The following is a 115,343-nucleotide window of genomic DNA, read 5'->3' on the forward strand; positions in this document are numbered from 1 at the left end:
AGCCGAAATTGCCTGGTTTTTTAGCCTGATTAAACTCATCATAGCCTCTTGGGCCTCTCGGGCTGTCTTCTCCTGCATCAGGGCCAATTTCACCCCAGTAAATAGTGCCTGTTTTGGGGTTAATGGCTATGCGGTAAGGATTCCGGCAACCCATGGCATAAATCTCGGGCAGTGTATTGGGTTCCCCCGGTTTAAACAAATTACCAGCAGGAATAGTGTAGGTGCCATCCGGCAGTGGATGAATACGCAGGATTTTCCCCTTATAATCGTTGGTGTTTGCCGCTGAACGCTGCGCATCCATCGGGTAATATTCAGCGCCACTGCGTTCATCTAAAGGGGCATAGCCATTAGATGGGAAAGGCGTGGTGCCATCGCCGGTAGAAAGAATCAGATTTTTATCTTTATCAAATGCCAGCGAGCCCCCATGATGCGAACCGCTGTTAATTTGAACCGGCACGCGTAATAATATTTTTTCAGAGGTTAAATCGATTTCATCTTTTGCTGAAAGCTTGAATCTCGACAGATTAAAATAGATGGGCTCTCCCTCAATTGGCGGAGAGTAATACAGGTACAACCAGCGGTTGGTATCAAAATCGGGGTCAAGGGTAATACCTATTACGCCCGTACCGCCTTTCATTACCACCGGAAAACGGTGTATGAGTTTAAATTGATTGGTTTGGGTATTAAACACCGACAGATTACCGGCCAATTCAGTAAAATACACCTTACCATCGTTCGATACCGCCAGTTCCATCGGGTTGTTCAGGTCATTTACCAGAACAGTTTTTTCAAACCGGTTTTCTTCAGGCATGGTTACCGAATAGGCCTTTTCATAGTCTAGTGGCTTGCTGCCACCCATGGCAAAAGTTATACCCCCCAAAAGATGTTTCAGAAACAATGGTTCAGAGAAACTCTCGTCGGTATGCCCGCCACCTGTATAGAACGAGCGGCCGCCGTCAAACTCATGATACCAGGCCATCGGGTGGTTGCCCCCGTTAGTACCGCCATCATAGGTGCTTTCGTCCAGATACGCCAGCGGTTTAATACCTCTGAATATTGACTTATAATTATACCATTCGTCGGTTCTATCCCATTTATCTGGCAAATGCGTTGTTGAAATATGTGTTTTATCAGTTACCAGAACGGTGGCTTTGCGTACATTAGAGTTGTTGGGGTGGCTCTCAAAATAAGCGCCTACCAGTTGCCCGTACCACGGCCATTCGTATTCGGTATCAGCAGCGGCGTGGATACCCACAAACCCGCCACCCGACTGAATATACCTTTCAAAGGCTGCTTGTTGCTCGTTATTTAATACATTACCTGTGGTAGAATTAAAAATAACGGCACTGTATTTTTTCAGATTGGCATCGTTGAAATCATCCGAGTTCTCAGATATATCAACACTGAAGTTATTCTCAACACCCAGTTTTTTGATAGCTTCTTTACCAAAAGGAATGCTTGAGTGACGCCAGCCTTTAGTTTTTGAAAAAACTAAAACTCTTTTTTGCTGAGCAGTTACTTCATGACTAACCATTACCGAAAACAGGACAACCACTGCCCAAAGACAGAAACAAAAGCTTTTTACAGGTTTTTTCATAGTTTGGAGGTTAAATAGATAGAAACCAAATATAATTATTTACCACTAAAACTAAATTATTTTAAGATAACATAGAATAATGTGGCGATAAAACCGTAAAAACAAACTATAAATAAAACCCGGGCATTATTTTTCTTTACTTTGGCTGAAACAAAAACAAAAATTTCCTGGCCTGTATGCAATTACGCCCAATAGATGACTTTTTTGAACAGCAGACTGAACCTAACAAAAGTTGCCTGTTATCATTGCGGGCACTGCTATTAAAACAAGACCCGTTTATTACCGAAGAATGGAAGTATAAACTGCCCAGCTACTACTACAAAGGCAAAATGCTTTGCTATTTGTGGATACATAAAAAATATAAATTTGATGGGGTGCCTCAGCCCTACATAGGCATTGCTGATGGCAACAAACTGGAAGATGCCGATTTGGTTACAGAAAAACGAGTTAGAATGAAGATTTTATTGATTGACCCAACCGATGACATTCCGGTAGAAAGAATTGAAATGCTCATCAAAAATCTGGTACTACTAAGGGGCTGAAAAAGCCCCTTAGTAGTTGTAGTGTATGGGTTATTCTGCTTTCAGAGATTTTACCGGATTCATCAAAGCTGCTTTAATAGATTGAAGGCTGATTGTTACAAAGGCAATGAGCACAGCCATTCCGCCTGCCAGCACAAATATCCACCAGGCAATGTTTGTCCGGTAGGCAAAGTCCTGCAGCCAGGCGTTCATGAGATAATAGGCAAGTGGCGAAGCCACAATTAATGCTATCAACACCAGCTTTAACAAATCTTTAGATACCAAAACTATGATTCCCGGCACACTGGCCCCCAATACTTTACGAATACCAATTTCTTTGGTTCTTTGCTGCACTATGTAGCTCACCAGCCCAAGTAAGCCCATGCAGGCTATCAGAATACCAAGGCATGAGAATATCCAGAACACCTGTTGAGATACACGCTCGTTTCGGTATAGGTCGGCCAGATTAGCGTCCAGAAATGCGTAGTTAAACGGCTGTTCAGGTAAAAATTTCTTCCAGGTTTGCTCTAGTTTAGCTGTTACTTCTTTAAAGTTACTGGTGTTCACCCTTACCCCCATCAGGTTGCTCGTTCTCCCAAAGAAACGGTTATTGATAATGAATAAAGGAGTAATTTTCTGATGCAATGATGAAAAATGGAAGTCTTTCACTACTCCCACAATGGTATAAGCCATTTCGCCACCATCCTCACGCACCATATTATCAGGACTAAATATCTTCTGCCCTACAGGGTTCTTTAATCCCAATGCTTTTACGGCCTCCTGATTCAGAATCACTGAAAGCGAATCATTAAAATCCTTATTAAAAAACCGGCCTTCCGCCACGCTCATATTCAGTGTTTGTAAATAACCCTCGTCAGCAACCATGGTTTTGCCAGTTACGCTCTCTTTTTCTCCGCCCTTCCGGAAGGTTATACCAAAAAACTGCTCCTGGCCGGGTTCAGCGTTTGTGCCGCCTACTTTTTCAATGCCTGCAATTTTCTTTATTTGTTCTTTAAACACTTCTGTTCGCTCTGCCAAAAATCCGGCCCCACGTAGATGTATCACGAAGTCTTTAGAATAACCCAGCTCTTTATTCTGTATATATGTTAACTGTCGATAAACAACCAAAGTGCCGATTATCAGCACAATTGAGATTGAGAATTGAAAAACAACCAGACCATTACGCAACAGGTGTCCTTGTTTTTTAGATATAAATTTACCCTTAAGTACCTGAATAGGCTGAAACGACGACAAAACCCCCGCAGGATATATGCCGGCCATTAAACCCACTAAAACTGATAAGAACAACATGAGTGGGATAGTCTGCCATGTATAAAAAGTATCAAGCAGCAATTGTTTGCCTGTCAGATTGTTAAAAAATGGCAAGGCCAATACCACTATCATAGAAGCCACAAAAAAACTGGAAACGCTCAGCAAAACCGACTCAGTCAGGAACTGAAAAGCCAGCTGCGACTTGGTGGACCCCAGCGCTTTTCGGATACCCACCTCTTTTGCTCTTTCAGTAGAGCGTGCGGTAGCCAGATTCATGAAGTTGATACAAGCGATAAGTAACACAAAAATGGCAATAACCATAAAGATATACACCAGATTACTGCTTCCATTAGTACCCAGCTCACCTTCCAGATGCGATTCCAGGTGAATGCTTTTCAGTGGCTGCAGAAAATAAAAATAACCGTTGCCGGCTTTTACGTAGTCCTGGTAAGAAACGCCGAAAGTACGTTGTATTTCACCAGAGGCATATTTCTCAACAATGGCAGAAAACTTCGCCTGTGCTTGTTGGGGCAATGTATGTGGTTTCAGCAGCAGATAAGTAGCAGCTGCAAAACTGACATGGTTGGTAGCCTCGGCAAAGAGATTGCCTTTTACAGCAGCCAGAAAATCGAACTTAAAATGGGTATTAGAAGGCACATCTGCACAAACACCCGTTACCTGCAATTTTGGCCCCTGCACCTGTTCCAGATACATGCCCATGGCATTGGCAGTGCCAAAAAAACGCTTGGCCGTGCTTTCAGTTAGCACTACCGTATTGGGCGCCATTAAAGCCTTTTCAGGATTACCCTGCAACAGTGGTAACTTAAATACTTTAAAGAAGTTAGAGTCAGCCCATAGCATATTTTTCTCTGCATATACCTCATTATTATGCCTGAAAAGCGTAGTGCCACCGGCGCCAAAAATTCTGGTAGACTCCTCTACTTCCGGTAATTCTTTCTTAACAGATTGCGCATAAGACGGCGGAATAATGGCATAGCCGGTTGCTCTGCCCGGATATCTGCGCTCCAATGCCATTCTATAAATGCGGTCTCCGTTGGCCCAGAATTTATCAAAACTCAGCTCATCGAAGACATACATCAGAATCAGCAGGCAGGCAGCCATACCAATAGACAAACCCGTGATGTTTATCAGAGTCTGCATTTTGTTTTTCAACAAACTCCTCCTGGCAATTTTGAAATAGTTACGTATCATAATGCCCTCCGATTCGTCGGACCGTCCCCTAAAGGGGAACTTGTTTTATGGTTATAGAAAATGTTTCCCTCAACTCCCCTTTAGGAGGCGTTTATTCACTTTTCAACGACTTCACCGGATTCATCAAAGCAGCTTTGATAGCCTGATAACTCACCGTTAGCATTGCAACCGCCAGTGTTACCAGACCTGCCAATGCAAAAAACCACCATTCCAGATTTATGCGATAGGTGAAGTCCTGCAACCAGCTGTTCATTAAAAAGTAAGCGATCGGGCTTGCAATTAACAAGGCCAGCACAATGAGCCTGATAAAGTCTATGGTAAGTAGCGAAACTATACCCAAAACCGATGCCCCCAATACTTTTCTGATACCCACTTCTTTGGTTCTTTGCTCGGCCATGTAGGTTACCAGCCCAAACAAACCCAGGCAGGCAATAACAATAGTAATTATAGCAAAAGTAACTGCCACTTTGCCCACCCGCTGTTCGGCACGATACATTTCATCAAATCGTTCATCAAGAAAGCTATAATTAAAAGGCATTTCAGGCGCAATGGCTTTCCATTTGTTTTTTATCTGGCTAACTAAACCTGGCATATCTGAGGTTTTTACTTTAAAGGCCATCGCCCAGCTACTCACGCCCAGACGCATACATAAAGGGCCCACATTCTGCCGCATGGATTCGAAATGGAAATTCTTCACCACGCCAACTATATGATAAAAACTTCTCTCATCTTCTATAGAGTACACTCTTTTACCGATGGGGTCATCAAAACCCAACACTTTTGCGGCGGTTTCATTGATGATAATCCCGCTTGAATCAGTGCCAAACTGTTTAGAGAAATTCCGGCCTTTTAGCAACTCCATTCCTAATGTAGGCACATAATCGTAATCTACATTCCACATCTGCATCTGAAAACCGTCATTTGAACTGATGGTTGATTCTTTGGAGAAACTATGGTCGGTACGTGATGAGTTGGCAACAGGCAAGAAACCTGCCGACGCACCGCTTTGCACGCCCGAGAGTTTAAGTATTTCTTTTTTAAACGCCTCTTTGTTTTCGCGCAAGGCACCTGTTCCGTTAATAACCAGTACCTGGTCTTTATTAAAACCCAGGTTTTTTGTCTGTATAAAATTTAACTGGCGGTAAACCACAATAGTACCTATTACCAGTAGAATTGAAGTAAAAAACTGAAAGGTAACCAGCACATTTCGAAAACTACTGCGTTGCACACCTGTGTTTAATTTGCTTTTAAGCACTACAATAGGCCTGAAAGACGACAGGAAAAACGCAGGGTAATAGCCTGCCAGCATACCCACAACCAATGGCAAAAGCAGCAATACTGGAAGTGTTTTAGGCGCAATCAGGTCTCTGTAGGTGAATGCCTTGGCAGCAATATCATTAAAATATGGCATTACAAGCCAGGTTATTACTAATGCAACACCAAAAGCAAGGTAACTCATAAAGGCAGATTCGGCCATAAACTGGCTCATTAAAGTACCTTTGGGTGTGCCCAGTACTTTACGTATACCAACTTCCTTAGCTCTGTTGGCAGAACGCGCGGTAGACAGGTTCATGAAATTGATACACGCCAGCAGCAATACAAACAAAGCCACTGCCGAGAAGATATACACATACTGTATGCTACCGTTTACCCCAAGTTCAGGCGCACGGTCTGATTTCAGGTGTATGTCAGTCATAGGCATCAGGTGATACTCTAATTTATTGCCTGCCTTCCTGAACTCCTCAAGACTATTGATATTCATTAACTGTTTTGCCTGTGGCATCACATACTTAATAATCATACCCTCAAGTTTGTTTTCAAAGGCATGGTAATCAGTACCTTTTTTCAAGACCACATAGGTATGAAAATTATTACTCAGAAAATTGCCGAACTGATATTCCAGGTTATCCATCGATAGCAGAATATCAAAGTGGAAGTGAGAACTCGCCGGCATGTCTTTCATTACTGCTGTAATGTTGTAGCGTGTTTTTTCTTCCAGCCCTACTTCAAGCGTTTTGCCTAGTACATCTGTTGTGCCAAAATACTTTTTAGCAGTGGTTTCACTTACTACGGCAGTGTTGGGTTGGTCTAAAGCAGTTTTCGGGTTACCAGCTATAACCGGAAAGGTAAACACATCAAAAATGGTAGAATCGGCGTAAGTAATATCGGCTTCTCTGATATACTCGCTACCTTTGCGTATAAACTTGGGGCCCTCATTGGCATATAATCTGGCATATTGCTCTACCTCGGGGTAGTCTTTCTTCATATATTCACCAACGGGGTCTGCGCTGGTAGCCAGTTTTAAATCAGTCCCGCCGAATCTGACATCCACGTCCAGGCGATAAATACGGTCTGCTTTTTCATGAAACTCATCAAAGCTCAGCTCGTCTATCACATAAAGACCAATAAGAATAAAACTGCTGAACCCAATGGCCAGCCCAAATATATTAATAAATGAGAAGGTCTTATTTTTTAGCAAGTTCCTCCAAGCAATTTTTAAATAGTTACTCAGCATAATACACCTCCGATACGTTGGTTCGCCCCTAAAAGGCGAACTCATTTTATGGTTGTAGATATATTTCTTTCCGCTCCCGTTCAGGGGCAAAGGTGGTTATTCTGTTTTCAAACTCTTTACCGGATTGGCCAGCGCGGCCTTAATGGCCTGATAACTTACTGTGATCAGGGTAACCAATATGGCAACAAATAATACCATTAAGAATACCCCCACGCCGATATCTATTTTATAAGTATAATCACTGAGCCATTCAGACATACCGTACCAGGCAATAGGTGAGGCAATAACGCAGGATATAATAATGAGTTTCACGAAGTCTTTTGATAAAAGCCCCCACAGATTAGCTACACTTGCGCCTAAAACCTTACGAACCCCGATTTCTTTTTTGCGTTGCTCGGCCATGAAAGACGCCAGACCAAATAAGCCCAGACAAGAAATAAATATGGCAAGCACAGATATAATAGCCGCCAGATTGCCGATCAGTTCTTCATAATTAAACTTAGCTGCATATTCAAGGTCAGCAAACTTGTAGTCGAACGGGAAACCCGGATTATACTTATCAAATATCGGTTGAATCTGTTTGATAGCCTGCGCACTTGAAACAGTAGGGTTTAACCTGATATTGATGTAACTCACCCAGTCTTTCTCAAACACAATAGTTAAAGGCGATATATTTCTGAAGGGAGATTCCATCATTACATTGGCAACCACACCCACTACGCGTCTTTCGCGCCCGTTCCATTTCAAGATTTCTCCAACAGGATTCTTAAGCCCCATGCGTTTTACGGCGGCTTCATTGAGTAGTACGCCAACAGAATCGGTTGAATATTCTCTTGAAAAATCCCGACCCTCTTTTAACTTAACCCCTATGGTTTTTACGTAATTAAAACTGGTGGCAATTGTACTGAAAATAGCCGATTTGTCTTCAGGTGTAGAGCCTTTCCACTCCCACCCGTTATTGTTACTATATATTTGTGTTGGCGGTGAATTAGATTTACAAATAGATAAGACAGCACCGGTGGCCAGCAATTCATTGTTCAGTGCATCATAATTTCTTAACAGGTCGCTTGAACTTTCAACAGAAATCAATCCTTTGCTGTTAAAGCCGATAGGCCTGTTTTTAGCATATTGTATCTGCTGGTAAATAATTACCGTACCAATCATAAGCACAATAGAAAAAGTAAACTGCAAAACAACCAGGATTTTTCGAGGCAGGGAAGCGTTTTTACCTACATGAATACCCCCTTTAAGTATCTTTACTGGATTGAACGACGATAGGTAAAGCGCAGGGTAACTACCCGCCAGCAAACCGGTAATAAGTGTAAAAGCAAGCATGATTGCCCAGAAAACCGGATTAGCAAGCTCCATTGACATTTGTTTTTCGGTCATTCTATTGAAATAAGGCAATGACAGCCCTACCAAAACAATAGCCAGTACAAGAGAAATAAAAGCAATGAGAATGGATTCGCTCAGAAACTGACCTATTAACTGATTTCGTGCCGAACCTACAGCCTTACGGACACCAACTTCTTTGGCGCGTTTTTCAGAACGGGCGGTGCTCAGGTTCATGAAGTTGATACAGGCAATAACCAGAACAAAAATGCCAAAAATACCAAACAGGTTTACGTAACGAATAAACCCGCCGGTGTTTTTACCTTCGGTAAAATCTGAATACAAACGCCATTTGGCCATTGGGTGTACAAATACCTCTGGTTTGATGCTCTTCTGCATCAGCTGGTCTTCTTTAAAATGGTCAAGCACTACGTTTTTTATTCTGGCATTGGTTTTTTCGGGGTCTACACCATCTTTCAGCTGAACAAATGTTTGCCAAGAATTATTACCCCAGTTAGTTTTATGAAATTTGGCCACCCAGTCATAAATTTTCTCCTGCAAATCAAAGGGGATCAGGTAGTCATATTGCAATGATGCATTTTTGGGCTGTTTTTTTACAACGGCCGTTACCTTCAAATCCATGGTATTATCAACTTTCACTATCTTTCCTACGGGGTCTTGCTTGCCAAAAAGGGCTTCTGCTGTTTCTTCTGTCAATACTATTGAGTATGGTTCTTTCAGCGGTTGCTTATCGCCGTTGGTTACCTGAATACTAAACATTTCCATGGCATCTGGCCCAATAAAGTGGCCGAATTTCAGAAACTTCTGGTTGCCCACCAGCAAAGACCGCGTACTGCCCCAGTCGCACATGGCCACACCTTTAAAATCCGGGTATTTTGATTTCAGTTCCTCTCCCATCGGAAACGGCAAAGCATCCTGAGTTCCTCTGCGGCCATCAAACGTCTGGTGCATTTTTACCTGATAGAGCGTGGCATAATTGGCATGGTGCTTATTGGCCGACATCTCGTCGTTTATCCAAAGCCCAATCAATATGGCAACCGCCATACCAACGGCCAGGCCAAAAACATTAATAAAAGAGTACACCTTACTTTTTACAAGGTTTCTCCAGGCGATTTTCAAGTAATTGCGTATCATATTGACTTTAGCCCCTAAAGGGGGATTTTTTTATTTATATAATATACTTTACTCAACTCCCCATTTGGGGTTGGTGGTGTTTTTTTACTCTGACTTTAAAGATTGAACCGGATTGGCTAATGCCGCTCTTACTGCCTGATACCCTACTGTTATTAATGCAATCAGAATAGCGCCTGCACCTGATACGGCAAATATCCACCATGAAATATCTACTTTATAGGCAAAATTCTCCAGCCATTGGCTCATAAGGTAATAAGCAACCGGGCTGGCAATTACAATTGAAATAACTACCAGTTTTATAAAGTCTTTGCTAAGCAAGGCTGTAATACCTAAAACGCCTGCCCCCAGCACCTTACGAATGCCCACTTCTTTAGTGCGGCTTTCGGTAGTAAATGTGGCCAGCCCAAACAACCCAAGACAAGCTATGATAATTGCCCAGCCAGAAGCCGTGGTAAATATTTTACTATACTGTTGCTCTGTCTGATACTGTTTATTGAAGTTTTCGTCAATAAAAAAATATTCGTAAGGATTACCCGGGAAATTAGCTTTATAGAGTTTTTCAAGACTTGCAACCTTGGCATTTATATTGTCTGGGGTAATACGAAGCGTGTAATAGGCTGATGAATTTTGCGGATAGAAAATAATCGGGTCTATGGTTCTTTGCACACCGGTATGATGGTAGTTTTTTACAACTCCAATAATTTCCAATGGGCGCTCGTCCCACTGAATACGCTTCTGAACAGCCTCTTCTGCCGAAGCAAAGCCTAAAGACTCTACCGCTTTTTCGTTGAGCAGTATTTTGCTGTTATCGTTCCAGTCCAGATTACATTCGGCAGGGGTAAAGTTTCGGCCGGCTTTTAGTTCAATCTGATACGTTTTCAGGAATCTGTCTCCTATTATGGCAAATGAATAGGCTTTCAGTTCATCGCCGGGTTTAGATTTAGGCTGTGTAAAGCCAGAGGTTGTAAAATTATACCAACCACTGGGTATTGTGCCTGAAGCACAATAATCTATAACAAAGCTTTGCTGGGCAAGGCCATCAATAAATGCGGTTTTGCGGGTACCATACGTACTGTCTTTACCTACCTCAGGGCCTTTTACTACCAGAAGCTGGTGGCTGTTCATGCCTAAATCTTTGTTTTGCATATAATGCAACTGCCGATAGATAAGCACTGTGCCTAAAATAAGCATAATAGATATACTGAACTGAGAAACCACTAATGCCTTACGAAGAAATATACCTTTTGACTGCCTGCCCAGTTTGCCTTTCAGGGTTTCAATTGGGTTGAAATTAGACAATACAAAAGCCGTAAGAGCCCCGGCCAGAACAGAACCAACCAACAACAAACCAAGCCCGGCAACTGAAACCAGCGAGAAATCAATAGTTGTAAACGATAGTTCTTTCCCTATTAAATCATTAAAAAATGGCTGAAGAGAATAAACAAATACGGCTGCTAAAGTAAATCCTAACAGATTAACCAACAATGCCTCTCCCAGAAACTGGCTGATAAGGTTAAACTGAGTAGCGCCAATTACTTTTCTTACACCCACTTCGTTGGCTCTTTTTAAAGAATTGGCCGTTGAAAGATTGATGTAATTAAACCAGGCAATTAATAAAATAAGAAAGGCTATTCCGCCCAGCATGTACACATACTTGAGGTTACCCGTGGTTTGAAGGTTATCATTTAATGAGGCAGCCAGATGAACGTTGGCCAACGGCTGTAAACGAAAGCGTACACCATCGTTTTCTTTGCCAAGTTTCTTCCGTAAGGCAGATAGTTTATTTTCAAAGGCTTTAACATTTACTCCGTCGTTCAACTGAAAAAATGTGTTGATATACTGCGAGTCCAGATTAGTTAATGTAGCCCAGTTGTTGCCTTTCAGATTGGCCGGATTCTTTAACGTTTCTAAAGAGAAAACCATATCTAATCTGATGTCAGAATTGTCTTTCATATCCATAAAAACCCCCTCTATGGTATGAGATGAAGACCCAAACTGATTATCAAGCACAAGTACCTGCCCCAATGGGTTGAGGGTTCCGAAATACTTTCTGGCGGTGGATTCTGAAATAAAGACAGTATTGGGTTTTTGAAGCGCCTTTTTACTGCCTGCCACCAACGGAAAGGTAAAAAAATCGAAGAAGTTGCTTTCAGCAAAACTGATGTTGGCTTCGCGGAATGCCTCGGCATTTGCAACTGACCTCCTGACCACACCCTTGGTTATACCCTGTTCGAATCGACAAAAATCTTTCACCTCCGGAAAATTCTCTTTGGCTTTCAATGCCCAGCCCGGCTCTATTTCGGCCCAGGTGACACCGTGGATATCTTCATTAAGCAAACGATAAGTACTTGACAGATTTTTATGGAAGTTATTGACGCTTTTCTCCAGACTGATATATTCAAGAATGAATAAAAAAGCGGTAATACCCATAGCCAGGCCCACAATGTTGACAAAGCTGTAAATCTTGTTCCGAACCAGGTTCCGAAAAGCGATTTTGAAATAATTACGTATCATGGTGCCCCTAGCCCCTAAAGGGGGATTTATTTAAAATTACAGAAAGTATTTCACTCAACTCCCCTTTAGGGGTTGGGCGGCGGCCGCGCGGGGTGTTATTCACTTTTCAGCGACTTCACCGGATTCATCAACGCGGCTTTTAACACCTGATACCCCACTGTTAAAGCAGCTACTACAAATGTGGAAACAATGGCTACTATAAAAACTTCAGCGCCTATATCTATATGAAACTTAAAGTCTTGCAGCCAGCTATTCATTAACCACCAGGCAAATGGTGAGGCAATGATGAAAGCTACAGAAATAAGACCGGAAAACTCTTTTCCGAATATCCAGATAATCTGCGGTATTGTGCCACCCAAAACTTTTCTGATGCCAATTTCTTTGGTTTTCTGCGTAACCATAAACGCCACCATACCATATAAACCCAGGCACCCAATGAAAATGGCGATTCCTGAAAACGCCTGAATCAATTTCAGCATCACGTTTTCCGTTTCATAAAATTCTGCTATTAATTTATCATAAAACTGATATTCGTAAATCTGGTCAGGGTGGTGTTTGGCCCATATTTTTTCAATTTCCGGCATTATTTGCTGAGCATTTGCCATATTCAATTTCAGGCCATAGCTATCGTAGTTCTCTTGTAAGGTAGTGATAAGTATAGGATTGATATCTTCATGGAACGTTCTGTCATGAAAATCTTTTACCACGCCAACTATGGGGCCGCTGCTCCGGCCGTCGTTCAGTTTAACAATTTTACCTATTACTTCCAGTGGCGATTTAAAATTCAGCTTTTTTACAAATGTTTCATTTACCAGGCATTCTTTCATACTATCAGCCGGAAAAACATTTCTACCGGCTACCAATTCTAACCCGAAGGTAGGCAAGTATTGGTCGTCAGCCGATTTTACGTTTACTCTGAAAACCTCGTCTTCTGAGCGGTTATCAAACTTTACAGATGTGTTCCAGTTTGAGCTGGAAGCCGGAGGGCGAAAAAACAATGAAATGTTTTCTACGCCGTTTAGCGCAGCCAGCTGATTCCTGATTGTTTTTTGCTTGTTTACTTCTGTACCGGAAGCAATGGGAACAAATACCAGTGCATCTTTTTTAAAGCCGAGGTCAGAATGCTGGGCATATTTCATCTGGCTGGCAATAACTACCATACCAATAATTAAAACCTGCGAGATAGCAAACTGGGTAATGATGAGGGTGCGTCGTGTGTTAAAACCACCAATGTTTTGTTGTGATAGTTTTCCTTTAAGAGCGAGAACAGGCTGGAAGCCGGCAAGAATAAGGCCGGGATACGAACCGGAAAAAATTGTAACTACTAATACCAATAAGAAGGTAAAGAGTATCAGATAAACATCTGAGAAGAAATTGATACTGATTTGAGAATTAAACCACAGGTTAACGTAAGGCAAAGCCATGAAAGCCAGGCTGATGGCCACAATTGCGCCAATGATGGTTATAATACCGGTTTCGGCAATAAACTGCCAGAAAAGTTGAAATCTTAAGCTGCCCAGTACTTTTCTTACACCCACTTCTTTTGAACGTTTTAAAGCCTGTGCCGTTGCCAGATTAATGAAGTTTACACAAGCCGTAATTATCAGAAACAAGCCTATGAACGATAACACCCATAGATTTTTCTTGTCCATTGGGCCACCGTAGCGCGCATCAAAGTGCATTTCGGCCAATGGCTGAAATTTGTAATGATGCACGTTTTTAGACGTTGGGCGGTATTTTTTCACGTATGCCGGCATTACTTTTTCTACCTCTGCAATAGAAACACCCGGGCGCATCAATACAAAGCATTGCATTGAACTGGCAATACCCCCCCAGGAGTCATCACTGGCAAACCATTCATTGTATGCTTTAAGGGTTGGGTAAGATGCATAAATCTCGGTTTTTCTGTCGCTATTAGCAGGCAAATCTTTAAGCACCCCGGTAACCTTAAACTCAATCCGGTTATCGAGCTTAAAGGTTTTGTTGATAGGGCTCTCATTGCCAAAATACTTTTTGGCAGCTCTTTCGGTAAGAATCGCCGTATTGGGCTCTCTTAAAACTGTCTTTTTATCGCCCTGCAAAAGCGGATAATTAAATATCTCAAAAAACTCAGGTTCGGTAAAGGCTACACCTTGTTCATCTTTAAATTTTTTAATTTCTCCACCCTGTTTCACGGTAATCAGTTGTTCATCAAAGGTGCAGATGCGTGCAACTTTCTCACCAAATGTGTAATCATTTCTGAATGCCTTTCCAAGCGGATTGGGTACGCTGTTGGCAAAGCTTATGTTGTCGCGGTGTTGTTCGGTAACAAGGCGGTAAATGCGGCTTGAGTTGTAATGGAAGTTATCAAAACTAAGATGGTGTTTCACCAAAGCAAAAATAAGGATTCCGCAACTCATACTCAACGCCAACCCCAGTATATTGATGGTGGCATATACCTTGTTTCGTTGCAGATTCCTTATAGCTATTTTAAGATAGTTTTTAAACATAGTTTTTTCATAATTTTGTATTGTATTTATTAAATAACCAAAGCCATGCCAAAAACTTAAACAACTTATAATAAGCATATTAAAGAAAATCAAACTCAAATAATCTGTCCGTTTTCGGACAAATTTAGTACGCTGTCGGACAGGCCCTTTTCTTTGTTTTCACTACATTTTTTTGGGCATAAACTGCTGCAATTATACCCGAAAGGCTCACTTAAAAGATTTAAGATTTTATCAGAACACAAATAACATTATACAATTTTACGCAACTGCCTCACTATAAATAAATTTCAGGAAGATTTTCCAACCATTTCGGGGGCAGAAGAGTCTGTATCATTGAAACGTTAATCTATTTATTTATGAAAAAATTAATGCTACTATTGGGATTTCTGACCGTGGTGATGGCTTGCAAAAATGAAGCAGAAGATATGGCGGGTGGTGATTTATCAGGGAAGCCCGGCGCTGGCATGCTCAACCCGAATGCGCCTAAGTCTGGCAAAGACCCTGTTAATCCACGCTCAGAGACCTTTTATTATTTTGCAGGATACCAGGTAAGCAAAACTGCCGGTTCTGATAAAATGGGTATGGATATTGGTAAAGCCCCAGACAACCCTACTCAATTGTATGTGAGCGGCTATAGTTTTGTAAATATGTATGGTGCCGGTTATACCTGCGATGAAAAAACAGGTGCCCTGAAAATTAAAGAACTGATAGCTACCGAGATGGCAGGTAGCGAAGAAGCCAATAAAGCTGAGGCTGAGTATTTCAAAAATCTGCAGGAAGCCACCAGAATAGTTTTTGAAACCCAACAAGTACAAATACTGGTGGGTAATCCGGTAAAAGAAGTTATGTTTTTTAAGAAAAGATAAGGTCTGAAACAAATTAAAAAAGGCAGTGGGGTTTTCCATTGCCTTTTTTTGTCCGTTTTTTCCGGCTGTTATTCTGCTTTCAGCGAATTCACCGGGTTCATCAATGCCGCTCTGATGGCCTGTCCGCCTACAGTTAAAAGTGCCACAGCAATGGTTACCATTGCCGTTATTATAAATATATATGCGTTAATAGAAATGCGATACGGGTAGTTTTCGAGCCATTTTTGTGCGGCCAAAAAAGCGATTGGGAACGCAAAAATAAATGATAGACCCACCAGTTTCAGGAAGTCAGAAGACAATAATTGCACTATACTACTTACCGAAGCACCTAACACTTTACGGATACCAATTTCTTTGGTACGTTTCTCTGCCGACAAAGTGGCCAGGCCAAACAAACCTATGCAGGAAATACAAATGGTAAGCGCAGTGCCAAAAAGCATAATTTGTTTCCATTTTGCCTCTGATTCATAGTTTTTCAGATTTTCGGCTTCCTGAAACTTAAAATCATAAGAGTTAATCGGGAATAGCTTTTTGAAAGTCTTCTCTATATGTTTCAGGCTGGCTACTTCAGACCCCGGCTTAATTTTGATAAATACTCTACCGTATACATTACCGGGTTTCATGGTAAATAATTGTGGCCCAATCTCCTGGCTCAGTGAATTAAAATGGTGGTTTTTTACAACTCCTATTACCGTGTACTTATCGTTACTGTTATAGAAATTAACTTCCTGCCCTAGGGGATTCTTCCAGCCTGCTTTTTTCACAAAGGCTTCATTCACAATGACCGATTTTGTTGAATCAGATGGAAAATCAGGAGAGAAATTTCGCCCCTTCAGAACGGGTATCTTCATTAAAGGCAAGAAAACATGATTAACTGTTTCATAGGCAAAATCAATCTGTGTATCGCCGTTCACTTTCGCTATTGTCCCCCACGAACCTGCATTTTTGGGTGCTACCTCAATAATATTCGGGTCACTCTTCAATTCGTTGATAAACAAAGCCGACTGGCTGTGAGTTAAAAGCCACTTGTCAACCAATATCAGATTTTTATCGTCATACCCCAACTCTTTGGTTGTCAGGTAATTGAATTGCGAATAGATGGTCATGGTAGCAATAATCAGAAACGAAGCCAAACTAAACTGCACCACCACCAATGTTTTTTGCAGATAGTTTTTTCCTGTCAGGTTAAATCGGCTGTATAAGGTTCTCACCGGGTCATATCCTGACAGCACAAGAGCCGGATAAAACCCAGCCAGCAGACTTGTTATGGCAAATAGTATGACATAGGCTGATATCAGCCTGATGTCAAATAAATAGGAGAAAGCCAAAGACTTATTTGCTAATTGATTGAAGGTAGGCAACACCATCTGCACAATAAATACTGCCAGCACAAAGGCTATCAGGCAAAGTATGGAAGACTCGCCCAAAAACTGAAAAATCAGTTGTTTTCTGTCGCCGCCAACTACTTTTCTTATGCCAATTTCTTTGGCGCGTTTCAACGAACGGGCTACTGTAAGATTAATGAAGTTGATGCAGGCTATTAATAATATAAAAATAGCAATGCCTGTAAGGATATAAGAAAAAGTAGGGTTGCTGGCATCAGACAAACCATTCTGGGCAGCAAATGTAGTACTCAGGTGCATGTCGGCCAATGGTTGCAGGGCATATCTGGCATTTTCTTTTACATCAAACTCTTTGGCCATTTTCTGAATACTCTCTTTTGCATCTGCCTCATAAACCCGTTTCATTTTAGCCTCTGCTGATACCACATTGGCATGCGGCTTAAGTACCACAAATGTATTAAGAAAGAAATTGAACCAGTTATCGCTATTCTGGTATTCTTCATTTTCTACAACTAAGGGCAGCAGAAAATCAAACTTAATAGAAGAGTTTTGCGGCGCTTTTTTTGCTACCCCCGTAATCTGGTAAGGCACCAGTTTGTTATCCTCTACAAAATCAATGGTTTTACCCATCACATCTTTAGTTTTGAACAGTCTTTCTGCCATTTGCTCTGAAATAACTAAAGTGTTAGGTTGTATCAATGCTGTTTTGGGATTTCCACTTAGCAAAGGGAAAGAAAACACAGAAAAGAAGTTTGCGTCGGCCGCTAATAATTCATACCCTTTTATTTCGTTACCCTGACGGATATTCCGAAAATCACTGCGTAAACGCATAAACGACTGAATCTCAGGCACACCTGCTTTAAACTTAGGGCCTTGAAAATACCCCGTTACACCGTCTGACTGTTTCACGTTGCCATCCGGATTAATCCATTCGGTAGTAACCCGGTAGATACTTGCTTGGTTGGCATGGAAACGGTCATAGCTTACTTCATCTTTGGTATAAAGCATAATAAGCATAGCCGCTGCAAGACCGATGCTGAGCCCCGCAATGTTAATAAAACTGTAAACCTTATTGCGAAAAAGGTTACGGATGGCGATTTTAAAGTAGTTTTTTAACATAAGCCCCTAACCCCTAAAGGGGAATTTAAAATTGAATAATGAATTTCTGCCCCCCAACCCCTAAAGGGGAGCTATTAAAAACCTCAGTATTTTTGTAGTCCCCCTTTAGGGGTTAAGGGCATGTTTATTCTGATTTCAAACTCTTCACCGGATTAATCAATGCTGCCTTTACGGCCTGAAAACTGACAGTCATGATGGCAATCAGAATCGCTACGGCTCCGGTGGCTGCAAATATCCACCACTCAATAGATACTCGATAGGCGAAATCCTGTAGCCATTGCGCCATAAAGTAATAAGCAACAGGTACGGCCACCACAAGAGCAATTAGCACCAGTTTCAGAAAATCGAGCGAAAGCAAAGTGGTGATACCAAATACCGAAGCGCCCAGTACTTTTCTGATACCAATCTCTTTGGTGCGCTGCCTGATAGAAAAAGTAGCCAGACCAAACAAACCCAGGCAAGAAATGAAAACTGCCAGCGTGGCAAAGGTCTTGGTAAGGTTACTGATTAGTTCTTCGCGCTCATAAAAACTCGCCACGTCTTCATTAAAAAAAGAGTATTCAAAAACGTTGTCTGGGTACAATTTCTCCCATAATCCGGCAACTTTTTTCAGGGTTGACTGGTCAAAGGATTTTAGCTGAATAGCTACCTTACGATAATGCGCTCTTGACGAAAAGATAACCGTGGGCTCAATGCCCGAATAGAGGTCGGTATTATTAAAATCGGCTACTACGCCTACTATGGTTCCGGTTTTGCTGTGGTCGCCTACCAATAGTTTTCTGTTCAGAATTTCTTCGGCTGATTTCAATCCTAAATCTTTTACCATTTTCTGATTCACCAGTAACTCTCTCAGGGTGTCAGAAGCAACAGGCTTACGGCCGCTGATTAGCTTGATGCCATAGGTATCAATATAGGCTTCATCAGCTATTTTAGACCTTGCCACAAATTTCTCCCAGTCTCTGTTTTCAAATCTGATGCTTCCGCCACTACCGGTCTGCGAAGTTGGTGCAGTGCGAAAGAAAGACACAGAGCTTACATTTGCCTGTTGAAGCAATTGGTTTTTAAGTGTTCTAAGTTTGCCGGTTTCAGCATCCGGAATATTTACTTGCAGAATCAGGTCTTTTCTTAAGCCCAGATCTTTATTTTCCAGGTAATCAAGCTGCAACACAACCAGCATAGACACGGCTATCAATATGCAGGCAATGCTGAATTGTATTACTACCAACCCTTTGCGAAGTGTAAATTTCTTAGGCAACTCAGTGACATTTTTCAATGCCTTTAAAGGCTGAAAATTGGCAATGATAAGTGACGGATAAAACCCAGCCATAAAAACAACGGCCGCCAGCAGAAGAGCCATGAAACCAATTAGGGTGAGGTCAGAGAACAGGCTAATGTGAACAGGGGTAGCTAACCATTGAGCAAGTAAAGGAGCAGCCACGTAGGCGATAACTACTGCCAGTATGCCGGAAAACAAAGCTAACAATGTGGTTTCACTAATAAACTGCCAGAAAATTTGGGCTTGTGAACTGCCCAAAGTTTTTCTTACCCCTACTTCTTTGTGTCGTTTAAAAGATTGCGCCGTTGAAAGATTAACGAAATTGATACAGGCAATAACCACCATTAGCAATCCGATACCTATCAGCAAATGGATGGTTGATTTCCTGATTTTTCCGTCATAGTCGATGTTAAAGTGAATATCAGATAAATCTTGTAGATGATACCTGAATATTTCTGAGTCTGCGCCATAATAATTTTTAGAAAAAGCAGGCATCTGACTTTCAAGCTTATTCTTTAATTCCTTCGAGCGCAGCATCACAAAGGTTTCCCTGCTGCTGTCAATCCAACCCCAGTCTTGGTAGCCATATTCAGGCACAAGGATTTTCAATGTAGGCAGTGAAACAAAAATATCGGTTTTCAAATCCGTATTGGCCGGGTAATCTTTCAGTACCCCCGCCACCACAACTTCCTGTTTACTTTCAAGTTTAATAACCTTTCCCAAAGGGTTATCATTTCCGAAAAACTTCCGGGCATAGCGCTCCGTAATTACCACTTGATTAGGATTCTCAAGTACCCCGGGCTTACCTGCCTTCCACTCATAATCAAATATCTTAAAGTAGTCGGCATTGGTAAAAGCAGCCGATTCCCGCTCTGCGTATTTCCTGACTTCGCCATTTGTTGCAACCGAAATTGTCAATGGTTGATGCGCCAGATATGTAGTTTTTTCAATGGCCGAATACTCCTTCGCCCAGGTCTGATGCAATTGATAGGCACTACCCTTTTCTTTTTCTATGCTGCCATCTTCCAGATGCAGGTCAACCACTGCTCTATAAATCCGGTCTGCATTTTTATGATAGGTATCAACACTTAAATGGTATTTCACCAATTGAAAAACCAGTATCCCACCGGCCATGCCCAAAGCCAGACCGAACACATTCAGAAAGGTGAAGAGTCTGTTTCTAACCAGTACTCTTAATATAAAATTTAGTTTCATTTTATTAGTTTTAGAAAAAGCAAACGTGCTTTTTATGTTTTCCTTTGTCTTTTTCTCATGCTCCATTTACTCCGTTTTCAACGATTTCACCGGATCCACCAACGCTGCTTTGATAGCCTGATAACTTACGGTAAGAAGCGCAATCAGAGTAGCTAAGAGACCAGTAACCACAAATACCCACCATTGGATAGTTACCTGATAAGCAAAGTTTTTCAACCAGCTATTCATAAAATACCAGGCAATTGGGCTGGCTATTACTACAGCAACTACTATCAGTTTCATAAAATCTTTCGATATCAATGTGGTCAGGCCGGCTACCGAAGCCCCTAAAACCTTACGGATACCAATCTCTTTGGTTCGTTGCTCTGCTGTAAAAGCTGCCAGACCAAAAAGCCCCAGGCAGGCAATAAGTATAGCCAGACCAGAAAAAACAAATACCACTCTGGCCGTTTGCGTTTCTGTAGCATATAATGTGTTCAGGTACTGGTCCAGAAAGAGATATTCAAATGCTGAGTTGGGTATGCTTTTTCTGAAAGTAGCTTCCAGTTGTTTCATGGTCTGCTCAACATTACCAGTATTTATTTTAACGAGTACGTATGGCCTTGACTCGGTGTCATTATTATGAAAAACATAAGACCCGATAGGCTGATGGAAAGAATCATAGTGAAAGTCTCTTACCACACCCACAATTTCGGCCTTGCGGTTCCAGAACAAATCTTCTGAAAACTTACCGATGGCATCCTGTGGGGTTTTATAACCCAACAGTTTGACAGTTGTTTCATTCACAACAATCTGCACGGTTGTGTCTTTTTCTGCTTTAGTAAGTGGCAGCGTTTTGCCTGCAACGAATTTGAGGTTCAGCACTTTTGCAAAATCGCCATTTACGCGGTTGGTGCGCACTGCAAAAGATTCATTAGGATTATTTACTTTACTCATGCTGCGGCCGCTACCGCCAGTACCCGGATAAGCCTGCGCACGGGCAATCTCCAGCACATTGCTTAAATCTTTATAGTTATTAATCAACGCATCTATCTGTTCTTTATTCTCAGCTGCTGAGGTCATCACGGCTACCACCTGCTCCGGGTTATACCCCAGCTTTTTGTTTTGAATAAACCTAAGTTGCTGGAAAAAAATAAAGGTGCAGATTATCAGGATTATGGAGGCTGAAAACTGAATAACCACAAGCGACTGGCGGAATAATCCGGCTCCGGTTTTACGGCTAACAGGTGCCTGCAAAAGACTTTTAGGAGCAAATGAAGACAGGTAAAAAGCCGGATATGACCCTGACACAAACGTAACGAACGTAAAAATTGCCAATAAACCCAGCCCCACTTCAGGTGTAAAAACATCTCTTACTGATAACTCTTTACCGGCGATGTCATTAAAAAATGGCATCATTAACACCAGAATAACAAGCCCTAATATAAGGGCCAGCAAGACTGTCAAGAGGGTTTCAGTATAAAACCTGCCTATCAGCTGGGCGTTGGTGGCGCCTATTGTTTTATTAATACCCACTTCTTTAAATCTTTTCTGCGAACGCGCCGTAGACAGATTCATGTAGTTAATACAGGCAATTACCAATACCACCAAAGCAAGAATGGACAGTATCTTTACCTGGGCGGCATCTCCTGCCCTTTTTGTATTGGAATTGGTGATGTCTGCAGAGTTAAGGTGGATATCAGTTAGGGGTTGCAGCCATAAACTAAACCAGCGGTCTGATTTGTCCGGAATGTTCTTTTCAAGTAAAGCCGTCATTTGGGCTTCTACCTTTTGCTGGCTGGCACCTGGTTTCAATAACACGTAAGTTTCAAAACTTGAATTGCTCCACACAAGGTTTTTTGAGGCCCACTCAACACTATTAAAAGAACCCATCAATTCGGCATCCAACGTAAAATTATGCGGCAGGTCTTCGTAAACCCCTGTTACTTCCATTGTGTATTTGGCGCCAATTTTTACAATTTTGCCCATAGGGTTGGCATCACCAAAATACTTTTTGGCAGTAGCCTGGCTTAAAACAATTTTATTGGGTTCTTGCAAAGCCGTTTTGGGGTTACCCTGTAGAAGCTTAATATCAAAAATTTCAAAGATGGTGCCATCTACCCAATACAATTTTTTCTCGGTAAATTTCTTATCTCCAAGGTTTACAAAGGCGGTTTCCCCGTAATCATTCAGCAAAATACGCGCTTGCTGAACTACCTCTGGCACTTCATTTTTCAGGCTGGGGCCAACAGCATTGGGGGCATTGGCCCACTTAGCACTTTTACCATCAAAAGTAGCCGTTACCCCGATGCGGTAAATATTTGCGGCATTGGTATGATACTTATCAAAAGACAGTTCGTCTTTTACATATAGTATCAACAAAAGAGATACAGTAAGCCCAAGGGCTAAACCCAACAAGTTAAGTAAAGTAAAGAGTCTGCTTTTTACCAGACTTCTCCAGGCAATTTTCAAGTAGTTACGTAGCATAGTCCCTCCGATACGTCGGACCGCCCCCATCAGGGGGATTTTTAAATTATTAATATTTTTCTCTTCCTGTTAGCAGTATTTTAGCACTCAATGGCTACTCTTCTCACCCTCATTTAAAGTTCGGGGCGCAAGTGGCATGTACGCCACCATTATTCTGACTTCAGGCTTTTCACAGGATTCATCAACGCCGCCGATACAGCCTGATAACAAACCGTAATCATAGCAATAACAATTGCCATAGCCCCCGCGGCAGGAAATATCCACCATTCAATCTCCACTTTGTAGGCAAAGTCTGTCAGCCAGCTTGTCATGGCATACCAGGCAATAGGCGAGGCTATAAAAATGGATACCATTACAGGTTTGATAAAATCTTTAGATAGCAAAGAAGTAATACTACCCACAGACGCACCTAAAACTTTACGAACGCCAATCTCTTTCCGGCGCTGTTCAGCCATAAAAGCAGCCAATGCAAACAAACCAAGGCAGGATATAAAAATTGAAAGACCTGCAAAAATTACAAATAGGGTGCGTTGCTTTTGTTCTGCCTTATACTGATTATTGAATCGTTCGTCTAAGAACTGGTAGCTAAAAGGCGTATCAGGCACGTAGGTTTTCCAGGTCTTTTCAATGCCTGCTATGGTAGACTGAAAATCTCCGGCCGATAGCTTGACAGAAAACCAGTTTCGCCTGCTATTATTGATGAACATCACCATCGGAACTATTTTCTGATGCAATGACTCAAAATGATAGTCTTTTACCACACCAATTACCCGCCCTCTTTTGCCACCATAAACAAATATTTCGTTAATGGCATCGCTGCTACTTTTCCATCCGATTGATTTCACGGCCGCTTCATTCAGAATATAAGCCGTTGAGTCGTCAGACTTAAATGCTCTTGAAAAATCCCTGCCTGCCGCCAGAGGTATCTGGTATGTCTGCAAATAATCATGGTCAACTGCCAACGCTTTTATTTCAGTGCTTGTAGGCGCCAGCGAATCTCCTTTGGTTACTCTTGCTCCTTGCGAATCAAGCAAGCGGCCTGTAGGCGTTCTTGATGATTGGCTTACATTCGTTACCCCGGCCTGGCGTTTCAGTTCCTGTTTAAAACTTTCAAAGTCAATAGCGTTGCTGTTACCCACTCGCATCAACAGCACCTGGTCTTTTTTGTAGCCGGTGTCCTGGTTTAGCATAAAGCTCAGTTGTTTGTACACCACACCTGTGCTGATAATCAGAATACAGGCTATTGAAAATTGTATCACCACCAGCGCCTCACGCAGGCGACCATTCCGCATGGCATTTTTTATTTTTCCCTTCAATACTTCAACCGGCTGGAAGGCAGTAAGAAAAAATGCAGGGTAGCTTCCGGCCAGAACGCCGGTGAAAAAGATAATTCCGATTATTAAGGTTAAAAACTCAAAATCGAATAACCCATTAAAAGTCAGATTCTTTTCTGTAAAGTCGTTCAGAACCGGAATCAATAATACTGTTGATACAAGTGCTATGGTTAAGGCAAACAGCGTTACCAGCAGAGATTCACTTAAAAACTGGGCTATCAACTGAGCCCTTACCGCACCTACTACTTTACGCAAACCCACCTCCTTGGCTCTGCTGGCCGAACGCGCAGTGGCCAGGTTCATATAGTTTATGCAGGCTATGAGCAGAATAAAGAATGCAATAGCCGAAAACGTATATACGTATTTAATGTTGCCGTTGGCTTCATGCTCTGAATCAAGATGAGAATACAAATGTATGTCTGTCAGTTTCTGAAACTTCAGGTCAGAATACTCAGACCCTTTTCTGCCATCATACACAGGCAGATGTTGGTCAAGAAAAGACTTGGTTCTTTTCTCGAAGCTGGCAATATCATAGCCTTTAGGCAACAAAAAATAGGTAGCAAAATTGTTTCCTCCCCAGTCATTATTCATTTCCTCCTTACCATACAGGCGCTTATCATTCAGCGTACTCATTGCCATCAGGAAGTCGGCATGAAAGTGCGATTGTGTTGGCAATGGTTCAAATACCCCCGAGACAGTGAAATCATATTTTCCTTCTATTTTTAATAGTTTGCCTATAGGGTCTTCTTTACCAAAATACTTTTCGGCTATTGGTTTAGCAATGGCAACGGTAAACGGATTAGCCAGCACCTTATCGGCATTACCGGATAACAGATTAATTGAAAATACTTTTAATAAATTGGCATCAGCAAAATACATTCGCTGCTCCTGGTATTTCTTCTCTATATTCTCTGGTCTGTAAATTACCGAATTTAAACCATACAATCGTGTGATCTGCTCAGCCTCTGTGAAGTCGGTTTGAAAGTGCTGCATAAAAGCCGGAGCCACATGCCCCAGATGCAGGCTCACAGTGCCGTCATTCGACTTAAAAATGCGAGAAACCCTGTAAATTCTGTCAGCATTTTTGTTGAATCGATCATAACTCAATTCATCTTTTATGTACAAACCAATCAACAAAAAGCAGGTTAGTCCTATGGCTAAACCGGCGATGTTGATAAAAGTGAAACCTTTCTGTTTAATCAGATTTCTAAAAGCGATTTTCAAGTAAGTGCGTATCATAATGCGCCCCTAACCCCTAAAGGGGAATTAAAGTTAAAAGATATATATGTTATCACCCTCAACTCCCCTTTAGGGGTGGGGGGCTTTATTCAATTTTCAAACTCTTCACCGGATTCAACCTGGCAGCTTTGAGGGTCTGGATACCCACCAGCGCCGCTATCAGCACCCCGAAAACAGCACCAATAACCACAAACGTAAACCAGCTTAAATTAATACGGTACGCATAATTCTGCAACCAGTTATTCATGCCCAGAATGGCCAGCGGAAAAGCAATGAATGCTGCTAACGCCATTACCACTATAAATTCTTTCAGAAACAAATAGGTAATACTAATGCCAGAGGCACCTAACACCTTGCGGATACCTATTTCTTTGGTTCGTCTGACAATGTTTAACGACACCATGCCAAGTACACCCAGCAAAACAATAACTATTGCCAAAATGGTAGCTATCTGTGCAGCCTGCTGCATCTGCAACTCAGACCTGTACATCTTCTGTACCGTTTCATCCATAAAAGTGTATTCAAATGGTGCATCTGGCATCAGCTGCTTCCATTTATTTTCTACGTTTGCCATGGCTTCTTTCAGATTACCGGGGTTAAGCCTGAACGACAAATACCTGTAAATTGGGTTGTCTTTTACCTGCATAAAGGCCACCGGCCCGATAGTGCTGTGCATCGACTGAAAATGAAAATCTTTTACCACCCCGGCAATGAAATAGACACCCGGAAAATAGTGCATCTTTACCTGCTTACCAATGGCCTCTGCAGGCGTTTTAAATCCTAAAGCCTTTACAGCAGCCATATTAAGCACCATTCTGTTGGCCTGAAAGGCTTCGTTCTCTGCCTGAAAAAACTCCCCTTCTTTAACAGCAATGCCGTATGTGGTGGCATATTTTTCATCTGCTACCAAGGTAGGCGTATAAACCGCCTGTGTGGAGTCTTGCCCTATTCTGTAGATTGCGCCACTAAACCCAGCTGCCCCGTCGGGTATCTCATAAGACAAACTTGCCTCTTTAATTTCTTTAACCCTGGCCAGCTCATTACGCATGGTTTCCATTTTATTTACGCCTTCTGCCGACCAGTCTCGTGGTACTTTTACTGAAAAAACTGATTCTTTAACATAACCCAGGTCTTTATTGAAAAAGTAGCTTACCTGTTGCGAAACAACCACTGCCCCACCAAAAACAAACAAAGCCACCGTAAATTGCGACGCCAGAAGCACACGCCTGAAAAAGATATTTTCTTTAACCGACTTCAATTTTCCTTTCATTGAATCAACCGATGGCAGACTGGCCAACACAACAGCCGGGTAAAGCCCGCTTAACAAACCAATCAGCAAGCTTAAAACTAGTGCTGCCAGGTAAAAATAGGGTGATGCCTGAAAGAGCGATACCATTGGTTTGTTGAGCAATTCAGAAAAATAAGGCCGAAACAACCCATAAAGCGCTAACGAAACGATAAGGCTGAACAAACTGATAAGGACAGATTCAGTTAAAAACTGACGAAGCACCTGTTGTTTGTCTCCGCCTAGTACTTTGCGAACGCCAATCTCTTTTAATCTTGACGACGAGTTACCAATTGATATATTCACAAAATTGACAACCGCCATCAACAAAATAAACACGGCAACCAGGCTTAATGTGAGTATGGTCTTTTTCACAAGACCATTGCTTGCATCAAGATAAGCCATTCTGATCGGTTTGAGGTAAGCGTGCAGGTTCTCACTGATTTCCTTTGGTGCATTGGTTGCAATCAGCTGTGCCATTGCCTTTTCAACATCTGTTTTTTTAACTCCCTTTTTCAGTTCTATAAAACTGCCTATGTAGGGGTTGTTCCAGAACTCAAAGCCATTGCGCCCGAAAAACGAAGCACTGCTAAACGAAATAAGAACGGGCAATTTGTTATTGATATTCACCAGATTAGTCACCGAGTTAGCAGGTGTTTCTTTCAAAACCCCTGTTATCATAAACTCGCGCTTATCGCCTGAAAAAGACTCCAGTCTCAGTGTCTGGCCCAGAACATCAGTTCTACCGAAATATTTGAGGGCGTGGTCGGTAGAAATAACCATAGTATTGGGCTGATTCAGCGCAGCGCCTGCATTGCCATGCAAAAGCTCAAATCCATACATATTCAGAATGGTTGAATCGCCCAGTTGAATATCTTCTCTGAAAACCTTGTCAGCCCTGGCAACAACGGTAGTTACACCATCAAACCTGTAATAGTTTTCTACAAGTGCCGGGTAATTATCTTTTAATGCTTTAGCCAGGGGCCCTAATGATGTAAACTCTAAGCCCATGTTCTCTTTGTCCCACCTGCTCTGAATCACAAACTGGTTTTCAACATTCCTCAGGTTAGTATTTACCATCCATTCATTCGAAACATAGCTGCCTATAAGCAAAGCAAAGGTGATTCCGACCGAAAGACCGAAAATAGTAACCGATGTATAAAACCTGCGTTTCATAAGGTTACGCCAGGAAGTTTTCAGATAGTTCTTTAACATAGTTTTGAAATTTTGATGATTAAAGCTGAAAGTTAAAACCGCATTTAATCATTCTCATTTCGTTTAAGTTATTTTAACATTCTGCTATTCAGCCTTTAAACTCTTTACCGGATTCATCAATGCAGCCTGATAGGTCTTAATGCCAATGGTAAGCAAGGCAAACAGAAAAACAAGAGCAAAACTGCCTAACAATAAACCCAAACGCACACCCGGATTAAATACAAAAATATTTAAAACCAGTGCATTACATACGTATCCTAACGGAAGGGCAATTAACCCGGCAATCATGAGTAATTTCAGAAAACCCCATGACAACAAACGCACTACCTCGGTCTCTGACGCACCCATTACTTTTCTGATTCCAATTTCCTTCCACCGCTTTTCAGTATTGTATGTAACCATACCCAGCAAGCCCATTATGGCAACCGCAAAGCCAGCTATTGTGGTAAGGCCGAAGAGTTTCATATCTTCACCCGGGAAATAGCGGTCATACATTTCCTGCTCGTACCAGTTATAAACCATGGCATCATAAGGCTGATAGTGTTTCCAGATTTTACTAATTGATGCTTCCAGAGAAGCCTTATCAGCACCCCGGGTAGTTTTAACAGACATGAGGCGAAACTGCTTTGGGTTATACTGAAATACTGCAGGCGTTACCTCAAACTGATAATTATTAAAGCAAAAGTCTTTTACTACACCACTCACCAGCGCTTCGGTCTGGTTATTCAGAAAAACCATCTTGCCAATTGCCTCGTTCGGGCTGCCCAAGTGAAGCAGTTTCACTGCTTTTTCATTCAATAAAATAAAGTTGCCTGATGAGTCGACAGATGCATCCGGAAGGTTCTCACCAGCCACAATGGTAAGTTTCATGTTATCGATGAAACGGTTGTCAACCGCAAAGTAAGATGCTTGCATATTTTCATCCGTTCGTCTGGCTTTAAGGGCATACTGGCCAGCACCGTTTCCGAACGCGTCAGAACTCATACCTACGGCCTCAATACCTGATAACCTTGCAACCTCATTTTTCAGCAGTTTATAATCTGTATCGGCCAGGGTAATATTCAGAATATCCTTGCGATTAAAATTCCCGTTTTCAGTAGCCATGTAATCAAACTGACTATACATACCCAGATTTAACGCCATATACACAAGCGTTACCACCAACTGAATCACAATCAAGGTTTTACGAAAATTGATTTTACCGAACGAAGCAGGCATGAGTTCGCCTTTCAAAACCTGAGCGGGCTGAAACCGTGAGAGAATCTGCGCCGGAAATACCCCTGCCATTACACCCGTAACAATCGTGAAGCCTGTGAAAGCGAGCCACATTATCCATTTGTTTTCTACTTCCCATACAATCCACGGAACACGAACGTATTCTTTAACGGCTATAAAACCGAAATAAGCAACCACTAGAGAAAAGAAAGCCAATACCACGGCTTCAACCAGAAACTGACTTACCAGTTGCCGACGCAAAGCTCCGGAAACCTTTCTGACGCCAACCTCACGGGCCCTGCTTAACGAGCGCGCCAGCGTAAGGTTGGTGTAATTAAACCCGGCCAGCAACACTACAACCAATGCCATTATTATATTAACCAACTGGTCAGAAATTTTTTCAACGTATGCATTTCTTTCCAGCTGCTCAAAAGCTGGAGAAATATCTCTGAGCGCTTGAACTCTGTAAGCATGGCTGCTTCTGCCGAAATCCGAATCTTTTCTGTTATCCTTTGCCACCGATACCAACGCACGGTTCAAGGCGCCCACACTGGCATTTTTGTTCAAGAGAACAAAAGTAAAAGTTTCGAATTTTGTCCAGCTTTTAAGGTCGGGCTTATCGGCGTTCAAGTGCTCAAAAGTAGCCATTGACACCATCAAATCGCTTCTGAAATGTGTTCCCCTGTATTTATAAGGTTTCAACACGCCGGTAATGGTAAATACACCGTAGTCGGGGTGAGTAATGGTTTTGCCGATGGGGCTGGTACTACCAAAAAACTTCACTGCGGTTTCTTTGTTCAATACTACTGTGTTGGCTGCCACCGGATAGGCTCCACTTTCAAGCGGAAAGCCGAAAATATCAAAGAACGAACGGTCTACATAAATGCCATTTACACGGATAGTCTTCAGGCGGTTGTTCATATCACCCGAAAAATAGCGCACCACTCTTGCCGATTTCTCAACAAAACCGTAATCATTCTTTAATTTATCGGCCAGCAGAAAAGGAGACGATGCATAGGCCGTTTGCCTCCCGCCAGCATCTTTAAAATCGGTAAGAATACGATATGTCCGGTCCGGATAAGGGTGGAAATTATCGTACTCAAAAACATTCTGCACCTGCATCAAGGCTATAAGCCCGAAGGTCATGGCAAGGCCAAGCCCAACAATATTGATGAACGAAAAAAGCTTGTTTTTCCAGAGGCTTCTAAACGTTATTTTGAAGTAGTTACGGATCATATACCTCTCCGATGCGTCGGACCGTCCCCTAAAGGGGAACTTGTTTAATGGTTATGGAAAATACTCGTCCCGGCTCCCCTTTAGGGGCGGGGGGCGCTATTCACTTTTTAATGATTTAATCGGATTCATTAATGCTGCCCTAATGGCCTGAAAACTTACTGTAAGTAATGTAATGGCTAATGCTCCGAAACCGGAAACTGCAAAAATCCACCAGGATACCTCAGTTCTATACTCATATTTCTGCAACCATTCGTTCAGAAAATAATAGGCAATTGGTATGGCTATCACGCAGGAAATTAGCACCAATACCACAAAGTCTCTTGAGAGCAGTGTCCATAAATTAGATACAGAGGCACCCAATACCTTGCGGATACCTATCTCTTTTGTGCGTTGCTCTGCAACAAAAGATGCCAGCCCGAATAAACCCAGACATGAAATAAAAATAGCCAGAACCGCAAAGAAAGAAGCCAGTTTACCCACTCGTTCTTCAGCTGCAAACTTCTTACCGAACTCCTGATCTATAAATTTGTAATCGAACGGACTACCCGGGTTATGTTTTCTGAAAACCGTTTCTACTTTACTCAATGCCTCGCTGGTGCTCATGGCAGGTTTCAATTTTACTGTTACTACATTTGCCCAATCATAATCCAGAAGAAATACAGAAGGCAGTACCGGCTCGTAAGGAGACCGCATAACCATATCTTTTATTACACCCACCACTTGGTATTTTTTACCATTCCAATTAATAAACTTACCTACAGAAGTATCCTTATTTGGTGAAATTATTTTGGCTGCAGATTCATTTAAAATAATACCTGATGAATCTGTCTTGAAGTCTCTTGAGAAATCCCGGCCTTCTTTCATTTCAAATCCTACGGTTTTACCAAAATCATGTGTACAGGCAATGGTACCAAAAAGAGGATTCAGACCGGGGGCAATTCCATCCCAGGAGAAACCAAAGTTATCGGCCCAAACACCAGTAACAGGGCTTGATGATTCTGCCATGTTATCTACCGCTCCGGTTGATAGTAAATCACCCCTTAATACATCATATTTACCATATAAATCCGGAGTGTTCATATCAATGTAAATCAATCCGCTGCGGTCATAACCAATCGGTCTGTCTTTGGCGTGTTGAATCTGACGATAAACGATTATGGTACCGATGATAAGCGTTACTGACACCGTAAACTGTACCACAACCAATACTTTGCGCGGTATGGAGGCGAAGCGCCCTACCCTGAAAGTTCCTTTTAATACACTGACCGGCTTAAATGAAGAAAGATACAAGGCAGGATAACTGCCCGATAACAAACCAGTAATTATTACAAAGCCAATACTGATTGCCCAAAACACCGGATTTGCCCACAGCATAATCATTTTTTTGCTTGCCAAATCACTAAACCAGGGTAGTGAAATATTTACCAAAACAAGGGCAACAAGAAAAGCTACCAGAACAATGAGCATTGATTCACTTAGAAACTGTTTGACTAATTGGGAACGAACAGAACCTACTGCCTTTCGGATTCCTACCTCTTTGGCTCTTTTTTCTGAACGGGCAGTGCTCAGGTTCATAAAATTGATACAGGCCAGCAATAAAACAAAAATGCCTGTGATGCTGAACAACCAAACAAACTGAATACGTCCACCAACATTAAACCCATTCTTAAATTCAGAATACAGGTGCCATTTACTTAGCGGATGAAGAAAAAGAACGGGCTTCGTGTGTCTGTCTTCCTTATTGCGCTTGTTAAACACAACATCTTTAATTTTTGCTGATACCTGATCAAAATCTGCTTTCTCATTCAACTGCACGAAGCACTGAAAAGAGTTATCCTCCCATCTGTCTGCAGCGTTTTTTACCCATGCTTCCTGCGACAGATAATAGGCCCAGGATGTAAGTAAGCCTAATTCTGCGAAATCTGAATTAGTCGGAAAATCTTCAAAAACTCCGGTAACTTTCAGATTTGATTTATTATCAATTTTAACAATTTTCCCGATTGGGTCTTCTGTGCCAAAAAGTGACTCAGCCAATGATGCATTAATCATCACCGAATTGATTTCACCCAAACCATCCTGCACTCCTTTCAACATCTTTAAAGAAAACATTCTGGTAAATTGTGGCTCTACATGCATACCCAAACGAGAAAACTTAGCCTCCTTATAGGCCAGAATATTCATTTCGCCCCAGCTACCCATCGCCACATCTTTAAAGTCAGGATATTTCTCCCTCAGCTCTTTTCCTAATGGATGTGCCATAGACATCTGAGAGCTTGTTTGTCCATTAAAGGTCTGATGCATGTAGGTCTGCCCCAGCTTATTATAATTGGCAAACGACTTATTAAAGCTCAGCTCATCATTAATCCACAGCCCGATAAGCATGGCAACGCCCATACCTATAGCAAGCCCCATAATGTTGATGAATGAGTAAACCTTGTTATTAACAAGATTTCGGAACGCGATTTTGATGTAGTTACGGATCATAGCCCCTAGCCCCTAAAGGGGGACTTATTTAATGGTTTTAGAAAAAGTTTCTCCTCAACTCCCCTTTAGGGGCTGGGGTTGTTTTACTCAGATTTCAAACTCTTTACAGGGTTCATTAATGCGGCTCTGATGGAATGAAAACTAATTGTAAACAGGGCAATTAAGACCAATAATATACCTGCCAGTGCAAAAATCCACCAATATAACTCGGTTCGGTGGGCAAAATCCTTTAACCAGTTCTGCATGGCAAAATAGGCCACCGGTGTTGCTATTACGAATGCAACGGCTACCATTTTCAGGAAGTCGATTGAGATAAGGCCAACGATACCGCTGATACTGGCACCTAAAACTTTACGGATACCTATTTCTTTGGTACGTTGCTCTAGCACTATAAGCGCCACTGCAAACAGCCCCATACAAGAAAGCAAAACGGCTATACCTGCTGCCAGGCTGAATATCTGAGACAGACGCTCTTCTTTCTTATACCATCGGTCAACGTTTTCATTAATAAAAGAGCCATTGAATTCTTCGGTAGGCGCCAGCTTTTTCCATGTATTTTTTACTAATTCCATCGACTCACTCAGGTTCTTTGTATGCGTGCGAATCAAAATATAGTTTACACTGCCTTTAGGTGCCATTTCAAGTGTGATTGAACGGCCTTCTCTGCGAAGCGAATACAGATAGAAGTCAGGAATTACACCTATAATTCTCTGCCGTCCAATTGCTGAATCTGGCATCAGAAATTTATCAACCACAAGGGTTTCACCCATTTGTTTCACCAGACTTTCGGTTACAATTAAAGCCGTAGAGTCGGTACCAAATGCCGGGGAGAAATCGCGCCCCTGTATGGTTTTTATACCAAGCGTTTTCAGAAAATCATAATCCACATAAAGCCAGTCGCTTATAATAGGACGCACATTTTTAGTGTCGTTTTCATTAGGATAATAATCAAACCCGGCGGTGCTTCTGGAAGAGGCACCATCAAGCCCATTACCAAAATTAATGCCCGAACCACTAACTGATACGATAGAAGGATACCTGGCAAGCTCATTTTTTATTTGCTTTACAGCCGTTTTATGGTCTAAAGCGCTACCAATAGGCACGCTTATAACCTGCTCTTTGTCATAACCAAGCGGTTTGTTTTTCAGGTATTGCAGCTGTTCAAATATCACAATTGTACAACTGATAAGCAGACATGAAATTGAAAACTGAACAATAATCAACGAATTACGTAATACACCGGGTTTCTTTTTTGTAAGCCTGCCTTTTAAAACTTCTACTATATTAAAACGAGACGACACAAACGCAGGGTACCCGCCTGCAATGAGGGTTACTAACAGAAAGGCGGGCAACACAATAACCAGATTGGAAGAATTCAGAAAGTTTTCAATAGATAGGCTTGATTGAAACAAACTATTAAACTGTGGCAGAAAACCATAAGCTGCCGCCAGACCTAAAAATATAGCCAATGTGCAAATCAAAAACGATTCTCCCCAGCCTTGTATAAAAAGTTGCCCTTTGTTAGCTCCCAGCGACTTCCGCACACCTACTTCTTTGGCCTGTGTTAATGATTTGGCTATGGTAAGGTTAATAAAGTTGATAGAGGCTATGAGCACTATCAGCAAGGCAATTATTAACAAAGTATAGATATAGCTTTTACTTACGCCACTGCCCCAACCCGTAATGGTATCGAAATGCACATCTTTAAGCGGCATCATTAACAAGCTCAGGTATTGCCCTTGCCCGTTCTTGATTTTGCCCGATTTCCGGGCGTCTTCTAAGGCGGGTTTCATGTATTTACTTACCAGTGCCTCAAACCGCTTTTCAGTAGCCGCCTGAGTAGCGTTTTCTGCAAGCTTTACATATACCTGATGATTCTGGCTTGTCCATTTGTCTTTTATAGCTTCATAGCTGCCATGATTCTCAGACCTGATGAGAACGTCATACTCAATGCTTGAGTTTTTAGGGGCATCGTCAATAACGCCGGTTACCACAAAAGGTGTTTTACCCGTGGCCAGGTCAATAAGTAGTTGCTTACCTAAGGGGTCTACTTTACCAAATATATTCTCAGCTGTGGTTTTGCTGATAACCATACCGTTTTTATCTGCCAGAGCAGAATTAACATTGCCTTTCAGCAGAGGAAAAGAAAAAACCTTCAGGAAGTCGGCATCAACGGTTCTGACATTCTTTTCAAATTTCTTACCGTTATAAATAATTGGCCCGCCTCCCCAGTTTATGCGGGTAGCCGCTTCTACCTCCGGATACTCGGCTTTTAAAGCAGGTGTAAGCGGATAGGCCATAGCAGCGCTGTATTCTGGTTTACCCAGCTTATCTACACTATTAAAATAGAGATAGTAAACCCGGTTGGCATCTTTATGAAAAGTATCATAAGAAAACTCGTAAGCCACAGTCAGGTAAAGCAGAATACTACTGCCAAAAGCCACAGATAGGCCAATAATATTAATGGCAGTATGTGTCTTGTTTTTCAACAACTTACGAAAAGCTATTTTTAAGTAATTTCGTATCATAGCCCCTAGCCCCTAAAGGGGGACTTTTTTAAGTTAGATAATATTTTTACAAACTCCCCTTTTGGTTACTTTGTACTCGCTTTTTAAAATTAGGCGTAAGCAACTCCCCTTTAGGGGCGGGGACGTTACTCACTTTTAAGTGATTTTACCGGATTCATCAAAGCGGCCCTGATTGACTGGTAGCTTACCGTAAACAAGGCAATCATAATGGCAGTGGCGCCTGCTACTGCAAAAATCCACCAGCTGATGTTCGTTTGGTAGGCGAAATCCTCAATCCATTTATTCATCAGGTAGTAAGCCAATGGCGTGGCCAGCAGGATGGCTATTAAAACAAGGCTCAGAAACTCTTTTGAAAGCAGCATAACCAGATTTGGGATACTTGCGCCCAATACTTTACGGATGCCTATTTCTTTGGTACGCTGCGCCATGATCATCAGCGCAATGGCAAACAACCCCATGCAGGAAAGAATAATGGTAAGCACTGCGGCGCTCATCACAATCTGCGACATCCGCTCTTCTTTTCTATATTGATTATTGGTGTTTTCGTCAAGAAACGACGGAAGGAATTCAGATTTAGGCGCAATTTCTTTATAGGCATTGCCTATTACATCTACAATTGATTTGGGAGCATCAGGAGCCAGTTTTACAAAAACATAGTTGATGCCAAAATCGCCGGGCATCATAAAAGTAATGGCTTCTATTCTATTTTTTAATGATTCAAAATGGTAGTCTTTTACAACGCCCACTATGGTTTTGCCGATACTATCGCCAATAGCTACTTTCTTGCCAATCGGGTCTTTGTAGCCCATTTGCTTGGCCATGGTTTCATTGATGATACATCCGCGGTCTTTATCGGTTGTAAACTGCCGAGAAAAGTCGCGGCCTTCTACCAGCTTTAACCCAAGTGTTTTTATGTAGTCGTAATCAATAGTCAGGCCATTGGTTCTATAGCTTTTACCTTCCATCTCAAAAGTAAACACTGATTTTGAACTTGACCCGTCCTTTCCTCTGCCGATGTTGATATCAGCGCCTGATATTCCCAGAATCCTTGAGTCATTGGCCAGTTTATTGCGCACGTAGTCAAGCACCTTGCTGCCCTGTACCTCATTACCTACCGGAAAACTAATCACCTGTGTTTCATCAAAACCCAAAGGTTTGTTACGCAGGAAATCAATCTGTTTCCAGATTATTAACGTACAGCTAATCAATAAAATAGCAATGCTGAATTGCGCCACAATCAACGCGCTTCTGATTCCGCCTGAACGCGAACTTACTTTTACTTTGCCCTTTAGCACCTCTATGGTATTAAACCGGGCAACGGCCAATGCCGGGTAACCACCTGCTATAAGGGTTATAAACAGAAAACTAAGCAATAGCAATATACCGACTGTGGGATTAAGCAGGTTATGAAACGTCAGCTCGCTTCTGAACATGGCATTGTACTGTGGCATAAGCATGGTGGCCAGTACGCATCCTATACCAAAGGCCATAACGCATATAATAAATGCCTCGCCCCAGAACTGACCCACAATCTGGGTTTTCAATGCTCCCAGGGCTTTTCTCATGCCCACTTCTTTGGCGCGGGTCATTGAGCGGGCAATAGACAGATTAATAAAATTAATACAGGCTATTAACAAAATGAGCCCGCTTATAACCAGCAGAATATACGGGTAAGTAATATCAATAGCCCGGTTGCCTTCAGCCTGTTTGTTAAAATGTAATCCGATTAGTGGTGCTATTCTAACACTTATAATTTCTCCTCTGTCATCAGGTTTCGCACCCTCTTTTTTTAGCTGGTCTATGCTTCCTTTAAAATATTTTCCGGCAAAAGACTTCATTTGCTTTTCTAAACTCTCAGCTTCTACCTTATCGGCCAACTGCACGTAGGCATCATGGTAATTTGAATTCCAACTGTCTTTTGTATCTTTATATTCTGGGTTGTTTTCAAAACGCATCAGTATTTCATTCTCTAACGATGAGTTTTTAGGAGCCTTTTCTATAACACCCGTTACCACAAACGCTTCAACTTGCCCGCCAAAATTCATATTAATTGTTTTCCCTATCGGGTCTGCCTTGCCGAATATATTCGCTGCCACTTCTTCATTTAAAACCACACTCCGAAGGTCGTTCAAGGCCGTAGCCGGACTCCCCTTCAGCATTTTAAATGAAAACATCTTCAGGAAATCGGCGTCTACATACCTTATGCTCTCGTCAATCGTCTTTTCTCCTTGCATAATCTGCACACCACCCCCTACAATGCGTGTGGCATATTTTATTTCAGAGCCAAAATCAGAAATTAAAGCCGGAGTAAGCGGCGTAGGCATGTTGCCCTGGTAATGTATTTTATCTGGTTGATTAATTTTAAAGTAGACCTTAAAGATGCGGTCTTTATTGGCCTGGAAGTCGTCGAAGGTAAATTCAAACCAGGCAGTAAGAAACAATAAAATGGCGCTCCCGAAAGCAATAGAGAGCCCAACAACGTTGATTGAAGTATAAGATTTATTCTTCCAAAGGTTTCGGAATGCGATTTTGAAATAATTTTTTAACATAGTTTTTCATAATTATGATTAATGAAGAATCCTTCGGAAGGCAATAGCAATGCGAGCTTACTATATTTTTTGTTATAGTAAGCCCATTTTATATCAATTTTGCTTTAATTAAGTATAACTTATGAGACTAAAGCTCTGGTAAGGCAGTTAATTAAACGTGGAAGTTTTCAGTTACGACCTTGCCGTCAAACAGGTTAATGATTCGGTGAGAAAAGCCTGCATCATAAGGTGAGTGGGTAACCATTATAATGGTTGTGCCTTCGTTGTTCAATTCCTGAAGCAACTTCATTACCTCTTCTCCATTGGTTGAGTCAAGGTTACCAGTAGGCTCATCGGCCAGAATCAACTTTGGTTTGGCCACTACGGCACGGGCAATAGCCACACGTTGTTGCTGGCCACCCGATAGCTGCTGCGGAAAGTGATTACGGCGGTGCATGATGTTCATGCGCTCTAATACTTCTTCAACTTTTTTCTTGCGTTCGGTAACCGGAGTTTTCAGATACAAAAGCGGAAGCTCTACGTTTTCAAAAACGGTTAGCTCATCAATCAGGTTAAAGCTCTGAAAAACAAACCCGATATTTCCTTTGCGGTGAGAAGCCCGCTCTCTCTCACTAAGTTTAGCTACTTCCACTCCATAAAAGTCATAACTTCCTTCTGATGGATTATCCAGCAAACCCATGATATTTAGCAGAGTTGATTTTCCGCAACCAGAAGGCCCCATAATAGCTACAAACTCGCCATCTTTGATGCTCATATCAATGCCATTGAGGGCTGTGGTTTCCACCTCTTCGGTAGTGAACACTTTCTGAAGATTAGATATTTTAATCATAATTTTGTTTTTAGGTTTGCGAAAATGGAAAAGTAAAATGGAGAAAGTATGCCTCAACTATTCTCTGCTTCTTTCCATGTTCAATTTATATCTTTAAGTTAATAATCTGCTTTAAACTATTGGTTGGCTAACGGCACTTAATTGGTGCCGGCATTGAGTCTTTAAATGTTGTACCAAGAAAGAATGTTTTTTATCGATACCCACCCCTTTACTTCAATTGAAGCACTTCGTTGTCGCCAAAGTTTTCGTATGACGAAGTAATTACCTTTTCGCCCACCTCAAGCCCTTCCAGTACTTCAAAGAATTCAGGATTTTTACGACCCAAAGTAATTTTGCGTTTTACAGCTTTGGTTCCAGACTTATCTACCACATATACCCAGTTTCCGCCGGTATCTGAGAAGAAACCACCAACAGGCAGCAATACCGCTTTGGTAGCTTTGCCTAACTCGAGACGGATGGGTGATGACTGCCCTCTCTTAATACCTTCTGGTACTCCCTTCGAGAAAATCATGTCTACCTGAAAACGTCCGTTGCGAACTTCGGGATATATTTTGGTAATTTCAAGCGGATACTCTTTTCCGTTAAACTCAAAAGAGCCGCCAAGACCTGAAAAAATTCTTGAAATATAGTGTTCATCAATATCTACACGCATTTTAAATCCGTTCAGGTCATCTATCTGCCCGATGTTCTGGCCCTGGCTGATGTTTGAACCCACCTCAACATCAATAGATGACAACAAACCTGAAACGGGGGCTTTTACTACCAGATTCTCTAGTGTTTCGCGCCATAGCTGAACGTTCTTCTGGGTGCGCTCCAAGGTGCCCTCCAACTGTTTAATCTGCATGGCGGAGTTTTCTTCCTGATACTTTTGCGATTCCACATCAATTTCGCGTTGGCTTAACAGTTTTTCATAATCGCGTTTGGCTTTCAGATAATCTGCCTCTGGTATCACTTTGTCTGCATATAGTTTTTTGTTTCTGTCGTAGAGGTCTTTTGCCTGGTCGGTCAGGAAATCCAGGTCAGACATATTTTTGCGAATCGTAAATTTCTCCACCTTCAACCGCTGGCGCGTATTCTGCAGGTCATTCACCAATCGGCTGGCTTCTGTTTCCGACTGCAGGAAATTCAGTTTAAGGTTCTGGTTCTCCAGTTTCAGAATAACCTGGCCTTGTTTTACCATATTACCACCGTCTACTACTTTTTCTTTTACGTACCCACCCACAATGGCATCCAGACGGATAATTCTTAAAGGTAAAACCACACCTGTTACCACAATAAATTCATCAAAATTACCATTAGACACCTGCGAAATCGTCATTTTATCTTTTTCGGCATTCAGAGTCGAGCGGCGGTCTGCAAAAAGCAGGCTGTAGGCTGCAAATGAAGCAAATAATACTCCGCCGAGGGTTAACAGGATTCGTTGTTTATTCCAGAATTTCTTTTTAATCTGCTTGTCCATTGTATTCTTTAAAATTGCCGTACAATTTGCTTCTGACAAATTGCCGCAGTGACTGTTAGTTTAATTGATTAATTGCGATTTAAATCTGTAATTCCTTAATTCACAATGTGTGCCAAATATTTCAAATAACTGATTATCAACATTTTATGAAATATTTACTCTTTAAAATTGTCCGTTTTCGGACAATACTTGTACGCACACGGACGAATGGCTGAAAAGCATTAAATTAACAGAAAAAATTAATCAGTTTATTATCAATTAGTTATCTTCGTCTTAAGAAAGTTATACTTTGAAAGGTATAATTTTTGTCGTAAAATGCATAAAACTACCTGATATTCTAATCTGACCCCGAATTATGTCTAAACTATTGATAATTGATGATGATGTAGATGTACTAAGCGCTGCTAAATTATTCCTGAAAAGACATTTTACTCAAGTTGATATTGAAAAAAATCCGGAGCGAATACCTTTTCTGGTTTCTAACGGGGATTACGACGTTATTTTGCTGGACATGAATTTCACACGTGACGTAAACACCGGCAAAGAAGGTTTTGAATGGCTCGACCGTATCCTGGATATAGATCCGAAGGCTTCTGTTGTGTTATTTACTGCATACGGAGATGTGGAAATGGCCGTACGTGCCATTAAAGTTGGTGCGTCTGACTTTGTGCTGAAACCCTGGGAAAACGAAAAATTACTGGCCACGATGCAGTCGGCGCTGGAAATCAGAGAACACCGAACAGGCAAAACACCAACGGTAAAACGCAAAGCCGAAGGTAAAGTTGAGATAATAGGCAAAAGCCCTGCCATGCTTAAAATTTTTGAGACCATTGAGCGTGTAGCAGCTACAGATGCCAATATTCTGATACTGGGCGAAAACGGAACCGGAAAGGATGTAATAGCAAGGGCATTACACGAAAGATCGGACCGGGCAGACAGCCCTTTTGTACATGCCGACCTGGGGTCAATATCAGAGTCTTTGTTTGAGAGCGAGTTGTTTGGCCATGTAAAAGGGGCTTTTACCGATGCGCGGGAAGACCGCGTAGGTCGCTTTGAAGAAGCCAACGGCGGTACGATATTTCTGGACGAAATTGGCAATATACCTTTGCCTTTACAAGCCAAACTGCTGACGGTATTGCAGAACCGGAGTGTAACCAAAGTTGGTTCAAACAAATCAAAAAACGTTGATGTACGGCTTATCTGCGCAACCAACGAGCCAATTCATGCCCGTGTGGCGCAGCGCACTTTCAGGCAGGATTTACTTTACCGAATCAATACCATTGAAATCAAACTTCCGGCTTTACGGGAAAGAACGGAGGATATTCTGCCACTGGCTGAACATTTTCTTAAGATTTATCGTAAAAAATATAACCGCCCGGTTAGTAGCATCAGCGCTGCTTTGGTAAAACAACTGCAACGCTACCAATGGCCTGGCAACGTGCGTGAGCTGCAACATGCCATTGAACGGGCTGTAATATTGTGCCAGGGCAACGTACTGCAACCTGAAGACTTTTTTGAAGGCCACCCTTTTGAAAAGCAGCAGGATTCGATGCCGTCTTTTGAACAGACATTCCAACTGGATGAAATGGAAAAGATGCTGATCATTAAAACCCTGAAGAAATTTAATGGTAACATAACCGAGGCCGCCCGCGAAATGGGTCTTACCCGGCAAGCCTTGTATAGACGAGTAGAGAAATACGGGATTTAATGCGCAGTTTTTACCTGAATATAAACTGAAAGGCCGGCTTAACCAGATTGAAGCCGGCCTTTCTGTTTATCGCTTATAATTCAACACATAATGGGGCACGGGTATTTCCTGCACCATTTTTGGGTCTGGTATAGGTGTATGCGGTTGTTGGCTTAGTGGCAGCACACCAGCCCATACAGGCCATTCCAAATCTTCTTCATCGTCATTCGGATTTCCGGTTCTTACCTTGGCAGATACCTCTTCAATAGCAAAAGAAATAACCATTGTGGCTTTCATTTCTTTTGTATTGGGCTGTCTTACTTCTTCCCACCTGCCCGGTATTACCTGATTCGTAAATGCTTCCAGGGCATCCCAACGCTCCTGCTCGTCAGTTACCATAGTTGCCGCACTAAAAAGCACTACAGAGCGGTAATTGACCGAGTGACTGAAAGCTGAACGCGCCAGCACCAGACCGTCCAGAAAAGAAACGGTAAGGCAAACCCGACGTCCGTCGGCAATATTGCGCATGAAATGGCTACCCACCGAACCATGAATATATAATTTATTACCCATACGGCAGTAGCCTGTTGGTATCATCATTGGTTGGCCCTCATGTACATAGGCAATATGGCAAAGCAGGCCTTCATCCAGAATCTTATAAATGGTTTCCTGGTCATACAGCCCTCTTTTAGCAGACCGGCTGATTTTGGTATTGTTTGTAATCGGATACATAATATTTAATGATAATAGCGATTTATAAGGCAAATGTATATCTTTACTGGATTAGCCCACTCATCCAATTTCACATAATCGGGTAGTCCAGATGAAAACACCATTTAAAAGCCTTATCAGTTTAGACAAGTCGCATTCTATTCCCTTGTATATTCAGATTGCCAACGCCATCATCAAGCAAATTCAGGCAGGAACTCTGCCCACTAACTCGCCTTTGCCCGGCACCCGCCAAATGGCTGCGTTACTGCAAATACATCGAAAAACAGTAATTGCAGCGTACGAGGAGCTGTTGTCGCAGAACTGGGTAGAAACCTTACCACAAAGAGGGACTTTCGTAGCAGGTAAACTGCCGGTGCTGCAACCCACGCAATTCTCAACAGAGGTGGGCAGAGTAGAACAGGGAATTATTCTAAAAAACAGATTGAATAAACAATGGACAATACCTTTACCCCCCAGTATTAACCACAGGCTGGCGTTTAATGATGGAATACCCGACGTAAGACTGGCCCCACGCGAAGAGTGGGCAAAGCTCTACGCACACCATATACGCTATGCCGATACTGCCACTATGACTTATACCAACCCCAGGGGAAGTCTCAGATTCCGCTCTATTTTTGCCAGATACCTGAACGAAACCAGAGGAATACAGGCCAATGCTGAAAACATTATCACTACCCGCGGTAGCCAGATGGGTATTTACCTGGCCGGTTTAACCTTGCTGCAAAAAGGTGATACAGCCATTGTAGGTGAGTTGAATTACAGGGCTACCAATTATACCTTCAAACAATTGGGCGCCAACCTGGCTACTATACCGGTTGATGAAGAAGGCTTACAGGTGGAAGCCATTGAGGATATTTGTCTGACTAAAAAAGTAAAACTGGTTTATGTTACTTCGCACCATTATCATCCTACTACAGTAACACTAAAACCCGAACGGCGACTAAAACTATTGGCACTGGCTGAAAAATACCAGTTCTTTATTTTAGAAGATGACTACGACTATGACTACCATTATGCCAATGCGCCTATATTACCCCTTGCCAGTGCCGACAGATACGGCTGGGTTGTATATCTGGGGTCATTCACCAAACAGATTGCCCCTGCTTTCAGGGTGGGTTATGTAGCCGCCCATGAAGCCATTATTGATGAAATGACTCGCTTAAGACGCGTAATAGACCGCCAGAATGATTCTATTCTTGAAGAATGCCTGGCAGATATGCTCGAGAACGGAGATTTGAAACGCTATACTACTAAAGCACTGAAAGTGTACAGAGAACGACGAGACTTTACATGCAGCCTATTGAAAGAATCGCTGGGAGATGTTATTCAATTCAGAATTCCTGACGGTGGTATGGCCATCTGGGCGCAGTTTGCGCAGGATATACCACTTGGCACGCTATCTGAAAAAGTTGCTTCATACGGCTTATACCTGGCAAACGGCCAAACCTACGCCGACGAAAAACCGGATATAAATGCCTGCAGAATGGGCTTTGCAGGCATGAATCAAAAAGAAACAGAAGATGCTGTCAGAATCCTGAAAAAAGTTGTAGGCTCGTTTAAGCCCCGGGGGTAAAAATAGCTTTGTACTCGTCTGCCTTAAAACCAACGGCCAGTACCTTACCGTCTTTTTCTACAACGGGTCTTTTAATAACTGAAGTTTTTTCCTGCATTAGCTGAACTGCCACAGCGGGGTCTCCTACGGTTGGTTTAACCTCGTCAGGCAATTCTTTAAAAGTAGTGCTGGCTTTATTGAAAAGCTTTTCTAAGGGTACTTGTGCAAGCCAGTCATTCAGTTTTTCTTCACTAATACCCTCTTTTCTGTAATCATGAAACTGAAACTCAATCTGGTTGGCTTTCAGCCAGTCTAGTGTTTTTTTAATTGTGTCGCAATTAGGGATTCCGTAAACCGTTAGCATAATGATAAATTAAAAATGAGGAACGTGTCGCATTCCTCATTTTGTGTATAAAATTCTCAATACAAAAATACTAAAAAAGTATTGGCTCTTGGTAAGCAGGCAATTAAAAAAACACACTAACCAGCCCTAAAGGTCCTCAATTTTTCGGGGTTTTTCGCCAGCTGCAAAAAGCGGATACTGGTCAAAAATATTACGCACCACACTTCTGTAATAATTAACCGGTTTGTTAACTTTTTTATTAAAAACGCCCGAAGCGTATCCCCTCCAGATTAACCTGCTGCTTTCGGCATCCAGCAAAGAAACCAGTATCATGCCTCCGCCAAAATGCAAATTCTGTGTCTTGTAAGTTTCATCATCATCAAAATGATTCACCCAGCGATCTAATGACGGTTGAAAATACCCTTTGTAATCCACGCGGTCACGGATAATGCTGTAGCTAACCAATAAGCCCGGGTCGTTGTCGGTTACTTTATATCCCCTGGCTTTCATTTGCCTTCGAATAGCATCCTGAATTTCAGTACAGATAAAGGAGGTGTCGACTTCGCAATTTAAAAAGTTGTAGGTCTTGTATTTGGTAAAGTCAGTCTCATAACTGTAATCATTGTCAACCAATAATCTGAGCGAATTACAGCTGGTAGAGGCAATACCTAAAACAAGAAGAGCAGAGAGCAAATACAGTTTTTTCATACGACATACAGATTAGATTAATTTCAGTTAAATAAAGCTTAGAAACAAAAAACTTAATAACAACCTCACAAATCTGCCGAGCGGATACTCATCAAATTTATCTATAGTTTTGTTAAAAGTCAAGATATGCTTAAGGGTGATATTTTACTGGCATCTATCCGTAAATCGACTTTTTCTCCTGCCCGTTTTCAGGTTTTTTGGTTAACCTGCTCCATCACTTAACGTAATACTCCAGGGCTTTTTTCATTTCGTTTTTTGACACCGCGATATCGTAAAGACAGCTACCCGCACCATTAATTAATGAGAACCGTATTTCTTTACCCTTATTTTTTTTGTCCTGAAGGGTATGCTCTATTATAGCCCCGAAGTCTTCGGTTTTCATGGCTATTTTTCCATAAACCGAAAATATAAACTCTTCTATGCGGGCCAATGTTTGCTCGTCAATCAATTTTCTTTCAAAAGCTATATACGACTCGCAGAGCATTCCGGTTGCAATGGCTTCGCCATGAAGCAGTTTTTTTTTGCCTTTATCTAAAAAATAGGTCTCAATGGCATGCCCAAGCGTATGCCCGAAGTTGAGAATTTTCCGCAGGCCTTTCTCTGTGGGGTCTTGTTCAACTACCTTTTTCTTGATTTCAACCGAGTGCGCAATCAGGTCTCGCAGGTCTTGCTGCTCAAGGTCTTTTTTTCTGATTTCGTTCCATTTTTCACCATCCTGAATGAGGCAGTGCTTAATAATCTCGGCAAAACCAGAGCGCTTTTCCCGTTCAGAAAGCGTATCCAGAAACACCGGGTCTATCAACACGGCTTTAGGAAGCGTAAAAACACCAAGGTGGTTTTTCAGGCCCTTGAAGTCAATTCCGAGTTTTCCACCTACACTGGCATCAACCTGCGCCAGAAGTGTGGTCGGAACCTGAATAAAATCTATGCCTCTCTTATAGGTGGCAGCACAAAAGCCACCCATGTCGCCTATTACGCCTCCGCCCAGGTTTATCATCAGGGCATGGCGGTCAAGCTCTGCATCGGTCATGGCCGACCAGATTTCTTCGCAAGTAGCCAGATTTTTATGCTCTTCTCCGTTTTTTACGGTTATAAGCGTATGTTTTGGCAGTGAATCTTTTACTAAAGTGTAGCAGTATTTCCTGGTGTTGGTATCGGTCAGAACAACAATTTTAGAATAGTCTTTCTGCGCCAGATAATTTTTCAGGCTTTCGGAAATAGGAGATATAATAACAGACATTTTACCTTTCGTTCGTTAAAGAACCAAAGGTAAGGAATCATTTAAAGATTTACCAGATGCCATACTTACATTTAGGGTTTAAACCCTGGCAAAGACAAAACAAAAAGCCCAAAATTAAATTTTGGGCTCGTAATTCCGTGAGAAATTCAATATGTTGTCAATAGCTTTATCAGAGGGCGAAAGTTGGATCTGGTCTAATCCTAGTTTAATATCTGCACAATCAAGATAGAAGTCAAGCAACTCCGGTTCATGAAGCATGGCGTCTTCAATCAGTGCGTTTTCCTGACCTGATGTCTCGTTATACAAATAGCGAATTACATCATTTTGCGTATTGGTAAAGGTTTGTATCATAAGCATATGCTGTTTTACTCATCATTTTTCTAAGGTTGATGAGAGCATAACGCATTCTGCCTAACGCCGTGTTGATACTTACGCCAGTAGCATCTGCAATTTCCTGAAAACTCATGTCGTCATAATGACGCATCACAAGCACTTCTCGCTGCTGGTCAGGAAGACGTTTAATCAGATCTCTCAGATGCTCGTGAGACTCCCGTTTGATTTGCATCGATTCGATAGAGTCTTCCGCAAACTCAAGTGTATTAAATACACTGCTTCCGTCTTCAAACACTACGCTAGGGTAACGTTTCTCTCTCCGGAAAAAGTCAATTGCCAAATTGTGAGCTATTCTTAATACCCATGGAAGAAACTTGCCTTCTTCGTTATACTTACCTTCGCGTAAAACTTCTACAGCTTTTATGAAGGTGTCTTGTAGCAAATCTTCTGCTACATACTGATCTTTAACAACAAGGTAAATGGTAGTATAGACTTTAGACTTATAGCGTTGTACAAGTGTCGCAAAAGCCTTTTCGTTACCGCGGATATACAATGATACTAGCTCACTATCGCTAACTTGGATTTTTCCCATTTCTGTATTTCAATTTAGTTAACGTAGAGGTTCAAATCATATTGTATATTCTGGTTTTTAATTTAGAAGATTTTTTTGAATGGTTAAAGATAGACAATAAAATCAATTTCTGTCAAGGGTTTGGCACAAAATTTTAGTTAACAAAATGTTAACAAACCAAATGTTATTCTGGGTTTATCGTTATACGCAAAATAAAAAGAAAAAAAATGCGTGTAGCATTTTGTTTAATCGTTTTTTAATAAAAAACTGAAAATCAATACATTATGCAGGCATAATATTACATATTTTTTTTCGTCCCGGCACCCGCTTTTTCGTGCGGCTATTCCTCAGCAAAATACTTGCTCTCTCTAGAATTCAACCGGTAATGCTCTCTTATTTTTTTTAAAATTAACAAATCACGTAGAAAAAAATCTTTATCTGCAATTAGCCTACATTCACAACTCGATAGTGCATCTTGATAAACTAATGTTTTTTCAGGTAAAAATCATAATTGTATTATTCTAATATGCCCTATGCCCCAGGTGAATTCTATGAAGGAGAGTCTTTGATGGCACGTATTTAACACTATACCATTAAAAAATTTACAATTAAAATAATTGGCTTGAAAGTTTTTTTTAGTAATTCTGATAAGCCATCTATTCGGCTCTTCTCAAATAAGATTTAATCTATAGGTAGAATTCTATGAAAAATTTAGCAGGCATTTATAAACTGACAAATTCAAGGGTATTTGCAGTTCTTTATCCTTTAAGTTTTATTTTAGCCGACATATTAACGAAGAACCAACAGATAACATTTCAGTTAAAAGTCACCATTTGTCTTTTGGGAATTGCAATAATAGGGTTCAATTACTTATGTAGTTATCTGCTCAAAGACAAGAATATGACAACAAGGTGGTTACTATCCTTGCTTAGTGGAATCATTTGCGTTATGGCTTATGTCGTATATTTTAAGCCTCAATTTTAACCCACAAAGGGGCTGTCCAAAAGTATTTTCAGGCAAATAATCTTCGGCAAAGATTATTTGGCAGCACTTGGCTTTTTAGACACCCCCTTTATAGTATCTCTTTCAGCTCTACCAGCCGCTTAATATCAAAAGTGGGCTTCTGGTCAGTCTTTATACCATCCGGATTAAAGAAGACCGAATCCATTTGCGCATTAATAGCCCCCAGAATGTCGGCTTCATAATTATCACCAATCATCAGGCTTTCATCAATTCGGGCTTTGGTTACATTTACGGCGTAGTCAAAAATCTTCTTATCGGGCTTGCGGGCTTCGGCTCTTTCGTTTGTAATTACTTCCCGAAAATAATGCTCTATCTTTGAACTTTTTATTTTCTTTGCCTGTACATCCTGCCAGCCATTACTGATAATATGTATTTCATAATTGGGGGCAAGGAAATCGAGCACGTCTAGCGTACCCTCAATCAAATGCGATTTTTGTGGCAGTAATTCAAGAAAGGCTTCGTTCAGTTCCAAACCCAGTTTTTCATCAGCCTCAACGCCCAGATTAACCAGTGTGTCTCTGAACCGTCTACGGCGCAGTTCTTCATGGGTTATCTGGTTAGACTCCAGCATGGCCCAATAGCGGCGGTTAACTACTGAAAATTCGGCCTGAAAAACACCAAGACCGGCAATATTCCAGGAATGCAAACCGAAACTTTCATATAACTCAGCCAATGACTCCCTTGAGTTCTTCTCAAAGTCCCACAGGGTGTGGTCAAGGTCAAAAAAGAGGTGCTTATACATGGCCAAATATTAAGCTCTTGCAGGAAACTTGAGCGTAAGGCGCTCAACAGGCTGGTTATTTACCAGGTGACTTTCTACAATTTCTTCTACGTCAGACAACTGAACATTGCCATACCAAACCCCTTCAGGATAAACCACCATTGATGGCCCAAAAGCGCAGGCATCCAGACATCCGGATTTCTGTGCTCTGATATCAAGCTGTAAACCTTTCTCTTTAAGAGATGCCTTAAAGGCTTCAACTAGCTCCATGCCATGTACACTGCCGCACGATTTCTTCGGTGCTTCCTTGTCGTTGGTACAAATAAATACGTGTTTCTTAAACTTCATAAAATATGGTTATAAATAAAGACGCCACAAAGGTACAAAAACTTTGTGGCGTCTCATGCTATTTAAATATGTTCATTCTATTATCAGAACCAGCCGAATGGGTCCCATAAACCACCCAGACCCCAAAAGATAGTAGATATTACACAACCCCACAGCGCTTTTCGTACTTCGTCGTGGTCATTATCTGTTATAAAATATACCAGCCCGAGGCCTACAATTCCTAAGCAACAACCCCACCAGAAACCACCTGCAATGGGCATTTCCTGTGGTGTTAAAAGGTTAGTTTCAGTAGTTGTAACCAATTTATAACCCTCCAGCAATTCAGGGTGATTTTTCTTTACCGTTTCAAGTGTTGCCTCCGGGTGGTCTGCCAGATACTTTTCAAGTTTATCAACTTTGGCAAACTCGTCATTAACAGAGGTTTCTTTATACTCCAGATCAACCGGAGCAGCAAAGCCTGAAACAACCAGACAAAAAAAGAAAATAAGTAGAAAAGATAGTCTCGTTTTCATAAGGTGTGCTAAGATTATTTATTAAACAATACATTTCTTACCGGCAAGATGCACTTTACATTTAAAGCGTTGCATAGCAGGCCATATTTTATGAGTTCCAGATTTCCCAGGCTTTTTCAGCTTGCAGATGAAGCATTTCTAAACCATTGTGGGTTTTTGCCCCTTGCTCCTCTCCTTTTTGCAGAAACAACGTCTGTACGGGGTTATAAACCAGGTCATAGAGGTAATGGTTAGCCGTTAACCTTTCATAGGGGATGTCCGGGCATACCTCAGACTTCGGATAAGTACCTACCGGAGAACAATTGATAATAAGCTGATAATTATCAATTTCAGACTTTAAATCATCATAACTAATGGTATCATCGGTTTTTGTTCTCGAAACTATCCTGAAAGGAATCGATAAATCATTCAATGCAGCTATTACTGCTTTGGCAGCTCCGCCATTACCCAAAACCAGGGCTTTTAATGCACTATTGGCCGGAATAAACTCTTCCAGAGAGGTTTTAAAACCGTAATAGTCAGAATTGAAGCCTATCAGTTTGCCATCTGCGGCAATTTTAATAACGTTTACGGCACCAACTTTAAGGGCAGAAGCATCCAATCCGTCCAAAAAAGGCATCACAGCCTGTTTATGCGGAATTGTAACATTAAGCCCTTTGAGACCAGGGGAATTACTGATTATTTGCGGAAATTGCTCAATCTCGGGTAGTTCAAACAGCTCGTAGGCATGGCTATCAGCCAGACCCAATTGCTCAAACTTTCCGGTGAAATACTTCTTCGAAAAAGAATGCCCCAGCGGATACCCTATCAGTCCGTAGATATTCATTTGGCCTTACTGAAAAATTTAGCTTTAATAATTGCCCATATCATAGGGGCAATAGAAATGAAAACTATGCCTAAAACAACTTTTTCGAAGTTAAGCTTTACCCATTGGTTTGAGCCCAGGAAATAACCCAGTAACGTAATAGAAGTTACCCATAAAATAGCCCCCAGAATACAGAACATAATATATTTTGGGTACTTCATGCTTCCGGCACCGGCCACAAAAGGGGCTATGGTACGCACAATTGGCATAAAGCGGGCCAGAATTACGGTTCTGCCACCATGTTTTTCGTAAAACTCTTCGGTTTGGGTAATATATGAGCGCTTCAGAAAAAGGATTTTATCTCTTGACTTGATATAGTTGCTGAAGTTTTTACCAACCAGGTAATTAACATTGTCGCCCAGTAAAGCCGCCAGAATTAAAAGCGGGATGATGAGGGTAACGTCCAGTTTTCCTGTTGATGAAGCCAGCAAACCGGCTGCAAAAAGTAATGAGTCGCCGGGTAACAGAGGCATAATAATGAGACCGGTTTCAACAAAAACTATCAGAAACAATATGCCGTAAGTAAGGGTATCGTATTTATCAAGAAAACCCTGCAAGGTAAAAAGAGGGTCTTTGAGTAAGTCAATCAGAAAGTGTATAATTTCCATAAATGTGGAGTGCTTTACTAAGATGAAGGGTAAGTGTTTTAAGAATATTATTCGTCCTGAGTAATACGGCGGTCGCTACTATATTTACCCAGTTTGAAACGTTTTTTGGTTTTTTCGGTCAGGAAATTACCGAAAGTATCTCCTCTTAGCCCTAAACGTATGGTTTCCAAAGGTATAACCTCGTTCGGAGCAATGTTACCCACATTTACATTAGGCCCTACCAGTTTTACAAAGTAAACCTGTTGCGATTTCTGAGGTGCCTCCCAAATTATTTTCTCGGCCGGTATGGCATGAATAATCTCATCTACCAGACCCTGACGAACCTCACCACTGCTACGGAACAAACCCACGTTGCCACCCTCACGCGCCTCGCCAATTACCTTCCAGGCGCCTGCGTCCAGTTCTGCCTGCATCATTTCAATCCATTTGTAGGGGGCAAATATCTTTTCAGCATCTTTTGAACCTACCTCAGACAGTACCTTGGCACGTTTAGCCAGCCGCGTAATATATTCGCACTTTTCATCATGTGCTATTTCAATAGAGCCGTCTGATACCTCGCAGTGTTCAAGACCAAATTCATCCAATACCCGCAGGTAGTCTTCAAACTGGTCTCTCACAACAAAAGCTTCAAATAATGTACCGCCAAAATAAACCGGTATTCCGGCGTCTTTATAAGCTTTTAATTTATCTTTCAGATTAGGTGTTACGTATGAAGTGGCCCAGCCCAGCTTTACAATATCAATGTGTGGTGCAGAAATAGAAAGCATATCTTCTACTTCTCTGATGCTCAAGCCTTTATCCATCACCATTGTTAAACCTGACTCACGGGGCTTGCCTGTACGTTTGGGAACTTGACTTAGGTTATAATTCATTCTATGTCTCAACTTTTTTGCAAATGTAATAATTTTTAGATAATAGCACTTACTTTGTATAGATGTGGCAGTAAATAAAATGGCAATGACCACATCAAAAACTTACAAAATCTGAATACGAGGCAAACTCAATATTTCTTAAACAAAAGCTGGTTGAGACCAATAAAGTAGCCGATAACCGGAGATAACCCATACCCCATTATAATAACCGGAAAATTGCCAATAAACGCAGATAGAAGGGTGATAGAAAAATACACGCCTAATGAAAAAGACAACAAGCTATTGCTACCGGTACCCTGCACAAAAAAAGGTGCGGCTAATAATGCCAGTAATACAATTGCTACATATTGTAAGAATTTACTGATATGGCCGGCCAGATAAACAATCCGCTCAACGTAATCCACCGGGCCAAGGCCGTCCAGGTTCAGCCATGTATAAAGGTTGGCAGCAGATACAAACAATATTAATAATACCTTGTGCAATGGGGGTTTGCAACGGCTCCACAACAGAAGCATTGCCGCAATTGAAAATGCTGAAACCTGCGATGCGTCTGGCTGCATAAGCAAAATAACAGTTACTATCGTAAATAAAAGCAAAGGCCTGAGGGCGTCATCCTGCCTTACAATCAGCATCAGAAAAACCGGGCAGGTTATCAGGCCGGCATTCAGATTCAGGCCCCCTGCAAAAACCCACCGGTGCACGCCATACATATCTTTATTAAAAAAGGTAAGCAAAAGAAAACCAACAGATAAACCTGCAACTAAATTAAGGTTGCGGGCTGGAAAAGTCTTTTGCCGGCTTTGGATAAACAAAGTTACCAGAATACCCAAAATAGTAGCCGCAAGGTTGGTAAGCCAGAAAACTTTTGATACACCGGTATGGTACATGATGTACGCACCGAACAGACAAGCGGGTAAAGGAATGAGAGAGTGTCTGAAAACTCTCCATCCGGGAAATTTAATGGCCGACATGTAAGAAAGCTAAGTGGTTAAGGATTATCAGGAATAAGCATACGGGAAATATTTCAACAGAAACATTTCAGATTCAAAATTAGTGAAGCAGAACAGTAAAACCATTTACAACCCAACAAAAAAAAATGGCTTTACGGCTCTCAGATTTTATTCAGGGAGCCATAAAGCCTATTATACCTAAGAATAGATACTAATTAACTAATATCTGGTTTTTATATCATATACTTGAGTCTGATAACCTCTTTCTCGGTCAAAAAACGCCACTTGCCTCTTGGCAAATCTTTTTTATTCAAACCTGCATAGGTGGTGCGGTCAAGTTTGAGTACTTCATAACCGAAATGCTCAAAAATACGACGTACAATGCGGTTTTTACCACTGTGTATCTCAATACCTACTACTTCTGCATCTGGTGTTACCAAAGCAAGGTCGTCTGCTTTTATGAAGCCATCTTCCAGGTCAATACCTTCTTTAATAGCATCAAAATGCTCGGTTGAAATAGGCTTGTCAAGTTCAACCTGATAAATTTTTCTTATCTCGTTAGAAGGGTGAGATAGCTTTTCAGCCAGCTCGCCATCGTTTGTCAAAAGCAGCAAGCCCGTTGTGTTTCTATCAAGCCTGCCCACCGGATACACCCTTTCTTCGCAGGCATTGGCCACCAGGTCCATTACGGTTTTGCGCTCATTGGGGTCTTCGGTAGTAGTAATAAAATCTTTGGGTTTGTTCAGCAACAAATAAACCAGTTTTTCGCGGTTCAATATTTTTTTACCATATTTTACTACATCACTGGGTTTAACTTTGTAGCCCATTTCAGTTATTTCCTTGCCATTAACCGTAATCTGACCTGAGGCAATCAGCTCGTCAGCATCACGGCGCGAAGCAATACCTGCATTTGAAATGTATCGGTTCAGTCTTATTAATCCATCAATATCTTTCTCTTCCTGTTCTACTTTACGCTTTACCCTGGGGGGTAAAGAGTTTTTCATTTTATCAAGATTGTAGTTAGGAGCAGCTACTTTAGATGCGCTTGCCTGGTTTTCTTTTCTTTCATCTCTGGCACCTCTGCTGTAACCTCTTTCTTCGCGTCTGTCGTCACGTTTTTCGAATCGTGGTTTCTCTCTGTCAAATGGTTTTTTCTCAGCAAAATCACCACCTTCTCTTCTAAACGATGGTCGTTCTGCGCGTTCAGTGCCAAATGGCTTTTTGTCGCCGAAAGTACGTTTATTTTCAAATCCACCTTCCTCTTTTTTAAAGAACGGTCTCTCGGGGCGGTCGCCGGTAGCTGGTTTTCTGTCGCCAAAACCACTTTTTTTATCAAATCCACCTTCTGTTCTTTTCTGAAAAGGGCGGTCTGGGCGGTCGCTACTATAAGATTTTTTCTCTCCATAAGGGCGTTTATTTTCGAACCCGCCATCCTCTTTTTTTACATAAGGACGTGCCGGACGCTCATCACCATAGGATTTTCTCTCACCATAAGGGCGTTTATTTTCGAATCCGCCATCCTCTTTTTTTACATAAGGACGAGCCGGACGGTCATCACCATAGGATTTTTTCTCTCCATAAGGGCGTTTGCTTTCAAATCCGCCCTCGTCTTTTTTCGCGTAAGGACGGGCCGGACGGTCGCTACCATAGGATTTTTTCTCTCCATAAGGGCGTTTGCTTTCAAATCCGCCCTCGTCTTTTTTCGCATAAGGACGAGCCGGACGGTCGCTGCCAAAGGATTTCTTTTCTCCATAAGGGCGTTTATCGTCAGTAGCTTTCCTTTCAAAAGGTCGGTCTGAAGATGTTGCGGCAAACGGCTTTTTTGCGCCGAAAGATCTCTTCTCTCCGAAACGTGGTTCAGAGAAACTTCTTTCAAATCCTTCTTTTTTTGGAAAATTGCCTTTTGGCCTGGCGGCGGAGTCAGTTTTTTTACTTGCGTAAGGACGTTTGTCGTCTGAGTAGCTTTTTTTATCCGAGCGTTGGTCGGATCTTGATGAGACCGGTTTTTCTTTACCCTCCGTTCTTGGTCTCCGGGGTCTTTCAGTATTCTTCATGAGTTTGCAGCATCACTGCTGTAATTAATTGATTATCAATTGCAAAGGTACAACAATAATACAAGATTCCTATATTGCTATAATTATTACTGTACCACCGCTGTTAAAAAAACAAACGGGGCATCACCTGAGTTATGCCCCGTTGATATCTTGTGACTTTAAACTTAAATAGGTTTAAAGATTAAATCTCTGTAATCCATCATCGACTTCCTGATTACCTCATGCGCACCTTCACGGCCATAAACATTAGATATCTCAATGGCATTTTTCTCGTCAGGTAAGCTCTTATAGGTAAGGAAATAGTGTTTCAGACGCGTAATGATAGCTTCCGGCAGCTCGCTGATATCCTTAAATTTCTGATAAATTGGGTCTGCTACCAGCACAGCAATAATTTTATCGTCAGCCTCGCCTTTGTCTAATAAACACAAACCGCCAATAGGTATAGCTTGTAATAAAATGTCACCATGCGGAATATGGTGGCTCGACAACACACAGATATCAAGCGGGTCACCGTCTCCTTCTGTTACTTTATCTGAGCCACGTTCGCGGGCCAGTTTTGCTACTTCTTCTCCGCAATAGGTTTGTGGAATAAACCCGTATAACGAAGGGATAATGTTTGAATATTTCTGAGGACGATCGATTTTCAAATAACCTGACTCCTTATCTACTTCATATTTAATGGTATCAGAAGGCACAATTTCAATAAATACTGTTACTGTTTCTGGGGCCTTTTCTCCAACAGGAATACCATGCCAAGGGTGTGCTTTGTAAACTGGCTTCATAAAAACTTGATTTTTGGGCAAAATAAATATAATTCTTCCGAAATCTAACACCGTTTTTTCTATGTAATTACATTTGGCAGAAACTTAATCTTAGATTCTATGAATTGTCCTGTAACAACTTTAACCAGTCATATCCTTTCCTGAAATTCGTACTGTGGCCTTACTTTTTATTCTTACTTTGCTCGTGCTTCAAAATCTGTCTGCTATTGCCCTGAAAAAGTTTATGTATAGTTTCTGATAAACAAAAAACACGAAACTATAACAACCCGACTTTTGTTTTAAAACGATAGGCTTACTGACCAGACTGTAAATTATGCAATACAAACTAACCTCAGAGTACAAACCTACCGGCGACCAGCCAGTGGCCATAAAAAAACTGGTGGAGGGAATCAGAAATGGAGAAGAAACCCAGGTTTTACTGGGTGTTACGGGTTCTGGTAAAACATTTACCGTTGCCAATGTTATTGCCCAGCTAGACCGCCCCGTGCTGATACTAAGCCATAATAAAACACTGGCCGCCCAGCTTTATGGCGAGTTTAAGCAGTTCTTCCCCGAAAACGCTGTTGAATACTTCATCAGCTATTATGATTACTACCAGCCGGAGGCGTACATTGCCACTACCAATACCTATATTGAAAAAGACCTGATGATTAATGAGGAAATTGACAAGCTGCGGCTTTCAACGGTTTCGTCACTGATGTCTGGTCGGCGCGATGTAATCGTAATAGCATCGGTTTCATGTATTTATGGTGCTGGTAACCCCCATGAAATGAAGCAGAGCATTATTCAGATAAAAGTGGGCGAGCAGGTAAGCCGGAACCAGTTTTTATATCAGCTTGTTTCGATACTTTATTCGCGTACGGAAGCGGAGTTTACGCGGGGGAATTTCAGAGTAAAGGGAGATACCGTTGATTTATACCCCAGTTACGCCGACTTTGCCTACCGTTTTATTTTCTTTGGCGATGAGATTGAAGAAATACAACGGATTGACCCCACCAATGGTAAAAAACTATCGACTGAAAAACAAATAGCGATTTTTCCTGCTAACCTGTTTGTAACCGGTAGAGATGTGATGCAAAACGCTATTCACGAGATTCAGGACGAGATGGTAAGGCAGGTAAAGTACTTTGAGTCTGACGGCCGCAGGCTTGAAGCGCAACGCATACAGGAACGAACCGAGTTTGACCTGGAAATGATGCGCGAACTGGGCTATTGCTCAGGTATAGAAAACTACTCACGCTTTTTTGACAGACGCCAGCCGGGCCAGAGGCCTTTCTGCCTGCTTGACTACTTCCCGGAAGACTTTATATTGGTAGTAGACGAGAGCCACGTATCAATGCCCCAGATTAGGGCCATGTGGGGAGGAGACCGCTCTCGCAAGGAATCGCTGGTGGAATACGGATTCCGGCTGCCATCAGCTATGGACAACCGGCCATTGAAATTTCAGGAATTTGAAGAGCTGATAGGCCAGGCCATTTACGTAAGCGCCACCCCGGCCGATTATGAGATAAGAAAAGCAGAAGGTGTGGTAGTAGAGCAGATTATCCGGCCGACCGGGCTGCTTGACCCTAAGATTGAAGTAAGACCAAGCATTAACCAGATTGATGATTTACTGGAAGAAATTCATTTAAGGGTTGAACGCAAAGAAAGGGTTTTGGTAACCACACTAACCAAAAGGATGGCCGAAGAAATGAGCCGGTATCTCGACAAAGTGGGTATCAAGGGCCGCTACATACACTCTGAGGTAAAAACTTTTGAACGGGTTGAAATCCTTCGTGAATTGCGCCTCGGCATTTTTGATGTTCTGGTGGGGGTAAACCTGTTGAGAGAGGGGCTGGACCTGCCTGAGGTATCGCTGGTTGCTATTATGGATGCCGATAAGGAGGGCTTCCTGCGTGATATCCGCTCGCTGATACAAACGATTGGTCGTGCAGCACGTAACGAAAACGGTAAAGTACTGATGTATGCAGATACCATAACGGGCTCAATGGCAAAAGCCATTGAAGAAACCGAAAGACGCCGGGCCAGACAGATGGCCTACAATGAGGAGCATGGTATTACACCCAAAACGGTATTTAAAAGCAGAGAGGCCATTATGGAGCAAACCTCTATTGCCGACAGCCGTGCCAGCACCAAAACGTATTATATTGAACCACTGGAGGTTAGCATAGCCGCCGACCCTGTTGTAAGCTATATGAACAAAGGCCAGCTACAGAAATTAATGGATGAAACCCAGAAAAAAATGGAGCGTGCTGCCAAAGAGCTTGACTTCCTGGAGGCTGCCCGTTTCAGAGACGAAATGATGCAACTGAAAGAGAAAATAGAACAAGTGCCTGTTTAAAAAAATTGATTTTAAACAATATAGGGGTTCAAAATTTTGAACCCCTACTGAGAATATCTTCATAATTCTATTGCTTATTCTTAAAACGGCAAATCATCGCCACCATCGCCGGCCATTTCAATAGGTGGTGGGGTTGGTACAGGTGCAGGTTTAGGTGCAAAATTGTTGCTGGTACCGTATGACGGCGCTGCGTCACTTTCTTCTGCATTACTGCTTCGGCCACCTATCAGCTGAATAGCCGTTCCTCTTACTCTGGTTGTATATCTCTCCTGCCCGTTCTGGTCAGTCCATTTTTCGGTTCTTATTTTCCCTTCAATGTAGGCCATGTCTCCCTTTTTCAGATACTGCTCAGCTACATTTGCCAGATTCTCCCAAAGCTCAATTCTATGCCATTCTGTTTGTTCTACCTTTTCTCCGTTTCTGTTGGTATAATTCTCTGAGGTTGCAATGCTAAAGTTTACTACTTTACCACCGCTTGGAAGCGTACGGACTTCGGGGTCAGACCCTAATCTTCCTAATAAAATCACTTTGTTTACTCCAGCCATTTTTTTATCTGTTTTGAATGTATGTCGTTTTGAATAAGAACAAATTTAATAAAAAACCATAATACTTTCTAAGATGCGCGTCCAATTGTTTGATAATCAGACCGCAACCATTTTCAGCCCCTCAGCACTACCTCTGAAATTCCTTATGGTGCTTTTTCAGGTACTTTTCTATCAGAACAGGCTTGGGCAAATCTTCCACTTCTTCCCAATCAAAAAAAGTGTAATTTGGCGGCAATGGCACATCCATGTTACTATCCAAAACCAGATGCCAGAACCGCACCTCAATACGCTGGTGTGTAAGTATATGCCTGTAAACCTCAGATGTACTTCTGATAATAGCGTGTGGCAATAATGCCAACAAAAAATCATTGTCGGTTAATTCAATATCCATCAGGCTTCCGGGGCTTTCTACCAGATAAAAATCGTACAGCCCTTCCCAAATATCTTTTGGCCCGCGTTTGGCCATCAGTAACTTACCGGCCTTTTCAATTACAAAATAATCAAAGAAACGGCTTCGCACTTTTACTTTTTTCAGTTTCACAGGCAGTATTGCCTGCTTGCCTTGCAGGTTTGCCTGGCAGGAATCCTGAAAAATACAGAACATACAACCGGGATTGACCGGCGTGCAATAAGTAGCCCCGAACTCCATCACCGCCTGATTGTGCGTACCCGGTTCCTCTTCTGAAATTAACTCGTTGGCCAGTTCGTTAAAAATCTTTTTTGCCTCATGGCTGGCTATGTCAGTTTCAATACCAAATACTCTGGCCAAAACTCTGTACACGTTTCCGTCGACGACTGCCACTTTCTCGTTAAATGCAAAAGAGGCAATGGCAGCTGCGGTGTATGGGCCTATGCCCTTCAGTTTTACCAGTGCTGCATAAGTATCCGGAAATATGCCATTGAAAGCACCAGCTATAATTTGGGCTGTCTGGTGCATGTTTCTGGCTCTTGAGTAATAACCCAGGCCTTGCCACAGCCGCAAAACGTCTTGTTCATCGGCATTGGCCAGTGCTGTAACTGTTGGGTATTTCTCAACAAATTTATTGTAGTAAGGCATGCCCTGCACAACTCTGGTTTGCTGCAGTATAACTTCAGATAACCATATCTTGTACGGGTCGTTTGTATGCCTCCAGGGCAGGTCTCTTTTGTTGCTGAAATACCATTTTCTGAGTACTCCGGAAAACGTTTGTCTTTCCAATTTTTATTGAAGTTTTCTTAACAATCGCTTATTTTTTCTTTTTTAAAACGTTTGTTTTACCTATAAAAAAAATATAACTCACTAATTATTAAGCAATTATATAAAAAAATACTAAAATGTTTTTGGGATACTAAGTTTAAAACCCATATCTTTGCAAACCCAAAATAAACCCAAAGAGTTTGGAGAGGTTGAATTAATAGAACTGAGCGTCTGCTTTTATTTTGTTTATTAAGTCCTTTCAATTCAATAGTTATCTTGGTAAAATTCAATATTAAAACCTTAAAAAATAAGTTACGATCGTGACTAAAGCAGAAGTAATTTCAGCGATTGCCGACAAGACTGGCGTGGACAAAGCAAGTGTATCATCTACACTTGAGGCATTTTTTAACACAGTAAAAGACACATTGGCACAAGGAGATGCTGTGTATGTCAGAGGTTTCGGAAGTTTTGTAAACAAGAGAAGAGCTGCTAAAAAAGCTCGTAACATTTCTGCTAAAACTACGGTAACCGTACCGGCTCACTCTGTTCCGGGCTTTAAGCCAGCCAAAGAATTTACGGAACAAGTGAAAGCCAACGTAAAATAATTTCATTGCCCGAAAGGGCTTATCGACCGATTGTGGGTAGTGCAATGCACTACCCACGGTTATCAGAAACTTATGAAAAAACAATTTTTGATTATAATTGTAGCAGCGATAGCCCTCACGGGCTTTCTTTATTATCGCCCTAAAGTGGTTGTTAAAAACGAGGCGAAGTCGAACCGTGATAAAGTAGCCGACAACAAAGGCCCTGCCACAGCAGACAACCACAAAGACGATATTGCCACGCAGGCACCGAAGTTATCGCCGGAGCAGGAAAAACAAATTGCCGACCTGAAACAGAAGCTGACCACAGCCACTGACAAAAAAGCTGTTTATAACCAATTGGCAGAAACCTATGCACTTGGTAACCGATTTGACAGCGCCGCTGTGTATATAGAAAAAATTGCCCTGGCCGCACCGAGCACCGAAAACTGGATGAGAGCCGGTGATGCCTATTTACAGGCATATAATCTGGCATTGAAACCCGAAAACATTGAGTATCTGGCTAATAAAACCCGTAATGCATATCATAAGGTTCTGGAGAAAAGCCCAAGACAGCTACAGGCCAAAACCAATCTGGCAATGACTTACGTACAGACAGACTCGCCTATGCAGGCCATTATGATGCTGCGCGAAGTATTGGCAGAAGAGCCTAACTACGAGCCGGCTCTGATGAACCTGGGTGTGTTATCGATGCAGTCTAACCAGTATGCCAAAGCCGCCGACCGTTTCAGACAGGTGTTGCGTATCAACCCTTCAAATGCCAATGCGCAGTTTGGTTTAGGATACAGCCTACTTGAATTAGGAGAGAAAGACCAGGCAAAAAAGATATTGCTTGACCTGAAAGAAAAAGTGAAAGACCCTACTTTATTACAAGAACTCAACAAGACTTTGGAGAGTATAAAATAATTCACTATCTTTGCGGTTCGATAAAAAACACCGTGCCACGGTCTCCCCTGTTGAAAGGCAGAGGAAAAACATATAAATAAATTATTGAATTAAATACCCCTTACCGACCAGGGGTTTATAATCTTTTACAATTATGCCTTGCGGAAAGAAAAGAAAAAGACACAAGATGTCAACTCACAAAAGAAAGAAACGTCTTAGAAAAAACCGTCATAAGAAAAAATAATCTTTCTTTACTTTGATAGTCATAGGCTCCAGTAATTTGTGCTTATGACTATCAAAATCCATCATTTAGCCAAAACAATATCTAACCTCTTGATTCTACCTCAGTATTGAGCAACGAATTATATATCAGTACCACACAGAAAGGTGACAGGATAGCCCTAGTACAAGACAAACGGCTACTTGAATATCACTTTGATGAGACGGAACACCAGTTTTCCGTCGGAGATATCTATTTGGGTGTAGTTAAGAAAGTTGTACAGGGCAACAACGCTGCCTTTGTAGACGTCGGCTACGATAAAGATGGTTTTCTGCACTATAACGAAATCATTTCGTACAATTCTCTCAGCAAATTTGTTAAAGACGTTATTGCCAAACGTCCTGTCAATCTTCGTCTGAAAGGTTTTCAACTTGAAAAAGATATAGACAAATTAGGTAAGATAAACGAAGTTGTTACCAAGAATACCCCTATTCTGGTGCAGGTTGTGAAAGAACCTATTTCTACTAAAGGCCCGCGGCTATCCTGCGACATCTCGATTGCCGGCCGGAATATCGTTCTGGTACCTTTCAGTACGTCTGTTAATATCTCCAAGAAAATCACCAATAAGCAAGAGCGTCAGCGTTTACATAAGCTGGTTTCGTCTATCAAACCTGAAAACTTCGGGGTGATAGTAAGAACCGTGGCCGAAAGCAAAGACCTTGACGAATTGAAGAGAGATATTGATTTTTGTGTAGACAAGTGGGAGTCAGGGATGAAAAACCTTCGGGATGCCAAACCTCGTGACCGCATCATCAGCGAAATGGATAGAGCATCCTCTATTCTGCGTGATATGCTGAACGATGATTTCGACAATATCTATGTTGATTCGAAAGAAAACTTTGATGGTATCAAGAGCTTTTTACATACCATTGCCCCAGAAAAAGAAAAGATTCTGAAGCTCCATACCGGAAAAACAAAACTTTTTGAGCAGTTCGGTATAGAGAAACAAATTAAATCTTTGTTTGGCCGCTCGGTAAGCCTACCAGGTGGAGGGTACCTGATTATTGAACACACTGAAGCGCTTCATGTAATTGACGTAAACAGTGGCAATAAATCAACACAGGAGGGCGACCAGGAGTCTACCGCGCTCACTGTTAACCTTGAAGCAGCCAAAGAAATTGCCCGCCAGTTGCGCATGCGCGATATGGGTGGTATAATAGTGGTTGATTTCATTGACATGAAGAAAAACGAAAACCGTCGTTTGATTCAGGAAGCAATGAAAGAAGAAATGAAAGGCGACAGGTCTAAATACACTATTCTGCCTATTTCTAAGTTTGGCCTGCTACAAATTACCCGCCAGCGTGTACGCCCCGAAATGAATATTGTAACCCGCGAAACCTGCCCAACCTGTGGCGGTACCGGTACAATTCAGGCAAGTATTGTTATTACCGATTTGATTGAAAATAATCTGGACTATATCCTGTCGAAACAAAACGAGACAGGCATCAGCATTATTCTGCATCCGTTCGTTTACGCTTACTACCGTGAAGGTATCATTTCAAAACAAGTGAAGTGGTTCCTGAAATACCGTACCTGGATCAAACTCGTAAAAGATTCATCTATCGGTATCACCGAGTTTCATTTCCTCAACAAGCACGGGGATGAAATCGAAATAAGCTAATTATTCCTTTTTCTTACTGCATTTTTATTTCCGTCACATCTGTTTGTGCGGGTTGTTTGCTATTAATTTTAGGCATAAATTGCTTTAAATTATATTCAACCCATGAACCGCAGAGACTTTATCCAGAAAAACACAATGGCTGGTTTTGCCATTGCAGCGTCACCAGTTATCTCGCAGGCCAACCCTGCCCCTGAAAAAGAAGATACGCGCCTTTACTGGGCAAAATTACTTTATAAAATTGCCGAACCCGTTCTTAAGAATCTGAGCGAAGGCACCTTGCAGAAAAACTGGCAGGTAGAACTGAGCCCAATCTGGGACAACCGAAATGCCAAAGTTGCTTTTCTGGAAGGCTTTGCCCGTACCATGACAGGCATTGCCCCCTGGCTGGCCCTGCCGGATACAGATAACGAAGAAGGCAGACTGCGCAAAAAACTAAGAACTTATGCACTGGGCAGTATTAAAAACAGCGTTGACCCGTCAAGCCCCGACTACATGCTCTGGCGAAAAGAAGGGCAAACACTGGTAGATGCCGCCTTTCTGGCACAAAGTTTACTGAAAGCCCCTGAGGCTCTCTGGCAACCATTAGATGACACCACCAAAAAACGGGTTATTGAGGAATTCAGATTGCTGCGCAGGGTTGTACCGGGCAACAATAACTGGCTTTTGTTCTCGGCGATGGTTGAGGTATTTTTACAATTTGCGGGTGAAGAAGCAGACCGTTTCAGAATAGATTACGGGCTCAGGATTATTGAAAGTTTTTATGTGGGCGACGGCTGGTTTAAAGATGGAGAAGTTTTTCACATGGACTATTACAACTCATTCGTTATTCACCCAATGATTGTAGATGTGCTTGACACCCTGCTGAAAGTACAAAAAAGGCAGTGGCCGGATAGAAAAAATCAGGCTCTTGAAGAACAGTATACCAAAGCCGTGAAAAGAATGCAGCGGCAAGCCGATTTTCTGGAAAGATTGATATCTCCCGAAGGCTCATTTCCTCCTTTTGGTAGAAGTATCACTTATCGCTTAGGTGCCTTTCAGGCATTGGCGCACACGGCGCTTTTACACCAACTACCGGAAGGTGTAAGCCCGGCACAGGTACGCTGTGCAATGACAGCCGTTATGAAGCGGATGTTCGGCCAAGAAGGTGTTTTTGATAAAGCCGGATGGCTGACCCTCGGTTTTGCAGGGCACCAGCCGGGCATTGCTGATTCATACTCTAACGCGGGCAGCATGTATCTCACCTCTTTGGGATTCCTGACTTTGGGCTTGCCCGAAACCGACCCGTTCTGGTCGGCACCTGATGAAGAATGGACCCAGCAAAAAGCATGGTCTGGCAAGCCATTTAAAAAAGATAAAGCAGTAAGCTATTGATTAGGGTTTAAACGGCATCCTGAAAAACTTAGTTGAGGAAGATTTCATCAACACAAAACCAGCCCGGCTTCCCTTTTTCCGGATGCCACTTAGGCAATTTTGGTAGTGGTTTCACTACTACTTTTATTACTTTATAATCACCGGGTCTGATAGGCACATTAATACCCATGTTTACAGCATTCTGCATTTTATCGGGCTGCTCAGGCACTATTTTTTGAAGTTTCTTGAGGTCTGCCTCACTGCTTCCCCCCCATACTTCAACAGTAGCAGGCGGCATAATGTGCGACCCCGGCTTCATTAAATAGCTAAGGGTTATCATGCTTAAAAACGTCGACTTCTTAAATTTAAGCAGGCTCACAAAATCTTCCTGCTGGTAACCCAGCCAAGCCGCATCGCCGTGGTTATCGTTCGGGCCTTTCTTTAAATCTATCAGGTTCCTGGCGCCCTTGCCTGCATACTGCGGTTTGGGTAAGGTAAGCAAAAGGGCTGTATCAGCTACAAAGCCGGCTTTAAAGAAAGTGTAAGATACCCTATTACTTGCAAGCCATCCATCTTTGGTGGCCAGCGCTTTTAAACGGGTATAGCTATCAACAACCAATGGTTTGGTGTATATCGTTCCGGTGGTTGAGTCAGGGTCGGTGCCATCTAAAGTATAATGAATCTGCACATTTTTTAATGTATGTTTAAGCTCTACCGGTATGCCTTTTTTAAGTATAAAATCTTCATTAACCAGTATCGGCGGATTCAGTTTCAGTACTTCTTTCGGATTCCCCCTGTAACCTGTATCAAATACAACCCCCGGATACTTTTTAGCAAATTCCTGAATTGCCACTGAATCTAACGAAGTATTCCATACGAAAACTTCTTTTAAAGCTGGCAACACCATTAATTTTTGTAGTTGGGCTTTTCCTATTTTTGTACCTGACAATGTAACAGAATATAATTTTTTGTTTTGTGCAAGCTGGTCTAAAGTACTGCCTGAAATATCAGTCTGATTCAGATTGAGTTTTTCAAGATTTCTGAATTGGGCAATTAGTTTAATATCCTCATCCTTCACAGGCATTTTTGACAGACTCAGTTCTACCAGTTGCTCTTTTACTTTAGCCAGATTCTCAAGCGATTTTTTATCGAATTTCCGACTGACAAAAAACTCGGCCTCCAATGCTGGAGACCCGGCTGCCAGCGGACTTACCACACAAAAAGGTGTGTTGACGTCTGTCAATGTACTTTCAGATGCCTCGGCGAAATCATAAGTTATTATACTATTGCCACTGCCCGCTATTTTCAGGGCCATTGCTCTGGTTTTTGATGCCTCCGGATAATCCTTCACCGTTTTTTTTATGTTGGCGCCTTCCTGTATCCAAGCACTCAATAAGGCAATTTCTTCAAAAGTCAGCTGTTCTTTGCCTTTAGGCGGCATGTGCTCTTTTTCTTCAAGCGGTAAGTGTACCCTTTGCAGCAATAAGCTATGCAGGGTATCTCCGGCTTTCCATAAAGCGCCATGCTTACCCCCTTTCAGTATTTTTTCTACGCTGCTCATGTTCAGTTCTCCTTTTACTTTCTGGTCGTTATGGCATGCCATACATTTCTTTTCCAGAATCGGCACAATAGAGACAGCATATAGATTGCTTTCATTCGAAAAATCTGACGATTTCTTTTTATTCTCAAAGGCTTCCAGTACATAGTTCTCACCATGCGTGATAGCCGCCCCATAGTGACCGGCTAAAATGAAAAGCACTAGACAGAATACTGACAGGTACTGAAGTAACTTTGTTTTTTCGCTTAAATATTCATAAAACCAGGTTAAAGCATAAGTAAATACACTCACGCCTACACCTGTCCACTTATGCCATTGCAAAAGACCGGCATCGTATCCACCCTCTCTCGACAGGAAAAAACCCATCAAAGCAGCAATACAAGATGTTAGCGCCGTAATGATGAGCATCAGCCTCACAAAAAATGTATAGCTTTTGGGTTCAATTTCTTTCTTTATCAGTATTATGAGTACCAGTATAATTGAAAACCCGATTGGTAAATGCAGCAGCATTGGGTGAAGCCTGCCAAAAGGACTTACCCAAAGAGGCACCTTTACCCTTTCTTCAAAAAAGAGCAGAAAAATGAGCAGTAAATTACAAACTAGTAAAAGATACGAACTGGCTTTATAGAAACGATTCATCGAAGTGTTCAGGGTGCAATAGATGTTTCAGACAGGTGGAAAATCAGGCAATGATACCGGGCACTAGCTTACCGGCCACGTCGGTGAGCCTGTACCTTCTGCCTAAATGCTTATAAGTCAGCTGCTCATGGTTAAGACCCATCAGGTGCATAACAGTGGCATGGAAATCGTGTATATGCACGGGGTCTTTAACTATATTGTAACCAAACTCGTCTGTTTCTCCATAAACTATGCCGGGCTTTACCCCACCGCCCGCCATCCAGATGGTGTAGGCTCTGGGGTGGTGGTCACGGCCATAATTATCTTTTGTAAAGTTGCCCTGGCAATAATTAGTTCTGCCAAATTCGCCGCCCCATATCACAAGCGTTTCGTCTAACAGTCCTCTTTGTTTTAAGTCCATTATCAAAGCTGCCGACGAACGGTCAACGTCTTCGGCCTGCAACGGCATTTCGTTGGGCAAATTACCGTGCTGGTCCCATCCCTGATGATACAACTGCACGAAGCGCACGCCCGATTCAGAGAGTTTTCTTGCCAGCAAAGCATTGGCCGCATAAGTACCCGGCACCAGGCATTCAGGGCCATACATTTTTACGATATGGTCTGGCTCTTTTGATAAGTCTGTCAACTCAGGCACAGCCGTTTGCATGCGGTAGGCCATTTCATATTGCTGCACTTTGGCCTGCACTTCGGGGTCGCCATTGGTCTCAAAGCCCAGGTTATTAAGTTCTGCCAGTTTATCCAGCATACGCCTGCGCGATTCTTTATCAATACCTTCTGAATCTTTCAGATACAGAATCGGGTCTTCTCCGCTACTGAACACCACGCCCTGATGGGTAGAATCAAGAAAACCGTTTGTCCACAGTTTTGAGTAAACCCCTTGCCCGTTGCCTCTTCCGCGCGACAATAACACGCAAAACGCAGGCAGGTTTTTGTTTTCACTACCTAAACCGTAGCTCATCCAGGCGCCCATGCTCGGGCGATTCCCAACCTGTGCTCCTGTCTGGAGAAAAGTCAGGGCGGGGTCATGATTTATGGCCTCGGTGTTCATGGTTTTTATGATACAAAGCTCATCCACAATCCTGGCCATGTTGGGAAACATATCGCTTACCCATGCACCAGACTGACCGTATTGTTTAAAACCAAAATAAGACCCAACCAGCGGAAATTTGGTCTGGTTGGCGGTCATACCAGTCAGCCTCTGCCCTCCTCTGATTGACTCGGGCAGGTCTTCACCTGCCATTTTATTGAGCAAAGGTTTATAATCGAAAGTTTCAAGCTGAGAAGGTGCCCCATTCTGAAACAGATAAATTACTCTTTTGGCTTTGGGTGCAAAGTGAGGCAAGCCAAGCGGCAATTGTGCCGCGCTTTCATCTCCACCCCTGAAAAGGTCAGGAATCATCAATGAGCCCAAGGCCAAACTGCCCAGGCCCACGGCCGATTTGCTCAGAAAATGCCTGCGGTTAATATTCAATCTGTTTTTGAAAAATTCGTTTTCCATCAGTGAAAATTAAAATCAGTAATTGGTAATCCAAAACGGCTAAATGCGGGTAATGGCCTCTTCCATGTTATACAACATCTGAATAGTTTGCATCAAAGCAGCGGCCGAAGCCTTGTCTTTTACTGCTTCATGTGTGTATTCACCTATATTAAGCAGCCTTTCGGCTCGCTTTATATCTTTTTTAAGTAACCCTGACTCTTGCGCAAAGTACTGCTTCACAATGGTCATTTCCTTTTCGGTCGGCTTTCGGCAAAGCACCTTTCTGAAAGCCTTTTCCAGTTTTGTATCATAGTTACCGCTTTCAATCGACAACTTTTCAGCCATTACTCTTGAGCCTTCAATCATCTGCGGGTCGTTCATCATTACCAGTGCCTGCAAAGGCGTATTGGTACGCACGCGCTGTACCTCGCATTGGTCACGGTTACTGGCATCAAAAATCAGCATGGTAGGTGGCGGAACCGTTCGTTTAATGAACACATACATACCACGCCTGTACAGGTCAGATTCATGGTCCTGCACATATCTTGACAGCGTTCCGCGGCCAGAGGTTGCCACTTCCCACAACCCTTTGGGTTGATACGGTTTAATACTTGGCCCGCCGATTTCATCATTTAGTATGCCACTGCTCGACAAAACATAGTCGCGTACGTTTTCTGCTGGTATTCGAAGGCGCGAACTCCTTGCCAGATAAATATTCTCAGGGTCGGTGTTAAGGTGTTTCTTTGTTACCACTGAAGACTGCCGGTAAGTGGCCGACATTACCATCTGTTTTACCAGCCGTTTAACATTCCAGCCTTTTTCTCTGAAATCAACCGCCAGCCAGTCGAGTAATTCGGGATGAGACGGCAGTTCACCCTGCATCCCGAAATCGCCCAGTGTTTTTACAATACCTCTGCCAAAAAACTGCGCCCACAGGCGGTTCACATATACCCGTGCCGTTAAAGGATTTTTAGGGTCAAGCATCCATTTGGTTAGTCCCAGGCGGCCTCTTCCGTACTTTACGGTATCATAAGGCATCACCCTTTGTGGCAGGCCAAAGGTTACTGAGTCTCCGTGCGAATCATAATTTCCGCGGTTCAGCACATAGGTTGTCCGGGTTTTGGTAGTATCTTTCATTATCATTACCATCACTTTTGCGGTGTCTTTTTTATTGATAAACTTCAATAAAGACTTTACGTCTGCATCGGTTATAGCCATGTTCGGCGGGTCGGCAAAAGAGGCATCTATGGTTCCGAAAAGTCCTTTCTCAGGCACCTGGTTAAAGAAAGCAAAGGTGCGGTAATAATCTTTCTGAGAAATCGGGTCATACTTATGGTCGTGGCATTTAGCGCATTCAAATGTCAGCGCCAGAAAAGACTTGCCAAAGGTATTGGTGCGGTCGGTTACGTATTCTATCCGGTATTCTTCGTCAATTACCCCGCCTTCCTGTGTTATTTTATGATTCCGGTTAAATCCGGTTGCCAGTAGCATTTCTTTTGAAGGTTTACCGCTTCCGTCCGGATTCGGCAACAGGTCGCCGGCTAATTGCCAGCTCAGAAACTTACTGTAAGGATAATTCTCATTATAGGCATGAATCACCCAGTCTCTCCAGGGCCACATGGTACGCAGCCCATCGTCCTGGTATCCGTGCGAATCGGCATAACGGGCTACGTCCAGCCAGTAGGTGGCCATTTTCTCGCCGTAGTGCTTGCTCTTTAATAGTTCGTCTACAATTTTTTCATAAGCATTTGGCGATGTATCTTTCAGGAAACGGTCTTGCAATTCTACGCTTGGCGGCAGGCCGGTTAAGTCGAGGCTTACACGTTTCAGCAATTGTTCTTTTTCTGCCTCATCATTGGGTTTCAGACCCTTTTCGCGCATTTTTTCATACACAAAATTATCTATCTCGTTCACCACCCAATCTTCATCGGCTTTAGGCACCGTTGTTTTACGTGGTGCAATAAATGCCCAGTGTTCTTTATATTTTGCACCCTGCTTAATCCATTTTTCTATCAGGTCTATTTCATGCCGGGTCAGTTTCAGGTTTGATTCAACCGGAGGCATCAGTTGACTGGAGTCTTTGGCTGTAATTCTAAGAAACACTTCTGACAAATCCGGATTCCCGGCCACAATGGCATGTGCCTTTGGGTTGTCTTTCAGTGCAGCATACGCGCCTTCCGGGGTATCCAGGCGCAGGTTCGCTTCGCGGGTTTTGGCGTCCGGGCCATGGCACTTAAAACAGCGGTCGGATAATATCGGGCGGATATGAAAATTATAGTCTACCTCATCTGGTATAGCCGATGTTTCTGCTGAAGCGCTGGTGCAATTCCAGACCACAGAGGCAATGCCAACCGTAATAAGGCAAAGAAGAAAAAGGTATTTAATTTTTACGGTTAAAGTTTTCATTAAGGGTGTTTGAATAGAGATGGCCCAAAAACAAAAGTAGTATTTTTTATAGAAAAAATGAAATTATTTAAAACATTATTAAATTATTTTAAAAATTCAATATTACTCATTTACACAGCTGTTTTCTGCAAAAAATTGCCTCCAAAGGGCATATTTTATAATTTAATTGAATAGATTTTAATAATTACGCTAAAGTAGCCAGAACGACTATCCGATTGCACCAAAAAATCAGTTTTTTCGATGCAAAACCTAAAAAATTATATTTAATTTTAGTGATTCCTCTTAAATCATTCGCAAACTTATGAACCATCTACACCGCAGAAATTTCCTGAAGCTGTCTTCTGCGTTTTCGCTGGCGCCTGCCTTTGCTGCCAACGCTTTTACAACTGAAAACCCACCTGTTGACGTGCCACCTGCCACCGTTAATTTTGTATCAGACGGGCTTGTGCTTAATCCGGCGGCTTATTCACAATTACTGGCAGATATTACCAAAAAAAAGAACCTGACGACCGACTATTACTCTCTGAACGGCTGCGTTGAAGAGCTCGAAACAAAAATGGCAAATCTGCTGGGCAAAGAAGCCGCCGTTTTTATGCCAACGGGTACATTGGCTAATCATCTGGCCATACGGACACAGGCAGGAAAAAACAGCAGGGTGATTCTTCAGCACGAAAGCCATGTGTATAACGATACGGGAGATTCCACCCAGATACTCTCTAATCTTAATCTGGTTCCTTTAGGTTTAGATAAGGCAACTTTTACGGTTGAAGAAGTAAGCGAGGTGCTGAAAAGAACAGCAGGTGGCAGAGTGGCTTCTAAAGTAGGGGTTATTTCTATTGAATCGCCGGTACGAAGGAAAAACGGACAATTGTTTGATTATGAACAAATGCAGCAGATTTCAGCTCTTGCCAGAACCAATAACATTAAAATGCACCTTGATGGTGCACGGCTATTGCTTGCTTCTGCCTATACAGGTATCAGTCCGGCTGCTTATGCCTCTTTATTTGATACCGTTTATGTCTCGCTTTACAAATATTTCAATGCGGCATCAGGGGCTATTCTGGCGGGACCAAAAGAACTGATAGCCCCAATGTATCATGAAAGGCGGATGTTTGGAGGCGGTTTGCATCAGGTCTGGCCTTTTGCAGCGGTGGCCTTACATTATCTGGATGGTTTTGCCGATAGATATGCCAAAGCTGTAAACATTGCCGAAGACCTGATAAAAAACCTCGATGCGCATGAGGCATTTAAAATTGAGCGGATTACAAACGGAACCAATATTTTTAAGCTGACAGTGAAAGGCATAGCCCCAAAAACATTTGCAGAAAACCTGAAGAAAAATGGTATTACAGCCAGGCCAAATGAAAGCAATGGTTTTAATCTTCTGGTGAATGAATCATTGTTGAGTAGTAATGCATCTACTTTGGCTCAGGCGTTTGTAAATAGTTTGAAATAATTGTTTTCCACCTAAAAAACACCCAATGAATTGGGCGACTAATAAAACAAAGGTTAATTTTTATGCAAGAATACCGGCATAAGTCGGTATAAAAATAAACTATAGTGTTGTTTTGAAAGCCAGTGAATTCATACACTGTTTTTAAAAATATCGGTCCTTTAATAATATAATTCATGAAAAAAATCTACTCCCTCATACTCCTGAGCATCACCCTAAACAGTTTTGCACAAAATAATATTCCGGCTACTAACGAAGCCATCTATCTGGAAGATATCAGTTGGACATCTGCTCGCCAAATACTCAACAGTGAAACGGTGGTTGTAATTCCCCTCGGCGCGGGCGCTAAAGAACATGGGCCTCATTTGCCTCTGTCGACTGATTTTCTGCAAGCACAAGAGCTGGCTAAAAGAGTAGCTGCCAAAAAAAAGGTGGTTATTACACCCACCGTCAGTTACGGGTTTTATCCGGCTTTTCTGAAATACCCCGGCTCTACCAGTACTACTTTTGCAACAGCCACCAATATGGTGGTTGAGATAGTGAGAAGTCTGGCTGGCTATGGCCCCCGCAGGTTTTATATTATTAATGTGGGGGTAAGCACCACACCTACTCTTGAAACAGCCGCCAGAACGCTGGCAGATGAGGGCATACTGCTCTATTTCAGCAGGTATGACCGCCCTGCTTTCGATAAAGCAGAGGCTCGTTTCAGAACTAAAACTTATAGCGGCCATGCCGATGAATTGGAAACCTCTAATGTCCTTAGCATCCGCCCCGATTTGGTTGATATGGACAGCGCCGTTAATGATTCGAGCATGAAAGGCAAAAGCGGAAGTATGACCCCCATCATGATTGAGGGCGGCAATCTGAATACCAGTGGTATCAACGGCTATTCAGCTTTGGGAACCAGAGAAAAAGGAGAAAAGAACATGGCATCGTTTGCACATGAATTAATGAAAGAGATTGACAGCATAGCCACTTGTGCCTTACCCAAAGTAAAAAACAAAACGGCTGAGTTTGCCCAATATATAGGCACTTATGTAGATGCCACCGGGCGCAAACTGGAAATAAGCCAGAAAGACAATACGCTGCACTTTATCTGGAACGGGCGAGACACACGTAATTTCTTCCATCTTTATCAGGATGCCCCCGATTATTTTTCGTCCATGAATATGAACATACTTTTTGTAAAAGATGAGTCGGGTGCGGTAAAAAAAGCCTGGTGCCAGTTCAGGGGCGAGAGGTTCTGGGTTACAAAAGCCAGCCAATAATTTTCTTGTGGTTCAGTTATCAATAAAAAACCTGTAAATACGTTTATTCCTCAACAGGTAATTAAGGCCTTCACTTTGCTCAGAAACCAGATTCTGATTGGCCTGTCTATTAACCTTTTAATGCACCACGAAATACTATTTTCCTTGTTATTCAAGGGTTTTTCTGCCAGGATTCATATATTTGTTTTAAAATTGATAGCTTTCCTAATAAAAGTATAAGATGTCGGGTAATACATTTCGCAAAAAACAGCCCCCGAAGAATACCGAGCGTACGGCTTCGAAAGGTTCGGGAAACAGCGGAACAAAAGAGCCGATTGAGATCAGTGTAAATACCGATGGCTACGTGCTTGCCTTCGGAGTTTTCTTGTTGGTTCTCTCGGTTATTCTTCTTGTTTCGTTTATTTCGCACTTATTGGTGGGCAACGCTGATCAGGACATTGTTCAACGTAACTTTAGCGCTTCTCTTGAAGAAATAGACCTTAAGCCTCGTAACATGATGGGCCTGATGGGTGCCTATATTTCGCATTATTTTATTTTTGAATGGTTTGGTATTTCAGCCTTTGGCTGGATTCCGGTAATTTTCTGGGCAGGTTTTCGTCTGGTATTCAAAAAAGACCTCCTGCCACAAAGTCTGAATCGCTTCACTATTGCCAGTGTTTTCTATATTTTCTGGGCAAGTATCTGCCTCGGCTATTTTGTTACCATGATAGACATACCCGCTGGCACCTTATGCGGGGGTATTGGTTATTCGGTCAATAAATTTCTTTACCATGCCATTGGTGCAGGCGGTATACTTATCATCATGCTGGTTTTGGTGGCCTGGCTTATTTTCTTTCATGGTTACTCTACTATTGACGACTGGTTTATTACGAAGGTATTTAACCGTCAACCGCAGGTTGACATTGCTACTGAAAGAATCAGAAACGCTGTACAGGTTGATTTGGACGAAGAGGTTTCACCTTATGACGAACCCTCTTTCAGAAGAAAAGAACATGCCCGTGAAGAACCGGTAATACCTGAACCGGTTATGGAAGTGGCCGTAACACCGAAATCTTTTGAAGAAGATCCAGTGGCTGACAGCCCTGTAATTGACACCGAAGTTAATAAACCGGTGCAATTTGAAATTGAAAAGCCACAACCTCAGAAAAAAACAGAGACCAGCCAGGCACCGGGCAACGGCCCTACATTTATTATAGAAGATACCCGTGTAAATGAGCCCCAGCCTGAAGAGCAAGAAGGAGACCTGGACGATGACGACGTAAACGAAAAGGTACTGAAAGACTACGGCATGTATGACCCAACCCTTGACCTGGGCAGTTACCAATATCCGCCGGTTAGTCTTCTAAGTGAATACAGCAACGCCGGAGGCAAAGTAACTGAAGATGAGCTGGAAGCCAACAAGAATAAAATTGTGGAAACCATGCGCAATTTTCAGATTGGTATTTCAAGCATCAAGGCTACTATTGGCCCTACGGTTACACTCTACGAAATTGTACCCGATGCAGGTATCAGAATTTCAAAAATCAAAAATCTGGAAGACGACATCGCCCTTAACCTGTCGGCTTTGGGTATCCGTATCATTGCCCCCATGCCCGGTAAAGGCACGGTAGGTATTGAAGTGCCGAACAAAAACCGTGAAATGGTAACGATGAAATCGGTTATCTCGAACGAGAAATTCCAGAAAAGTAATTATGAATTACCCATTATTCTGGGCAGAACTATATCAAATGAGGCTTTTATTACCGACTTAGCCAAGATGCCTCACTTGTTGATGGCCGGTGCTACCGGACAAGGTAAATCGGTGGGCTTAAATGTAATTCTTACGTCTCTGCTTTACAAGAAGCACCCGTCACAAATCAAGTTTGTATTGGTTGACCCTAAAAAAGTTGAGCTGACACTTTACAACAAAATTGAGCGGCATTTTCTGGCAATGCTGCCAAATTCGGAAGAAGCAATTATTACTGATACCAAGAAGGTTATCTATACCCTCAATTCGTTGTGTATTGAGATGGACAACCGCTATAATCTGCTGAAAGATGCAGGTGTGCGAAACATCAGAGAATACAACACCAAGTTTGTGCAACGCCGCCTGAATCCGGAAAAAGGACACAAATATTTACCATACATCGTACTGGTGATTGACGAGTTGGCCGATTTAATGATGACCGCCGGTAAAGAAGTTGAACAACCCATAGCCCGTTTAGCTCAGCTGGCCCGTGCCATTGGTATACACCTGATTGTTGCTACCCAACGCCCATCGGTTAATGTTATTACGGGTCTTATTAAAGCGAACTTCCCGGCGCGTTTGTCTTTTAAAGTAACTTCAAAAATAGACTCACGTACCATTCTTGATACCGGGGGGTCTGAACAGCTGGTGGGAAATGGAGACATGCTGCTGTCTATGGGTTCAGACATGATACGCCTGCAATGCCCATTTGTAGATACGCCGGAGGTAGAAGATATCTGCGAGTTTATCGGTAGCCAGAGAGCCTATGAGTCTGCTTATATGCTACCCGAGTTTTATGGTGATGATGATAACGAAACACTGGATTTTGACGCTTCAGAACTGGACTCCATGTTTGAAGAAGCCGCCCGATTGCTGGTTAGTCACCAACAGGGTAGTACCTCATTAATACAACGTAAAATGAAACTGGGCTACAACCGTGCCGGTAGAATTATTGACCAGCTGGAAGGTGCAGGCATTGTAGGGCCATTTGAAGGTAGCAAAGCCCGTGAGGTGCTGGTAAAGGACCTTACTCACCTGGAAGAAATATTACGCAATTTACGTTAGTATTAATCCCTGGTATAAATTTTTAGTCTAAAGGGTATATATACACCCAGTTAAACGTTTACAGAATGAAAAAATTAATTTTAATAATAGGCGGGCTGGTTATAACTAGCCTGGCAATTGCCCAGAAAGACCCCAAAGCCACAGCCATATTAGACGAAGTGAGCCGGAAATACCAGAGCATGAAGTCGTTCAATGCGGCTTTTACTTTTGGAACAGAAGGCAATAATGCCAGGCTGCTTGAAAGTACCAAAGGCGATGTAACAGTAAAAGGAAATAAATTTCATTTAAAAATGGCAGGGCAGGCTGTATTTACCAACGGAAAAGACCTTTACACCTATGTAAAAGAAACCAATGAGGTAAATATTACAGAATATGACCCCAGTACCGACGAGGCGCTGTCTCCGACCGGTATATTGAACCTTTATAAAAAAGGCTATAAATATGTTTATGCCGGAGAAACCAAAGAGGGCGCGCAGGTATATGATAATATAGAGCTGACCCCTGAAAGCAAATCGGGTAATATAGCCAAAATTCAGATGAAGGTGGATAGAAAAGATAAAGCCTTAAAATCCTGGAAAATATGGGATAAAAGCGGCAAACGTACGGTTTTCAGAGTAGATAAATTCGTACCCAATGCACCGGCTGACGAAAAGCTTTTCACTTTTGATAAAAAGCTGTACCCCGGCGCAGAGGTAGTGGATTTGCGGTAGTTACGCTTTACCCAAAATAAAACCCTGATGAACCGCCATCGGGGTTTTGTTTTATATACTCGCGCCTTTTGATTTCTTAACTTTAGTCAATGTCTGGCAATCAGTAGCTGCTTAGTTTTGTGTTCCTATTCCAGATTCAAAAATGAGCATCAAAACACCAGGCACCACTACAGGGCAAGCGGCTTTTATAGCGGCAATAGCGTCTATATTTATGTTTTTCGCAGCTATGATAGCTGAGTTTCATACACGCCAGAGCCTTATTGAACCTGCCAATGCGCAGGCTACTGCACATAATATCATCAACAATCCTTTTAAGTTTCAAATAGGTTTGCTGGCTTTTATAATTGTTCTTATTTGTGATATACTGGTTAGCTGGGCATTATATATTTTCTTTAAAAAAGTAGATAGAGGTATCTCATTACTGGCTGCTATTTTCAGGTTGGTTTACACAACCATTTTTGCAGTTTCGTTGCTGAATCTTGTATCGGGTTTCAGGCTGTTATCTACTAACCAATCGCAGCCATTTGATGAGGCTTCTGTTCAGGCGCTGATTTATTTCAATGCATTTGATGACGGCTGGGCAATTGCCCTCATCTTTTTTGCTTTTCATTTATTGCTTCCAGCCTTTCTCATCATCCGCTCGGGTTTCGTTCCTAAAATAATTGGTTTTCTTCTGTTCTGGGCTGCCATTGCCTATATGACCGATAACATGGCAAAGTTGTTAGCCAGTAACTACCATAACTATAAAACTGTTCTGACTGCACTGGTAGCTATTCCATCAATAACAGGAGAAGTAGGTTTTGCCATCTGGCTGCTAATAAAGGGAAGAAAACTAAAAGAAGGAGATTCATTTACGGAGGCTTAGCCGTTTTCTGATTCTGCTGAGAGACTCCGGCTTTATGCCCAGATAACTGGCTATCTGGTGTTGAGGCACACGTTGAAGCAACCCAGGACGTTTTTCTTGAAGTTGGTTGTACCTTTCTTCAGGAGAAGACGCAATAAATGTCGAAAAGTCATCCTGCGTTTTACCAAAGTCAACTTCAAGAAATGCGCGTGTAATTTCAAGCAATTTCGGAAATTGTGCATACATTTCCTGCTCCGCGTCAAGATAACCAACAATGGCGGTGGTGTCTTCGGCGCATATCCAATTCTGGGTAGAAGGAATTTGCCTTGCATAGCTTGAAAAAGACACAACCGCCTGCTCTTCAGTAAAAAAGGCTGTTGTTTTTTCGTCTCCGTAGGCTAGATAATACTGCCTTACGCAGCCTTTCAGTATAAAAAAGCACCTTTTAGCTATTTCACCTTCTTTCAGCAGCAATGTGCCTTTTTTGTAGGTCTGCACCTGTAGCTTATCAGCAATGCTTTCTGCTTCGTCTTGCGTAAGCGTTTCAAATTTTGATAAGAATTTCAGCAGTGCATTCTCCATATACTTTTGCTTGACGGTTAAAATATGTTTCAACCAGGCACATCAAATTTACCAATAAACACAAGAGGGACAATCATTTTGCCCCTCTTGTAGTATTTTAAACTCTCTCAAACACAGTAGCAATGCCCATACCCCCACCTATACACAGGGTTACTAAACCTGTTGCTTTATTGGTGCGTTCCATCTCATCAATCAAAGTACCCGATAGAATAGCACCTGTTGCACCCAGCGGATGCCCCAAGGCAATAGCGCCACCGTTGATGTTCACTTTGCTGTGGTCTACCCCCAGCTGGTCCATAAAATACATGGGTATGGCTGCAAAGGCTTCGTTTACTTCAAAAATATCAATATCACTCACCAGCATGCCTGCGCGTTTCAGAACCTTCTGGGTAGCCGGCACAGGGCCGGTAAGCATAATAGTCGGGTCTGAACCCACTACCCCGAAAGCCTTGATTTTGGCTCTGGGCTTTAAGCCCAGTTTCTCTCCTGTGGCTTTGTTGCCTATCAGCAAGGCTCCTGCTCCGTCGCTTATCTGCGACGAGTTACCTGCATGATGCACATGGTTGATGGCCAGCAGACTATTGTATTTAAGCAAAGCCAGGGCATCAAGCCCCATGCTGCCTATCATTTCAAAGGCCGGCTTTAGTTTGCTTAACGATTCAGTAGTTGTATCAGGCCTGATGCCTTCGTCTCTGTCAAGCACGGTCAATCCTATTTCATCTTTTACAGGTACTACTGAACGGAAATAACCATTTTGCTGAGCTTGCACGGCTCTTCTTACCGACTCAGCAGCAAAGGTATCCAGCTCTGTTCTTGAGTAACCATATTTGGTAGCTATCAAATCGGCAGATATGCCTTGTGGAACAATGTTATGACGGGCAATTAGCTGCGGATTCATCATCATTGCGCCGCCGTCAGAGCCCATTGGCACGCGTGACATGGACTCTACTCCGCCAGCCACTATCAGGTCTGCCTGACCCGACATTACATAAGCGGCTGCCATATTGATAGCCTCCAGCCCCGACGAACAGAAGCGGTTTACCTGCACACCGGCCACACTCTGGGCATAGCCTGCATCTAGCACGGCAGCACGGGCAATGTCACCTCCCTGCTCGCCCAGTGGCGAAACACAACCGGCAATTACATCGTCTATATAAGAGGTATCTAGATCATTGCGCTCTTGTAAGGCTTTTAAAACGGTTGAGAGCAATTGCACAGGCTGAACATCATGCAAAGAGCCGTCTGCTTTGCCACGCCCGCGAGGGGTTCTTAGGGCATCATATATATAAGCTTCCATTTACGTTTATTGGTTTGTGTTGAAATAGTATGCTTGCATACCTATTACAACAAAACTAAGAAATTGTTTAGTTTGATGCAAGCAATGAAAACATTACCTTTGTTTCAGTGCTATTACCTAATTTTTCTTCAGATGGTTTCCTTGTTTCGCAATGCTTTTGGCGGCCTTTCAAAGCAGGTGTGGTTATTGGCTGTTGTTATGTTTATCAACCGTAGCGGTACAATGGTAATTGCATTCCTGACGGTTTATCTTACCCGGAAATTACATTTCAGTATTGAACAGGCTGGCGTTATTATGACCCTTTTTGGAGCGGGTTCTATATTCGGAACCTGGATGGGTGGCAAGCTTACCGATAAAATCGGATACTATCCGGTTCAGTTCTGGAGCCTGTTTCTGGGAGGTATTATGTTTATTGTAATGGTTCACTTACAGAGCTTCTATCCGCTGTGCGCTTGTGCGCTTTGTCTCAGTGCGTTCGGAGAAGCCTACCGCCCCGCCAACACCGCCTCTATTGCAGATTTCAGCACACCTGAAAACTTCACCCGTTCGGTTTCTCTCATTCGCCTGGCTATCAATATAGGCTGGTCTATCGGGCCGGCCATCGGAGGCTTTCTGGCAGCTTATAACTACAGCCTGCTATTCTGGGCTGATGGTTTTACAAATATTGGCGCCGGATTATTGGTTTGGGCGTTCTTGAGAAGCACAAAAAAGAAAAAAACATCCACTAACAACACCTTTGTACCCGATAAAAACGACTCGGCCTTCAAAGACCGCATTTATTTGGTTTTCATTCTGCTGGCTACGCTCTATGCCATTGCTTTTTCGCAATTGTTTACCATAGGCCCGCTTTTTTATAAAGAAGCCTGTCATTTAACCGAGGTTCAGATTGGCTATCTGCTGGGCCTGAATGGCCTGATGGTTGCCTTGATAGAGATGGTTTTCATATACAAAATTGAAGGAAAATTCAGACGGTTGTCTCTTATCAGTATCGGAACATTACTGGTTGTGCCCAACTACATTATATTTTTGCTTACGCACAATTATTTCTGGCTGATAATAGGTGTGGTGTTTGCTACTTTTTCAGAAATGTTTGCCATGCCTTTTATGAATGCATTCAGCATTGAGCGAGCCAAGCCTCATAATCGTGGACAATACTCGGCACTCTACGCCATGAGCTGGTCTATGGCGCAGATTTCGGCCCCACTCATAGGCACACAAACAATTGCCAGGTTTGGCTATGATGCCCTTTGGTATATTCTGGGGTCTTTTGGCCTGATTGCGACTATAGGATTCGCAGCTTTACGGAAGAAACTGGTGTAAAGCTCCGCTTTTCATGCTCATGATACGTATAATATAGGGTTCAGCTTTCCATCTGCAATGCTGCCAACGGGTTTGCTATCAAGCCAGGTTTGCCAGTCTGCCAACCGGTATTCGTTGGTAGGTTCAACAATTCTAATGTCTTTGTCCATGTATATCATGGTCATTACCTTACGCGGCTTATCAGATATGTTCGGCCCAGCGCGGTGATACGTCCATCCGGCATGAAAGCTTACTTCACCCAGTTCAAAGGGTGTATCGTTCATTGAGAACTGCTTCAGAGTATCTGCCAGCAGGGCTTCCGACTCGTCAGAAATCTCTTTATCGCGGCCTATTTCCAGGTTCTGGCTTTTTTCGGCAAATGCCAGAGGCCCCATTTCCATTGGCGTTTCCTGTAGCGGAATCCAGACTGTAATGGTATTTGAACTAGATAGTGGCCAGTAAAACTGGTCGGCATGCCAGGGGGTAATACCTCCGGAGGACTCTTTGTACAGTGCCTGGTCATGGTAAAGCCTCACACCCGATACACCCATCAGTTCGCTGGCAATGCGCGCCAGCCGTTCAGAAAAAACCAATTCTTTTACCTCCTCATTTTCGCACCACAAATTCATTATCTGCAAAAACGCTTTTTCGTACGTAGTGCGCTCGTCCATTGGCTTGTTCAGCTTATTGAGTCTGAAAACCCAATCTGTAATAATTTCACCGTAATAGGTTAAGACTTCCGCTGAAAGTACATTTTTTAGCTTTACATAGCCGAATTCCTGGTAGAATGCAATGGTTTCTGCTGATAATTGGAAGGGTTCTCTGAGTTGTTGCAAAAGAATTGTTTTCTCTGACTCAGCAATCATTGCTTAAAGTGTTATGGTTGAATAGAGAATACAAATCTCGATAGAATTTTTCTAAGAAAAATCTTTATTATTTTCATTTTTGTATAGTATTTTAACATAAATTTGAAACCCCATGAATCAACTATGTTAATCAATACCGCTGAATATATTTTAGCACTGTTGTAAGTCTTATGAAAGCGCTTTTTGAGAAAGTAATAACTGATGAAGGCTCGTCTTTCCTGACAAGATATGTAGCCCTGCCCCACTTTGATGCCCCCCTGCACTATCATCCTGAATATGAGCTGACTTTAATTGTAAAAGGTAGCGGACAAAGATTTGTGGGCGACCACGTCTCTGCTTTTGAAGAAGGCGACCTTGTTCTGCTGGGTTCTAATCTGCCGCATTTCTGGCGAAGTGAACATGTGAGCAAAAATGAAGATGACCTTGACGAAGCCGTGGTGATTCAGTTTTCTCCGGCCTTTGTAGATAATATTTTAGATAGCCTGCCTGAATGTAAATCTATTGTGTCAATGCTGAATATGGCTGATTCGGGCATAAAATTTCCGGTGTCTATGGCGCCACTTGTACAAAAAGTATTTGAAACTGAAGGCGTAATGCGCTTGCTGGCTTTGATTGATGCACTAGAGCAATTATCTAAATGCGCCGAATACCAGTTGCTGGCCAGCGAGGGTTTCAATATTAAACCTGATGAGACTGAAAATGAGCGGATGCGGAAGATTCTGGAGTTTACGCTTGAGAATTTCAAGGAAGATATATCTTTAGAAACAGTGGCAGAAATTGCCAATCTTACCGTTCCTTCGTTTTGCCGGTACTTTAAATCCCGAACCAGAAAAACCTATATTTATTTTCTGAACGAAATAAGATTAAGTAACGCCCGTAAGATGTTGATGGATAATGAGCTGGACATAAGCCAGATAAGTATTGAGTGCGGGTTTCAGAACTTATCGCACTTTCACCGGATATTTAAAAGCCAGACAGGAGTTACCCCGCTGGTTTACAGAAGGCAATATGAGGCTTAATGTTTACTGTGCTTTTTTGAAGATACCTTTAGGGTCTTCTTTCTTTTCAAGCAATGCCTGCAAAATTTCTGGGTTTGCGCTTTGCGGGTCTAAAGAGTAGCCTTTGTGGAAATTATCCCAGGCTTCGTCAATCTGGTTATTGGTGAGCCTTGCCAGCGATAACTGCATATAAGCATTGGCATACTCCGGCGATTTTTTAATTACATCTGCCAGTAAGCTAAAGGTTTTATCTATATGCTCGATTTTGCTATCAACCATAAACCATTTCAGGTAAACGGTCGATAAATCTACCATCAGCGTGGTGTTATCTTCATTGTCAAGCTGCAAGCCATGTTCCATCAGCTCTATGGCTTCTGGGTATTTCTCATTCTGGTAGTTAATAACACCCAGGCCCCAGTATACGTCTACGTTCTCATCATTAAGCAGATAAGCCAGATTGAAACGGTACGTTGCGGTATCTCTTTGGCCTTCGCCCAGATACTCCCAGGCTCTTGAAGAGAAAAACTCACTGGCTTCTTTACGACTTTTGAAGTTCAGGTCACATACTTTCAAAAATTCTGCATCTGTTGCTTTCTGGCTATCGGTTTTATCAAAACCTCCAAAAAGAGGCAAGAGATGAATATTTGTACCTGCGGGGGCAAATCGCTTTTTGGTATTCTTGACCTCTGAAGCAGGCGAACTGGTTTTAACCACAGACGTACTACCAAAACTTGCATTTTGCGAACGCAGAACAGGTGTCTGAGCCGACAACTCTGCTGAAACAAATAGGGTAACACAAGAAAACAAATACAATCTCATTACTTTTCCTGAAATAAACTTCAAATAAATAACGTCTGGCACGCTGAATTATTAGTAATTACTGAAAATTAATAATTCAGCATGTAACAATTTATAATGGCTATAGCATGTAAGATTGCGTGGCTGAAAACCCGCCAGGGCAAAGCCGGTAGTTATCAGACAACTACCTCCCCGTATAAATCAAATTCAGTTGCATCGGTGATTCGTATGTTGGCGAAGTCTCCGAGGCGAACATACTGAGAAGCCGGCACCAGCACTTCATTATCCACTTCCGGCGAGTCAAATTCTGTTCGGCCAATGAAATAACCGCCTTCTTTGCGGTCGAACAACACCTTGAAGGTCTGCCCGACTTTCTGCTGATTGAGTTCCTGAGAAATACCTTGTTGCAACTCCATAATCAGGTCGTTTCGCTCCTGCTTCACCTCTGCCGGAATATCGTCTGGCATGGTATATGAATGCGTATTTTCTTCGTGTGAATACTGAAAAACCCCCAGGCGCTCAAACCTTGTTTCTTCTACAAAACGGTACATTTCTTCAAAGTACTCTTCGGTTTCGCCGGGGTGGCCGGCTATCAGGGTAGTGCGTAAGGCAATGCCCGGCACGGTATCCCTGATGGTTTTAATCAGGTCTTCTGTTTTTTCTCTGGTAATACCGCGGCGCATCAATTTCAACATTTCTGTTGAACCATGTTGCAAGGGCATATCAAGATAATGACATACATTAGTGCGATTCTTCATTACCTGCAGCACATCTAACGGGAAGCCCGAAGGATACGCATATTGCAGGCGAATCCATTCTATTCCTTCAACATCAGACAGCCTGTCGAGCAAATTGGCCAGTTCACGCTTTTTATAGAGGTCTAACCCATAATAGGTCAGGTCTTGTGCAATCAGAATCAGTTCTTTGGTGCCTTTTCTTGCCAGATTCTTCGCCTCCAACACAACCTCTTCAATTGTTTTTGAAACATGCCCTCCTCTCATTAGAGGTATTGCACAAAAACTACAGGGGCGGTCGCAGCCTTCGGCTATTTTCATATAGGCGTAATGTGCAGGGGTAGTTAGCAGGCGTTCACCCACTAGCTCCTGTTTATAATCGGCCTTCAGGGTTTTCAATAAGCGTGGTAGCTCATTGGTACCAAACCAGGCATCAACCGTTGGTATTTCAAGCTCAAGTTCGTCTTTATACCTATGCGACAAACACCCCGTTACATATACTTTGTCGACCACGCCGGCATCTTTGGCATCGGCATAGCGTAAAATTGTATCTATCGATTCCTGTTTGGCATTATCAATAAACCCGCAGGTATTAATAATAACAATATTGGCATCATCTTTTTTACCCTCATGCGTTACATGGTAGCCATTACCTTTTAACTGCGTATAGATAACCTCCGAATCGACCAGATTTTTGGAGCAACCAAGTGTAACTATATTTACTTTATTTTTTACTGAACCTTTTGTTTTCAACTTTTTACTGATTGTAGTAAGACAGGCGTAGAATAGACTAACGGCTATTCAGGATACAAAGTTCGGAAAAGAATAGGATATTAAAAAGTTTAGAGCAGTTTCACAAGCTAAATCGCCCTTTTAATACCAGATAAGACTGTTTACTGCTGATATTTGACTAAACTTATATACGAAAAAAGGGTATCGGCAGCCGATACCCTTCTATATAAAAACATCTGTAAAACCAGTTTTTAAGCAAGTAAACCCTTTGCCAACAAGTACTCGGCAATCTGAACGGCATTCGTAGCAGCACCTTTACGAAGGTTGTCAGCTACAATCCAGAGGTTAAGGGTTTTAGGCTGAGATTCGTCACGACGGATACGGCCTACGAAAACTTCGTCTTTTCCGTGTGCATTAATTGGCATAGGATACACAAAGTTTTTAGGGTCGTCCTGTACAACTACTCCCTCCATTTCGCTTAGCAACTGCGGGATATCAGCGAGGTCAAACTCGTTTTCAAATTCAATATTTACCGCCTCAGAGTGCCCGCCGATTGTCGGGATACGCACCGTGGTTGCCGTTACTGCAATGCTGTCGTCGCCCATTATTTTCTTGGTTTCGTTGGTCATTTTCATTTCTTCTTTGGTATAACCATTGTCAAGAAATACATCAATGTGGGGCAACACATTCAGGTCTATTTTGTGCGGGTACACCTTTTTAGCTTCGTCGTCGCCACTTCTTTCAGCAAAAAGCTGGTCAACTGCTGCTTTTCCGGTTCCGGTAACTGACTGATAGGTAGATACCACCACACGCTTTATCTTATATTTGTCATGCAAAGGTTTCAAAACCACTACCATCTGAATAGTAGAGCAATTCGGGTTTGCAATAATTTTATCTTCTGCTGTTAAGGCATCTGCGTTTACCTCTGGCACTACCAGTTTCTTGGTAGGGTCCATTCTCCAGGCTGATGAATTATCAATAACCGGGATGCCTGCTTCTGCAAATTTCGGAGCCAACGCCAACGAAGTACTTCCACCAGCCGAAAAAATTGCCACCGCAGGCTTCATCTTGATTGCGTCTTCATAGCCTACTACTGTAAACTGCTTACCCTTAAATTCAACCTGTTTACCAATAGATTTTTCTGAAGCAACAGGAATGATTTCGGTAACGGGAAAATTACGTTCCGCCAAGACTTTCAAGATTTCAGTGCCTACCAGTCCGGTAGCACCTACAACTGCGATTTTCATGATTAACAACCCCTTTTTGAGGGCAAAATTTAGTTAGACATATATTTACAGCAAAGCCCCAATTTTCAAAGGGGCTATGGAATTACAAAAATAGAAGTTTTTTTGTTTGTTTTTCTTGGAATAATCCAAAATATTTTAAAAGCTCCAAATTCCGTTAGGTGTAATACAATAATCGAGCTTTATATCAGTATCATTCACGTCATCAATGGCCTCTACGGGGTCAAAAAAAGACACGCCAATCTTCACTACATCAGGCCTGCATCTGGTCAGAAAACGGTCATAATAGCCTTTACCGTATCCTACTCTGTAACCTCGTTTATCAAAAGCCAGCAGAGGTATTAAAACCATATCAATTTCTTGTGCATTAACGGTCAATGGTGAGCAGTTAACAGGCTCGGGTACACCAAATTTATTCTCCAGCAGTATAGTATCATCTTTCAGCCAGTAATTAGTCATGGTGCCGTCATCATGGCTTTTAGGAACAACTATACCGGCCTTAAAATCCTGCTTGAGCGTATCTATAACCAACTGCGTATCAACCTCAATCTTTTTTTTTATGGGCAGATACGTATGAATAACCGCATAATTATGAACAGGAAAACTTTTAAAAAGCCAATCATGGATTCGTTGCGAGTAAGTCTGGCTGTCGGTACCCGAAAGTTCTTTTCTTTTTTGCAGGTACGCTGCTCTTAATGCCGCTTTATTCATCTATCAGGCTTCCTGTAATGCCTGAGCTGCTTTTTCTCTGGCTTTATTTTCTTTCCACTCTTTCCACTGTCCACCCAGCATTTTGGTCATTCCTTTATCCACAAATGTGTGGCGCACCAGATTCCAGCCACCTCTTACGGTAGTAAATATTGAGTCATTGGCACGCAAGGCAAGGCTGAAACCGCCATCTACGTACTTAATATAGTGCCACCATAGAGAAGGAATAAACACGGTTTCGCCATGCCCGAAAGTGGCCTCATAGCCTACGGCATTTTTAAACGCCGGGTATTTGTCAAAATCGGGTTTCAGCGGATGCACGTGGCTCTGAACCGTAAACGGGTGGTGATATAGATTTGTGCTCTCTTCAGGCGGAAAAAGAATGATTTGCTTACGTGTCTGAAACTGTGTCAGAAACACGTGCGAGCAGTCCATATCATAATGCAGATTCACTTCTGAATTCTGCCCGCCAAAGAACATGAATTTATAGCTTTTCAGGAAACCGTCCATAATAGTAGGAAAACGGATATCGTTGGCAAGCTCAGGTACTTTTTTGAAAATATCGAACAGGAAAATCCTGAGGTCGGTCGGTCCTTTCTCTATCAGGCTCAGGTACTCGCCAAAAGGCATTGTTTTTGCCGCCTGAAAATAAGTTTTGGTGTCATGCACGTGGTTGTCAAACAGCGGCACTTCAATGTGTCCGTAATTTTTTTTGAGCCATTCAAAAGTCCATTTATCTAAAGCTGGCCAATCTTTTACAAGGTCGGTAAATACAACCGGCTTTTTAGGCTTCAGATAATTTTCTATGAACTCTTCACGACTTAAGTTGCTGCGTCTTTCAATGGGTATAAGTTCCATAACAATGAATTTAATTTTTATCGAATAATACAAATCAATAAAAACAATAAACAGTAGAGTGTTGTAATTGAATGCTGTTATTAAAAACCATTGGCGCAAAAAAATGGTTTCAAAAATACTTCTGCTGCTAAAAATTTTTATTATATAATTATTCGGAAATTTATTATAATAAATTTTACATTCTTATTCTTTCATAATATTTACTTTGCTGTATCTTTGTAAAAAATTATGCTTGCATACTATTTTTACACGGCGCAAATCAGATGTCCAAAATTCTGGCAGCATCAAATATCAATAAATCTTTTGCTCAAAATTGATGGAATTTAACAATTTTCTTAACCGAAACCTTGCAAAGATTCAGAAACTACCCGTTTTTCTGCAAGGTAAGGTACGAGATTATTCCATCGGCCGGCTCGTTAAATTTGTAGGCACTGCCGGCATACATTTCAATAAAATGAGTTGCCGCGAGGTCGTAATTACACTTCCAAATAAACCCAGGGTTCAGAATCATATCAGACAGATACACGCAGCAGCCAGTTCACTTCTGGCAGAAACCGCCACGGGCATGGTTGTAGGTATGAATATACCCGACACCAGCATACCACTGATGAAAAGTATGTCTGTAAAGTATATTAAAAGAAGCCTGGGCAATCAAAAAGCAGTAGCCACCCTAACTGATCAGCAAATAAGCCAGATTCGCGAAACTGTAAAAGGAGATGTGAATGTGGCAGTTAAAATTACTGACGAAACGGAAGAAGAAGTGGCTGTAGCTGAAATGATATGGGCCTGGATTCCGAAAACCTGAATCCGTCGATTAGTAGTATAATTTGAGCGGAGAATGTTGCTGATAGTGAGAATTTTTTGCTTATTTGATTACGTTTAGGCAGGAGTTAAAACAGACGACATTCGGTTTCAGACATAAAACTGAGTTTTATCAATTATAACAGAGTTAAGAAACCATTTAAGATTAAGAAATAATATTCAATCAAAAATGAATCGTAGTATAAAAAAAGTAGCTGTTTTAGGTGCAGGTATTATGGGAAGCCGAATAGCCCTGCATTTCGCTAATATCGGTGTGGAAGTACTATTGCTAGACATGGTACCAAAAGAAGCGGCTGATGCCGAAAAGGATGGTGAAATTTTTACCAGCCAGCCGGGTATTCGTAACCGTATTGTGACAGACCTGTTTCAGGCTGCGGTAAAGGCAAGCCCTTCGCCCATTTACAGCCAGAAATCGCTGTCGTTGGTTTCGTTGGGTAATTTTGATGATGATATGCCCAGAATTGCCGATTACGATTGGGTTATTGAAGTAGTTGTAGAAAGGCTGGATATTAAAAAAGCGATTTACGAAAAAGTGGATGAGTTCCGTAAACCCGGTACGCTTGTTACATCCAATACTTCTGGCATACCTATTCAGCTAATGGCCAAAGGGCGCTCAGAAGACTTCCGTAAGCACTTCTGTGGTACGCACTTCTTCAACCCTCCGCGCTATCTGCGTTTACTGGAAATTATTCCTACAGGAGATACTGACCCTGAGGTAGTCAACTTTTTGATGAAATACGGCGACCTCTTTCTGGGTAAAACCACTGTGCTTTGCAAAGATACACCGGCATTTATCGCCAATCGTCTGGGTATATATGCCATGGTGCAAACCATCAGAGCAGCCGAAGACATGGGGCTGACCGTTGAAGAAGTAGATAAACTGACTGGCCCGGTTGTTGGCAGGCCGAAATCAGGCACGTTCCGCCTGTCTGATATCGTAGGGCTTGATACCACCGTCAACGTTTGTAATAACCTGTCGAAAGTGTTGCGTGTCGATGAATCAAAGGATGCGTTCCAGCTTCCGACAGTTATGGCCAAGTTGCAGAAAAACAAATGGCTGGGCGACAAAACCGGACAAGGCTTTTATAAAAAAACCAAAGATGAAAGCGGCAAAACGGTTATTCTGGCACTAGACCTGAAAACTTTTGAATATAAACCATCTGAGAAGGTAAAATTTGCCACGCTTGAAAGCACCAAAAGTATCAATAACCTGAAAAAACGTTTTTCGGTTTTACTGAATGGTAAAGACAACGCCGGAGAATTTTACAGAAAAACATTTGCTGATTTCTTCCGCTATGCAACCCGTCGTATCCCCGAGATTTCAGATGAACTTTACCGCATTGATGAGGCCATCTGTGCCGGATTCGGCTGGGAAATAGGTCTGTTTGAAACCTGGGACGCCATAGGTGTACGCAACATGCTGAAAATCATGGAAACAGTAAACATGAAACCGGCCACCTGGGTTTATGAAATGCTGGAAGAAGGATTTGAAAGTTTCTATAAAATAGAAGACGGCCAGCGTAAGTATTATGATATACCAAGTAAGACTTACAAGACCATTCCAGGAACAGAATCGTTCATCATTCTTGATAACCTTCGCCAAAGCAACGTTGTCTGGAAAAACGCCGGCTCAACCCTGTTTGATTTGGGTGATGGTATTGCAGGTATAGAATTCCATTCAAAAATGAACACCTTTGGCCCGGAAGTGGTAGAGGGACTCAACAAAGCCTATGCCGTTGCAGAGAAAGATTTCAGAGGGTTGGTAATTGGCAATGACTCTAACGAGGCGTTTTCGGCAGGTGCCAATCTGGCTATGCTGTTTATGTTTGCAGTTGAGCAGGAATATGACGAAATCAACCTGATGATAGCGCAGTTTCAGCAAACCATGATGCGTGCCCGTTACTCTTCTATACCTGTAGTTACGGCTGCACACAGCCTTGCTCTGGGTGGTGGCTGCGAGCTAAACCTGCATGCCGACCGAGTAATAGCGCATGCCGAAACCTACATGGGGCTGGTTGAACTGGGCGTAGGGCTGATACCAGCCGGTGGAGGTACCAAAGAAATGGCGGTTCGCTGCTCTGACATGTATCAGGCAGGTGATATCGAACTAAACATTTTGCAGAGCGCATTTATGAATATTGCCCAGGCTAAGGTTTCAACCTCGGCTCAGGAAGCTTTTGATATGAACTACCTGAAAGCCGGTAAAGACCGGATAGTGCTGAACCGCAGCCGACTGATTGCCGAAGCGAAATACGAAGCCATTAAACTGGCCGAAGGCGGATATACCCAGCCAAAAATGCGCACCGATATTAAGGTGCAGGGTAAAACCGGTCTGGCGCTTTTTAAAGCTGGCATACAAGGCATGTTGATGGGCAAGTACATCTCTCGCCATGATGCAAAAATTGCCGAAAAACTGGCTTATGTTATTTGTGGTGGTGATTTAAGTTACCCTCAGAAAGTATCTGAGCAATACCTGCTTGATCTGGAGAGAGAGGCGTTCTTATCGCTAACCGGCGAGAAGAAAACCCTTGAGCGTATGCAGGGGCTACTGAGCGGTGGTAAACCACCAAGAAATTAATCACTAAAGTTTCATTGAACTAATTCCCTTTTGGCAAGGAGCTTTTACCCTTGCAGAAAGCTTTATAAAACGAACAAAACATGAATGCATATATAGTCGCCGGCTACCGTAGTGCTGTCGGCAAAGCACCCAAAGGTGTATTTCGTTTTACACGCCCTGACGACCTGGCCGCTGAGGTAATTAAACACCTGATGGCCAGCATACCTAACCTTGACCCGGCACAGGTAGACGACGTTATTGTAGGTAACGCCGTACCGGAAGCCGAACAGGGAATGCAAATGGCGCGTTACATATCTTTATTGGCATTGGGCAAAAGTGTACCGGGTGTTACTGTAAACCGTTACTGCGGCTCTGGTATTGAAACCATTGCCATTGCTGCTGCCAAAATACATGCCGGCCTGGCCGACTGTATTGTTGCCGGTGGTACAGAGTCAATGTCGCTGGTACCAACCATGGGCTGGAAAACCGCATTGAACTATAACCTGGCCACCATGCACCCCGACTACTACATTGGTATGGGCTTAACGGCCGAACAGGTGGCGCAACAATTTAATATTTCACGCGATGAGCAGGATCGTTTCTCTTACTATTCGCATCAGAAAGCACTGGCCGCACAGGCAGCAGGCAAGTTTGATGAAGAAATAGTGCCAATAACCGTTAAAGAAACGTTTTTTGACGAAACGACCGGTAAGAAAAAAACAAAAGAATATGTAGTAAATAAAGACGAAGGCCCCCGTGCTGACACTAGCCTTGAGGCCCTGGCTAAACTTAAGCCTGTGTTTACCATGGGTGGCAGCGTTACGGCAGGTAACTCTTCACAAACGTCTGACGGAGCTGCCTTTGTTGTGGTAATGTCAGAGAAGATGGTAAACGACTTAGGGCTTAAACCTATAGCACGTATGATGGCCTATGCTTCGGCAGGGGTTGAGCCACGCATAATGGGTATAGGCCCTGTGGCTGCTATTCCGTTGGCTTTAAAACAGGCAGGCTTAACTCAAAATGATATTGATATCATTGAGCTGAACGAAGCCTTCGCTGCTCAGTCGTTAGCAGTTATTAAAGAACTTGACTTAGATTTGAACAAAATTAACCCGAACGGCGGTGCAATTGCTTTAGGCCATGCACTGGGTTCAACCGGTGGCCGCTTATCGGTACAGATTATCAACGAGCTGCGCCGTCAGAACAAAAAATATGGTATGGTAAGTGCCTGCGTAGGCGGTGGACAAGGCGTGGCAGGTATTTATGAGTTTCTGAACTAAGGTCTTTGGTTTTTATAAACGCAGAGGCTGCCTTTTCAGGTGGCCTCTTTGTTTTTGCAGCCCTAGTAATTTTAGCAATCCGGCCCCTCATCGTCTTTAAAATTTATTACATTTGGCTTTCAATTTTCTATTCAACCATGCGATTAAAAAATAAAATTACCCTTATAACAGGAGCCGGACGAGGTATTGGAGAAGCCATAGCCCTGGGCTTTGCCCGGGAAGGAGCCGACGTAATTATAAACGAAATAGCAGGCGCCACTTATGCCGAAGAAGTGGCTGCCCAAATACAGGCTATGGGCAGGCGTTCTGAAGTGATTTATGCGGATATTTCAAAGGTGGCTGAAATCAGAGAAATGTTTGGGCTGATTACCCAAAAATACGGCAAACTGGATGTGCTGGTAAACAATGCTGGCATAACCGGCTGGAGTGATTTCTTTGAAACAGACGAAGCCGTGTTTGATACCGTAATGGGCGTAAACCTGAAAGGTACGTTATTCTGCTCAATAGAGGCAGCCAAAATTATGCGCGCCAACGGCGGCGGCAGTATTATTAACATTTCAAGTATCTGTGCTGCGTTAAGTGTTAAAAACCTCATTACTTATTCAACCAGCAAGGGTGGTATACACGCCATGGCCGAACAAATGGCAGTAGAACTGGCACCTTACAATATCAGAGTAAATACCTTTGGCCCCGGGCCAATTAATGTAGATAGAAACCTGAGAGAAGACCCCAACTACCGTACCAACTGGGGTGGCGTGGTACCTTTGGGCAGAACCGGTGAGCCGGAAGAAATGGTAGGCCCTGCGGTTTTTCTGGCCTCTGACGATTCAAGCTTTGTATCCGGGCAGTTGTTCTTTGTAGACGGAGCCTGGAGCGTGCAAGGCAAAATACCAGTGAACAGTATGGATAGCCAATTGGCTAACAGCAACAAATAATGAACCAGCCAGGGCCTGTTTGCGTTGACAAATAGACCCTGAATATGTTTCAAAATGAGTTCAAAAGAAAAACTACTACTTTTTATACTGGCCTGCATTAATTTTACACACATTGTGGACTTCATGATTATGATGCCTCTGGGGCCACAATTAATGCAGATTTTCAATATTTCTCCCCGTCATTTTGGTTTCATTGTTTCAGCTTATGGGCTCAGTGCGGGTATTTCGGGTTTTCTGGCTGCCTTTTTTGTAGATAATTATGACCGCAAAAAAGTAGTACTCTTTGCCTATATTGGCTTTGTGGCAGGTACATTTGCCTGTGCCTTTGCCCCTACGCACCAGTTTCTTATTATTGCACGCATCATTGCAGGTACTTTCGGCGGTCTTATCGGCGCCCAGGTGATGTCTATCGTAGCTGATACCTTTGATTACGAACGCCGGGCTACTGCCGTAGGTTATATTACCACTGCTTTTTCTGTTGCCTCTGTGGTTGGCATACCCTCAGGTTTGTTTCTGGCCGCTAAATTTGGCTGGCACACGCCATTTCTGGTAGTAGGGTTTCTGGGTATTGTGGTTATTTTTCTCATTATCCGTTTCGTACCCAATCTTGACAAACATCTGAAAAACAGAGAAACCAAGCCTAATCCGTTGAATGTAATAACCAATATATGGAATAATCCGAACCAGATGAAAGCCCTCTGGCTCTCAACTACCATCATGCTGGGGCATTTCAGTATTATTCCGTACATTTCTCCGACGCTGGTGGCAAATGTAGGTTTTAGCCAGCAGAATATCTTTCTTATTTATCTGGTTGGTGGGCTGCTTACCATTTTTACAGCACCCATGGTAGGCAAACTGGCCGACAAAAGAGGCAAGTACCCTGTATTTGTAGTTTTTGCGTTGCTGTCTATGATTCCTATTTACCTTATCACCAATATGTTTTCAGGCGCGGTGTGGGCAGTTTTATTAGTAGCCGGTATTTTCTTTGTCTTCTCAAACGGCAGGCTGATTCCTACACAGGCAATTATATCAAACGTAGTTAATCCGCAGCAAAGGGGTAGCTTTATGGCTATCAACTCTTCGTTGCAATTGCTTGCACAGGCGCTGGCAGCCAATATAGGCGGTTTTATAATCCATAAAACCGCCTCGGGCTATATTGAAAACTATGCCTATGTAGGGTACTTTGCCATAAGTATGATATTTATCAGTATTTTTATTGCCCGTTTGGTGAATCCAATAGCCCGGCCAATTGTTACTAATGAAAACACCGTAGATGTTTCATAAAAACTGTAAAACTATGATACGGATAACTACCACATTGGCCTATGTATTCATGTTTTTTGCGCTGAATACATTTGCACAGGATTTTAAAACGGAAATTGTAGAGTTCAGGGAAAATTACAAGGAAGAATTTCTGAAGTCGAAGTTTTCGCCGGTAAAAAAAGAAGACTTTCAATATCTGCGCTTTTACGAACCTGACGAGAAATACAGGGTAGAATGCCAGTTTACAGCCACTACTGCCGGCAAGCCATTCAAGATACCGACTACTACGGGCGAAACCAGAACGTACACAAAATTCGGAGAACTGACCTTCAGGCTGGATGGGAAGAATTATACCCTTGCCGTTTATCGCTCTCCTGATTTACAACGTATACAACAGTATCGTGACTACCTGTTTATACCATTCAAAGACCAGACCAACGGCAAGGGTACTTACGGCGGCGGCAGATATATAGATTTACGTATGAATCAGCTTGAAAAAGACGTTATCATTCTTGATTTCAACAAAGCCTATAATCCGTACTGCGCTTTTGGTGATGGCTTCAGTTGCCCGATACCTCCGCGTGAAAATCACCTGAAGGTGGCAATAGAAGCCGGAGAAAAAAATTATGCAAAGATAAACTAGACTTTCTGTGCAGGGTTGCCAAAAACAGTGGCGTTGTCGGCCACGTTTTCTACCACCACCGAGCCAGCCCCCACCCGGGCATTTTTACCGATTCTGATGCCGGTAACAATTACGGCACCCGAACCTATAAACGCGCCCTCTGCTATATCTACATTTGTGTTTATAATAGCGCCTGCGCCAATGTTTGCAAAATCGGCTACCTGAGTTTCTGCATCAATTACCGCACCCGATTGTATAATACAATGGTTGCCAACCTTGGCAAACGGGTTAATAACTGCATTGGCCATAACCAGATTACCATGCCCGATAATGGCTTCTTCTGATACCACCGCCCGGTCATGAATGGCGTTTACGGGCATTACTTTGCGGCGCTCGTTCAGTATCTCTACCAGTTTCTTTTTAACTTTTGTGTTGCCAATGGCCACAAAAGCTTCGGTTTTCTGGCCAATAATTTTCAGAAAACCGTCATCGTCTGTATCTCCCAAAACTACAATTTCACCTATTTCGGTATTATGCAGTTTTTTGTCATCATCTAAAAAACCATATACCAATACGTTGTTTCGGTTGAAAATATCGAGGGTAATCTTGCCGAGCGAGCCTGCTCCAAAAATTAAAATAGGATTTTGCATAATTAAAAATGCTGTGCTTAATAACCGAGTACCTAACCGGAGATACCCTTATTTATGAGTTCAAAATTAGTTCTTCTCTGCGTTTCCGGTATAATTCAACAGCCGTGTCTAACAAAACGTTCATTGCTAAAGGCATATAGGTAGAAAGGATCCCCCCATAAATTGCTGTGTCAACATCCCTAAGCGACTCCTCTAACGATTCGCTTGGCAGCCTGTTGATAATTTCTTTACTGGTGTATGAGGTATAAGGCCGGTCTTCCAGCCATTCCAGGTGTTCTTTCCACATAACCAATGCCCTGGCAATATTAGCGCTGTCTAATGTGCCGCGTGCAATTTTACGGTAGCTGCTCACAAAATCTTTATGACGCCGGCTAAAAAGAAAAAGTCTGTATTGTTTCTCAATCCATTTGCCAAAAAGTGCATATATAATGCCCAGAAAGCACAGCAAACCCAAGATGTATCCCAGAATTTTCGGATAATTAACCTGCTGCTGCAAGGGCATCAGCGTTGTGTCTGTTTTTAGAGAGAGCGAGTCGGTGTCTGATTTTATCATCTCCTTCAGAAAAACCGAATCGAGGCTCGCAAAAACAGCCGTGCAGTCTTTTTTACCAAATAAATAAACAGGCAGGCTGAATTTCTGCGTTTTGCTGATATCAAAGGTTACCAGCGTATACACTACGCTATCGAGGCTCTTGTTGTTATTGGTACTGGTTGTAAAATAATTGCGCCGTACCATTTCAAAGGGGTAGAAATTATAGGTGGTATCGGGGAAGAACACCTCCTCTGCAGGAGCATGTTTATAACTCAGGGCGTAGTCAAAAGGGCGGCCCAGTTCTACACTATCCGTCAGAAAACGGCCTTTGGGTTTCTGCGCAAACAGGTCTGCTCCGGCACACATAACAAAATAAAAAAGCGTGCCTAGCACCATGCGCATAGCCCACCGAATTTCTTTTGTATAAAACAGACGATTACCCCGCATGATGTTATTTTCTGACTCTGAACAATTGTATAAGCTTTGAAACATAATCTTCGCGTGAGTCAATGGCCAGATAATTGGCATTATGTTGTTTGCAGAGTTTTTCCAGCCGTTCCTGATTATTTTCAAACATCTCTTTCATTTCCCGTTTGAATCTGGGAGATGAAGTATTGAGCCACACCGTTTTTTTGCTTTCTTTATCTAAAACCGGGATAATCCCCAAGCTTGGCAGCTTTATTTCCCGCTGGTCATAAATGTGTATCACCACCAGGTCATGTTTACGGGCAAGGGCTTTCAGGTTATGCTCATAATTGTTGTCCAGAAAATCAGATATCAGAAAAACAACGCTCCGGCGCTTTAAGATGTTTAGTGCGAATCCGATGGCCGACGTTATGTCGGTCTGCTGCGAAAGCGGCTTCATTTTAAACAGACTCAGAATAATTTCGTAGCCGTGTTTCATACCGTTAGATGGTTTAAAATACAGCTCTTTCTGGTCAGAAAAACAATATAGCCCTACATGCCCTGCCTCTTTAATAGCCGAAAGCGACAACACCCCGCATATTTCTTTGGCGGTATCCAGCTTCAGCTGGCCGTTATTTCCTACCTCCTGCGACGCGCTCACATCGAGCATAAAAAAGACCGTCTGCTCTTTTTCTTCCTTAAAAATCTTCACATAGGCACCGTGGCCTTTGGCGGTGGTAATCCAGTCTATGGCTCGTACATCATCTCCATACTGATAGGTACGCAAGTCGCTGAACTCAAGGCCTGAACCCTTAAATACCGACCGGAAGTTTCCGTGCATTTGTGAGTCTACTGCCTTGCGTATCTTAATTTCGTACTTATTTAATTTCGAAATGATATCCTCAACCACCTGTCTTTCAGAATTTACTTACCATTCTTTTTAATCGATTAACAAACTTTAACGTACTCAATCTCTTATTTTTTTCCGTAATTTGTTGTTTAATCTGAAAACGAAGATAAAGTGAAAATGCTGACAAAAAAAATAATCTTACATTTAGCTCTTATTTCAGCGCTCGCTTCATGTATACCAGACCCCAAAATACCGGCAGATGTAATTGACATGAAAACCATGGCCAAGATTCTGGCAGATGTGCACCTGACAGAGGCTAAGGTAAACAGGCTCACTTTTAATGATTATGATTCAACCCGGGTGGCGTATGTTGAACTGGAACGCCGAATAATGGCCAAATACAAAGTAGATACTGCACAGTATAAAAACAGCTATAAATTTTACGTGAAGAATCCGGGACTGATGGTGAAAGTGTATGACGAAACCCTGAATATTCTGGACGAACGAAAGCAGAAAAAACAAATAAAAACAGATTGAAGCAACCGCAACACAAATAAAAGTAAATGTTTAAAGACAACCTGGTTATTATACCCACTTATAACGAAATTGAGAACATTGAAGCCATTATCAGAAAAGTTTTCAATCTGGATGAAGCATTTGATATTCTGATAATTGATGATGGTTCTCCTGACGGTACAGGCCTTAAGGTGAAAGAGTTACAGAAGGAGTTTCCGAACGAACTGCATCTGGTTGAGCGCAGCGGAAAACTCGGCCTGGGTACTGCTTATATACATGGTTTTAAATGGGCTATCGAAAAAAAATATGCATTTATCTATGAAATGGATGCTGATTTTTCGCACAACCCTGAAGACCTGGTAAGGTTATACAAAGCCTGCAAAATAGATGGTTTTGATGTGGCCGTGGGCTCAAGGTATATCAAGGGTGTAAACGTTGTTAACTGGCCTATCGGGCGTGTGCTAATGTCTTATTTTGCAGGCGTATATGTAAGATTTGTAACAGGTATGAAAATAATGGATCCTACCGCCGGGTTTATCTGCTACAGGCGTGAAGTACTGCAAACCATACCGCTACACAAAATTACATTTGTTGGTTATGCGTTTCAGATTGAAATGAAATTTAACGCCTTCCTTTATAAATTCAATATCACTGAAGTACCTATTATTTTTACCGACCGCACCAAAGGAGTTTCGAAGATGTCGACCAAGATTTTCAGAGAAGCGGTATTTGGTGTAATTATGATGAAAGTATGGAGCTGGTTTAAAAGTTTCAAGAGATAAACTACACAATGCCCATCTGTTTCATCAGAAACAAGGCATTCATGTTTTGAGTTACGCCTGCTCTCAGCTTGTAATCAAACCGCATTTTGTCGTTTTCTATAATTATTTCAAAACAGATATTCTTTATTTTTTCAGGATACTGCGTAGCCATGGCCGTTAGGTCCAGGTCATGTGTGGCTATCATGCCAAAAACAGTTTTATACTGCACCAGCTTTTCAAGAAACAATTCAGAGCCCCGCAACTTGTCTTTTGAATTTGTGCCTTTTAGCAACTCATCCAGAATCACAAATAACTCCTGCCCCGACGCCAGCAGGTTTACAACCTGTTGCAAGCGGAGCAATTCGGCATGGAAATATGACTCGCCCTCATCTATTGAATCAGAGATGCGCATACAGGTATAAACCTGCATCGGCTTAAACACAAACCTTTCGGCTCTGACGTTCGCGCCTGTCATAGCCAATATCATATTAGCACCTATGGCACGTAAAAAAGTACTTTTACCCGCCATATTGGCTCCGGTAACGATAAATATCTGCTCCTCTTTATTAATGCTGAAATCGTTGTTTACGCTTTTGCCCTTTTTTAGCAGCGGATGCCCCAACTGTGTGGCATCAAGTATCACGGTGTCTGAAATCTGAGGCACCGTGTAGCCATCGTTGGCAAAGTTGAAGCAGGCAATGCTTATCAGCGCTTCCCATTCATGCAGTATTGTAAAGGCATTCAGTATTGAATCGTTGTACTGAACTTTCCAGCTTTCAAAACGGTGCGCACATTGGTAATCCCACAGAAACAAAGCATTCAAAACTGGGGCAAATACACTGTTACGAATGGCAAAATAGGCCGATACTGTAGCCAGTTTTTGAATAATAACCGATGTCTGCACAGGTTTTGACAGTTCTGCCTGTTGGCTACTCAATAAAGTAGCAGAAAATGGCTCATTCTCAATCAACTTGAACAACTCTGTGTATTTCTGCAGATTAGAAGCATTTTTGCTGATATTCAAATAAAGTGAGCTCAGTTTCTTCTGATTCACAAAAGAAAAAACTGATTGGGCTATCAAAGTGAGCAGCCATACCCTGAACGTAATTATATCAAACAACCACAAGCCCAATAAAATGGCATTGATGGCCGGCACCAGCCAAAGTAAAAATCTGTATCTGTCCAGTAAATCAACGGGTTCTGTTTTTAGCCATTTAAGCAGCTCCTGGTATCTCTTTTCGTCTTTTTCAAGCAGGTTGCCCGTTGCAAGAAAATCAACCCTCCAAGCTACTTTATTGCCTAGTTCGGCAATGGCCGTTTGTCTATCTTCAATGGCTTGTCTTTGCAAAAAAGGGAATTTCAACTGCCGGGCCAGCGTATCCCTGCCCGACTGCGTAACGGTTCGGTTCAGTAACTGAAATAGCGAATGCCTTCCGAATATATCAAGGTCGAACGAAAAAAAATGTGACTTATCGTGGTACTCCTTTCCATCTTCAAACTGGTCATAGACACCATTTACAGCCGCTGTTTCTTTTTCGCAGACTTTGAGCATAGACTCATGAAATTCTATGCGCTCAATAATCTTCTGGTGATAGTTCACAAAAAACAAAAAACAGGCAAGCACCAAAACGGCGCCTGTAACAAGCACAACAGAAGACCCGTCTCTAATGATAACAAACAGAATGTATAACCCGGCAATGGCCAGAAAAAGCCGCAGATAAGAAATGAAAGAAGAGGTTGATTTGTTTTTTTTTATATATGCAGTAGCGTGGTCTGCGATGGGCTGATAGCTCTTCATTTTGTTTTTTAGGTTTTACCCGGTGTATCTAATACCTGCCTTTGAATAAAAAAGTTCTTATTCATCCAGGATATTTTCTTCAACTGTTGACTTCTTACCTTCATTCATAATATCAACAATCTCTTTTATATTGTACACCGAACGATTGTAGCGATTGCTCAGCAGTATAATCACGAAATCCTCACGCAGATCAAAAAACATAATGGTATTGTAGCCTTTCCACCAGCCGGTGTGGTACACGTAGTCGGTTTGTTGTTTGGCATTCACCCATAGTCTGAATCCGTAGCCATAATTGCGCAAACCCGGGTATTCAAAACTCCTTGGCAGAATCATTTCTTTCAACGATTCCTTCGATATAATCCTGTTATCTCTTAAAGCATTATACCATTTCAGCAAATCACCGGCGGTTGAAAACACGCCTTTGTCGCCGGTTATATCGTCATAATAATCTTTTGGTAGCCTTTGCCCGAACTGGTACCCATAGGTACGGTTGATATTAAGCGAGTCATTTTTAGAGGTAGCAATGAAAGAATCTTTCATGCCCAGCGGCACAAAAATGTTCTGGCGCATGTATTGGTCAAAGCCCATACCTGTTACTTTCTCTACCAGTGCCGCTAAAATGGCAAAATTGGTATTGTTGTAACTAAAGAAATGATCGGGCAGGTTAAAAATTGCCGGAGTAGGTTTAGTAGTAGCAAACCACTTCATCATTTCCTGGTTGGTTGGGTAAATTTTGTCGCCTCTTACAACCTTATCAAAAGTATACTGATAATAAGGTAAACCTGAGCGGTGGCATAGCAGACTTCTGATGGTTACACCCTCATAGGGGAAATCGGGGTAATAGTCTTTAACTGTGTTGTCAAGCCCCAGTTTGCCTTGCTCGCTCAGTTTCATTACAGCTACAGCCGTAAATGTTTTGGATAGTGAGGCCAGCTGAAATTTAGATTGCAGGGTATTTCGGACGGTGTCTTTAAAATTGGCGTAGCCATAAGCGTTTTGGTACACGATAATGCCTTTCTGTGCAACCAGTACGGTTCCGTTAAAGCCCTGTGCCTGTTTCTTTTTCATTACTTCTTCAATCAGCCCGGCTTTTATATCGGCTTTGATGTCTTTTCTGATACGTGCTTCTCTCTTTCGGATAGCAGCGCTGTCTACTGATGGTTCTGACGAAGAAGCATCAGTAGATTTTTGTTGACAAGAAAAACTGAAAACAGAAAATAGAATGGCAAGAATATATAGCTGAAAACGCATTTTTAAAACCCAATAAATAAGTTTTACAATTACTTTTTATACGATTAAAAAAATCGTTTTTAATGGCCTGTCAGTTTCCTCTAACGTACTGCAGAATAATAATCATAAATGAAGTAAACACAACACTACTGATTACCTTGAGAATGGTAATAAGAAAAAACGTAAACCCGCCCGCTTCTATAAAAAACAGAGCCGTGTGATGTATAAGGGTAAGTATGAAAATATATCTCACAAATCGCTCTGCTCCCATGTCTTTCAATGAAATAACTATCTCGTTATCAATGCCTTTGGTTGGAAGCAAAAACTTAACAATGCTGCCGCGGCTATACCCTACCAGCACGCTTGCAGCTGCATGCACCCCGGCTGTATTATAGAAAATATCAACCAGCAAACCGGTAAGAAAACTTATCAGAATAACCCAGAGGGTCGGAATCTCATAAGGCAACAATAGTATACAGGCAACATATACAAAACAGAAGGCCACATCAAAAAATACAAAATTGCGGAGCACCACTATCTGTAAGATGAGGTAAATGAAAAAGGTTACTATTAACTTTATGACGGTCTGGGAGTTCATTTAAAGTCTTGCGTATAATTGATACAATGCACAACGGGTACCCGCTGTATGGCTGGTCTGCAATATTATTTTTTAACTTCGGGTCTGGTCGATTCTTCGAGTTTTTCCTGCTCTTTTTTCAACTTGTTATTCACTACATACACGTACGATATGTTCTGAAAATCAGTTGCCAGCTCTACCTCAATATCAAAAAATGCTTCATCTTGCTTTGTGCCTATTTTACTGATTCTACCCACCATGGTTCCTGAAGGGAAAATCACGTTCTGTTCAGATGTCATCACGGAGTCACCTTTCTTGATAGGCTTGAATCGCCCGATAGTTGTCAGCTCAATAGACCGGGGATCCAGCCCTTCCCATTTTGCAATACCTAAAGCTTTTTCGTTTTTGGCGCGCAGGGCTTCGCTTCTTACCTCGCTTGACACATTAAATTCTGAATGCAGAATTGAATACACCCGCGAGAAGTGGTCTGAACATTGCATAACCTGCCCAACCACACCTTGCGGACAAATAACGCCCATACCGGGTTCAATGCCGTCTAGCTTGCCCTTGTTAATAGTAAGGTAGTTTTTAGACAAGTTAACCGTATTATTAACAACTTTGGCAACCTTAAATTCAAACCGGGTAGCATAGGCCGAATCTACCTTGTAATAGTCTCCCTCGCGGCCTTTTAATTCCTGCATGGCAATCATGGCGCGCTTCAGCTCGGCATTTTCGGTTACCAGCTGCTCGTTTACATTACCGAGGTTCATATAACTCTTCACATAGTTTGATACCTCCAGGGTTTTGGCAGCGTAGTAGTTTGAGGTATTAAAGAATGAGACATCCCAGTAATAATCGTTCTTCACTATCAGCCAGAAACTCAGCATTTCTAAAATCACAAACAACAGGAAATTTCGTATCCGATATATCAGACGGAAGAGTTGCGACATAAGTCTTTATAAATTAAAACTATAAGCTACGAGTAATACAACCCGTAGCTTATAGTTTGAAGATTACTAAATCTACTGAACAATAACGGCTCTGTATTTTTCAATATTTTTCAACACTTCTCCGGTACCGCGCACCACAGCACGAAGCGGGTCGTCGGCCACATGGATAGGTAATTTTGTTTTTATAGCCAGACGCTTGTCTAAACCATGCAACAAGGCGCCACCACCGGTAAGGTAGATGCCGTTTTCGTAAATATCTGCAGAAAGCTCTGGTGGAGACATCTCTAATGCACGCATGATAGCCTCTTCAATTTTAGAAATTGATTTGTCAAGGGCATAGGCAATCTCGCTGTAAGTTACTTTAATTTCCTTCGGAATACCCGTCATCAGGTCACGGCCACGGATTTCGATATCAGCCGGCGGATTATCCAGGTCTGGCAAAGCTGCTCCTACCTGAATTTTAATAAATTCTGCCGAACGCTCACCAATCAAAAGGTTATGCTCGCGGCGCATGTAATCAACAATATCTCTCGTAAATAAATCACCCGCAATACGGATAGACGCCTCACACACAATACCCGAAAGCGCTATTACTGCAATTTCGGTAGTACCACCACCAATATCGGCAATCATTGAGCCATTGGGCTGTTCTATATCAATGCCAATACCAATAGCTGCTGCAATGGGCTCGTGCACCATGTAAACCTCTTTGGCTCCGGCGTGCTCGCATGAATCTTTTACCGCACGTTTTTCAACCTCAGTAATGCCTGACGGAATACAAACCACCATGCGGTGCGACGGTGAAAAAAACCAGTTACGACCGGTTTCAATCATTTTTATCATTCCCCGAATCATCAATTCGGCGGCGGTAAAGTCAGCAATTACACCATCTTTTAACGGACGGATAGTTTTTATATTTTCGTTCGTTTTTTCATGCATTTGCATTGCTTTATGACCAATGGCCAACACTTTTCCGGTAATCTTGTCTAAAGCAATAATTGAGGGTTCATCTACAACTATCTGGTCTTTGTAGATAATAAGGGTATTTGCCGTACCCAGATCAATCGCGATGTCACTCGTGAGAAAATTAAACAATCCAGCCATATTGAGCTTTATGAGTTAATAAGTTTTTTAAATTTGCCCGCAAATTTACAATTATTATTTGCAAACTTCTGTGAAAAATAAATTTTTTACTTTTTAATTGGCCGAATAATATAAATACTTTGCAGGGCATAGAACCCCGCCGTTTTTTTATTTTCCTTAAGTTTAGGCCCTTAATTTTCGCAGTATGTTGGCATGGCGCCGCTTAATCGTTTCTACGGCGCTTTTACCTTCTTTTTTATGTACTGGCAAGCAATGCAGTATTAAAACTTACCAAACTAATAACGACCTGTGAACAATATTTATTCTAAACTCCTATATTTGCCACATTATGGGAATACGGTCAATTTTAAGCAAACCGCTGGCAGCTTATGTTGTTGCCCGGCAAAAAAAATGGATGGCCCGTTCGGCTGAAGTACAGGCCGGATGGAGAAAAACGCTGGTTGAAAAAGCAACCGATACCGCCTTTGGCAAAGACCATTATTTTAAGGATATCAGGTCTTATGACGATTTCAAGCAGGCGGTTGCTGTAAGAGACTACGAAGACATAAAAGATTATGTTAATCTGATTCTCGACGGCCGTGAAGATGTTCTCTGGCCGGGTAAACCTCTCTACTTCGCTAAAACCTCTGGTACTACCTCTGGCACCAAATATATCCCTATTTCAAAAGACTCTATCCATAATCATATTAACTCGGCCAAAAACGCTTTGCTCAATTATATTCATGAGACAGGTAAATCGCAGTTTCTGGACCACAAGCTTATCTTTTTATCTGGTAGCCCGGAGCTGAAAGAAAAAAACGGCATACATATAGGCCGTCTGTCCGGAATCTCTACCCATCACGTACCTGCTTATCTGCAAAGCAACCGGATGCCGTCTTTTGAAACCAATTGCATTGAAGACTGGGAAGAAAAACTGGAGAAAATAATTGATGAAACCATCAATCAGCCCATGAGCCTCATATCGGGTATTCCGCCCTGGGTACAGATGTACTTCGACCGCATTCAGGCTCGTACGGGCAAAAAGATAAAAGATGTTTTCCCTAATTTTGAATTGTTCGTTTATGGCGGTGTTAATTTTGAACCCTACCGCGCTAAACTGTATGAGTCTATCGGCAAAAAAATTGATTCGGTAGAGCTTTTTCCGGCTTCTGAGGGATTCTTTGCCTATCAGGATAAACAGGGCGACCCGGGCATGCTGCTGCTGTTAGACACCGGCATTTTCTATGAATTTATACCTATTGACGAATATTTCAACGAAAAACCAACCCGCCTGAGCATTGAGCAGGTTGAACTGGGTAAGAACTACGCGCTCGTAATAAACAATAATGCAGGCTTATGGGGTTACTCTATCGGCGACACTGTAAAGTTCGTATCCCTTGACCCTTATAAAGTAATAGTATCTGGCCGTATCAAGCATTTTATTTCAGCCTTTGGCGAACACGTGATTGGGGAAGAAGTAGAAAAAGCAATGAAGTTTGCCTGCGAACGCCATCCGGAAGTAGAACTGATTGAGTTTACAGTAGCGCCAATGGTAAGCCCGGCAGAGGGTTTGCCTTACCATGAATGGCTTATTGAATTTGCCACACCGCCAAAAAACACAGCTCAGTTTGCCGAAGACCTCGACAAACGAATGACCGAACTGAATGTTTATTACGACGACCTCATAACCGGAAGCATTCTTCAGCGCCTGGTTATTACACCGCTGAAACGCGATGCCTTTATTACCTATATGCGTTCTCAAGGTAAACTGGGTGGGCAGAATAAAGTCCCTCGTTTATCCAACGACCGCAAAATTGCCGACGTGCTTGGCAAAATGGTTTAGCCGATTGCCATCTCAATCATTAATCAATAGTTTTGGTTGGCCCTGCGCTTTGCGTGGGGCTAGTTTTTTTTGCCAGAGCTGCTGAAGAATCTTGTTGATTCGGCACCTGATGAATGTCAGATGAACAATTTTTTATAAATTCACGTTGACAAAAGCAAACAGAACACATCAACAAAAGCATGAAAGTCGAACAAATCTATACGGGCTGCCTGGCTCAGGGTGCCTATTATATTGAATCAGACGGAGAAGCTGCCATTATAGACCCGCTGCGTGAAGTAAACACCTACCTCAACAAAGCCCGTAAAGACGGAGCCACCATAAAATACATATTTGAAACCCATTTTCATGCCGATTTCGTATCGGGGCATCTGGAGCTTTCGCAAAAAACACAGGCGCCCATTATTTATGGCCCCAATGCCAATACTGCTTTTGAAAGTATCATTGCCACCGACGGACAAACGTTTCAATTGGGCAAAATAAAAATAAAAGTGCTGCATACACCGGGGCACACCATGGAGTCTTCCTGTTATCTGTTGTTTGACGAACAAGGAAAAGAATACTGCATTTTTACCGGCGATACCCTTTTTATAGGCGACGTGGGCAGACCAGACCTGGCCCAGAAGTCGGACCTGACGGTTGAAGACCTGGCAGGTTATTTATATGATTCGCTGCGTGAAAAGATTATGCCCCTGCCCAACCACCTGATAGTGTATCCGGCGCACGGTGCAGGCTCGGCATGCGGCAAAAACATGAGCAAAGAAACCTACGACACCCTCGGCAATCAGAAACAGGTAAACTACGCTTTGCAGCAACAAACCAAAGAAGCGTTCATCAATGCCGTAACAGATGGTTTAACGCCTCCGCCTTATTATTTCCCTAAAAATGTGCAGCTAAACAAAGCAGGGTCAGCAAGCCTGGAAGCCGTAATGCAGACCGGCATGCAACCATTGTCGCCAGAGGCTTTTGAGGCAGCAGCCAACGAAACCGGTGCGGTAATTATAGACACCCGCCAGCCAGAGTACTTTAAAGATGCCTTTGTCCCCAACAGTATCAATATTGGCCTGAAAGGCGACTTTGCACCCTGGGTTGGCACGCTGATAACCGATATTAATCAGCCGATACTTTTTTTAGCCAACGACGGCACCGAACAAGAGGTAATTACGCGCTTATCAAGAGTTGGTTATGATAACATTATTGGCTACCTGAAAGGCGGCATAGAAGCCTGGCAGGCAGCGGGCAAAGAAACTGATAGTATTGTTTCTATTTCGGCAGAGCAATTTGCCGAAGAATATAAAAACGGCAATAAACTGGTAAAAGATGTACGCAAGGCTACTGAGTTTGAGACCGGGTTTTTAGCCGGTGCAACGAATATTCCGCTGGCTTACATCAGCGAAAACATGGCCGAGTTTTCTAAAGACCAGACCAACTACATACACTGCGCAGGTGGTTACCGGTCTATGATTGCCAGTTCAATCTTAAAATCAAGGGGTTTCGATAACGTCATAAATGTTGAGGGTGGCATAGGAGCCATCAGGCAGTTTCTGCCGGTGTCAAACACCGTTGTCACAAACTAAAAATCCGGCACCTGTCAACTGAGTTTTACAGGTGCCTTTTTTTATCCTTTCAAATTTCCTCTTAGCTAATACTTCTGCCATTTATCAAAATATCTGTACTTATTAATGTGGCAACATATATTTTTGCAATTAATAATTATTTTTGAAAAACTATCCGGAGCTAAACCGCAACTAAACAGCTACCCTGAGGTCTTGAAAAAGTAATTCTTATACATGAAAACACTAAATTAACTATACCGTTTTAAAAAATTATGTTACAATTCCTGAAATACGTCTTTGCGACAATCGTTGGGCTGCTTTTGTTTTTTGTAGTTTGTTTCTTTATACTGGTGGGTATTGGCTCATTGATGTCTAGTTCTGACGAAAAAACATTTGTATCAAAAAACTCCGTTCTAAAATTAGACCTTAATCAGATAATCCGAGAGAACACACCTCAGGAGGACCCCTTCACCGAGCTTCTTTCTGGTGGCAGAGGCCCCGGGCAGGTAGGTTTACCTCAAATAAAAGAAGCTATTGCGAACGCCAAACTAGACCCGAACATCAAGGGCATTTACCTGCATGCAGAGTACCCTACAGCCGGTTTTGCTACGCTTGAGGAAATCAGAGGGTATTTGGTTGACTTCCGGAAATCAGGAAAGTTTATTTACTCTTATGCCGAAGTGATGTCTGAAGGCGCTGTCTATTTATCAAGCGTGGCCGACAAAAGCTACCTTAACCCAAGTGGCGGCCTGGATTTTAACGGACTAAGCGCCAAATATACTTTTATGAAAGGCCTTTTTGAAAAAATAGGCGTGAAGCCCGAGATTTTCAGAGTTGGTGAGTATAAAAGTGCCGTTGAGCCTTTCATCAGAACCAATATGAGTGATGCCAACCGCGAGCAGACACAATCTTTTATAAACGACATAGCCGCGCGCTTCTATGGAGACATCTCGGAATCTCGAAAAATCCCTATGGAAGAACTGAACAATATTCTTAACAACGCATTGATTCAGGAACCGTCTGATGCCGTAAAATACAAACTAATAACCAACACAGGCTACTGGGACGAATTTGAACAGGCATTGAGAAAAGCTGCCGGAGAAGAAAATGACAAGAAAATATCTTACATCAGTATTCATAAATATCTGAAAGCCGAGAAGTTTGTTAAGGAAGGAAGCCTGTCAAACAGAATTGCCGTAATTGTAGGAGAAGGAGATATTGTAACCGGAGAAGGCGAAGATGGCTCTATTGGTTCAGACAAAATCATTAAAGAATTGCAAAAAGCCCGTAAAGATAACAAGGTGAAAGCCGTCGTAATCAGAATCAACTCGGGTGGTGGTAGTTCGCTGGCGTCTGACATCATGTGGAGAGAAATAGAATTGACCAAAAAAGTAAAACCGGTTATTGCCTCAATGGGCGACTACGCCGCTTCCGGCGGTTACTACATGGCTATGCCTTGCGATACCATTGTGGCACGCCCTACAACCATAACCGGGTCTATTGGTATATTTGGTATGCTTTTCAATGTTGAAACCCTGATGAACCAGAAACTGGGCATTACTTTTGACGGCGTGGGTACACACCAATATTCAGATTTTCCTTCAGCGACCCGCACCATGAGCGATGCCGAAAAAATGATGATTCAGAACAGTGTTAACCGCGGGTACGAAGAGTTTACATCAAAAGCAGCCAAAGGCCGCCACATGAGCATTGAGAAATTGAAATCTCTGGCAGGTGGAAGGGTCTGGACAGGCAAACAAGCCAAAGAAAATGGTCTGGTTGATGTTTTAGGAGGGATGGATGTTGCCATCAGTATTGCAGCTAAAAAAGCAAAATTAAAAGAAGGAGACTACCGGGTGAAATACTACCCGATACAGAAGACCGGAATTGAGGCCTTTATGGAGAAATTCGGCAAGGAAAGAGAAGAAGAAAAACTAAGGGCATATCTGGGTACACTGGCGCCATTGGCAAAACAGGTAAAAACCTTACAAAGCATGGATAAACTACAGGCCAGAATACCATTTGAAATGGAGATAAAGTAACCGTTGCCCGTAAAGCAAGGCTTACAAACCAGAAGAAGAGAGAAAAAAGTACTACCTTTGTGCTTTGTTCTCTCTTCTTTGTTTAAAAGAATGAGATACCCAAGTCAATAATTTGTATTGGCCAACAGAGAAATGTTATGAAGCAAACAGAAGCCAAATTTGTACAGAGTGCCTCCGACTACCGTAAGAGCCCCAAACCTTTACTGCCCGAATACGCATTTATCGGCCGGTCAAATGTAGGTAAATCTTCATTGATTAATATGCTTACGGCAACCAAAAATCTGGCTAAGACCTCGCAGACACCCGGCAAAACCCAGCTTATCAACCATTTTATGGTTAATAATGCATGGTTTCTTGTTGACTTACCCGGCTATGGTTTTGCAAAGGCCCCAAAAGCCGAACGCGACAAATGGGATAAAATGATTTGGGACTACCTGGCCTACCGCGAAAACCTGATGTGCGTATTTGTACTGATTGACATCAGAATTGAACCACAAACCGTTGACCTGAACTTTATTGATGCGCTGGGCGAGAAGGACATCCCGTTTTATATCATATTTACCAAGGCCGATAAAGTGGGCAAAGTTACAGCCGAGCAAAACATTGACTTATTCAAAAAAACAATGTTAATGACCTGGAGCAAGGTTCCTCCGTACTTCGTAACCTCGTCAGAAAGAAAAACAGGCCGTGAAGAATTATTGAAAGCAATAGAAGAGTTAAATCAGGCATTTAAAAAATAATTTATAATTTTGCAGCCGCATTAGCCGTTGGTTGTCTGACTCCGGCTATTTACTGAATTTTTTATTCAATTACTCAAACAATTTGAGGCTTAGCCTTAAAAAAGCTTAACATCCAATGGAATTACTTAGAGACATTGCCCATATATCGGGAAAAAGCGGATTGTACAAAATTTTAAAGCCAGGCCGTAATGGCGTAATTGTAGAAACCCTAGATGACAAAAAACAGCGTGAAATGGCAAGCGCCAATGCACGGGTTTCTGTTTTAAAAGATATTTCAATCTATACCGAAGACCACAATAAGTCAATACCACTTTCTGATATTTTCCTGAAAATCAGAGAGGTGCATGGAGAAACCGTTGAAGAAACCTACAAGAATTTCTCAAACAACCAGCTATTTGATTTTTTTGCAGATATAGCGCCTGATTTTGATCGCGAGCGCGTTTATGCGTCTGATGTTAAGAAAATCATCACCTGGTATAACGTTCTTTCAAAATATTTACCTGAAGTTTTTGAAGCGCCAGCGGCTGAAGAAGTAACCGAAGCCACACCGGCGGCTGAAGAAGCAAAAGCGTAATCTTCTGTTTACAGCACCCAAAACTCCCTTGTTGGCTTACAGTTCAATAAGGGAGTTTTTGTTTGCATGCCCTTTGCCAAAACCATTCACTGCTTTTTTTTAGCAGTTTTGCTATTACCTTTGCAAAACATAGAATACAGGCCAGTTTAATAGATATCTATATGAAACGCATACTTATTACCGGAGCAAACGGACTTCTGGGTAGTGCAACAGCCAGACGATTTGCCCAAGAAGATTTTGAAGTACTGGCTTTATGCCGTGCAGAAAGCGACCTGAGCTCATTGAAAGAAGTAGCGGACAAAATAAAAATTGTTGAGGGCGACATTCTGGACATTAAATCGTTAGAGCAGGCTTTAGAGAAGGTAGATTTTGTTGTGCACACCGCGGCGGTGGTTTCTTATGCGCCCAAAGACAAAGACCGTATGCTGAAAGTAAACGTAGAAGGCACCGCCAATGTAGTAAACACCTGCCTGATGCACGGCGTAAAAAAGCTTTGCCACATAAGCTCTATAGCCGCCTTAGGAAAACCAGATGTGCAGTTAAAGCTAACATCCCCATCTATTGAAATAGATGAAAACCAGAAATGGGAAGAATCGCCCATTAATTCACATTATGCCAAAACCAAGTATCTGGCCGAGCTTGAAGTATGGCGCGCTAATGCAGAAGGCCTGCCTGTGGTAATAGTAAATCCATCGGTTATTCTTGGCGAAAGCGACTGGGGCAAAAGCAGCACTCAGCTGTTTAAATATGCTTATGACGAACACCGTTTCTATAGCGAAGGCAACTTGAACTATGTTGATGTAAATGATGTGGTAGAGGCTGTTTATCAACTCATTAACTCTGACATTGACGGAGAAAGGTATATTCTGAACGGTGGAACAGTGAGTTATAAAGACTTTTTTACAAAGGCCGCCGGCTTGTTTAATAAAAAACCGCCAACCAGAAAAGTGTCTCCGGTTCTTACTGAAATCATCTGGCGTTTAGAAGCCTTCCGCTCTATGCTTACAGGTAAAGCTCCGCTGATAACCAAAGAAACAGCCAAAAATTCGCTGATGAAATTTGTGTACAAAAACACCAAAATACAAAACGCCTTGCATTTCAAGTTTACTGATTTTGACGAAACCTTAAAGCGGGTAACTGTGTTTTTATTAAAGAACCGATAGTGTATTTAATAAAATTGATTTTCAATAATTTAGCTGGAAGGCCAAAAACCAAAAGAAATTAAATTGGCCCGGACTATTGACTTCTAACAAAAAAACATTATATTTAATCATTATTCTTTTCTATTTGTCATCATTGAAAAGCTTAATCAAAACACTTTTATTTTTTTTGAAGCCCGTTTATATATGATTAAGACTTATCTGAACAAATTTTTATAAAATTACCGTCCTATGGTTGGGCCGTAAAAACTTTGGGTAATCTTACATGCAACACGAATTCAGCGACAGATTCGAAAACTTCGATGACGCAGATGTAAAAGCGACTGTCGAACGTTTTGAAGGAATGCTCAAAAGCGGAGAAACGGTCTTCTTTGACGAGGAAACGTTTGAACAAATATCTGAATACTATATTCTGGCAGGTCAATGGGAAATGGCCATGAAAGCCTGCTCAATGGGTTTGGAACAATACCCCTACTCACTTGATCTACTTTTAGACCAGGCCCAGATACATGCTAATTACGAGCAGTTTGAAGCAGCGCTGGAAGTGCTCGACAGGGCCTCGACATTCAACCCCTCAGACAACGAAATTACCTATATGCGTGGTGTAATCTGTAATATGATGGGTAGTTATGAAGAAGCCGTAGAGTACCTGAGAGAGGCTCTGTTGATTTCAGAAGAGCCGGAATCTGTCTATTTTCAGCTTGCGCAGACCTACCAGAACTGGCAGAAATTTGAAGAAGCGGCGCATTTCTATAAAAAAGCAATCAAGTATCAGTTTAATGAAGAAATAGCTTTCTATGAACTGGTTTTTTGTCTTGAACAACTCAAAAAACTGGAAGAAAACATAGCTTATTTTCAGGAACTGATCGATAACAACCCTTATTCTTACCTGGCATGGTTTGCATTGGGTATGGTATACGGCAGGCTCAATAATCATTCAGATGCAGCCTATGCCTACGACTACTCGGTTACTATTAACGAAAAGTTTGCCTCAGGCTGGTTTAATCTTGCCTACACTTACATTAATATGGAAAACCATATTGATGCCAAAGAGTGTTATCTGAAAGTACTTAAATATGAAAAACCTACGGCTGAAGTTTACACGCACCTGGGCATTGCCTGCGAAAAACTGGAGCAGTTTGATGAAGCATACAAGTATTATAATGAGGCAATAAATCTGGATGAAAACTGGGACGAAGCCTGGTTTGGTCTGGGTTCAGCATTGTATGAATTAGGGCGTTGGTATGAGAGTTATCATTTTACCCGAAAAGCCATTAAGCTGAACGAAATTAATGCCGATTATTGGTTACTATTGGCAGACACCGAGGCAAAAATGGGAAATCTGGTATCAAGCAACGAAGCCTATACCCACGCCATAGAACTAGACCCCAAAAACATAGACACCTGGCTGAGCTGGTCTTTGTTGTTTTTTGAACAGAACGAATACAGCAGGGCATTTGAAATTATTTATGATGGTATCAATGAAATACCAGACGATGCCGATTTGTTTTACAGGGCGGCGGTTTATCTCATTCTTGACGGCAACTTTAATGAAGCCTATCATTATCTGGAAACCGGCCTTACACTTAATTATGACGCCCACGCTCAGGTTTATGATTTTTTCCCGAACCTGAATACCCAGAAGGCATTATTCAGAATTATTGAGCAATACAAATAAAAGCAAAAAGGGCTACTTGAAATCAGGTAGCCCTTTTTGCTTGATGATAATACTGTTCTTACAGCATCTTGCCTTTATCTACCGATACTGTACCTTTTTTTGACAAAGCCTTTACACCAAAAATAAGGTCGGCAAAGCGCTCGTCTTTGGTAAGGCCTTTTTTGTAGCGGCCATATATCTGCTGAATCACCACTGCGTTTTTGAAAAGCCCAAATACGTAGAAGTACAGAATATTAGATACATCTCTTCCACTTTTTTCAGCGTAGCGGTCTGCAAACTCCTGGCGGGTCATATTACCCGGCAACCACGACAAGTTAAAGCCTTTCTCAAACATGCCATCGGCGGCCTCAGCCCAGTAAGACAGCGTGGTACCTAAATCCATCCGCGGGTCACCTACGGTTGTCATTTCCCAGTCAAGCACAGCCAGTATATCGGCCCAGTCATGCGCATTCAGCACCAGGTTATCATACTTGTAGTCATTGTGTATCAAAGTGGGTTTCCCTTCCGTTGGCATGTTAGCTTTCAGCCATGCTGCCAGATTATCCATGGCCGGAATCTCATCCGTTTGAGACACCAGATAACGCTTATACCAACCATCAATCTGCCTTTGAATATAACCTTCAGGCTTGCCAATGTTTATCAGCGCCGGATACCCCTCATGCTGTGCCTCAATGTCTATGGCATGTAAATTAA

85 protein-coding genes (2 of these 85 cut by a window edge) are annotated in these 115,343 nt (G+C 42.3%); 31 read left to right on the forward strand and 54 right to left on the reverse strand.

From position 1 onward, the window contains the following. On the reverse strand, nt 1-1,597 hold the 5' end (the start) of the coding sequence (locus tag MB380_RS17650) for a ThuA domain-containing protein (protein WP_253529103.1). 1,844 nt of this gene lie to the left of the window's left edge; 1,597 of the gene's 3,441 nt are visible here — the first part of the coding sequence; the start codon lies at nt 1,595-1,597; the stop codon falls past the left edge of the window. Nucleotides 1,598-1,773: 176 nt separating this feature from the next. Between MB380_RS17650 and MB380_RS17655 the strand changes: the two genes are divergently transcribed. After that, nucleotides 1,774-2,139, forward strand: coding sequence for a DUF1801 domain-containing protein (locus MB380_RS17655; protein ID WP_253529106.1), 366 nt, complete (start codon nt 1,774-1,776; stop codon nt 2,137-2,139). 30 nt (nt 2,140-2,169) lie between these two features. On the opposite strand, the gene MB380_RS17660 is transcribed toward MB380_RS17655, so the two are convergent. From MB380_RS17660 to MB380_RS17680, 5 genes are all read right to left on the reverse strand, one after another. Next, nucleotides 2,170-4,551, reverse strand: coding sequence for an ABC transporter permease (locus MB380_RS17660; protein ID WP_253529122.1), 2,382 nt, complete (start codon nt 4,549-4,551; stop codon nt 2,170-2,172). Between the two features lie 142 nt (nt 4,552-4,693). Continuing rightward, complete coding sequence (locus MB380_RS17665; protein ID WP_310587342.1) at nt 4,694-7,081, reverse strand: ABC transporter permease; 2,388 nt, start codon at nt 7,079-7,081, stop codon at nt 4,694-4,696. 132 nt (nt 7,082-7,213) lie between these two features. After that, nucleotides 7,214-9,604, reverse strand: a complete 2,391-nt coding sequence (locus tag MB380_RS17670; RefSeq protein WP_253529124.1) for an ABC transporter permease — start codon at nt 9,602-9,604, stop codon at nt 7,214-7,216. Between the two features lie 84 nt (nt 9,605-9,688). Beyond that, entirely contained in the window at nt 9,689-12,118 is a 2,430-nt protein-coding gene (locus MB380_RS17675) for an ABC transporter permease (protein WP_253529127.1), read from the reverse strand. Nucleotides 12,119-12,213: 95 nt separating this feature from the next. Continuing rightward, nucleotides 12,214-14,607: an ABC transporter permease gene (locus MB380_RS17680; protein WP_253529129.1), complete on the reverse strand. Its 2,394-nt coding sequence runs from the start codon at nt 14,605-14,607 to the stop codon at nt 12,214-12,216. Nucleotides 14,608-14,963: 356 nt separating this feature from the next. Between MB380_RS17680 and MB380_RS17685 the strand changes: the two genes are divergently transcribed. Beyond that, nucleotides 14,964-15,473 carry an META domain-containing protein gene (locus tag MB380_RS17685; protein ID WP_253529131.1) on the forward strand — a complete coding sequence of 170 codons (510 nt, stop codon included), beginning with the start codon at nt 14,964-14,966 and terminating at the stop codon, nt 15,471-15,473. 68 nt (nt 15,474-15,541) lie between these two features. Here MB380_RS17685 and MB380_RS17690 read toward each other — a convergent pair whose 3' ends face one another. From MB380_RS17690 to MB380_RS17740, 11 genes are all read right to left on the reverse strand, one after another. Next, nucleotides 15,542-17,935: an ABC transporter permease gene (locus MB380_RS17690; protein WP_253529133.1), complete on the reverse strand. Its 2,394-nt coding sequence runs from the start codon at nt 17,933-17,935 to the stop codon at nt 15,542-15,544. A 124-nt stretch (nt 17,936-18,059) separates the two neighbouring features. Next, nucleotides 18,060-20,426, reverse strand: a complete 2,367-nt coding sequence (locus MB380_RS17695) for an ABC transporter permease (protein ID WP_253529135.1) — start codon at nt 20,424-20,426, stop codon at nt 18,060-18,062. Between the two features lie 66 nt (nt 20,427-20,492). After that, entirely contained in the window at nt 20,493-22,892 is a 2,400-nt protein-coding gene (locus MB380_RS17700) for an ABC transporter permease (RefSeq protein WP_253529143.1), read from the reverse strand. A 149-nt stretch (nt 22,893-23,041) separates the two neighbouring features. Continuing rightward, complete coding sequence (locus tag MB380_RS17705) at nt 23,042-25,450, reverse strand: ABC transporter permease (protein ID WP_310587344.1); 2,409 nt, start codon at nt 25,448-25,450, stop codon at nt 23,042-23,044. 100 nt (nt 25,451-25,550) lie between these two features. Further along, nucleotides 25,551-27,965 (reverse strand): ABC transporter permease, encoded by a 2,415-nt coding sequence (locus tag MB380_RS17710; RefSeq protein WP_253529149.1) that lies wholly within the window; start codon nt 27,963-27,965, stop codon nt 25,551-25,553. Nucleotides 27,966-28,049: 84 nt separating this feature from the next. Beyond that, nucleotides 28,050-30,416 (reverse strand): ABC transporter permease, encoded by a 2,367-nt coding sequence (locus tag MB380_RS17715; RefSeq protein WP_253529152.1) that lies wholly within the window; start codon nt 30,414-30,416, stop codon nt 28,050-28,052. Between the two features lie 96 nt (nt 30,417-30,512). Further along, nucleotides 30,513-32,900: an ABC transporter permease gene (locus MB380_RS17720; protein ID WP_253529163.1), complete on the reverse strand. Its 2,388-nt coding sequence runs from the start codon at nt 32,898-32,900 to the stop codon at nt 30,513-30,515. A gap of 83 nt (nt 32,901-32,983) precedes the next feature. Next, nucleotides 32,984-35,428, reverse strand: a complete 2,445-nt coding sequence (locus tag MB380_RS17725) for an ABC transporter permease (RefSeq protein WP_253529166.1) — start codon at nt 35,426-35,428, stop codon at nt 32,984-32,986. Nucleotides 35,429-35,553: 125 nt separating this feature from the next. Beyond that, nucleotides 35,554-37,977 (reverse strand): ABC transporter permease, encoded by a 2,424-nt coding sequence (locus MB380_RS17730; protein ID WP_253529169.1) that lies wholly within the window; start codon nt 37,975-37,977, stop codon nt 35,554-35,556. Nucleotides 37,978-38,128: 151 nt separating this feature from the next. Then, entirely contained in the window at nt 38,129-38,806 is a 678-nt protein-coding gene (locus MB380_RS17735; protein ID WP_101728012.1) for an ABC transporter ATP-binding protein, read from the reverse strand. A 208-nt stretch (nt 38,807-39,014) separates the two neighbouring features. Next, nucleotides 39,015-40,265, reverse strand: a complete 1,251-nt coding sequence (locus tag MB380_RS17740; RefSeq protein ID WP_253529172.1) for an efflux RND transporter periplasmic adaptor subunit — start codon at nt 40,263-40,265, stop codon at nt 39,015-39,017. Between the two features lie 355 nt (nt 40,266-40,620). Between MB380_RS17740 and MB380_RS17745 the strand changes: the two genes are divergently transcribed. Continuing rightward, nucleotides 40,621-41,973 carry a sigma-54 dependent transcriptional regulator gene (locus MB380_RS17745; RefSeq protein ID WP_253529175.1) on the forward strand — a complete coding sequence of 451 codons (1,353 nt, stop codon included), beginning with the start codon at nt 40,621-40,623 and terminating at the stop codon, nt 41,971-41,973. A gap of 66 nt (nt 41,974-42,039) precedes the next feature. On the opposite strand, the gene MB380_RS17750 is transcribed toward MB380_RS17745, so the two are convergent. Next, nucleotides 42,040-42,684, reverse strand: a complete 645-nt coding sequence (locus MB380_RS17750; RefSeq protein ID WP_253529178.1) for a pyridoxamine 5'-phosphate oxidase family protein — start codon at nt 42,682-42,684, stop codon at nt 42,040-42,042. Nucleotides 42,685-42,775: 91 nt separating this feature from the next. Here MB380_RS17750 and MB380_RS17755 point away from each other — a divergent pair, with 91 nt between their 5' ends. Continuing rightward, a complete protein-coding gene (locus tag MB380_RS17755; protein ID WP_253529188.1) occupies nt 42,776-44,257 on the forward strand; it encodes a PLP-dependent aminotransferase family protein in 1,482 nt (493 codons plus the stop codon). Here MB380_RS17755 and MB380_RS17760 read toward each other — a convergent pair. The 14 genes from MB380_RS17760 to MB380_RS17825 all read right to left on the reverse strand — a co-directional run bounded on the left by MB380_RS17760 (nt 44,241) and on the right by MB380_RS17825 (nt 56,166). After that, nucleotides 44,241-44,600: an arsenate reductase gene (locus MB380_RS17760; protein WP_253529201.1), complete on the reverse strand. Its 360-nt coding sequence runs from the start codon at nt 44,598-44,600 to the stop codon at nt 44,241-44,243. The genes MB380_RS17755 and MB380_RS17760 overlap by 17 nt on opposite strands. Before the next feature lie 126 nt (nt 44,601-44,726). Beyond that, nucleotides 44,727-45,287, reverse strand: a complete 561-nt coding sequence (locus MB380_RS17765) for a DUF4136 domain-containing protein (RefSeq protein ID WP_101728018.1) — start codon at nt 45,285-45,287, stop codon at nt 44,727-44,729. 214 nt (nt 45,288-45,501) lie between these two features. Continuing rightward, the gene (gene aroB, locus MB380_RS17770; protein WP_253529203.1) at nt 45,502-46,527 is read right to left on the reverse strand and encodes a 3-dehydroquinate synthase; all 1,026 of its coding nucleotides are present in this window, start codon (nt 46,525-46,527) and stop codon (nt 45,502-45,504) included. A gap of 114 nt (nt 46,528-46,641) precedes the next feature. After that, nucleotides 46,642-46,878 carry a hypothetical protein gene (locus tag MB380_RS17775; RefSeq protein WP_253529205.1) on the reverse strand — a complete coding sequence of 79 codons (237 nt, stop codon included), beginning with the start codon at nt 46,876-46,878 and terminating at the stop codon, nt 46,642-46,644. Continuing rightward, a complete protein-coding gene (locus MB380_RS17780; RefSeq protein WP_101728021.1) occupies nt 46,847-47,452 on the reverse strand; it encodes an RNA polymerase sigma factor in 606 nt (201 codons plus the stop codon). Before MB380_RS17780 ends, MB380_RS17775 begins: the two co-directional genes overlap by 32 nt. Before the next feature lie 1,051 nt (nt 47,453-48,503). Continuing rightward, the gene (locus MB380_RS17785) at nt 48,504-49,196 is read right to left on the reverse strand and encodes a YjjG family noncanonical pyrimidine nucleotidase (protein ID WP_253529207.1); all 693 of its coding nucleotides are present in this window, start codon (nt 49,194-49,196) and stop codon (nt 48,504-48,506) included. 9 nt (nt 49,197-49,205) lie between these two features. Further along, nucleotides 49,206-49,523 carry a ferredoxin gene (locus tag MB380_RS17790; protein WP_253529210.1) on the reverse strand — a complete coding sequence of 106 codons (318 nt, stop codon included), beginning with the start codon at nt 49,521-49,523 and terminating at the stop codon, nt 49,206-49,208. An 83-nt stretch (nt 49,524-49,606) separates the two neighbouring features. Beyond that, on the reverse strand, nt 49,607-50,035 hold the full coding sequence (locus MB380_RS17795) for a hypothetical protein (protein WP_253529216.1): 429 nt from the start codon (nt 50,033-50,035) through the stop codon (nt 49,607-49,609). A gap of 88 nt (nt 50,036-50,123) precedes the next feature. Further along, on the reverse strand, nt 50,124-50,861 hold the full coding sequence (locus MB380_RS17800) for a shikimate dehydrogenase (protein ID WP_253529218.1): 738 nt from the start codon (nt 50,859-50,861) through the stop codon (nt 50,124-50,126). Next, nucleotides 50,858-51,508 carry a VTT domain-containing protein gene (locus tag MB380_RS17805; RefSeq protein ID WP_253529227.1) on the reverse strand — a complete coding sequence of 217 codons (651 nt, stop codon included), beginning with the start codon at nt 51,506-51,508 and terminating at the stop codon, nt 50,858-50,860. The genes MB380_RS17800 and MB380_RS17805 overlap by 4 nt, the downstream gene beginning before the upstream one ends. Before the next feature lie 47 nt (nt 51,509-51,555). Beyond that, nucleotides 51,556-52,380, reverse strand: coding sequence for a phosphosulfolactate synthase (locus MB380_RS17810; RefSeq protein WP_101728028.1), 825 nt, complete (start codon nt 52,378-52,380; stop codon nt 51,556-51,558). 128 nt (nt 52,381-52,508) lie between these two features. Further along, nucleotides 52,509-53,351 carry a hypothetical protein gene (locus tag MB380_RS17815; RefSeq protein ID WP_253529238.1) on the reverse strand — a complete coding sequence of 281 codons (843 nt, stop codon included), beginning with the start codon at nt 53,349-53,351 and terminating at the stop codon, nt 52,509-52,511. A 212-nt stretch (nt 53,352-53,563) separates the two neighbouring features. Further along, a complete protein-coding gene (locus tag MB380_RS17820; protein ID WP_253529240.1) occupies nt 53,564-55,384 on the reverse strand; it encodes a pseudouridine synthase in 1,821 nt (606 codons plus the stop codon). Between the two features lie 164 nt (nt 55,385-55,548). After that, complete coding sequence (locus MB380_RS17825) at nt 55,549-56,166, reverse strand: inorganic pyrophosphatase (protein ID WP_101728031.1); 618 nt, start codon at nt 56,164-56,166, stop codon at nt 55,549-55,551. A gap of 313 nt (nt 56,167-56,479) precedes the next feature. On the opposite strand from MB380_RS17825, the gene uvrB reads away from it, so the two are divergent. Next, nucleotides 56,480-58,507, forward strand: coding sequence for an excinuclease ABC subunit UvrB (uvrB, locus tag MB380_RS17830; protein WP_253529251.1), 2,028 nt, complete (start codon nt 56,480-56,482; stop codon nt 58,505-58,507). Nucleotides 58,508-58,587: 80 nt separating this feature from the next. Here uvrB and MB380_RS17835 read toward each other — a convergent pair whose 3' ends face one another. Both MB380_RS17835 and mutY read right to left on the reverse strand, forming a co-directional pair. Continuing rightward, complete coding sequence (locus tag MB380_RS17835; protein ID WP_253529253.1) at nt 58,588-59,052, reverse strand: single-stranded DNA-binding protein; 465 nt, start codon at nt 59,050-59,052, stop codon at nt 58,588-58,590. A 127-nt stretch (nt 59,053-59,179) separates the two neighbouring features. After that, complete coding sequence (gene mutY, locus MB380_RS17840; RefSeq protein ID WP_253529255.1) at nt 59,180-60,250, reverse strand: A/G-specific adenine glycosylase; 1,071 nt, start codon at nt 60,248-60,250, stop codon at nt 59,180-59,182. Between the two features lie 299 nt (nt 60,251-60,549). Here mutY and MB380_RS17845 point away from each other — a divergent pair, with 299 nt between their 5' ends. From MB380_RS17845 to MB380_RS17860, 4 genes are all read left to right on the forward strand, one after another. Beyond that, the gene (locus tag MB380_RS17845) at nt 60,550-60,834 is read left to right on the forward strand and encodes an HU family DNA-binding protein (RefSeq protein WP_101728035.1); all 285 of its coding nucleotides are present in this window, start codon (nt 60,550-60,552) and stop codon (nt 60,832-60,834) included. A 72-nt stretch (nt 60,835-60,906) separates the two neighbouring features. Further along, complete coding sequence (locus tag MB380_RS17850; protein WP_143706135.1) at nt 60,907-61,737, forward strand: tetratricopeptide repeat protein; 831 nt, start codon at nt 60,907-60,909, stop codon at nt 61,735-61,737. Nucleotides 61,738-62,066: 329 nt separating this feature from the next. Continuing rightward, the gene (locus tag MB380_RS17855) at nt 62,067-63,617 is read left to right on the forward strand and encodes an Rne/Rng family ribonuclease (protein WP_253529258.1); all 1,551 of its coding nucleotides are present in this window, start codon (nt 62,067-62,069) and stop codon (nt 63,615-63,617) included. Between the two features lie 102 nt (nt 63,618-63,719). Continuing rightward, complete coding sequence (locus tag MB380_RS17860) at nt 63,720-64,988, forward strand: DUF2264 domain-containing protein (RefSeq protein WP_253529261.1); 1,269 nt, start codon at nt 63,720-63,722, stop codon at nt 64,986-64,988. A 28-nt stretch (nt 64,989-65,016) separates the two neighbouring features. Here MB380_RS17860 and MB380_RS17865 read toward each other — a convergent pair whose 3' ends face one another. From MB380_RS17865 to MB380_RS17875, 3 genes are read right to left on the reverse strand one after another with little or no spacing between them, the layout of a single operon-like run. Next, the gene (locus MB380_RS17865; protein ID WP_253529264.1) at nt 65,017-67,164 is read right to left on the reverse strand and encodes an FN3 associated domain-containing protein; all 2,148 of its coding nucleotides are present in this window, start codon (nt 67,162-67,164) and stop codon (nt 65,017-65,019) included. Nucleotides 67,165-67,207: 43 nt separating this feature from the next. Continuing rightward, nucleotides 67,208-68,662, reverse strand: a complete 1,455-nt coding sequence (locus tag MB380_RS17870; protein ID WP_253529267.1) for a DUF1501 domain-containing protein — start codon at nt 68,660-68,662, stop codon at nt 67,208-67,210. Nucleotides 68,663-68,701: 39 nt separating this feature from the next. Then, on the reverse strand, nt 68,702-71,047 hold the full coding sequence (locus MB380_RS17875) for a PSD1 and planctomycete cytochrome C domain-containing protein (RefSeq protein WP_253529278.1): 2,346 nt from the start codon (nt 71,045-71,047) through the stop codon (nt 68,702-68,704). Nucleotides 71,048-71,348: 301 nt separating this feature from the next. Here MB380_RS17875 and MB380_RS17880 point away from each other — a divergent pair, with 301 nt between their 5' ends. The 5 genes from MB380_RS17880 to MB380_RS17900 all read left to right on the forward strand — a co-directional run bounded on the left by MB380_RS17880 (nt 71,349) and on the right by MB380_RS17900 (nt 78,134). Continuing rightward, nucleotides 71,349-72,503: a low specificity L-threonine aldolase gene (locus MB380_RS17880; RefSeq protein WP_253529280.1), complete on the forward strand. Its 1,155-nt coding sequence runs from the start codon at nt 71,349-71,351 to the stop codon at nt 72,501-72,503. Between the two features lie 173 nt (nt 72,504-72,676). Continuing rightward, complete coding sequence (locus tag MB380_RS17885) at nt 72,677-73,768, forward strand: creatininase family protein (RefSeq protein WP_253529282.1); 1,092 nt, start codon at nt 72,677-72,679, stop codon at nt 73,766-73,768. 220 nt (nt 73,769-73,988) lie between these two features. Beyond that, entirely contained in the window at nt 73,989-76,559 is a 2,571-nt protein-coding gene (locus tag MB380_RS17890) for a DNA translocase FtsK (RefSeq protein ID WP_253529284.1), read from the forward strand. Nucleotides 76,560-76,624: 65 nt separating this feature from the next. Next, entirely contained in the window at nt 76,625-77,269 is a 645-nt protein-coding gene (locus MB380_RS17895) for an outer membrane lipoprotein carrier protein LolA (RefSeq protein WP_253529287.1), read from the forward strand. Nucleotides 77,270-77,411: 142 nt separating this feature from the next. Next, on the forward strand, nt 77,412-78,134 hold the full coding sequence (locus tag MB380_RS17900) for a DUF4386 domain-containing protein (RefSeq protein ID WP_253529290.1): 723 nt from the start codon (nt 77,412-77,414) through the stop codon (nt 78,132-78,134). On the opposite strand, the gene MB380_RS17905 is transcribed toward MB380_RS17900, so the two are convergent. Next, nucleotides 78,117-78,695: a Crp/Fnr family transcriptional regulator gene (locus tag MB380_RS17905; protein WP_253529292.1), complete on the reverse strand. Its 579-nt coding sequence runs from the start codon at nt 78,693-78,695 to the stop codon at nt 78,117-78,119. The two genes, MB380_RS17900 and MB380_RS17905, sit on opposite strands and share 18 nt — an antisense overlap. Before the next feature lie 97 nt (nt 78,696-78,792). Then, nucleotides 78,793-79,992, reverse strand: coding sequence for an acetyl-CoA C-acetyltransferase (locus tag MB380_RS17910; RefSeq protein ID WP_253529302.1), 1,200 nt, complete (start codon nt 79,990-79,992; stop codon nt 78,793-78,795). A 132-nt stretch (nt 79,993-80,124) separates the two neighbouring features. On the opposite strand from MB380_RS17910, the gene MB380_RS17915 reads away from it, so the two are divergent. Continuing rightward, nucleotides 80,125-81,312, forward strand: a complete 1,188-nt coding sequence (locus MB380_RS17915; protein ID WP_253529305.1) for an MFS transporter — start codon at nt 80,125-80,127, stop codon at nt 81,310-81,312. 17 nt (nt 81,313-81,329) lie between these two features. Here the strand turns inward: MB380_RS17915 and MB380_RS17920 are convergent, their stop codons facing one another. Next, complete coding sequence (locus tag MB380_RS17920; protein WP_253529308.1) at nt 81,330-82,157, reverse strand: phytanoyl-CoA dioxygenase family protein; 828 nt, start codon at nt 82,155-82,157, stop codon at nt 81,330-81,332. Between the two features lie 170 nt (nt 82,158-82,327). Here MB380_RS17920 and MB380_RS17925 point away from each other — a divergent pair, with 170 nt between their 5' ends. Then, nucleotides 82,328-83,176: an AraC family transcriptional regulator gene (locus tag MB380_RS17925; protein WP_253529311.1), complete on the forward strand. Its 849-nt coding sequence runs from the start codon at nt 82,328-82,330 to the stop codon at nt 83,174-83,176. 3 nt (nt 83,177-83,179) lie between these two features. On the opposite strand, the gene MB380_RS17930 is transcribed toward MB380_RS17925, so the two are convergent. From MB380_RS17930 to MB380_RS17950, 5 genes are all read right to left on the reverse strand, one after another. Continuing rightward, entirely contained in the window at nt 83,180-83,974 is a 795-nt protein-coding gene (locus MB380_RS17930) for a M48 family metallopeptidase (protein WP_253529317.1), read from the reverse strand. A gap of 155 nt (nt 83,975-84,129) precedes the next feature. Continuing rightward, nucleotides 84,130-85,440 carry a 30S ribosomal protein S12 methylthiotransferase RimO gene (gene rimO / locus MB380_RS17935; protein WP_253529319.1) on the reverse strand — a complete coding sequence of 437 codons (1,311 nt, stop codon included), beginning with the start codon at nt 85,438-85,440 and terminating at the stop codon, nt 84,130-84,132. Nucleotides 85,441-85,670: 230 nt separating this feature from the next. Continuing rightward, complete coding sequence (locus tag MB380_RS17940; protein ID WP_253529322.1) at nt 85,671-86,666, reverse strand: aspartate-semialdehyde dehydrogenase; 996 nt, start codon at nt 86,664-86,666, stop codon at nt 85,671-85,673. Between the two features lie 135 nt (nt 86,667-86,801). Further along, entirely contained in the window at nt 86,802-87,374 is a 573-nt protein-coding gene (locus MB380_RS17945) for a 5-formyltetrahydrofolate cyclo-ligase (RefSeq protein WP_253529325.1), read from the reverse strand. 3 nt (nt 87,375-87,377) lie between these two features. Next, nucleotides 87,378-88,229: a cupin-like domain-containing protein gene (locus MB380_RS17950; protein WP_253529327.1), complete on the reverse strand. Its 852-nt coding sequence runs from the start codon at nt 88,227-88,229 to the stop codon at nt 87,378-87,380. A 316-nt stretch (nt 88,230-88,545) separates the two neighbouring features. On the opposite strand from MB380_RS17950, the gene MB380_RS17955 reads away from it, so the two are divergent. The 6 genes from MB380_RS17955 (at nt 88,546) to MB380_RS17980 (ending at nt 95,729) form a co-directional block, all read left to right on the forward strand. Beyond that, the gene (locus MB380_RS17955; protein WP_253529329.1) at nt 88,546-89,034 is read left to right on the forward strand and encodes a DUF4442 domain-containing protein; all 489 of its coding nucleotides are present in this window, start codon (nt 88,546-88,548) and stop codon (nt 89,032-89,034) included. Nucleotides 89,035-89,220: 186 nt separating this feature from the next. Next, on the forward strand, nt 89,221-91,629 hold the full coding sequence (locus MB380_RS17960; RefSeq protein WP_253529331.1) for a 3-hydroxyacyl-CoA dehydrogenase/enoyl-CoA hydratase family protein: 2,409 nt from the start codon (nt 89,221-89,223) through the stop codon (nt 91,627-91,629). Between the two features lie 80 nt (nt 91,630-91,709). After that, the gene (locus tag MB380_RS17965; RefSeq protein WP_253529333.1) at nt 91,710-92,888 is read left to right on the forward strand and encodes an acetyl-CoA C-acyltransferase; all 1,179 of its coding nucleotides are present in this window, start codon (nt 91,710-91,712) and stop codon (nt 92,886-92,888) included. Between the two features lie 137 nt (nt 92,889-93,025). Beyond that, nucleotides 93,026-93,823 (forward strand): SDR family NAD(P)-dependent oxidoreductase, encoded by a 798-nt coding sequence (locus MB380_RS17970; protein ID WP_253529336.1) that lies wholly within the window; start codon nt 93,026-93,028, stop codon nt 93,821-93,823. A 54-nt stretch (nt 93,824-93,877) separates the two neighbouring features. Continuing rightward, the gene (locus MB380_RS17975) at nt 93,878-95,107 is read left to right on the forward strand and encodes an MFS transporter (RefSeq protein WP_253529338.1); all 1,230 of its coding nucleotides are present in this window, start codon (nt 93,878-93,880) and stop codon (nt 95,105-95,107) included. A 13-nt stretch (nt 95,108-95,120) separates the two neighbouring features. After that, nucleotides 95,121-95,729: a DUF1684 domain-containing protein gene (locus MB380_RS17980; protein WP_253529340.1), complete on the forward strand. Its 609-nt coding sequence runs from the start codon at nt 95,121-95,123 to the stop codon at nt 95,727-95,729. Here MB380_RS17980 and MB380_RS17985 read toward each other — a convergent pair. From MB380_RS17985 to MB380_RS17995, 3 genes are read right to left on the reverse strand one after another with little or no spacing between them, the layout of a single operon-like run. Next, complete coding sequence (locus MB380_RS17985) at nt 95,726-96,358, reverse strand: acetyltransferase (protein ID WP_253529342.1); 633 nt, start codon at nt 96,356-96,358, stop codon at nt 95,726-95,728. The two genes, MB380_RS17980 and MB380_RS17985, sit on opposite strands and share 4 nt — an antisense overlap. A 52-nt stretch (nt 96,359-96,410) precedes the next feature. Continuing rightward, entirely contained in the window at nt 96,411-97,337 is a 927-nt protein-coding gene (locus MB380_RS17990) for a hypothetical protein (protein ID WP_253529351.1), read from the reverse strand. A gap of 4 nt (nt 97,338-97,341) precedes the next feature. Next, on the reverse strand, nt 97,342-98,205 hold the full coding sequence (locus MB380_RS17995; RefSeq protein ID WP_101728062.1) for a DUF58 domain-containing protein: 864 nt from the start codon (nt 98,203-98,205) through the stop codon (nt 97,342-97,344). A gap of 117 nt (nt 98,206-98,322) precedes the next feature. Here MB380_RS17995 and MB380_RS18000 point away from each other — a divergent pair, with 117 nt between their 5' ends. After that, nucleotides 98,323-98,682 carry a DUF4296 domain-containing protein gene (locus tag MB380_RS18000; RefSeq protein ID WP_253529354.1) on the forward strand — a complete coding sequence of 120 codons (360 nt, stop codon included), beginning with the start codon at nt 98,323-98,325 and terminating at the stop codon, nt 98,680-98,682. 26 nt (nt 98,683-98,708) lie between these two features. Then, complete coding sequence (locus tag MB380_RS18005) at nt 98,709-99,443, forward strand: polyprenol monophosphomannose synthase (protein ID WP_101728064.1); 735 nt, start codon at nt 98,709-98,711, stop codon at nt 99,441-99,443. Nucleotide 99,444: 1 nt separating this feature from the next. On the opposite strand, the gene MB380_RS18010 is transcribed toward MB380_RS18005, so the two are convergent. From MB380_RS18010 to MB380_RS18030, 5 genes are all read right to left on the reverse strand, one after another. Beyond that, a complete protein-coding gene (locus MB380_RS18010; RefSeq protein WP_253529356.1) occupies nt 99,445-101,220 on the reverse strand; it encodes a MutS-related protein in 1,776 nt (591 codons plus the stop codon). 57 nt (nt 101,221-101,277) lie between these two features. Then, a complete protein-coding gene (locus MB380_RS18015; protein WP_253529364.1) occupies nt 101,278-102,471 on the reverse strand; it encodes a serine hydrolase in 1,194 nt (397 codons plus the stop codon). A gap of 70 nt (nt 102,472-102,541) precedes the next feature. Further along, complete coding sequence (locus tag MB380_RS18020) at nt 102,542-103,048, reverse strand: hypothetical protein (RefSeq protein ID WP_253529367.1); 507 nt, start codon at nt 103,046-103,048, stop codon at nt 102,542-102,544. 65 nt (nt 103,049-103,113) lie between these two features. Next, nucleotides 103,114-103,977, reverse strand: coding sequence for a rod shape-determining protein MreC (mreC, locus tag MB380_RS18025; protein WP_253529370.1), 864 nt, complete (start codon nt 103,975-103,977; stop codon nt 103,114-103,116). A gap of 72 nt (nt 103,978-104,049) precedes the next feature. Continuing rightward, complete coding sequence (locus MB380_RS18030) at nt 104,050-105,081, reverse strand: rod shape-determining protein (RefSeq protein ID WP_101728069.1); 1,032 nt, start codon at nt 105,079-105,081, stop codon at nt 104,050-104,052. A gap of 328 nt (nt 105,082-105,409) precedes the next feature. Between MB380_RS18030 and MB380_RS18035 the strand changes: the two genes are divergently transcribed. The 7 genes from MB380_RS18035 to MB380_RS18065 all read left to right on the forward strand — a co-directional run bounded on the left by MB380_RS18035 (nt 105,410) and on the right by MB380_RS18065 (nt 114,650). Further along, entirely contained in the window at nt 105,410-106,903 is a 1,494-nt protein-coding gene (locus MB380_RS18035) for a GH3 auxin-responsive promoter family protein (protein WP_253529373.1), read from the forward strand. A gap of 179 nt (nt 106,904-107,082) precedes the next feature. Beyond that, the gene (locus MB380_RS18040) at nt 107,083-108,477 is read left to right on the forward strand and encodes a rhodanese-like domain-containing protein (RefSeq protein ID WP_253529376.1); all 1,395 of its coding nucleotides are present in this window, start codon (nt 107,083-107,085) and stop codon (nt 108,475-108,477) included. Between the two features lie 251 nt (nt 108,478-108,728). Then, nucleotides 108,729-110,498 (forward strand): signal peptide peptidase SppA, encoded by a 1,770-nt coding sequence (sppA, locus tag MB380_RS18045; RefSeq protein WP_253529379.1) that lies wholly within the window; start codon nt 108,729-108,731, stop codon nt 110,496-110,498. 137 nt (nt 110,499-110,635) lie between these two features. Then, nucleotides 110,636-111,238 (forward strand): ribosome biogenesis GTP-binding protein YihA/YsxC, encoded by a 603-nt coding sequence (gene yihA, locus MB380_RS18050; RefSeq protein WP_253529382.1) that lies wholly within the window; start codon nt 110,636-110,638, stop codon nt 111,236-111,238. A 115-nt stretch (nt 111,239-111,353) separates the two neighbouring features. Continuing rightward, nucleotides 111,354-111,812 (forward strand): DUF5606 domain-containing protein, encoded by a 459-nt coding sequence (locus MB380_RS18055; protein WP_253529385.1) that lies wholly within the window; start codon nt 111,354-111,356, stop codon nt 111,810-111,812. Nucleotides 111,813-111,973: 161 nt separating this feature from the next. Then, nucleotides 111,974-112,975 carry an SDR family NAD(P)-dependent oxidoreductase gene (locus MB380_RS18060; protein WP_253529388.1) on the forward strand — a complete coding sequence of 334 codons (1,002 nt, stop codon included), beginning with the start codon at nt 111,974-111,976 and terminating at the stop codon, nt 112,973-112,975. A gap of 262 nt (nt 112,976-113,237) precedes the next feature. Beyond that, nucleotides 113,238-114,650, forward strand: a complete 1,413-nt coding sequence (locus MB380_RS18065) for a tetratricopeptide repeat protein (protein WP_101728075.1) — start codon at nt 113,238-113,240, stop codon at nt 114,648-114,650. A gap of 58 nt (nt 114,651-114,708) precedes the next feature. Here the strand turns inward: MB380_RS18065 and MB380_RS18070 are convergent, their stop codons facing one another. After that, a protein-coding gene (locus MB380_RS18070) for a phosphotransferase family protein (RefSeq protein ID WP_253529391.1) crosses the window boundary here: on the reverse strand, nt 114,709-115,343 show its 3' portion. It continues 460 nt past the right edge of the window; 635 of the gene's 1,095 nt are visible here — the last part of the coding sequence; its start codon lies beyond the right edge, outside the window; it ends in the stop codon at nt 114,709-114,711.

It is taken from the genome of Emticicia sp. 21SJ11W-3, assembly GCF_024138715.1.
Lineage (GTDB): Bacteria > Bacteroidota > Bacteroidia > Cytophagales > Spirosomataceae > Emticicia > Emticicia fluvialis.

Excerpts from the sequence above, each read along its gene's own strand:
- MB380_RS17775 (WP_253529205.1), bottom strand. The coding sequence starts at position 46,878 with ATGATACAAACCTTTACCAATACGCAAAATGATGTAATTCGCTATTTG.
- yihA (WP_253529382.1), top strand. The coding sequence starts at position 110,636 with ATGAAGCAAACAGAAGCCAAATTTGTACAGAGTGCCTCCGACTACCGT.
- MB380_RS17965 (WP_253529333.1), top strand. The coding sequence starts at position 91,710 with ATGAATGCATATATAGTCGCCGGCTACCGTAGTGCTGTCGGCAAAGCA.
- MB380_RS18040 (WP_253529376.1), top strand. The coding sequence starts at position 107,083 with ATGAAAGTCGAACAAATCTATACGGGCTGCCTGGCTCAGGGTGCCTAT.
- MB380_RS17945 (WP_253529325.1), bottom strand. The coding sequence starts at position 87,374 with ATGAATAAAGCGGCATTAAGAGCAGCGTACCTGCAAAAAAGAAAAGAA.
- MB380_RS17915 (WP_253529305.1), top strand. The coding sequence starts at position 80,125 with ATGGTTTCCTTGTTTCGCAATGCTTTTGGCGGCCTTTCAAAGCAGGTG.
- MB380_RS17880 (WP_253529280.1), top strand. The coding sequence starts at position 71,349 with ATGAACCATCTACACCGCAGAAATTTCCTGAAGCTGTCTTCTGCGTTT.
- MB380_RS17870 (WP_253529267.1), bottom strand. The coding sequence starts at position 68,662 with ATGGAAAACGAATTTTTCAAAAACAGATTGAATATTAACCGCAGGCAT.
- MB380_RS17790 (WP_253529210.1), bottom strand. The coding sequence starts at position 49,523 with ATGAAGTTTAAGAAACACGTATTTATTTGTACCAACGACAAGGAAGCA.
- sppA (WP_253529379.1), top strand. The coding sequence starts at position 108,729 with ATGTTACAATTCCTGAAATACGTCTTTGCGACAATCGTTGGGCTGCTT.
- MB380_RS17690 (WP_253529133.1), bottom strand. The coding sequence starts at position 17,935 with ATGTTAAAAAACTACTTTAAAATCGCCATCCGTAACCTTTTTCGCAAT.
- MB380_RS17905 (WP_253529292.1), bottom strand. The coding sequence starts at position 78,695 with ATGGAGAATGCACTGCTGAAATTCTTATCAAAATTTGAAACGCTTACG.
- MB380_RS17725 (WP_253529166.1), bottom strand. The coding sequence starts at position 35,428 with ATGATACGAAATTACTTAAAAATAGCTTTTCGTAAGTTGTTGAAAAAC.
- MB380_RS17960 (WP_253529331.1), top strand. The coding sequence starts at position 89,221 with ATGAATCGTAGTATAAAAAAAGTAGCTGTTTTAGGTGCAGGTATTATG.
- MB380_RS17860 (WP_253529261.1), top strand. The coding sequence starts at position 63,720 with ATGAACCGCAGAGACTTTATCCAGAAAAACACAATGGCTGGTTTTGCC.
- MB380_RS17660 (WP_253529122.1), bottom strand. The coding sequence starts at position 4,551 with ATGCAGACTCTGATAAACATCACGGGTTTGTCTATTGGTATGGCTGCC.
- aroB (WP_253529203.1), bottom strand. The coding sequence starts at position 46,527 with ATGTCTGTTATTATATCTCCTATTTCCGAAAGCCTGAAAAATTATCTG.
- MB380_RS18000 (WP_253529354.1), top strand. The coding sequence starts at position 98,323 with ATGCTGACAAAAAAAATAATCTTACATTTAGCTCTTATTTCAGCGCTC.
- MB380_RS17795 (WP_253529216.1), bottom strand. The coding sequence starts at position 50,035 with ATGAAAACGAGACTATCTTTTCTACTTATTTTCTTTTTTTGTCTGGTT.
- MB380_RS17825 (WP_101728031.1), bottom strand. The coding sequence starts at position 56,166 with ATGAAGCCAGTTTACAAAGCACACCCTTGGCATGGTATTCCTGTTGGA.
- MB380_RS17720 (WP_253529163.1), bottom strand. The coding sequence starts at position 32,900 with ATGATCCGTAACTACATCAAAATCGCGTTCCGAAATCTTGTTAATAAC.
- MB380_RS17850 (WP_143706135.1), top strand. The coding sequence starts at position 60,907 with ATGAAAAAACAATTTTTGATTATAATTGTAGCAGCGATAGCCCTCACG.
- MB380_RS17780 (WP_101728021.1), bottom strand. The coding sequence starts at position 47,452 with ATGGGAAAAATCCAAGTTAGCGATAGTGAGCTAGTATCATTGTATATC.
- MB380_RS17955 (WP_253529329.1), top strand. The coding sequence starts at position 88,546 with ATGGAATTTAACAATTTTCTTAACCGAAACCTTGCAAAGATTCAGAAA.
- MB380_RS17925 (WP_253529311.1), top strand. The coding sequence starts at position 82,328 with ATGAAAGCGCTTTTTGAGAAAGTAATAACTGATGAAGGCTCGTCTTTC.
- MB380_RS17950 (WP_253529327.1), bottom strand. The coding sequence starts at position 88,229 with ATGGAACTTATACCCATTGAAAGACGCAGCAACTTAAGTCGTGAAGAG.
- MB380_RS18015 (WP_253529364.1), bottom strand. The coding sequence starts at position 102,471 with ATGCGTTTTCAGCTATATATTCTTGCCATTCTATTTTCTGTTTTCAGT.
- MB380_RS17885 (WP_253529282.1), top strand. The coding sequence starts at position 72,677 with ATGAAAAAAATCTACTCCCTCATACTCCTGAGCATCACCCTAAACAGT.
- MB380_RS17755 (WP_253529188.1), top strand. The coding sequence starts at position 42,776 with ATGAAAACACCATTTAAAAGCCTTATCAGTTTAGACAAGTCGCATTCT.
- MB380_RS17800 (WP_253529218.1), bottom strand. The coding sequence starts at position 50,861 with ATGAATATCTACGGACTGATAGGGTATCCGCTGGGGCATTCTTTTTCG.
- MB380_RS17985 (WP_253529342.1), bottom strand. The coding sequence starts at position 96,358 with ATGCAAAATCCTATTTTAATTTTTGGAGCAGGCTCGCTCGGCAAGATT.
- MB380_RS17680 (WP_253529129.1), bottom strand. The coding sequence starts at position 14,607 with ATGTTTAAAAACTATCTTAAAATAGCTATAAGGAATCTGCAACGAAAC.
- MB380_RS18030 (WP_101728069.1), bottom strand. The coding sequence starts at position 105,081 with ATGGCTGGATTGTTTAATTTTCTCACGAGTGACATCGCGATTGATCTG.
- MB380_RS18060 (WP_253529388.1), top strand. The coding sequence starts at position 111,974 with ATGAAACGCATACTTATTACCGGAGCAAACGGACTTCTGGGTAGTGCA.
- MB380_RS17730 (WP_253529169.1), bottom strand. The coding sequence starts at position 37,977 with ATGTTAAAAAATTATTTCAAAATCGCATTCCGAAACCTTTGGAAGAAT.
- MB380_RS17735 (WP_101728012.1), bottom strand. The coding sequence starts at position 38,806 with ATGATTAAAATATCTAATCTTCAGAAAGTGTTCACTACCGAAGAGGTG.
- MB380_RS17740 (WP_253529172.1), bottom strand. The coding sequence starts at position 40,265 with ATGGACAAGCAGATTAAAAAGAAATTCTGGAATAAACAACGAATCCTG.
- MB380_RS17675 (WP_253529127.1), bottom strand. The coding sequence starts at position 12,118 with ATGATACGTAATTATTTCAAAATCGCTTTTCGGAACCTGGTTCGGAAC.
- MB380_RS17700 (WP_253529143.1), bottom strand. The coding sequence starts at position 22,892 with ATGCTACGTAACTACTTGAAAATTGCCTGGAGAAGTCTGGTAAAAAGC.
- MB380_RS17710 (WP_253529149.1), bottom strand. The coding sequence starts at position 27,965 with ATGTTAAAGAACTATCTGAAAACTTCCTGGCGTAACCTTATGAAACGC.
- MB380_RS17805 (WP_253529227.1), bottom strand. The coding sequence starts at position 51,508 with ATGGAAATTATACACTTTCTGATTGACTTACTCAAAGACCCTCTTTTT.
- MB380_RS17930 (WP_253529317.1), bottom strand. The coding sequence starts at position 83,974 with ATGAGATTGTATTTGTTTTCTTGTGTTACCCTATTTGTTTCAGCAGAG.
- MB380_RS17875 (WP_253529278.1), bottom strand. The coding sequence starts at position 71,047 with ATGAAAACTTTAACCGTAAAAATTAAATACCTTTTTCTTCTTTGCCTT.
- MB380_RS17940 (WP_253529322.1), bottom strand. The coding sequence starts at position 86,666 with ATGAAAATCGCAGTTGTAGGTGCTACCGGACTGGTAGGCACTGAAATC.
- MB380_RS17920 (WP_253529308.1), bottom strand. The coding sequence starts at position 82,157 with ATGATTGCTGAGTCAGAGAAAACAATTCTTTTGCAACAACTCAGAGAA.
- MB380_RS18035 (WP_253529373.1), top strand. The coding sequence starts at position 105,410 with ATGGGAATACGGTCAATTTTAAGCAAACCGCTGGCAGCTTATGTTGTT.
- MB380_RS17910 (WP_253529302.1), bottom strand. The coding sequence starts at position 79,992 with ATGGAAGCTTATATATATGATGCCCTAAGAACCCCTCGCGGGCGTGGC.
- MB380_RS17685 (WP_253529131.1), top strand. The coding sequence starts at position 14,964 with ATGAAAAAATTAATGCTACTATTGGGATTTCTGACCGTGGTGATGGCT.
- MB380_RS17765 (WP_101728018.1), bottom strand. The coding sequence starts at position 45,287 with ATGAAAAAACTGTATTTGCTCTCTGCTCTTCTTGTTTTAGGTATTGCC.
- MB380_RS17715 (WP_253529152.1), bottom strand. The coding sequence starts at position 30,416 with ATGATCCGTAACTACTTCAAAATAACGTTTAGAAGCCTCTGGAAAAAC.
- uvrB (WP_253529251.1), top strand. The coding sequence starts at position 56,480 with ATGCAATACAAACTAACCTCAGAGTACAAACCTACCGGCGACCAGCCA.
- MB380_RS17865 (WP_253529264.1), bottom strand. The coding sequence starts at position 67,164 with ATGAATCGTTTCTATAAAGCCAGTTCGTATCTTTTACTAGTTTGTAAT.
- MB380_RS17655 (WP_253529106.1), top strand. The coding sequence starts at position 1,774 with ATGCAATTACGCCCAATAGATGACTTTTTTGAACAGCAGACTGAACCT.
- MB380_RS18010 (WP_253529356.1), bottom strand. The coding sequence starts at position 101,220 with ATGAAGAGCTATCAGCCCATCGCAGACCACGCTACTGCATATATAAAA.
- MB380_RS17750 (WP_253529178.1), bottom strand. The coding sequence starts at position 42,684 with ATGTATCCGATTACAAACAATACCAAAATCAGCCGGTCTGCTAAAAGA.
- MB380_RS17980 (WP_253529340.1), top strand. The coding sequence starts at position 95,121 with ATGATACGGATAACTACCACATTGGCCTATGTATTCATGTTTTTTGCG.
- MB380_RS18055 (WP_253529385.1), top strand. The coding sequence starts at position 111,354 with ATGGAATTACTTAGAGACATTGCCCATATATCGGGAAAAAGCGGATTG.
- MB380_RS17835 (WP_253529253.1), bottom strand. The coding sequence starts at position 59,052 with ATGGCTGGAGTAAACAAAGTGATTTTATTAGGAAGATTAGGGTCTGAC.
- MB380_RS18020 (WP_253529367.1), bottom strand. The coding sequence starts at position 103,048 with ATGAACTCCCAGACCGTCATAAAGTTAATAGTAACCTTTTTCATTTAC.
- MB380_RS17670 (WP_253529124.1), bottom strand. The coding sequence starts at position 9,604 with ATGATACGCAATTACTTGAAAATCGCCTGGAGAAACCTTGTAAAAAGT.
- MB380_RS17745 (WP_253529175.1), top strand. The coding sequence starts at position 40,621 with ATGTCTAAACTATTGATAATTGATGATGATGTAGATGTACTAAGCGCT.
- MB380_RS17895 (WP_253529287.1), top strand. The coding sequence starts at position 76,625 with ATGAAAAAATTAATTTTAATAATAGGCGGGCTGGTTATAACTAGCCTG.
- MB380_RS18005 (WP_101728064.1), top strand. The coding sequence starts at position 98,709 with ATGTTTAAAGACAACCTGGTTATTATACCCACTTATAACGAAATTGAG.
- MB380_RS17975 (WP_253529338.1), top strand. The coding sequence starts at position 93,878 with ATGAGTTCAAAAGAAAAACTACTACTTTTTATACTGGCCTGCATTAAT.
- mreC (WP_253529370.1), bottom strand. The coding sequence starts at position 103,977 with ATGTCGCAACTCTTCCGTCTGATATATCGGATACGAAATTTCCTGTTG.
- MB380_RS17820 (WP_253529240.1), bottom strand. The coding sequence starts at position 55,384 with ATGAAGAATACTGAAAGACCCCGGAGACCAAGAACGGAGGGTAAAGAA.
- MB380_RS17970 (WP_253529336.1), top strand. The coding sequence starts at position 93,026 with ATGCGATTAAAAAATAAAATTACCCTTATAACAGGAGCCGGACGAGGT.
- MB380_RS17695 (WP_253529135.1), bottom strand. The coding sequence starts at position 20,426 with ATGAAACTAAATTTTATATTAAGAGTACTGGTTAGAAACAGACTCTTC.
- MB380_RS17760 (WP_253529201.1), bottom strand. The coding sequence starts at position 44,600 with ATGCTAACGGTTTACGGAATCCCTAATTGCGACACAATTAAAAAAACA.
- MB380_RS17890 (WP_253529284.1), top strand. The coding sequence starts at position 73,989 with ATGTCGGGTAATACATTTCGCAAAAAACAGCCCCCGAAGAATACCGAG.
- MB380_RS17785 (WP_253529207.1), bottom strand. The coding sequence starts at position 49,196 with ATGTATAAGCACCTCTTTTTTGACCTTGACCACACCCTGTGGGACTTT.
- MB380_RS18065 (WP_101728075.1), top strand. The coding sequence starts at position 113,238 with ATGCAACACGAATTCAGCGACAGATTCGAAAACTTCGATGACGCAGAT.
- MB380_RS17990 (WP_253529351.1), bottom strand. The coding sequence starts at position 97,337 with ATGCGGGGTAATCGTCTGTTTTATACAAAAGAAATTCGGTGGGCTATG.
- MB380_RS17900 (WP_253529290.1), top strand. The coding sequence starts at position 77,412 with ATGAGCATCAAAACACCAGGCACCACTACAGGGCAAGCGGCTTTTATA.
- MB380_RS17815 (WP_253529238.1), bottom strand. The coding sequence starts at position 53,351 with ATGTCGGCCATTAAATTTCCCGGATGGAGAGTTTTCAGACACTCTCTC.
- MB380_RS17810 (WP_101728028.1), bottom strand. The coding sequence starts at position 52,380 with ATGAATTATAACCTAAGTCAAGTTCCCAAACGTACAGGCAAGCCCCGT.